Annotated in this window: 105 protein-coding genes, 3 CRISPR repeat arrays, 2 riboswitches and 1 other annotated feature (2 of these 111 running past the window's edge); of the genes, 76 read left to right on the plus strand and 29 right to left on the minus strand. The window is 30.3% G+C overall.

Annotation, left to right across the window (positions count from 1 at the left end):
- The 36 genes from G9F70_RS07120 to G9F70_RS07305 form a co-directional block, all read left to right on the plus strand.
- Nucleotides 1-326: the end of a metallophosphoesterase gene (locus tag G9F70_RS07120; protein WP_164947854.1), read on the plus strand. The gene continues 538 nt to the left of window position 1, outside the view; 326 of the gene's 864 nt are visible here — the last part of the coding sequence; its start codon lies off the left edge, out of view; its stop codon occupies nt 324-326.
- A 159-nt stretch (nt 327-485) separates the two neighbouring features.
- Complete coding sequence (locus G9F70_RS07125) at nt 486-1,055, plus strand: DJ-1/PfpI family protein (protein WP_164947853.1); 570 nt, start codon at nt 486-488, stop codon at nt 1,053-1,055.
- A gap of 380 nt (nt 1,056-1,435) precedes the next feature.
- Complete coding sequence (locus G9F70_RS07130) at nt 1,436-1,948, plus strand: hypothetical protein (RefSeq protein ID WP_164947852.1); 513 nt, start codon at nt 1,436-1,438, stop codon at nt 1,946-1,948.
- Between the two features lie 110 nt (nt 1,949-2,058).
- The gene (locus G9F70_RS07135; RefSeq protein WP_164947851.1) at nt 2,059-2,289 is read left to right on the plus strand and encodes a hypothetical protein; all 231 of its coding nucleotides are present in this window, start codon (nt 2,059-2,061) and stop codon (nt 2,287-2,289) included.
- Between the two features lie 44 nt (nt 2,290-2,333).
- Nucleotides 2,334-3,086: a WecB/TagA/CpsF family glycosyltransferase gene (locus G9F70_RS07140; protein ID WP_164947850.1), complete on the plus strand. Its 753-nt coding sequence runs from the start codon at nt 2,334-2,336 to the stop codon at nt 3,084-3,086.
- Nucleotides 3,087-3,204: 118 nt separating this feature from the next.
- Nucleotides 3,205-3,762 carry a 2'-5' RNA ligase family protein gene (locus G9F70_RS07145; RefSeq protein ID WP_164947849.1) on the plus strand — a complete coding sequence of 186 codons (558 nt, stop codon included), beginning with the start codon at nt 3,205-3,207 and terminating at the stop codon, nt 3,760-3,762.
- Nucleotides 3,763-3,868: 106 nt separating this feature from the next.
- Nucleotides 3,869-4,306, plus strand: coding sequence for a GNAT family N-acetyltransferase (locus G9F70_RS07150; RefSeq protein ID WP_164947848.1), 438 nt, complete (start codon nt 3,869-3,871; stop codon nt 4,304-4,306).
- A 219-nt stretch (nt 4,307-4,525) separates the two neighbouring features.
- On the plus strand, nt 4,526-4,978 hold the full coding sequence (locus G9F70_RS07155; protein WP_164947847.1) for an NUDIX hydrolase: 453 nt from the start codon (nt 4,526-4,528) through the stop codon (nt 4,976-4,978).
- A 102-nt stretch (nt 4,979-5,080) separates the two neighbouring features.
- Nucleotides 5,081-5,806, plus strand: coding sequence for a hypothetical protein (locus G9F70_RS07160; protein ID WP_224617456.1), 726 nt, complete (start codon nt 5,081-5,083; stop codon nt 5,804-5,806).
- A gap of 280 nt (nt 5,807-6,086) precedes the next feature.
- Nucleotides 6,087-6,242 (plus strand): hypothetical protein, encoded by a 156-nt coding sequence (locus tag G9F70_RS07170; protein ID WP_224617457.1) that lies wholly within the window; start codon nt 6,087-6,089, stop codon nt 6,240-6,242.
- Nucleotides 6,232-6,846, plus strand: coding sequence for a class I SAM-dependent DNA methyltransferase (locus tag G9F70_RS07175; protein WP_164947845.1), 615 nt, complete (start codon nt 6,232-6,234; stop codon nt 6,844-6,846). The genes G9F70_RS07170 and G9F70_RS07175 overlap by 11 nt, the downstream gene beginning before the upstream one ends.
- Before the next feature lie 26 nt (nt 6,847-6,872).
- On the plus strand, nt 6,873-7,412 hold the full coding sequence (locus G9F70_RS07180; RefSeq protein ID WP_164947510.1) for a GNAT family N-acetyltransferase: 540 nt from the start codon (nt 6,873-6,875) through the stop codon (nt 7,410-7,412).
- Nucleotides 7,413-7,491: 79 nt separating this feature from the next.
- Nucleotides 7,492-8,016, plus strand: coding sequence for a GNAT family N-acetyltransferase (locus G9F70_RS07185; RefSeq protein WP_224617812.1), 525 nt, complete (start codon nt 7,492-7,494; stop codon nt 8,014-8,016).
- Nucleotides 8,017-8,522: 506 nt separating this feature from the next.
- Nucleotides 8,523-8,726, plus strand: a complete 204-nt coding sequence (locus tag G9F70_RS07190; RefSeq protein WP_164947509.1) for a hypothetical protein — start codon at nt 8,523-8,525, stop codon at nt 8,724-8,726.
- Nucleotides 8,727-8,752: 26 nt separating this feature from the next.
- The gene (locus tag G9F70_RS07195; RefSeq protein ID WP_164947510.1) at nt 8,753-9,292 is read left to right on the plus strand and encodes a GNAT family N-acetyltransferase; all 540 of its coding nucleotides are present in this window, start codon (nt 8,753-8,755) and stop codon (nt 9,290-9,292) included.
- 79 nt (nt 9,293-9,371) lie between these two features.
- Nucleotides 9,372-9,896, plus strand: coding sequence for a GNAT family N-acetyltransferase (locus G9F70_RS07200; RefSeq protein WP_224617812.1), 525 nt, complete (start codon nt 9,372-9,374; stop codon nt 9,894-9,896).
- Nucleotides 9,897-10,233: 337 nt separating this feature from the next.
- The gene (locus G9F70_RS07205; RefSeq protein ID WP_164947511.1) at nt 10,234-11,133 is read left to right on the plus strand and encodes an ornithine carbamoyltransferase; all 900 of its coding nucleotides are present in this window, start codon (nt 10,234-10,236) and stop codon (nt 11,131-11,133) included.
- A 202-nt stretch (nt 11,134-11,335) separates the two neighbouring features.
- The gene (locus G9F70_RS07210; RefSeq protein WP_224617458.1) at nt 11,336-11,527 is read left to right on the plus strand and encodes a hypothetical protein; all 192 of its coding nucleotides are present in this window, start codon (nt 11,336-11,338) and stop codon (nt 11,525-11,527) included.
- A 38-nt stretch (nt 11,528-11,565) separates the two neighbouring features.
- Complete coding sequence (locus tag G9F70_RS07215; RefSeq protein ID WP_224617459.1) at nt 11,566-11,715, plus strand: hypothetical protein; 150 nt, start codon at nt 11,566-11,568, stop codon at nt 11,713-11,715.
- A 195-nt stretch (nt 11,716-11,910) separates the two neighbouring features.
- A complete protein-coding gene (locus tag G9F70_RS07220; protein ID WP_164947512.1) occupies nt 11,911-13,182 on the plus strand; it encodes a hypothetical protein in 1,272 nt (423 codons plus the stop codon).
- A 174-nt stretch (nt 13,183-13,356) separates the two neighbouring features.
- Nucleotides 13,357-13,698, plus strand: a complete 342-nt coding sequence (locus G9F70_RS07225; RefSeq protein WP_164947513.1) for a PadR family transcriptional regulator — start codon at nt 13,357-13,359, stop codon at nt 13,696-13,698.
- Nucleotides 13,689-14,981, plus strand: coding sequence for an FtsW/RodA/SpoVE family cell cycle protein (locus tag G9F70_RS07230; RefSeq protein WP_164947514.1), 1,293 nt, complete (start codon nt 13,689-13,691; stop codon nt 14,979-14,981). Before G9F70_RS07225 ends, G9F70_RS07230 begins: the two co-directional genes overlap by 10 nt.
- A gap of 205 nt (nt 14,982-15,186) precedes the next feature.
- Nucleotides 15,187-16,509, plus strand: a complete 1,323-nt coding sequence (locus G9F70_RS07235; protein ID WP_164947515.1) for a PLAT/LH2 domain-containing protein — start codon at nt 15,187-15,189, stop codon at nt 16,507-16,509.
- Nucleotides 16,510-16,601: 92 nt separating this feature from the next.
- Complete coding sequence (lepB, locus tag G9F70_RS07240; protein WP_164947516.1) at nt 16,602-17,084, plus strand: signal peptidase I; 483 nt, start codon at nt 16,602-16,604, stop codon at nt 17,082-17,084.
- Nucleotides 17,085-17,236: 152 nt separating this feature from the next.
- On the plus strand, nt 17,237-17,776 hold the full coding sequence (locus G9F70_RS07245; RefSeq protein WP_164947517.1) for a sigma-70 family RNA polymerase sigma factor: 540 nt from the start codon (nt 17,237-17,239) through the stop codon (nt 17,774-17,776).
- Nucleotides 17,776-17,919: a YvrJ family protein gene (locus tag G9F70_RS07250; RefSeq protein WP_164947518.1), complete on the plus strand. Its 144-nt coding sequence runs from the start codon at nt 17,776-17,778 to the stop codon at nt 17,917-17,919. Before G9F70_RS07245 ends, G9F70_RS07250 begins: the two co-directional genes overlap by 1 nt.
- 11 nt (nt 17,920-17,930) lie before the next feature.
- Nucleotides 17,931-18,161 (plus strand): helix-turn-helix domain-containing protein, encoded by a 231-nt coding sequence (locus G9F70_RS07255; protein WP_164947519.1) that lies wholly within the window; start codon nt 17,931-17,933, stop codon nt 18,159-18,161.
- A 317-nt stretch (nt 18,162-18,478) separates the two neighbouring features.
- A CRISPR array of direct repeats spans nt 18,479-19,096; the repeat unit is 30 nt; unit sequence GTTGAACCTTAACATGGGATGTATTTAAAC.
- A 350-nt stretch (nt 19,097-19,446) separates the two neighbouring features.
- Nucleotides 19,447-19,944 (plus strand): SAVED domain-containing protein, encoded by a 498-nt coding sequence (locus G9F70_RS07260; RefSeq protein ID WP_164947520.1) that lies wholly within the window; start codon nt 19,447-19,449, stop codon nt 19,942-19,944.
- A gap of 99 nt (nt 19,945-20,043) precedes the next feature.
- Complete coding sequence (locus G9F70_RS07265) at nt 20,044-21,756, plus strand: Cas10/Cmr2 second palm domain-containing protein (protein ID WP_164947521.1); 1,713 nt, start codon at nt 20,044-20,046, stop codon at nt 21,754-21,756.
- On the plus strand, nt 21,749-24,022 hold the full coding sequence (locus G9F70_RS07270) for an RAMP superfamily CRISPR-associated protein (RefSeq protein ID WP_164947522.1): 2,274 nt from the start codon (nt 21,749-21,751) through the stop codon (nt 24,020-24,022). Before G9F70_RS07265 ends, G9F70_RS07270 begins: the two co-directional genes overlap by 8 nt.
- Nucleotides 24,012-25,400, plus strand: coding sequence for an RAMP superfamily CRISPR-associated protein (locus G9F70_RS07275; protein WP_224617460.1), 1,389 nt, complete (start codon nt 24,012-24,014; stop codon nt 25,398-25,400). The genes G9F70_RS07270 and G9F70_RS07275 overlap by 11 nt, the downstream gene beginning before the upstream one ends.
- Nucleotides 25,397-25,804 (plus strand): hypothetical protein, encoded by a 408-nt coding sequence (locus tag G9F70_RS07280; RefSeq protein WP_164947523.1) that lies wholly within the window; start codon nt 25,397-25,399, stop codon nt 25,802-25,804. The genes G9F70_RS07275 and G9F70_RS07280 overlap by 4 nt, the downstream gene beginning before the upstream one ends.
- Complete coding sequence (locus G9F70_RS07285; RefSeq protein ID WP_164947524.1) at nt 25,805-27,952, plus strand: TIGR03986 family CRISPR-associated RAMP protein; 2,148 nt, start codon at nt 25,805-25,807, stop codon at nt 27,950-27,952.
- 62 nt (nt 27,953-28,014) lie between these two features.
- Nucleotides 28,015-28,836 (plus strand): NARF domain-containing protein, encoded by an 822-nt coding sequence (locus G9F70_RS07290; protein ID WP_164947525.1) that lies wholly within the window; start codon nt 28,015-28,017, stop codon nt 28,834-28,836.
- 39 nt (nt 28,837-28,875) lie between these two features.
- Nucleotides 28,876-29,568, plus strand: coding sequence for a hypothetical protein (locus G9F70_RS07295; protein WP_164947526.1), 693 nt, complete (start codon nt 28,876-28,878; stop codon nt 29,566-29,568).
- Between the two features lie 203 nt (nt 29,569-29,771).
- A CRISPR array of direct repeats spans nt 29,772-30,064; the repeat unit is 30 nt; unit sequence GTTGAACCTTAACATGGGATGTATTTAAAC.
- A gap of 104 nt (nt 30,065-30,168) precedes the next feature.
- A CRISPR array of direct repeats spans nt 30,169-30,591; the repeat unit is 30 nt; unit sequence GTTGAACCTTAACATGGGATGTATTTAAAC.
- A 456-nt stretch (nt 30,592-31,047) separates the two neighbouring features.
- Nucleotides 31,048-31,260 carry a hypothetical protein gene (locus tag G9F70_RS07305; RefSeq protein WP_164947527.1) on the plus strand — a complete coding sequence of 71 codons (213 nt, stop codon included), beginning with the start codon at nt 31,048-31,050 and terminating at the stop codon, nt 31,258-31,260.
- A 553-nt stretch (nt 31,261-31,813) separates the two neighbouring features.
- Here the strand turns inward: G9F70_RS07305 and G9F70_RS07310 are convergent.
- Nucleotides 31,814-33,184: an ISNCY family transposase gene (locus G9F70_RS07310; protein WP_224617461.1), complete on the minus strand. Its 1,371-nt coding sequence runs from the start codon at nt 33,182-33,184 to the stop codon at nt 31,814-31,816.
- 235 nt (nt 33,185-33,419) lie between these two features.
- Here G9F70_RS07310 and G9F70_RS07315 point away from each other — a divergent pair, with 235 nt between their 5' ends.
- The 4 genes from G9F70_RS07315 to G9F70_RS07330 all read left to right on the plus strand — a co-directional run bounded on the left by G9F70_RS07315 (nt 33,420) and on the right by G9F70_RS07330 (nt 39,887).
- Entirely contained in the window at nt 33,420-34,022 is a 603-nt protein-coding gene (locus tag G9F70_RS07315) for a TetR/AcrR family transcriptional regulator (RefSeq protein WP_164945399.1), read from the plus strand.
- Nucleotides 34,023-34,028: 6 nt separating this feature from the next.
- Complete coding sequence (locus tag G9F70_RS07320; RefSeq protein ID WP_164945400.1) at nt 34,029-36,272, plus strand: HelD family protein; 2,244 nt, start codon at nt 34,029-34,031, stop codon at nt 36,270-36,272.
- A 135-nt stretch (nt 36,273-36,407) separates the two neighbouring features.
- Nucleotides 36,408-38,117 (plus strand): ATP-binding protein, encoded by a 1,710-nt coding sequence (locus G9F70_RS07325; protein WP_164945401.1) that lies wholly within the window; start codon nt 36,408-36,410, stop codon nt 38,115-38,117.
- A gap of 69 nt (nt 38,118-38,186) precedes the next feature.
- Entirely contained in the window at nt 38,187-39,887 is a 1,701-nt protein-coding gene (locus G9F70_RS07330; protein WP_164945402.1) for an ABC-ATPase domain-containing protein, read from the plus strand.
- A gap of 80 nt (nt 39,888-39,967) precedes the next feature.
- Here G9F70_RS07330 and purF read toward each other — a convergent pair whose 3' ends face one another.
- The 10 genes from purF to G9F70_RS07380 all read right to left on the minus strand — a co-directional run bounded on the left by purF (nt 39,968) and on the right by G9F70_RS07380 (nt 49,191).
- Nucleotides 39,968-41,320 (minus strand): amidophosphoribosyltransferase, encoded by a 1,353-nt coding sequence (purF, locus tag G9F70_RS07335; RefSeq protein WP_164945403.1) that lies wholly within the window; start codon nt 41,318-41,320, stop codon nt 39,968-39,970.
- Nucleotides 41,321-41,361: 41 nt separating this feature from the next.
- Nucleotides 41,362-41,961, minus strand: a complete 600-nt coding sequence (thiE, locus tag G9F70_RS07340; RefSeq protein WP_164945404.1) for a thiamine phosphate synthase — start codon at nt 41,959-41,961, stop codon at nt 41,362-41,364.
- A gap of 1 nt (nt 41,962) precedes the next feature.
- Entirely contained in the window at nt 41,963-43,276 is a 1,314-nt protein-coding gene (thiC, locus tag G9F70_RS07345; protein WP_164945405.1) for a phosphomethylpyrimidine synthase ThiC, read from the minus strand.
- Nucleotides 43,277-43,346: 70 nt separating this feature from the next.
- A complete protein-coding gene (gene thiH / locus G9F70_RS07350) occupies nt 43,347-44,453 on the minus strand; it encodes a 2-iminoacetate synthase ThiH (protein WP_164945406.1) in 1,107 nt (368 codons plus the stop codon).
- Entirely contained in the window at nt 44,453-45,229 is a 777-nt protein-coding gene (locus G9F70_RS07355; protein ID WP_164945407.1) for a thiazole synthase, read from the minus strand. The genes thiH and G9F70_RS07355 overlap by 1 nt, the downstream gene beginning before the upstream one ends.
- Nucleotides 45,230-45,258: 29 nt before the next feature.
- Nucleotides 45,259-45,870, minus strand: a complete 612-nt coding sequence (gene thiF, locus G9F70_RS07360; protein WP_164945408.1) for a sulfur carrier protein ThiS adenylyltransferase ThiF — start codon at nt 45,868-45,870, stop codon at nt 45,259-45,261.
- Between the two features lies 1 nt (nt 45,871).
- Nucleotides 45,872-46,066: a sulfur carrier protein ThiS gene (gene thiS / locus G9F70_RS07365; protein WP_125003440.1), complete on the minus strand. Its 195-nt coding sequence runs from the start codon at nt 46,064-46,066 to the stop codon at nt 45,872-45,874.
- Between the two features lie 60 nt (nt 46,067-46,126).
- A riboswitch (TPP riboswitch) is annotated at nt 46,127-46,257 on the minus strand.
- A gap of 139 nt (nt 46,258-46,396) precedes the next feature.
- A riboswitch (TPP riboswitch) is annotated at nt 46,397-46,500 on the minus strand.
- Nucleotides 46,501-46,643: 143 nt separating this feature from the next.
- Nucleotides 46,644-46,793, minus strand: a complete 150-nt coding sequence (locus tag G9F70_RS07370; RefSeq protein ID WP_164945409.1) for a hypothetical protein — start codon at nt 46,791-46,793, stop codon at nt 46,644-46,646.
- Nucleotides 46,783-47,967 (minus strand): HDOD domain-containing protein, encoded by a 1,185-nt coding sequence (locus G9F70_RS07375; protein WP_164945410.1) that lies wholly within the window; start codon nt 47,965-47,967, stop codon nt 46,783-46,785. The genes G9F70_RS07370 and G9F70_RS07375 overlap by 11 nt, the downstream gene beginning before the upstream one ends.
- A gap of 315 nt (nt 47,968-48,282) precedes the next feature.
- Nucleotides 48,283-49,191, minus strand: a complete 909-nt coding sequence (locus G9F70_RS07380; RefSeq protein WP_164945411.1) for a chemotaxis protein — start codon at nt 49,189-49,191, stop codon at nt 48,283-48,285.
- A 275-nt stretch (nt 49,192-49,466) separates the two neighbouring features.
- Here G9F70_RS07380 and G9F70_RS07385 point away from each other — a divergent pair, with 275 nt between their 5' ends.
- From G9F70_RS07385 to G9F70_RS07400, 4 genes are all read left to right on the plus strand, one after another.
- Complete coding sequence (locus tag G9F70_RS07385; protein WP_164945412.1) at nt 49,467-52,496, plus strand: DEAD/DEAH box helicase; 3,030 nt, start codon at nt 49,467-49,469, stop codon at nt 52,494-52,496.
- A gap of 68 nt (nt 52,497-52,564) precedes the next feature.
- Entirely contained in the window at nt 52,565-53,377 is an 813-nt protein-coding gene (locus tag G9F70_RS07390) for a hypothetical protein (RefSeq protein WP_164945413.1), read from the plus strand.
- Nucleotides 53,378-53,911: 534 nt separating this feature from the next.
- Entirely contained in the window at nt 53,912-55,771 is a 1,860-nt protein-coding gene (locus G9F70_RS27255; RefSeq protein WP_224617462.1) for an ABC transporter ATP-binding protein, read from the plus strand.
- A gap of 15 nt (nt 55,772-55,786) precedes the next feature.
- The gene (locus G9F70_RS07400; RefSeq protein ID WP_164945414.1) at nt 55,787-57,634 is read left to right on the plus strand and encodes an ABC transporter ATP-binding protein; all 1,848 of its coding nucleotides are present in this window, start codon (nt 55,787-55,789) and stop codon (nt 57,632-57,634) included.
- A gap of 219 nt (nt 57,635-57,853) precedes the next feature.
- On the opposite strand, the gene G9F70_RS07405 is transcribed toward G9F70_RS07400, so the two are convergent.
- Entirely contained in the window at nt 57,854-58,654 is an 801-nt protein-coding gene (locus G9F70_RS07405) for a leucine-rich repeat domain-containing protein (RefSeq protein WP_164945415.1), read from the minus strand.
- A gap of 552 nt (nt 58,655-59,206) precedes the next feature.
- On the opposite strand from G9F70_RS07405, the gene G9F70_RS07410 reads away from it, so the two are divergent.
- Nucleotides 59,207-61,114, plus strand: coding sequence for an endonuclease MutS2 (locus G9F70_RS07410; RefSeq protein WP_164945416.1), 1,908 nt, complete (start codon nt 59,207-59,209; stop codon nt 61,112-61,114).
- 67 nt (nt 61,115-61,181) lie between these two features.
- On the opposite strand, the gene G9F70_RS07415 is transcribed toward G9F70_RS07410, so the two are convergent.
- From G9F70_RS07415 to gltX, 5 genes are all read right to left on the minus strand, one after another.
- Nucleotides 61,182-63,680 (minus strand): MBL fold metallo-hydrolase, encoded by a 2,499-nt coding sequence (locus tag G9F70_RS07415; protein ID WP_164945417.1) that lies wholly within the window; start codon nt 63,678-63,680, stop codon nt 61,182-61,184.
- Between the two features lie 32 nt (nt 63,681-63,712).
- On the minus strand, nt 63,713-64,411 hold the full coding sequence (locus tag G9F70_RS07420) for a DUF1048 domain-containing protein (RefSeq protein WP_164945418.1): 699 nt from the start codon (nt 64,409-64,411) through the stop codon (nt 63,713-63,715).
- Entirely contained in the window at nt 64,408-64,734 is a 327-nt protein-coding gene (locus G9F70_RS07425; RefSeq protein WP_164945419.1) for a PadR family transcriptional regulator, read from the minus strand. Before G9F70_RS07425 ends, G9F70_RS07420 begins: the two co-directional genes overlap by 4 nt.
- Nucleotides 64,735-65,018: 284 nt before the next feature.
- Nucleotides 65,019-67,628 (minus strand): cation-translocating P-type ATPase, encoded by a 2,610-nt coding sequence (locus G9F70_RS07430; RefSeq protein ID WP_164945420.1) that lies wholly within the window; start codon nt 67,626-67,628, stop codon nt 65,019-65,021.
- 308 nt (nt 67,629-67,936) lie between these two features.
- Complete coding sequence (gltX, locus tag G9F70_RS07435) at nt 67,937-69,592, minus strand: glutamate--tRNA ligase (RefSeq protein WP_164945421.1); 1,656 nt, start codon at nt 69,590-69,592, stop codon at nt 67,937-67,939.
- A 60-nt stretch (nt 69,593-69,652) separates the two neighbouring features.
- Nucleotides 69,653-69,903 (minus strand) — a binding site (T-box leader).
- Nucleotides 69,904-70,143: 240 nt separating this feature from the next.
- Between gltX and G9F70_RS07440 the strand changes: the two genes are divergently transcribed.
- The 5 genes from G9F70_RS07440 (at nt 70,144) to G9F70_RS07460 (ending at nt 73,541) form a co-directional block, all read left to right on the plus strand.
- Nucleotides 70,144-71,292, plus strand: a complete 1,149-nt coding sequence (locus G9F70_RS07440; protein WP_164945422.1) for a DUF4275 family protein — start codon at nt 70,144-70,146, stop codon at nt 71,290-71,292.
- 277 nt (nt 71,293-71,569) lie between these two features.
- On the plus strand, nt 71,570-71,731 hold the full coding sequence (locus G9F70_RS07445; protein WP_164945423.1) for a hypothetical protein: 162 nt from the start codon (nt 71,570-71,572) through the stop codon (nt 71,729-71,731).
- Nucleotides 71,709-72,140, plus strand: a complete 432-nt coding sequence (locus G9F70_RS07450) for a hypothetical protein (protein ID WP_164945424.1) — start codon at nt 71,709-71,711, stop codon at nt 72,138-72,140. Before G9F70_RS07445 ends, G9F70_RS07450 begins: the two co-directional genes overlap by 23 nt.
- A 92-nt stretch (nt 72,141-72,232) precedes the next feature.
- Nucleotides 72,233-72,763: a GNAT family N-acetyltransferase gene (locus G9F70_RS07455; RefSeq protein ID WP_125003400.1), complete on the plus strand. Its 531-nt coding sequence runs from the start codon at nt 72,233-72,235 to the stop codon at nt 72,761-72,763.
- Nucleotides 72,764-72,866: 103 nt separating this feature from the next.
- Nucleotides 72,867-73,541, plus strand: coding sequence for a Type 1 glutamine amidotransferase-like domain-containing protein (locus tag G9F70_RS07460; protein WP_164945425.1), 675 nt, complete (start codon nt 72,867-72,869; stop codon nt 73,539-73,541).
- A gap of 75 nt (nt 73,542-73,616) precedes the next feature.
- Here G9F70_RS07460 and G9F70_RS07465 read toward each other — a convergent pair whose 3' ends face one another.
- The 3 genes from G9F70_RS07465 to G9F70_RS07475 form a co-directional block, all read right to left on the minus strand.
- The gene (locus tag G9F70_RS07465; protein WP_224617463.1) at nt 73,617-75,044 is read right to left on the minus strand and encodes an MATE family efflux transporter; all 1,428 of its coding nucleotides are present in this window, start codon (nt 75,042-75,044) and stop codon (nt 73,617-73,619) included.
- Between the two features lie 147 nt (nt 75,045-75,191).
- The gene (locus G9F70_RS07470) at nt 75,192-77,282 is read right to left on the minus strand and encodes a helix-turn-helix domain-containing protein (protein WP_164945426.1); all 2,091 of its coding nucleotides are present in this window, start codon (nt 77,280-77,282) and stop codon (nt 75,192-75,194) included.
- A 288-nt stretch (nt 77,283-77,570) separates the two neighbouring features.
- Nucleotides 77,571-78,305 (minus strand): HAD family hydrolase, encoded by a 735-nt coding sequence (locus G9F70_RS07475; protein WP_164945427.1) that lies wholly within the window; start codon nt 78,303-78,305, stop codon nt 77,571-77,573.
- Nucleotides 78,306-78,545: 240 nt separating this feature from the next.
- Between G9F70_RS07475 and G9F70_RS07480 the strand changes: the two genes are divergently transcribed.
- The 3 genes from G9F70_RS07480 (at nt 78,546) to G9F70_RS07495 (ending at nt 82,294) form a co-directional block, all read left to right on the plus strand.
- Nucleotides 78,546-79,709 (plus strand): iron-containing alcohol dehydrogenase, encoded by a 1,164-nt coding sequence (locus G9F70_RS07480; protein ID WP_164945428.1) that lies wholly within the window; start codon nt 78,546-78,548, stop codon nt 79,707-79,709.
- 459 nt (nt 79,710-80,168) lie between these two features.
- Nucleotides 80,169-81,530: a tetratricopeptide repeat protein gene (locus G9F70_RS27260; RefSeq protein WP_164945429.1), complete on the plus strand. Its 1,362-nt coding sequence runs from the start codon at nt 80,169-80,171 to the stop codon at nt 81,528-81,530.
- 185 nt (nt 81,531-81,715) lie between these two features.
- Entirely contained in the window at nt 81,716-82,294 is a 579-nt protein-coding gene (locus G9F70_RS07495) for a Uma2 family endonuclease (RefSeq protein WP_164945430.1), read from the plus strand.
- A 791-nt stretch (nt 82,295-83,085) separates the two neighbouring features.
- Here G9F70_RS07495 and G9F70_RS07500 read toward each other — a convergent pair.
- A complete protein-coding gene (locus G9F70_RS07500; RefSeq protein WP_164945431.1) occupies nt 83,086-83,532 on the minus strand; it encodes a GNAT family N-acetyltransferase in 447 nt (148 codons plus the stop codon).
- 253 nt (nt 83,533-83,785) lie between these two features.
- Here G9F70_RS07500 and G9F70_RS07505 point away from each other — a divergent pair, with 253 nt between their 5' ends.
- From G9F70_RS07505 to G9F70_RS07525, 5 genes are all read left to right on the plus strand, one after another.
- Nucleotides 83,786-85,609: an ABC transporter ATP-binding protein gene (locus G9F70_RS07505; RefSeq protein WP_224617464.1), complete on the plus strand. Its 1,824-nt coding sequence runs from the start codon at nt 83,786-83,788 to the stop codon at nt 85,607-85,609.
- Entirely contained in the window at nt 85,610-87,406 is a 1,797-nt protein-coding gene (locus G9F70_RS07510; RefSeq protein ID WP_164945432.1) for an ABC transporter ATP-binding protein, read from the plus strand.
- Nucleotides 87,407-87,877: 471 nt separating this feature from the next.
- Nucleotides 87,878-88,546: a hypothetical protein gene (locus G9F70_RS07515; protein ID WP_164945433.1), complete on the plus strand. Its 669-nt coding sequence runs from the start codon at nt 87,878-87,880 to the stop codon at nt 88,544-88,546.
- Nucleotides 88,547-88,648: 102 nt separating this feature from the next.
- On the plus strand, nt 88,649-89,848 hold the full coding sequence (locus G9F70_RS07520; protein ID WP_164945434.1) for a glucosaminidase domain-containing protein: 1,200 nt from the start codon (nt 88,649-88,651) through the stop codon (nt 89,846-89,848).
- 55 nt (nt 89,849-89,903) lie between these two features.
- Nucleotides 89,904-90,800: a GNAT family N-acetyltransferase gene (locus G9F70_RS07525; protein ID WP_164945435.1), complete on the plus strand. Its 897-nt coding sequence runs from the start codon at nt 89,904-89,906 to the stop codon at nt 90,798-90,800.
- 200 nt (nt 90,801-91,000) lie between these two features.
- On the opposite strand, the gene G9F70_RS07530 is transcribed toward G9F70_RS07525, so the two are convergent.
- Nucleotides 91,001-91,192 carry a hypothetical protein gene (locus G9F70_RS07530; RefSeq protein WP_164945436.1) on the minus strand — a complete coding sequence of 64 codons (192 nt, stop codon included), beginning with the start codon at nt 91,190-91,192 and terminating at the stop codon, nt 91,001-91,003.
- Nucleotides 91,193-91,367: 175 nt separating this feature from the next.
- On the opposite strand from G9F70_RS07530, the gene G9F70_RS07535 reads away from it, so the two are divergent.
- The 5 genes from G9F70_RS07535 to G9F70_RS07555 all read left to right on the plus strand — a co-directional run bounded on the left by G9F70_RS07535 (nt 91,368) and on the right by G9F70_RS07555 (nt 93,747).
- On the plus strand, nt 91,368-91,946 hold the full coding sequence (locus G9F70_RS07535; RefSeq protein ID WP_164945437.1) for a 5' nucleotidase, NT5C type: 579 nt from the start codon (nt 91,368-91,370) through the stop codon (nt 91,944-91,946).
- Nucleotides 91,947-92,129: 183 nt separating this feature from the next.
- Nucleotides 92,130-92,534 (plus strand): VOC family protein, encoded by a 405-nt coding sequence (locus G9F70_RS07540; RefSeq protein ID WP_164945438.1) that lies wholly within the window; start codon nt 92,130-92,132, stop codon nt 92,532-92,534.
- A 94-nt stretch (nt 92,535-92,628) separates the two neighbouring features.
- Complete coding sequence (locus G9F70_RS27455) at nt 92,629-92,742, plus strand: histidine phosphatase family protein (protein WP_411956013.1); 114 nt, start codon at nt 92,629-92,631, stop codon at nt 92,740-92,742.
- A 1-nt stretch (nt 92,743) separates the two neighbouring features.
- Nucleotides 92,744-93,352 carry an HAD family hydrolase gene (locus G9F70_RS07550; protein WP_164945440.1) on the plus strand — a complete coding sequence of 203 codons (609 nt, stop codon included), beginning with the start codon at nt 92,744-92,746 and terminating at the stop codon, nt 93,350-93,352.
- A 71-nt stretch (nt 93,353-93,423) separates the two neighbouring features.
- Nucleotides 93,424-93,747 (plus strand): thioredoxin family protein, encoded by a 324-nt coding sequence (locus G9F70_RS07555; RefSeq protein ID WP_164945441.1) that lies wholly within the window; start codon nt 93,424-93,426, stop codon nt 93,745-93,747.
- Between the two features lie 56 nt (nt 93,748-93,803).
- Here G9F70_RS07555 and queC read toward each other — a convergent pair whose 3' ends face one another.
- From queC to queD, 4 genes are read right to left on the minus strand one after another with little or no spacing between them, the layout of a single operon-like run.
- Complete coding sequence (queC, locus tag G9F70_RS07560) at nt 93,804-94,460, minus strand: 7-cyano-7-deazaguanine synthase QueC (RefSeq protein ID WP_164945442.1); 657 nt, start codon at nt 94,458-94,460, stop codon at nt 93,804-93,806.
- Nucleotides 94,461-94,477: 17 nt separating this feature from the next.
- Nucleotides 94,478-95,068 (minus strand): GTP cyclohydrolase I, encoded by a 591-nt coding sequence (gene folE / locus G9F70_RS07565; RefSeq protein WP_164945443.1) that lies wholly within the window; start codon nt 95,066-95,068, stop codon nt 94,478-94,480.
- Nucleotides 95,069-95,072: 4 nt separating this feature from the next.
- Nucleotides 95,073-95,738 carry a putative 7-carboxy-7-deazaguanine synthase QueE gene (gene queE, locus G9F70_RS07570; protein WP_164945444.1) on the minus strand — a complete coding sequence of 222 codons (666 nt, stop codon included), beginning with the start codon at nt 95,736-95,738 and terminating at the stop codon, nt 95,073-95,075.
- 1 nt (nt 95,739) lies between these two features.
- Nucleotides 95,740-96,171 carry a 6-carboxytetrahydropterin synthase QueD gene (queD, locus tag G9F70_RS07575; RefSeq protein ID WP_125006596.1) on the minus strand — a complete coding sequence of 144 codons (432 nt, stop codon included), beginning with the start codon at nt 96,169-96,171 and terminating at the stop codon, nt 95,740-95,742.
- Nucleotides 96,172-96,563: 392 nt separating this feature from the next.
- On the opposite strand from queD, the gene G9F70_RS07580 reads away from it, so the two are divergent.
- From G9F70_RS07580 to G9F70_RS07600, 5 genes are all read left to right on the plus strand, one after another.
- On the plus strand, nt 96,564-98,069 hold the full coding sequence (locus G9F70_RS07580; protein WP_164945445.1) for a DUF1846 domain-containing protein: 1,506 nt from the start codon (nt 96,564-96,566) through the stop codon (nt 98,067-98,069).
- A gap of 466 nt (nt 98,070-98,535) precedes the next feature.
- On the plus strand, nt 98,536-99,318 hold the full coding sequence (locus G9F70_RS07585; RefSeq protein WP_164945446.1) for a MerR family transcriptional regulator: 783 nt from the start codon (nt 98,536-98,538) through the stop codon (nt 99,316-99,318).
- A gap of 210 nt (nt 99,319-99,528) precedes the next feature.
- Nucleotides 99,529-100,818: an ATP-binding protein gene (locus G9F70_RS07590; protein ID WP_164945447.1), complete on the plus strand. Its 1,290-nt coding sequence runs from the start codon at nt 99,529-99,531 to the stop codon at nt 100,816-100,818.
- Nucleotides 100,819-100,937: 119 nt separating this feature from the next.
- Complete coding sequence (locus tag G9F70_RS27265) at nt 100,938-101,654, plus strand: response regulator (protein ID WP_224617814.1); 717 nt, start codon at nt 100,938-100,940, stop codon at nt 101,652-101,654.
- Between the two features lie 131 nt (nt 101,655-101,785).
- The gene (locus tag G9F70_RS07600) at nt 101,786-102,817 is read left to right on the plus strand and encodes a PTS sugar transporter subunit IIC (protein ID WP_164945448.1); all 1,032 of its coding nucleotides are present in this window, start codon (nt 101,786-101,788) and stop codon (nt 102,815-102,817) included.
- 96 nt (nt 102,818-102,913) lie between these two features.
- Here G9F70_RS07600 and G9F70_RS07605 read toward each other — a convergent pair whose 3' ends face one another.
- Both G9F70_RS07605 and G9F70_RS07610 read right to left on the minus strand, forming a co-directional pair.
- A complete protein-coding gene (locus G9F70_RS07605; RefSeq protein WP_164945449.1) occupies nt 102,914-103,672 on the minus strand; it encodes an acyl-CoA dehydratase activase in 759 nt (252 codons plus the stop codon).
- Entirely contained in the window at nt 103,660-104,670 is a 1,011-nt protein-coding gene (locus G9F70_RS07610; RefSeq protein ID WP_164945450.1) for a 2-hydroxyacyl-CoA dehydratase family protein, read from the minus strand. The genes G9F70_RS07605 and G9F70_RS07610 overlap by 13 nt, the downstream gene beginning before the upstream one ends.
- 600 nt (nt 104,671-105,270) lie before the next feature.
- Here G9F70_RS07610 and G9F70_RS07615 point away from each other — a divergent pair.
- The gene (locus G9F70_RS07615) at nt 105,271-106,758 is read left to right on the plus strand and encodes an MBOAT family O-acyltransferase (protein ID WP_164945451.1); all 1,488 of its coding nucleotides are present in this window, start codon (nt 105,271-105,273) and stop codon (nt 106,756-106,758) included.
- A 42-nt stretch (nt 106,759-106,800) separates the two neighbouring features.
- On the plus strand, nt 106,801-107,832 hold the full coding sequence (locus G9F70_RS07620; protein ID WP_164945452.1) for a hypothetical protein: 1,032 nt from the start codon (nt 106,801-106,803) through the stop codon (nt 107,830-107,832).
- A gap of 83 nt (nt 107,833-107,915) precedes the next feature.
- On the opposite strand, the gene G9F70_RS07625 is transcribed toward G9F70_RS07620, so the two are convergent.
- Nucleotides 107,916-108,761, minus strand: a complete 846-nt coding sequence (locus G9F70_RS07625) for a 3D domain-containing protein (RefSeq protein WP_224617465.1) — start codon at nt 108,759-108,761, stop codon at nt 107,916-107,918.
- 556 nt (nt 108,762-109,317) lie between these two features.
- Here G9F70_RS07625 and G9F70_RS07630 point away from each other — a divergent pair.
- The 6 genes from G9F70_RS07630 to G9F70_RS07655 form a co-directional block, all read left to right on the plus strand.
- Nucleotides 109,318-110,016: a FadR/GntR family transcriptional regulator gene (locus G9F70_RS07630; protein ID WP_164945454.1), complete on the plus strand. Its 699-nt coding sequence runs from the start codon at nt 109,318-109,320 to the stop codon at nt 110,014-110,016.
- 219 nt (nt 110,017-110,235) lie between these two features.
- On the plus strand, nt 110,236-111,024 hold the full coding sequence (locus tag G9F70_RS07635) for an electron transfer flavoprotein subunit beta/FixA family protein (protein ID WP_164945455.1): 789 nt from the start codon (nt 110,236-110,238) through the stop codon (nt 111,022-111,024).
- 17 nt (nt 111,025-111,041) lie between these two features.
- Nucleotides 111,042-112,250, plus strand: a complete 1,209-nt coding sequence (locus tag G9F70_RS07640; RefSeq protein WP_164945456.1) for an electron transfer flavoprotein subunit alpha — start codon at nt 111,042-111,044, stop codon at nt 112,248-112,250.
- 94 nt (nt 112,251-112,344) lie between these two features.
- Nucleotides 112,345-113,742, plus strand: coding sequence for an FAD-binding oxidoreductase (locus G9F70_RS07645; RefSeq protein ID WP_164945457.1), 1,398 nt, complete (start codon nt 112,345-112,347; stop codon nt 113,740-113,742).
- 82 nt (nt 113,743-113,824) lie between these two features.
- A complete protein-coding gene (larA, locus tag G9F70_RS07650; protein ID WP_164945458.1) occupies nt 113,825-115,099 on the plus strand; it encodes a nickel-dependent lactate racemase in 1,275 nt (424 codons plus the stop codon).
- A gap of 224 nt (nt 115,100-115,323) precedes the next feature.
- Nucleotides 115,324-115,343, plus strand: partial view of a DEAD/DEAH box helicase gene (locus G9F70_RS07655; protein WP_164945459.1) — the 5' end (the start) only. Its footprint extends 2,971 nt past the window's final position; the window shows 20 of its 2,991 coding nt (coding positions 1-20); the start codon lies at nt 115,324-115,326; its stop codon lies off the right edge, out of view.

The raw sequence follows: 115,343 nt of genomic DNA on the forward strand, positions 1-115,343 counted from the left end.
TGAAAAAGGAATTGTTTGCTGTTAATAATGAAAAAAGATTTAAAATACTTCTTTCGCACAGACCTGAACTTTTTGAGCTTTATGTTCATAATAATATAGATTTGGCATTTACAGGACATGCTCATGGTGGACAAGTTATTTTACCTTTTTTAGGTGGAATTATTGCACCAAATCAAGGCTTTTGGCCAAAATATTATAAAGGAATGTATAAAAAAAACAATACTGTTATGGTGGTAAGCCGAGGTCTTGGCAATAGCATTGTTCCTCAGAGGATATTTAATAGACCCGAAATTGTATCAGTGACACTAGAAGCAGTTGAGAATTAAAAGGTGAGATTTGGGAGTTTAAAATTATCTGAAGCTGATAAAGAACGAATAGAATAATTCTTTGCCTTGTATTTATTTGTAATATTGATAAAATTAAATTTAAGTAAGATTAAATAATATTTAATGTTATATAATAGATTAGAAAGGGGATATTAAAAAATGGGGAAAATATTATGTTTTATTTATGAAAACATGGCGGACTTTGAGACTGTATTAGCTTGTCACATGTTAGGCGGGATTGCAGAGAAAGAAATAGTTAGCGTGGGTTATGAAAAAGCACCAACTAAAGCTATTTCCCAGCTCTTGTACATGCCTGAAATAACAGTAAAAGAAGCTATTAATCTTGATGATGTAGAAGGATTAATTATACCAGGAGGATTTGGAAGAGAGTGTAGAGAGGAATTAATAGAACTAATACAAAAGCTACATGGAGATAAAAAATTAATTTGTGCAATATGTGCTGCTCCAGAGTTTTTAGCCAAAGCAGGTATATTAGATGGTCATTCATACACTACAACTTTAGGTGAAGATTATTTCAAGGAAAATGGAATAAAAGATTGCTTCCCACGACAAAACTATTTAGAAGAAAAAGTAGTAAGGCATGAAAACGTTATTACAGCTAAGGGGAAATCATTTATAGATTTTGGCATAGAGATTCTGGATTATTTTAACATATTTGAGGATGCTGAGGACAAAGAAATGTGTGGAAGATCCTATAAAGGGGAATAATAGCGAAGATATGCCATATAGAACAAGATATAAAATATAGTTAGGTTTTATAGCTGTGAAGAATTATACTCTATAATAAATAAACTGTTATTACAAAGTGATGTAATAACAGTTTATTTTATTTCTTAGGAGATTATAAGAATTAAAACTGGATACTGCTACATATTCAAGTGTACTTTAAAACTTTTCTTACTTCTTGAAGTGGAGTTTTTAGATGTAATATAAAATTTGTTTATAGAAATACTAGTGCATAGTAATTAAATACTATATACATATTATAGCATTATATACAAATTAATGTTATAATTTGCATACAAATAAACTATGAATTAGTAAATACTTGAATATTATTGCAAATTAATAATGGGGGGGTAATTGTGATGCAGAGGTTATGGATACTTGGTTCATCTGGGTCAGGAAAAACTACTTTGGCTAATGTTATTGGAAATAAACTGGATGTACCAGTTTATTATAACGATAGAATTTTTTGGATGGAGAGTTGGAAGGAACGCCCAATAAATGAACAGATTGAAATAACTAAATGCATAACAGAAAAGGATAAGTGGATATATGAGGGGAACAGGATTAATGATTGCAAAAAAGATGGTAGGTATAGTCAATGCGACACTATTATTTTCTTGAAAATAAATAGAGTAATATGCATGTATAGATTTTTGAGAAGATATTTTAAACATAGGGGTACTGTACGTCCTTATATTTCTGAGGGGTGTATAGAAAAAATTGATATTAACATTGTAAAATATATTATGTTTGATTATCCGAGTAAGAACAATGAAAGGCAAAAACTGTTTAATGAAGCTATTAAAGATGATAAAAACGTAATTATTCTAAGTGGTGGAAAAAGCGTAAAGAAATGGTTAGAGACCTTATAAAAGTAACTTTTTAAGCCGTAATATTGCAATTCAATAAAGTGAAATTTATTACATAATTTACAAGAAAATATAGAAATAATTTGTGCAGATTACTGGTAAGGAGATATTTTATGAAATTTAATTATTGCCCTATATGTGCGAAAGAACTTGGGGAAAAAATTATTGGTGATGAAGGGTTAGTAAAATATTGTCTTGCATGTTTCATTTCTTTTGTTAAGGCAAAGCAATTTGTGGATGATATTATGTGGTGCGAAATTGAGGAAGTTAATAGATATATTGCTAGGGTAGATAATATGTCTGGTATTCATTTTTATAATTCGATGCGATTATTAAACTTATAATTAAAGTATTATATAAAATAAGCAATTCAGAGGAGGTTGAAAAGATGTTAGATAATGTAACTATCTTAGGGGTACCATTTTCCAAAATGAATATGAAAGAAACAGTCAATATTATAGCTAATAATATTGACTGTAATAATCAATCAATTTTTAATATTATTACGGGAAATCCCGAAATAGTATTGCAAGCGCAAAAAGATTCCGAACTTCAAATTATTTTTAATGAGGCAGATTTAATCACTCCAGACGGTGAAGGAATAGTTTTAGCTTCGAGGTGGAAGGGCCAGCCATTATTTGAAAGAGTTACTGGAGTTGATTTGTTACTAGAAGTTTTGAAAATGGGAAATAAGCGAGGTTGGTCCTTTTATTTTTTAGGTGCAGATGAAGAGGTCAATAAGAAAGCAACGGAAAATATATTAGAGGAATATCCAAATATAATTCTATCTGGCAGACATCATGGCTACTTTGATAATGTGCAAGAGGAAGAAATTCTTGTAGATATTGAGAGTAAAAGACCCAATATATTAATAGTTGCCCTAGGTGCACCAAGGGCTGAAAAATGGATTTATAATTATAAACACAGACTACCAGTCAAGGTTGCCTTTGGAGTAGGTGGAAGCTTAGATATAATTTCAGGAAAAACAGCCCGTGCTCCCCAGAAATGGCAACAACTAAAACTGGAATGGTTATATAGATTAATAATTCAGCCGTCTCGCTTACGTAGGCAAATGGTGTTGCCAATATTTGCTTATAAATCCTTCATGGAGGCACTGAAGGAAAAACGTAAGAGGGTATAGGGAACTTCCTCTAACAAAATGAAAAATTGGAAGATGCGATGACTTTATTCTATGATTTTAAGGGGCATAACAATTGGAATTGTTATGTGATCTCAAGGAATACGAGGGGGAATAATTTATGTATGGCTATGCACTTGTAGGTTATTTAGACAATGAAACTGAATCATGTTTTAAAAAGTTATGGAAAGATTTAAGTGAAAATAATATTACACAATATGGTGTAGACACAAAAGGTAGGAGGCCACATATCACTATTGCAGATTATGATAATTTAGATAGTGATAGATTTGTGGAATTAGTTAGTAAATTCTATGAGGACAAGTCAAAAGTAGCTATATCTCTAAATATATTAGGTACCTTTATTAATACTGGAACCTTGTTTCTTGCTCTGACCTTATCAACTGAATTACTTCATTTTCATAATCGTCATCATGACTATTTTAAAGAATTCAATGTAAATGAAAATTCATTTTATCTTCCAGGCAATTGGAGTCCACATTGCACAATTGCCAGTAGATTAGATGAGGATAATATGATAAAAGCATTTAAGTATTGTAAAATTAATTTAAATAAAATTCATGGTAAATTGAATGAGATTGCCCTCATAGAAGTTGAATTTAATGAGGAGGGAATAGCAATAAAAGATACAGTTGTTTTTTCAAAAGAGCTCAAATAATTTGTCAAAATTAATTAGATTATTATTATATATGAAGTTAGGTCAGATATGTAAATAATTGCGAACTTAAGATTATTTATACTTTGTATGTTGGGAGGTGGTTGTTATGGGAATCGTGTGTAAACATTATTCTTTGACAGGTGAAATATTATATAATATGCGTAATACAATTGGATGGGGTAATACAACGATACTACAGGCGGAAAAAGCAGTAAAAAATTTCATATTTCATATGGCTGCTTTTGATGGCGATAGAATCATAGGGATTGGTCGTTTGGTTGGCGATGGCGCTCTCATATGGTATATAGAAGACTTAATAGTTATTCCTGAGTATGAAAAAAGAGGAATAGGTACATTAATCATGGAGCAATTACTTGGATATATAGAAAAAAATAGTGTTCCAGGTTCATGTACAATAATTGGATTGATGTCCTCAAAAGGTAAAGAACCTTTTTATCAGAAATTTGGTTTTAGGTTATTTCTTAATGAACATGAAGGTGCGGGTATGGAGTTAAATAAAGTAATTACTAACCTCATGGAATGAGCATAATTCGAAGTAAGTTAAATTCGGAATATTCTTGAAGTTCGTCAAAAACAACTGTAAGAATTACTAATGAAATCAATTAAACTGGACAGGTTATGTCTATAATGGGAGTGCTGAAAAAAATTAAAATCTAATTGACTAAAAGGTAAACATAATATGTATAAATTGTAAAATATAGTTAATTAAAGAATATTTATATAGAAGAAAGGTGTGAGTGTAATGGATTGTGGATTTGAAAATGGAGATAGCTGGTTCCGATATCGGGCTGCAGCAATAATTATTGAAGATGGATGTGTTCTTTTCGCAAAAAATGAATTGAATTCTTACTATTATTCTATAGGTGGTGGAGTACATTTAGGAGAAAGAGCAGAAGATGCAGTTAAGCGAGAAGTATTTGAAGAAACGGGAATTGCATATGAAGTTGACAGATTAGCGTTTATTCATGAGAATTTTTTTGATGGTTTGAAGAGCCATGAAATTGCATTTTATTTTATAATGAAATCAAGAGGTACAAAAGAGTTGGATAGCAACAGCTATTCACAAGGTGTACGTGAATATATGCATTGGTTACCAATTGATAAGTTAAAAGATTATGTTGCATATCCAAGCTTTTTTGCAGATAAGCTACTTAATTTGAGGGATAGTGTTGAGCATATTGTCACCTGCGAATAATGGGAAGTCAAAAAAAGTGTAAAAATTGATAGGTGTAGGGCATATCGGCGATATCTGAAGACATTTCTCAGTTAAAGAGTTATGTCAAACTTGTAATAAAGTATGAAGCAAAGAAAGACTATAAATGATGAATTGAGGGAAAGTATGAAAAAAATTTTTATAAATGAAGACTTAAATGGGAAGGAACTCAATGAGTTATTATTATTTGTTGGTAGGAAATGCAATAAACTGTCTTTATCAAGGGACCATTTGGGTAAACTTACACAAGAAGAATTTAATCAAATGCAGTTAGAAGATAAATCATTAATTCTTGCAGAGCATAAACAAAGCCGGCTCGACTATAATGAAAACATTAATGGGTATAGAGACCTAATAGATGATTACTGTGACACAGAAATGGATGCGGAAGAATATTTAAATCATCATTTTGAAGAAGAACTAGCATATTTTACTTCATTAGGATATGAAGCGTTCCAATTAGAAGGTGAGGAGTTCCAAGATGAAAAATATGAGGATTTTAATGCAAAGACAGCAGATTTTTTATACACTAAGTTTACACGAGTGACGCCTGTATCTAGAGGACCCGCGTTTGAAATGTGTTATTTTATAATAGGTGATACATTTAGGAAAATAATGTCAAATATGAGTAAGTTATTTGTATATCCTCATCAAATTGAAGCTACTGAATTTGAAGACTTAACCTTTTACAAGGAAGAAAGAATAATATTAGCAATTTGTGCTCATGAACATTTTGCATATATGAATTTAGAAGATGAGGAATACGAAGAATTAGCAAAATTAAACATTTTACATGAAGTGAAAGAATAACAAACTTCTACGATGTGTGAAAGAAAAATTGTATTCTTAGTTCGAAATCTTCTTATATTATGTTCTTATTAATATGGAGGAGGGGTTACAATCTTACCATTGGAAAGGATACTATCCAAAGGAATATGGATATTCCTATGAGTGCCGCTCAAAAAGGGCAAATGAATTATGGCAAATTTTTAAATAAGAGTGTGACAAAGCAAATATACTATATAAGATGAAGGATATTATAGAGGGTTATAAAAGACCATATGAGGTAGAGCAATTAAGTTTGTTTTAATTGCGATACTTTAAAAGGGGACAGGCATATGAAAAATATGGTTTTGGATTTGCTTACGAAAATAGTGAAGAATGCGATGGAACTGTATATGACTTTATAAGGATGAGCTATAAAAATCCAAAAGTAAATCTAGGAGGGGAACACAATGAGTTTTGATAATTACGCTAAAACTTGGGACACTGATGAAAGAATTGATAGAGCAAAGATAATTGCCAATGAAATAAGCAAAGCCATTGCTATTGATAAAAATTATTCTGCTATGGAGTTTGGGTGTGGAACTGGTCTTGTAAGCTTTAACCTTTATGATAAATTTAAAAACATTACGCTTGTTGATTCATCAAAAGGAATGATAGATATACTGGAATCCAAAATTGATGAATATAAAGTAAATAACATGCTACCTTATCATTTAGATATATTAAGCGAAAATTCAATAGATATGAAATTTGATGTTATCTATAATTCTATGGTATTGCACCATATTCAGGATACTGAGGCTATAATAAAGATTTTTTATGAATTACTCAATAAAGATGGTTATTTATGTATAGTAGATTTGGATAAAGAAGATGGTAGCTTTCATAAGAATTATCCGGATTATGATGGTCATAATGGTTTTAAGCAAGAGGATTTGAAAAACATTTTAATTAGTGCTGGTTTTAAAGATATACAAGCAAATACATTTTTTTATGGTGAAAAAATTATAGAAGGCCAAAAGATTAATTATTCTTTGTTCCTTATGAAAGCAAGAAAATATTAACTATAATAAAGTTAAGGAGGACTAAAATGAAAATTACTACTGTCTTAGCTAATAATGAAACTTCAAATATTATTAAAAATATATATCCATTATATTTGCACGATTTATCAGAACATTGTGGGGACCTGCCTAATGAATATGGAATATACGAAGAGGAGCCTATGAAAACATTAGCAGATCAATATGAAGTTCAAAATATATGGTTTGAGAAGGCCAATGTACTGTTTCCATATATTATTAGGGTGGATGATAAACCAGCAGGATTTATTCTTATAGCTACCAAGCCATATGCACCGAAAACAAGTGATTATTATGTTAATGAATTCTTTTTATTAAGACCTTATAGAGGTAAAAATATAGGAGAAATTGCTGCAAAACAAGTATTTGATAAATTTCAAGGGAGATGGGAACTATATACAAACCATTTACCAAAGAATTTAAAAGGGCAGAAATTCTGGAGAAAAACTGTAAGCAGTTATACAAATAATAATTATGATGAATCTACAGGACAAACTGTCCATGAGGAAAAATTAATATTTAGATTTAATAATAAGGAATTAAGATAGAGTAAAGGTATCTTAATAAAGCATTTATAGTTATTTATAGAAGTATCAGGGTGATGATTATAGCTTTAATGAAGATGGTATACGCGGCTTTGCATATATTAGCGTATGTAACAAAGAAACTAAAAGATACGACGTTAATTTATATGTAGAAGCTCCATCAAGAAGAAAAGGAAATGGTACAGCTTTATATAATGAAATGTCAAAGTATTTACAAGAAATAAAGCCAAATCTTCTATTGACAGAGTTTAGTGTGGACAAAGACAAGGAAACTTCATTCTACAAAAGGCTAGGTTATAAAAAATGGTTTGGCTACAATGAACTATATTATAGAGGAATAATTCAGCCTAATGTAGATATAGAGTTTGAACCTTATGAAGATAAATACTATGATCAATACGTAACGCTTGTGAAAGATTGCTTTTATGAGCTAAGAAAAGAAAATGATATACAACCATATGTTATTCCTACTAGTAAGCAAGATAGAGAAAATAGATTAAAAAGCAAGGATTCTATATATGTTTTATTTGAGAATGAACAGCTAGTTGCATCTATCTTTGTAGAAGATGGAAACTTAGACTTCATAATGGTTACCCCATCTTATTAAGGAAAAGGATATGGAAAGAAAGCTACTCAGTTTGGTATCAATAAGGCATTAAGCTAAGGTGCAAAGCTTATTCAGCTTGGTGCTTTAGAATGGAATACTAAAGCACTTTCTTTATATGAATCACTAGGTTTTGAAATAGTACAAACTGTTCATTTTTATAGACAGTTTGGTGAAAAATAATATTATTTAAAATTATAATGCCAGATACATCTCTAATATGGTGAATCTAAATATTAGAGGAAAGTTATATCAACAGATTTAAATGTCGTACCCGTAAAATATAGTGTCTCATTAGTAAAACCATTGCATTTAATATTTATGAGAAGGGGAATTATATATGGTAAAAGATTTGGTAAGTATCAAGAATTCAACGAAAAACCATTAAGCGGAAATTCAATAGATATGAAATTTGATGTTATCTATAATTCTATGGTATTGCACCTGAGGCTATAATAAAGACTTTTTATGAATTACTTAATAAAGATGGTTATTTATGTATAGTAGATTTGGATAAAGAAGATGGTAGCTTTCATAAGAATTATCCGGATTATGATGGTCATAATGGTTTTAATCAAGATGCTTTGAAAAATATTTTAATTAGTGCTGGTTTTAAAGATATACAAGCAAATACATTTTTTTATGGTGAAAAAATTATAGAAGGCCAAAAGAATAATTATTCTTTGTTCCTTATGAAAGCAAGAAAATATTAACTATAATAAAGTTAAGGAGGACTAAAATGAAAATTACTACTGTCTTAGCTAATAATGAAACTTCAAATATTATTAAAAATATATATCCATTATATTTGCACGATTTATCAGAACATTGTGGGGACCTGCCTAATGAATATGGAATATACGAAGAGGAGCCTATGAAAACATTAGCAGATCAATATGAAGTTCAAAATATATGGTTTGAGAAGGCCAATGTACTGTTTCCATATATTATTAGGGTGGATGATAAACCAGCAGGATTTATTCTTATAGCTACCAAGCCATATGCACCGAAAACAAGTGATTATTATGTTAATGAATTCTTTTTATTAAGACCTTATAGAGGTAAAAATATAGGAGAAATTGCTGCAAAACAAGTATTTGATAAATTTCAAGGGAGATGGGAACTATATACAAACCATTTACCAAAGAATTTAAAAGGGCAGAAATTCTGGAGAAAAACTGTAAGCAGTTATACAAATAATAATTATGATGAATCTACAGGACAAACTGTCCATGAGGAAAAATTAATATTTAGATTTAATAATAAGGAATTAAGATAGAGTAAAGGTATCTTAATAAAGCATTTATAGTTATTTATAGAAGTATCAGGGTGATGATTATAGCTTTAATGAAGATGGTATACGCGGCTTTGCATATATTAGCGTATGTAACAAAGAAACTAAAAGATACGACGTTAATTTATATGTAGAAGCTCCATCAAGAAGAAAAGGAAATGGTACAGCTTTATATAATGAAATGTCAAAGTATTTACAAGAAATAAAGCCAAATCTTCTATTGACAGAGTTTAGTGTGGACAAAGACAAGGAAACTTCATTCTACAAAAGGCTAGGTTATAAAAAATGGTTTGGCTACAATGAACTATATTATAGAGGAATAATTCAGCCTAATGTAGATATAGAGTTTGAACCTTATGAAGATAAATACTATGATCAATACGTAACGCTTGTGAAAGATTGCTTTTATGAGCTAAGAAAAGAAAATGATATACAACCATATGTTATTCCTACTAGTAAGCAAGATAGAGAAAATAGATTAAAAAGCAAGGATTCTATATATGTTTTATTTGAGAATGAACAGCTAGTTGCATCTATCTTTGTAGAAGATGGAAACTTAGACTTCATAATGGTTACCCCATCTTATTAAGGAAAAGGATATGGAAAGAAAGCTACTCAGTTTGGTATCAATAAGGCATTAAGCTAAGGTGCAAAGCTTATTCAGCTTGGTGCTTTAGAATGGAATACTAAAGCACTTTCTTTATATGAATCACTAGGTTTTGAAATAGTACAAACTGTTCATTTTTATAGACAGTTTGGTGAAAAATAATATTATTTAAAATTATAATGCCAGATACATCTCTAATATGGTGAATCTAAATATTAGAGGAAAGTTATATCAACAGATTTAAATGTCGTACCCGTAAAATATAGTGTCTCATTAGTAAAACCATTGCATTTAATATTTATGAGAAGGGGAATTATATATGGTAAAAGATTTGGTAAGTATCAAGAATTTAACGAAAAACCAGATAATAGCACTATTAGATTTTGCAGATGAAATAAAGGAGAAGCATAAAAGAGGGGAAGATTATAAGCTATTGCAAAATAAGACTGTAATAACATCATTTCCATCAACAAGTTTAAGAACAAGAATTTCATTTGAAACAGGGATATTTCAATTAGGAGCAAATTCAATAAATATGGAAATTGATTTTAATGGGAAGGAACTTTTACAAGACAAAGTTGGTTATTTAAATTGTTGGATAGACTATTTGGTTATTAGAAATCCAAATCAAAATGTTATAGAAGAAATTGCAAAGCAAGCAGATTTTTCAGTCATTAATGCTATGTCGAAACAAAGTCACCCTTGTGAGATTTTAAGTGATTTGCAGGGAATTAGAGAGCTAAGAAAAAATTTAAATAATTTAAAGTTTGTTTTTGTTGGAGAAGGAGCGAATATTTGCAATACTTGGTTTGAAGTTGCAGGTAAATTAGACTTAAATTTAACGCAGATATGTCCGAAAGGTTATGAAGTCAATCAGAAGTTATATCAATATGCTAAAACCAACTCTAAAGGGGAAATACTAGTAACAAATGATATTAGTGAAGGGTTGAACTCTTCTGATATTATATTGACGGATGGTTGGCCAATAAATAAGGAGAATGAGGTGGAATTTAAAAAATTTCTACCGTACCAGATTAATTTAGAGAAAATAAAAATCGCAAATAAAGATTGTATTGTAAGTCCATGTCCACCATTTACCAGGGGAAACGAGATACTCGAAGAGGTAATAAAATCTAATTACTTTATCGGTTATAAAGCAAAAGAAAATTTACTACATATGCAAAAATCAATACTTGTAAGCTTAAAAAGAAAAAAATAATTTTTGCATAATGTTATTAATATAATTAAATAAATATTTCATGTCGTATCCTTCATAAATTACGTACTAATTATAATCATAAAATAGTTTAAATATAGACTACATAGATTCTATGTAGTCTATATAGTCTATGTATAAAATAAGTAAAATCAATCGGTGTAGCACATGATACAGGAGATATTATAGGGAGCGAAGCTAAAATATGCATAATCTTATATCTGCTTTTCCGTTATATAACTTTTTAAAATACTGTAATACCAATTCATTGGAAAAAAATATTCTTGATTGTGGTGCTGGTGGTTCTAATCCACCGCTTTCTTTATTTTATGAGTTTGGATACAAAACTTATGGAAATGAAATATATAAGGAACAATTAGAAAAGGCATACAAGTAGGTGAAGGTGAGTTCATACAAATTGAAGACAATGAAGAAGTGTTTTACTGCCATTACAAGGAAAATGAAATTGAGCAATGCTTTAAAAAATTTGAAGTTATCTATAAGGAAAATCGATTAATTAAAAGAAAAATAGATGATAAGGAATATACTTCTGCATATTTTGATTATATATTAATGAAAAAATAATAAACAATCATAATGAATAATTTTTGCATTAAGTGATGGAAATAGTATTTTATAATGAGAAAAAATTCGTATAAGGGTGGTAAAAAATTCATTAAACATTATAAAACAATAGAATACTAAAAAAGTATTCATAGTTGAAGTTATACTTATATGGTAAAATATAGTATACAGTTATGTTTTATATTAGGAGGAATTATGAAAAAAAAATTAGCAATTTTATTGTTTATTATGACCCTAACTCTTTTTGGATGTGGATTTAAAAATGATAATCAAGATCTAAAAGGATTAGAAAAACAAGTTAAAGTAAGTGAAAAATCTAATAAAAATCAAAATGAAGTTGACATAAAAACAAGTGTGGATGAAATGGATTTAAGAAAATTATTTAAGATAGATGATAAGCAATTTGGCAGCATATGGACATACATTGGCCCAATTGAATATGGACATATTTTAAAATATAAGGCAACTAAATATGATAAAGCAAATAATTGCGTAAATATTATAATGGATGGGTACAATAACGGTGGGGTAGGACTAATATCAGAGGGGGAAAATGGAGAAGTAGGAGCTTTTACATTAACATATACAGTGAAGAGTGATAGTGTGGTTGAGGTTATTTCTAATAAGACAAAAGAAGAAACTACTTTAGGAAGCATAATACCAAATAAAATAATTTTAAAAGCTCCATTGAAGGTAGGGAATACATGGGAAGAAAAATTTCAATATAAGGGAAAAGAATATACTGCAATTTCTAAGATTACAGCTGATGAATATGAGCAAAAGTACAGTAAGGATAAAAAGAAATATAAAGGGTATGTAGTGGAAACAAGTGTTAAGGGGATGGATAATTTTGAAAACAAGGAATTTAATGAAACTAGGATAATAGATTTAAACAAAGGTGTAATTGAACATTCCTATAAAATTATTGTGGGAGAAGGTAAAGATAGTTTTGAGTATCCTTTTGCATATAGACTATTTTGTATTAATAATGAGGTGCCTTATGATATAAAGCTATATGAAAGCTTAAAGGATAACATGGGCAATAAAAATATTGAAAGTATAAAGAAAATATACCCACAAGAAAAATCCATAGAAACAAAGGGAATGACTCTTGTTAAGAAAGTAAGCGCTGATATAGATGAAGATAAGGTAAATGAAACTATAGAATTATTTGGAGAAGTGACAATGTCCAAAGAGGGACAAATAATAAATTCAAATAATAGAAATAAGTGGTGCTTAGTAGTTAATAAAGGTAAAAAGCAATTTGTATTATTCAATGATTACATTCAACTTGGAGAATTAGACTTTTGGGCATATGATTTAATGGACTATAAACAATTTAGAATTACAACGGTAAAATCTACAACTGCAAGTTTAGTTTTCACAGATTACATTTTTAATAAGCAGTCAGAGCATTTTTGGGCAGTAGAAAATAGAACATTAAAAGGGTCAGTAAACATGCACTAAATAAAGAGCTACTTGACTCTTCCGGGAAAATTTTTAAATAAGCATTAGAAAATAAAAATTCTAATGCTTATTGACATTATGTGGAACAGTGTTATGATAGTACATAGGAAGTAGATGCATAGAAACAATAGGTATAAATGGTAACAGTTAATGATATATGAGGGAGGCGAATACATGTCAATAAATAATGAACTTTTAAAAGGGAGTACGGTAACTCTTATTCTGAAATTAATTGATAAAAAACCAATGTATGGCTATGAGATGGTAAAAGAAATGGAAGAGAAATCAAATGGGGTATTTACATTAAAAGAAGGGACACTTTATCCCATTCTACACACTTTAGAGGCAAAAGGATTAGTAGAGGCATATTGGGAGGAAGGCTGCGGAAAGCGCAAAAGAAAATACTACAAGATAACTGAGGAAGGGATATTATCTTTAAAGGAAAAAAAAGAAGAATGGACAACTTTCCGATTAGCAGTTGATAAAATGTTAGGGGAGGCTATAGTATGGGGGTAGGAGATAATTCTAAAATAAATGAATATATAGATTATGTTTGTTCCTATGTGAAATATAAAGAAGCTCATAAAGAGATAAAAGCGGAGTTATCATCGCACATTGAGGATATCGTAGATGAATATTCTGAAAGTGGAATGTCACAAGCAGAGGCAGGAAGTAAGGCTGTTTCTCGAATGGGAGATAGCGATATCGTAGGTAAGCAGCTAAACATAGCACATAAAGGAACACCAGATTGGATTACATTAATTTTAACTATAGTACTCGTAAATACGGGGGTTATATTGATGTATCTTATGCAATATAAAAGCTCATATAGAAGTAGTGATTATTTATTTAATCATAGCTTATTATATGCTGCTATTGGTACAGCAGGTATAGTAGTATTATATTTCTTTGATTATAGGAAACTTCAAAAGTATTCTAATTATATTTTTATAGGAATGTGTTTATTATTTATCTTATCATTTTTTATAGGGAATCCTATAAATGGAAGCATTTTTATTAGTGTGGGAAGTTTTACATTTAATATTAAAGCAATTAGTTTATATGTATTTGTAATTGCACTTGCAGGTATATTCAATAACTATGACTGGAACAAAAAAATAAATTTAATTAAAGCTACAGGGTATTTGGGTATTCCAATATTTTTTATGTTTTCTGCCCAGGGATTAAGTTACTGTGGAATTTATTTTATTGCATTTATAGTTTTAGCACTTAAATCTAATATGAAGAAAAGATATGCAATTTATATTGTTGCACTTAATACTTTTTGTGTTCTATTTTATTTTTGGTTAGAAACATATAGAATGCAAAGATTTTTGGTTTTTTTAGACCCATTCTCTGATCCAGAAGGAGCGGGATATTTAAATGTAAAGATATACAAAATAATTCATACCTCTGGAATTTTCGGAAATGGGTTTTCTACAAATGAAAAATTATTAAATTTACCTGGACTGCAATCAGAATTTGTGCTTAATTATATAGTACACACTTTGGGGTGGCTTGGAGTTGCGGTTATTATTACTATTATTGTCTCTTTTATATATAGAATGCTACATATTTCAAAATATGTTAGAGATAATTATGGCAGATTACTTATAAGTGGACTAATTAGTATATTCATGGTTCAATTTACAGCGAATATATTAATGAATGTGAATCTATTCCCTATTATTGGGGTTGCGCTTCCGTTTATAAGCTATGGCGGCTCTTTAGGTTTAATAAATATGCTATCTGTAGGTATTATTATGAGTGTGTATAGAAGGAGAAGTTTATCTAATTAATGAAGGTGAATTATTAGCAATAGAGTTAAAACTAACATAGTTTTAACTCTATTTTTTTATGGTTATTTTATCCATAAAAAAATATTTTTCAGTTAAGGTTGTCAAATTCAGACTTGAAACGCTTTTATATAGTGTAGAGCAAATAAGCCGGCAAGTTTACTACAAAGATTCAAAATGATTTATAAAAAAGAAGGAGGATATTTTTATGATAAATTTATTAATAGTAGCATCAATGTTAATTATGGTTACAGGAATTAAGAAAGAGGAGGCTCACGCATTTCAACCGGTGAGCCACTATATACTAATGAAAAAAACAACAGAGAGACTGAAAAAGGACAGTATTATAAGAAAGGCTCTAGAAACATATCCTAAGATAGCAGCATGGGGTGCAAATGGACCAGATCTAGGATTAATACAACCAGGAGAAATCTTTGGTTATTCTCCATGGTCATCTGCATATCATTATTTTAAAGTAGGATCTTTAACAGCAAGGCAGCTTCAGAATGCATTAAAAAGTGGAGATTTAAAAAAGATTGCTTTTGCAGCAGGTTGGGCAACACATGTTGGTGGTGATTTAGGCTGTCATGGAATTTTTGTTAATCCTGAATGTGGCGTTTATCTTGATAAGCCTGAAGGAAGACCTTTGCATATAGCATTAGAAAGAGCAGCAGAACCTTATCTTTGGGTTAATATGGGAGGATATTTAGCAGAGGATTATAAAAATGGAGTAGCAGATCTTTTTGCAGATGCAAGTGAAATTCCTTTTGATGTGATGATTCAATCATCTAGAGAAATTCATGGCGATGCACCAAGTGAAACAGAAGCCAGAAACTGGGCAACAGTGTTAAACTTAGGATTAAAAACAGGGGTAGGCTATAAATATTCAGAGTATGACGAAGCCGTAAAATTCTTATCAAGTAATAATAGAATATCAAGATTAGAAAATGCATTTTATTCTGCCCTCGAACGTTGTATAGAAATGCTTACATCTGCTGAAGAAGGAATATTTGATGTATTTAAGGATAGATGGAATTTAGATGTGGGAAGAAGTGATTCTCCAATAAGTAATCTAACTGTTAATATTACAACAGGCAAGAATCGTTTAACTGATTTTGGTACGGGAACTGATGATTATGTATACTTTGGCATGGAACTTAAAGATGGTACAAAAAAAGAATGGAGTTTAGATAACGGAAAAAATTATGGAATAACAGTAAATGACTTTGAATCAGGTAATATAGATAAATTCTATTTATATATGGATAAATTGAGAAAGGATGTAGCACCTAATTCAGTTAAAAAGATCTATCTTAGAAAAGAGAAATTTGAATCTAGCTTAGGACATGACTGGTACCCAGAACACATGATAGTGTTTGTAAATGGACAAACAGCCTTTGACATGGACATTAAAGAATGGATTAATGATGAACACACTACTTACGAGAGAGAAGTTGATTTTAGTAGTATTGTGGGAATTCCAGATGATGAAAACCCAGCGCCAGTTATTAATGTACTAAAGGCAGTTTAACGAAATTGTTTCTCTATATAAAAAGGACATGCATAATACAAGGGTGCATGTCCCTTGTATATATAATTACAGTCTAACAAGGGGGCTAGAAAATGAACCTATGCATAAGTATATTTGTTTTATTCTTAAGTTATTTACTACGCGGGTATTTTGAAAATGTTTTTCATGTTATTAAAATAGAGGGAAACTCTATGTTTCCTACCTTCAGCCATGGAAACATAGTAATAGTAAAAAAACGCAGTAACTACAAGGATGGAGATATAATAGTTTTTAAAATGAAGAACTTATTTTTAATTAAACGAATTATTATTACTGAAGGAGAAATAATTGAACTGAAAAAAGGTTTCGTATATAGAAATCATAATATTATATTTGAGCCCTACGCTTATAATCAGAAAACATATGGAGATAAAGGCATTCAAATAGTTAAAAAAAATCATGTGTTTGTTATGGGTGATAATAGAAATAATAGTTTAGACAGTCGTAGTAATAAAGTAGGACAAGTTAAGGTAGAGCAAATTATCGGTAGGGTTTGTTTTGTTAGGTCACATTATTTTAGAAAAAAATTCACGTAAATGAAAATGACAAAAAGTTTTTTGAAAAATAAGAGGCATAAAAAGAGTAAGTGAAAAGAGATATAAATATCTTTTTTATAAATACTCGCTTTTTTTTATCTGCAACACGAACATAAGTTCGCACATGTGTTATAATTAGTAAGGGGGATAAAATGAATTTTATAATAGAAAATTTTATAAATAAAGATAAGGAAAATGAAGCTCTTTTTATTAAATTTAAATTATATAATGATGAAAAAGCTTTAGAGGAACTAGATATGAAATTTAAGGTGTATATGTTTCAATTAAGATTTCTTAGTTATGTAAATAAAAGCATGATTTTTTATTCAATAAAATATAAAGAAAAGAAAGTCAAGAATGATAACCGAGAAATATTAAATTTAAATGTTAAAAGTGAGGGGTCTGAAGAGGAGAGAATAAGTAGGATTTCAGCTGAGGAATTAGACTTTACAGAGGAAATTTCAAGACCTGGTGAAGAAGTAGATTTCAAAAAAACAATAGAGAGTCCAGGTCTTTTAAATGCACTTGAAAAACTTCCAGATAGGCAGAAAGAAATAATATATAAGTTGATGGTGCTTAATAAATCACAAAATGAGCTTATAAATGAGCTTGGAATAAGCCGCCAGTCAATAAATAAAAGTAAGAATTTAGCTTTAAATAAGCTTAAAAATGAACTTATGGAGGTGCGTTAATGGGCGATTTTTACACTATGGTTACCAATATAGGATTTCCAATTGCAGTTACAGGATTTTTGCTTATTAGAGTAGAAAAAAAACTTGATGAATTAAACAATACTCTTATAAAAATGATGGAGCTGATCGCTAAAAATGATTAGGAGGAATATAGATGAGTGATAGAGAATTTCAGGAATTATTTATTTTGGCACATAATGGAGACGCTTGTGCAGTGGATAAAATATTAAATAAATTCAAACCCTGTATTATAAAAAATAGTATTATAAATGGTAAATTTGATGAGGATTGTTTTCAGGAGTTAAATTTGAATTTAATAAAATGTATTTATAAATTCACATCTAACTCCATTGATGTAAATTTGAAAAGTTATTTAATTTCTTAAGCCTCAAATATTTGGCGCTGCCCATGAAGTGATTATTTTTGAAGTTTTCATTGAAGGAATATAGAGTTGGAAAAACAGATGTTTTTTTGTGAATATAGAAAATATAAAGTCTTACAATATTATAATTTTGAGAAACTAAGAATTCCCCAACCGTTTAAAAACAAATGCTAACCTTAAATCCAATAGGAACAATACTTTAAGTTAGTAATTATATAGAATTTCTGATTTTTTTAAACGGCTGGTAAAATCTCCTTGAAATATTGATATTTCAACCGCTTAGTGGTATTATAATTTTAGAGAATGGCTTAATTGCATTGGTTGAACCTTAACATGGGATGTATTTAAACCCGATTCCAAAACTTACATTTGAAATTCTTTGGCGTTGAACCTTAACATGGGATGTATTTAAACTATTTTGCTTGAAATGTTGCATCAATTGGTATTCTTGTTGAACCTTAACATGGGATGTATTTAAACAGTGCTGATGAAATACTCCAAGCTTTCAGAGGGACGTTGAACCTTAACATGGGATGTATTTAAACGTTTCTACCTTTTCTTTTGTTTCTGAATCTGAAAAGTTGAACCTTAACATGGGATGTATTTAAACTTTCTTGTTTAAGTTCTTTAGATAATTTTTCTACTGTTGAACCTTAACATGGGATGTATTTAAACGTATCTTCAACTTTAAAATCTTTAACTTTACCTTCGTTGAACTTTAACATGGGATGTATTTAAACCAAAGCCTTTTAGGTCATGCCCAAAGTTCTACAACGTTGAACCTTAACATAGGATGTATTTAAACGTCATTTTTATATATTCATTCATCATTTCCACAACTTGTTGAACCTTAACATGGGATGTATTTAAACAAGCACTCTAAAATAAGATTGTAACTATAACCTTCCGTTGAACCTTAACATGTGATCTAAATAGAACTATTAAAACAGCAAGAGTTAGTAGAGTAAACAAATTACTTTATTAGCTCTTATTCTATTCAAATGAAAATATTGGAATATATAAAGACATAAATGGATTATATGGTACAATATACATAATAGGTTTTGTAAAGATGTACATGTATGAATTTTGTAGAAGTAATATTCACCTGACAGTAGTAACAAAATAAATTTATTAGTGTTTTGAAAATATAAAGGAATAAAGTTACTAAGGTATAAGGGTATGTTAGTTCAGAATAATGAGGACTCGCAAGAACTAGTTTTTCAGCTATAGCTGATGTTATAGGGTTGGTAGTGTAAGATAAGATGTTTTATGAAAGGTGATATAGATGATTAATTGGGATGGCATAAACAAATTCTCATGTGTTGTGACGATAGGAACACCAATAGTTACATTTTTTTTAGGAATGAAATTTAGTAAATTCAAAAGGTGGATTGATTTTAAAAAAATAAGAAAAAATGTATCTCAAAATTCAGGAGTTTTAATAATAAGCATAGGAAAAAACGATATAGAAAATCAAGTAAAATTTTGGTTATGTCAAAGAAAGGGTTATAAAGATATACCTAATGACAAAATTATTGCAGTTGAAAAATTGGGAGAAATAAATTCGAAACATATTAGTTCATTAATTGAAGAAATTGAAAATAAAAAAACAAAGCTACAGCGAAAAGGAGTAGATAAAATTCATTTATTTATAGCAGCTCCTGTTAGTATAGCAGCTATGATTGGTGCAAATTTATCAAATAACAATGTGTTTGTATATCAGCATAATTTTAATGGCAAAAGTAAATATGAACTTTGGGGTAGATTAAAAAGGTTAAGTTGAATTTGAAGATTCTACTTAAAAGTAAAATTTAAAATTGGAAGTAGAATAAACTGAATAAAACGGTATTTTTCTTTTAAATATTAAGAGGGAGGCATAAGATTGAGTGATTATTACATAGTTAAAATAGATATTGGTAGTAAACAAAAATATATATTCTCAAGTAATAGACTTAAAGAAATAATAGGTGCATCAGAGGTTATACGTTTTGTAACAGAAGAGTTAGGCAAGGAAATTTTAAATAAAATGGGAAAATCAACAGAGATATTTGATGGAGAAAATGACGGTAATATATTATTTCAAGCTGGCGGAAATGCTATGTTTAGGTTTGACGATAAAAATGATGCTATTGATTTTAATAAGACTTTTAGCAGTTTTGTAATGAGATATTTTGATGGACTTGAGCTTTTGATTGTTATAAAAGAATTTGATATTGAAAAAAAATATATAACTGATTTGTATGATGAAATAGAAGATTTATTAACACAAAAGAAAGGAACTAGAAAAAATCAATTCAAAAGACTTAGCTATGGATTAACAAAAATATGTCCTAATACTAGAAAACCAGCTGGATATATACGTGAAGGAAGAATTATTTCAAAAGAGTCTAGTGATAAACTAGACTTTTATAATGCAGTATATGAAGAAAATAGATCGAAAGATGAAACAAAAGAATATAACTTAAAAGTAGATAATAAAAAAGATACACAGATTGAAATAGAAAACAAGGATTACATGGATATACTTATAGAAAAAAAATTAATAGAAAAGGAAACAATTAATGGTTTTAAATTTACCGATGAACTTGATATTATTGCAGGTGAAAAGAATGAGGGTAGTTATATAGGAATTGCATGTATTGATGGAAATGGTATGGGGCAAAAAATTGAAAATCTTAACAAAAGTATAAATAAAGGTAAAGGAATATACAATTTCAATTTGGAATACATTGAGAAGTTTAATGATTTAACAGAAGAAATAAAAGATAACTATCTCAGCGCATTTGCTCACACTGTAAAGGTGATAATAACTAATTATAATAATTATTGTAAGAAAATTAATTTTATAAAAGAGGGTAAAATTATACCACTTAGACCTATTATTTTAGCAGGTGATGATATTACATTTATAAGTAATGGTAAGATTTCAGTAGAAGCTACTAGAATTTTTACGGAGTTTATAAATAAGCAAAAACTTAAATTTGGTCAAAAGGAGTACAACCTTACTACAAGTGCTGGAGTGGCAATAGTAAAAAGAAATTATCCTTTTTCTAGAGCTGTAAAACTCGCTAATTCTTTAGAAAAAAACTCGAAAAATAGATTAAGGAAAATTAAAAAATGCTTTGATGATGTAAAAGGCAAGGATAATGAAATTGAATATGATGCTTCATTAATTGATTGGCAAGTAAGCAGAGGTGATAGCTCTAGCGAGTTGTCGGAAATAAGTACCAAGGAATTAACAGCTAGACCTTATATAATATTGAATGATAATTCTAAAAAAGCAACTAAAGTTCTAAATAAATTAGTTGAAGAAGAAAAATTACCACAGTTAAAAAACATTGTTTCATATAATTTTGAACACTTTGATAAAATCCTAAATAGTATTAGTAATTCAGATATAAAAAGCAATCTAAAAAACTTCTTTAGAAGTATGAATTCAAATGAAGTAGATGCTAAGCTATTTGCTTTGAAATATGGATTGCAAGATAAGATTGAAGGCGGATATGATATAAATACTTTAAGGCCAGTTATGTATGATGCTATAGATATAGTTGATTTATATGTGTGCTTGAAAGGAGAAAATAATAATGAATAGGTACCCTATTAGTATAGAATTAATATCAGAAACAATATTTGGAAACGGTGAATCGAAAAATGGTATAGTGAATACTGAGATACTATTAGATGAAAATGGATTCCCATACTTAATGGGCAAAACTTTTAAGGGCTATTTAAAAAATGCAATTATTAATATATTAAAACCTTATTATGACAATAAAAACGATGGAAATTTTAAAACAAAAATGCAACAAATTTTTGGAACATATGATTATATTAAAAAACTGGAATCGGATAAAGATGCAGGTGAACAAGTAGAAGGAGAAGTAAGATTTACTAATTTCTATCTTGAAAAATCAATAGTAGCATTATTTTCAGGAGATATTGAAAACAAAAAGGATATTATAGTAGATTCTTTAACAGATATTAGATTTTCTATTAAAGTGGAAGAGGGAGTATCAAAAGATAAAAGTTTAAGAGCTGCAAGAGTTCTAAAAAAAGGATTGATTTTTACAGGATATATTGAAACAGAAAAAACATTAAGCGAAAAGGAGTATGAATTTTTAAAACAAGGAACAAAAGCTCTGAAAAATTTAGGCATTAACAAAAGTCGTGGAAAAGGGTTAGTAAAAGTAGAACTTGGTGGATTAGAATTAGATACAATTAATGAAAATATAATTAATGAAGCAAATTTTGAATATATATTTTATGAAATTAATTTAAAAGAACCAATTAAAATCGGGGATAGCCAATCTCAATATGATTATGAAGAAAGTAAATCCTATATTTCAGGGTCTACAATTAGGGGAGCATTATTAAGTAAGTACCTGAAGTATAACAACATAAAACCACAAAATGCTGATAAAAATATAGGGTTTAATACACTTTTGAAAAAAGTAAAGTTTTACGATGCATATCCAGTTTTTGTAAAAGAAGAAAAAAAGTATTATTCCTTTCCAACACCTAATATTTATAGAATTACAAAGGATATTGATAAGGATGATGGCAAAATTTACAATGAAAAGCAATATTCTATAGTATTTGAAAATAAGAAAATAGAAGATGAGCGAAGGGTGATAAAACTTAAAAAAGGTGAATTTTCTTATTACCAAGCTAATAAACTTTATCAGTTTAATATCAAGAAAGATTATAGATTTCATCATACACAAGAAAAAGACAAGGAAAACATATTTAGATATGAATCAATTTCAAAAGAACAGAAATTCTACGGGATAATAAATGTTTCTAGTATAGATAAGGATTTGAAAAACAATTTACATAATTTAACAAACGAAAATAGAATATTATATTTGGGTGGTTCAAGAACATCAGGTTATGGGAAATCAGAAATGTGTAATATTGAGTTAGTAGAAGATTTTGAAAGCTTGAAAGATAAATTAGTTTATTTAAAAGCAAATATTAATAAAAAAAATACTGATATTTATTTTTTATCAGATGCAATCTTAAGAGATGATGAACATCAAATAACATCAAATTTTTCAGAAAAATATATGAAAGAAAATTTAAATGTTAAATTAGCAAAAGTAAGACAAAAACACGAAATTAGTCCTGTAATTATAACTGGATTTAATAATAAGTGGAAATCAATGCTACCGCAAGTTACTGGAATTGAAAAAGGTAGTGTTATTAGACTTGAGAAGTGTAATAGGCTTTGTAAAGATAAAGTTAATGATTTTATGAAAAAGCACCATGGAGATAGAAGCTTAGATGGACTTGGGAGGGTTATTATTAATCCGGATTTTTTCAATGCAACACAAATCTATTATGTGGAGCAGGAAGCAGTAATTAATGATGATACATACAGTGCTAGTAAAATTGATGATTTGTTTTTGCAAACTATAAAGAAATATAGAAATGAAATGTTAACAAATAAAGCAATTAAAAAATATATAGCAGAGGGTATTGATGATAAATTAACCTCAAAAGACTTGGAAAAATTAAGTAATAGTAAAATTAATAATATAATTTCAATTATAGATAAATGTCTTTTAACAGAAGAGCCTATAAAGGAATTTGAGAAGGAACTTGATAAACTAAGTGTAATAAGTCAAAATGAAGAAAAAAATAAAAACAATATGAATTTGCGTAATGTTAGAATTAGTGAAAACTACACAATAGGCAATTTAGTTAGACTTGCAGAGGATAAAAAGCAAAATATTATGCAAGGTATATTACAAAACATTGAGAATCCTTACTCATATGAATATGTACTGTTAAAGGTAGTAAGAGATAAATTATATTACTCTTTAAAAGCGTCAAAGAGAGGTGAAGATGATGTGTAGTACAGTAAACAAAATTAAGCGATATTTAGTTGAGGTGGAAAATATTTCACCGTTTAGAATAGGTAATGGAGATGAAGAAGGTAGTGGAATATTATTATCAAATAATTATGCTGTTATTAATGGAACCACATTGGCAGGATTATTTAGAGAGTTTTTGATGAAAGATAAAGAATTGGATGAAGACAATGCCAGATATAAACTTGTATTTCCGCCTGAAACAGAAAAAAATATATCAAATATTTATTTTTTTGATGCAATGTCTACAGAAAAAATTATGAAGGATGATTTTGTATGTAGAACACATATAAAAATAGATAAAAATTTAGGGGTTGCAATGGAAGAACATTTATATCAAGAACATCATATATCTCAAGGTAAAAAATTCAATCTTACTTTTGAAGTTAGAGGATTAAACTTATTAGAAGATAATTATAAAAAACTTTGCAGTTATGTAGAAGAATTTATTTGGCGCATATCTAATAGCCTATTATCTATAGGAAGTAAGTCAACTTTTGGATTTGGAAAATTTAAATCTATACAGCAATCAAAGTATTACTGCATGGAATATGATTTATTAGAAGAAAAAAGTCTTAATGAATATCTTGAATATACTAGCATTTTAAAGAATAATTTGTGTGAAACACAAATGCAACAACATATATCAAGTTGTGAAATAATCTTTGAAGGATATTGTGAAGATGGTTTTATTATAAAAAGTGATGAAGAACAAATCAAAAATGAAAAAAACAAAGATAAAACTAAAACTAAAATAATAGGCAAATCTCATAATGAAAAAATTAATGGTGAAGACAAATTTATAATACCATCATCAACTATAAAAGGAATAGTAAGAAATTACAGCTATAAAATATATGAAACATTAGGTGAAAATACAATTGAACTTGATGAAAAATTTGGACGAGGGACTAAAGAAAAACATGAAATTGAAAAGGGTAAAGCGATTAAAGGAATTTTAGTATTTAACGATTGTCAAATTGAGCACAATGTTTTAGAAGTATATAATCGTATAAAGATTGATAGATTTACAGGAAGCGTAATGAATGGTCAAGTGTTTGCTGATAAATTAGTTATAATACCAGAGGAAACACCAGTGGAATTTAAAGTAGGGCTAAAACAATATGATGAAAAGATTATGGCTTTACTTATACTTGCATTTAGAGATATTGGTTTGGGATATGTTACTGTAGGAAGTGGTAACAATGTAGGGTGTGGGAGATTTAATGGTTTGTCAATAACAATAAACAAGGGAAATAATAAATGTTATAAAGTTAAATTTAAGGGAGATATATTAGAAGGTGACTTAGAAGAATTCAATAAAATAGTAAATACAATAAATGAACAGAAGGTGAAAGTATGAAGATTTTAAATAAAGAGGAACTGATAAATAAAATTAAAATCAGCCAAGCAAAATTTGCATGGATAAATACGTATAGTGATTTAGTATTAGTTCAGTATAAAAATGAAAATGATATAGAAAAAGAGCTTGATGATTTAATAGAAGCCAAATTTTTCAATGAAAATATGGAGATTTCTATTATGTCTACAGAGGAAGGCAGTTTTTCTGTTTTTGAATATGTAAGTGACAGCAATGATTATGTAGAGGAAGAACAAGTTTTAAATAAACATAAGTCACCTTTTAAAGATAATATTGGAATAGATAAATTAGTAATAAGACATTATTTAGGCTACGACAATGATGACGGACAAGCTTATGTGAAATATACAAAGCTTCACAATGTAAAAAAAGGGGGGAACGCTTAAATGTGTAATGATCAATATAATTATGCAGCGGCTCCATATAATTTTATACCATTCCAAGAAAAGGTTGTTTATAGACATGAATTTATTGAGGTAAATGGTGAAGTGAAAATATGCAGTGAGAGCAATGAAAAAGAAGTGGTATTTCATAATAAATTCAGAAAAGATCTTAAAACAGGATATGTAAAATATAGAATTAAGGTGGAAACACCACTTTTCATAGGTGATGGTAAGGAAGAATTTTTTAAAGTAAATGGAGAATATGTCATACCAGGAAGTACAATAAGGGGGAAGATTAGAAGTACAGCCGAGATATTATCTTGTTCTTACCCAGAGTTTATTGATGATGCTAAGCTTTGGTATAGGGGAACTTTTAGTGATAATGTATTGAAAAACATGTATAAAAATTTTTTGTTGCCTAATGAAAATTCTAAAATCAATGATAAAGTTAAGGCTGGTTATTTAATAAAACAAAAGAATAATTATAAAATAATACCAGCAAAAGAACTCAATGATAAATGTTTTGCGATAGTACATGAGAGTATACTAAGAAACCAACAATTTAAAATAAAGGATGGGCTTGCTAATACAATTTTTATGTATGATTTGAATGATAGTAAAACAAAGAAACCATTATGGGAATTATTTTATAAATTAAAAGAAGAAAAGAAAAATGTAAATACTAAAATCAATGATTTACCTGAAGAAGAAACAGAGATTAAAAAAGGATTAGTATATGAAAAGAGTAAAATCCAAGGTGAAATAATTGATTTATTAAAAAGAAATAGCTTAGATAGTTTTGATCCATATTACTGTAATATTTTATATGATAATGGTATTAAAGACATAAGAAGATATAGTAGCAAAGAGGAATATGGTTTTTTAATGAACTCAAATAAAATATGTAATGGTAATAAACAGAATCATTATATAATTTATCAACGAGATTCTGATGCTAAAACCAAAGTGATAAATAATAAAATAATTAATCAATTTAATACTAGTGTAGAATATAGACAAAGAAAGATAGCAAATAAATTTCATTTACCTAATGAATCGGAAACCAAGCCAGTATTTTATATATTAGATGAAAACAAGGAAGTAGCAGCCTTTGGATTTACACCTTATTTAAAAATACCTTATGAAAAATCAATATGTGAAGGTATAAAAACAATAGAGGAAACAGATAAACCTAAACTTGACTATGCTCAAAGTATTTTTGGATTTACTAATTTTAAATATAAAAAAGATGGTAAAGAGAAAAATTGTGCATATAAGGGAAGAGTGAGCTTTGCTAATGCTAAGATAGTTGTAAGCAAAGGATTTGAAGAAACAGTTCATAAAAGTCTTATGTCACCCAAATTAAGTTCTTTTCAGTTATATTTAAATCAGCCTCAAACTGACAAAATGAATTTGAAAACATATGCGGGTGATTTTGAGCTTAGGGGACAGAAGTTTTATTGGCTGAAAAACAAATATGATGGAAATGATGATTTTGTAAATCAATCGTGTAAAGGTAAGCCGTTGCCAGAAAAACAGTTTGCAAAATTAACACCTATAAGTGAAGGGTCATGTTTTGAAGGAAAAATATATTTTGAAAATCTTCATGAAGATGAATTAGGATTACTTTTAATGGCTATTAAGCCTTTTGAAAATGCAAAAGACAATCTTGGACAAGGTAAGCCCTATGGATTTGGAAAAGTGGAATTTAATATATTAGGTATTGAAGAAATTGATTCAGAAAGTAGATTCAAAATGTTAAATCTTGAAAAAAATGATATAAGTAATCTTCAAGATAAAATTAAAAATTATCATGAAAAATTTATAACTTATATGATGACACAAGATGTAGAAGTGAATTTTAATGAAGGCAGGTTAAAGAGTTTTAGTATTAGTAGATTAAAAGAAGAGGATTTGAAAAATCCCGAATTTAAATATATGAGATTTAAAGATAATAAATTTACTAATAGAAATATATTAAAACCTATGGAGCATTATGCAACAGAAAATCAATATAAAAATTATGAAAAATCTCAAAATGCATTTATCAATAAAAGTGCAAATATAAAAGATAACTCTAAAAATTCAAGCTCAAAAGTAGCTTCTGATAAGTATGTTGCTGAGGATGATAATAATGGAAAGCTTACTTAGAGTAATTATTTAAACTTAGTAATAAATTTAAAACAAGGAGTAGGAGAAAATAGGAGGAACTTATGAAAAAGGTAGGTGTGATTTTTGCTTTAGTAGCATTTATGATTATGTTTTCGTGCCCAGTTGTATATGGAACTAATGAAATTGAGAATAAAACTATTAGAGAAATTGAAGAAAAGATAAGGAAATATGATGATATAATTTCAAATTATGATATTAAATCGAAAGAATTAAACATTGAATTAGATAAAAATAAGAATGAAATAATGGAAAAATTTAATATTTTAAAATCAGACTGGACTAACGAAAAAATTGAATTAGAGAGGAAAAAAGAGAGTGTTGATAGAACTTTAATATGTATAGGAATTGTTCTAACAATGTTAGGCTTTGTAAGTTTCCGCGAAGCTAAAATCATGATTGATAAGAAAGTAAATGAGACAGTGGATAATTATTTGAATACAAATGTAGACAAGTTGAAAAAAATAATAGAAGTACAAGATTACGAAAAAAAATTAATTGATAATAAAAAAATTATTGTATTATCAAAAGGGAATAATGATAAAAATGAGATTGTAGAAATTTTGAAAAGTTTTAAGGCAACAAAATACGAAACTATGGATAGAAGGCGTAATTATGATAAATATGATTTGATATGCTTTAATGATGCAAAAGGAAATATAGAACATAGTGAAATAGAACAAATTATAAAAGATAATAAGAATAATAAAAAATTAGCATATTTTTATTTTAATAATAGTCGGAAACAGTTCATAACACAAGAAACAGAACATTTAAATTTTGCAAGTTCAAAATCAACGCTATATACTAACTTGATAAATATGTTAAAATATCAAGACAATGTTTTATTAGCCGAGAAAAAATAAAATTTACAGTTAAATGAGAAGTAAGGAAGGGAACTTAATATGCAATACTGCCAAGTAAAATTAACACTAAACCTAAAAAAAGATTTGTATTTTGATGAAGTAACAGAAAAATTATCAATACTTTTTAATAAATCAATGCTTTATAACGAATACTTAAAAAGTATACATAAGGTAAATGTATATAAGTTGTATGTATTTGAAGGTCTATCTCCATTTGAGAAAGATAAAACTTATAAAAAAGGTAGTCTGTATATGACAAGATTAAGATGTATAGATGAATTTATGGCAGAAGCCTTTAGAGTGAGTCTTAAAAATACTACAACAAATGAATTTGATGTACTGGGAATTGAAGTTGAGAGTATCAAATTAAACACCATAAATAAAATATTTAATGTAACACCAGCCATAGCAATTATTGATGGTGAAGTGTGGACTAACAAAATGGATATTGAAGTTATTAAAAATAGCATTAATGGCAATCTTTTAAAAAAACTAAAAATGATCAATGGGATTGATTGTGTATTAGAGCATGATATGATTAAAACAATAGAAGTTAAAAACAATAAGCCTATTGCATTCAAATATAAAAACAACAAATTACTTGGAAATAAATTTGAAATTAAAATTAAGGAAGATGAATTATCTCAAACAATGGCATATGTTGCTATGGCTACAGGCTTACTTGAAAAAAATTCGTTAGGATATGGATATTGTCTTTGCAAAAACAGATAATAGTATAAACTTAAGAAACTAAAAATTTCCCAACCGTTTCAAAATAAAAAGCAGCCTTAAAGCCAATAGATTCAATGCTTTAAGGCTGTTTCTTTATATGAAGTTTCTAATTTTCGAAAATCACTGGTAAATTTTCTATAAAAGTTTGATATTCCAAGTGTTTAGTGGTATTATTGATTTTAGAGAATGGCTTAATTGCGTTGGTTGAACCTTAACATGGGATGTATTTAAACACTCGGCCTAATAACCTAGCTTGTATTATTTCTGCAGTTGAACCTTAACATGGGATGTATTTAAACAAAAAATACATATAGATTGTAAATACATTTCATGCAGTTGAACCTTAACATGGGATGTATTTAAACGACTTTCCATCTAATCTTCCCTGTCTAACAATTATCGTTGAACGTTAACATGGGATGTATTTAAACTTTTATCTTGCGAGTGGTCTTTATCTGATTTGAAGTTGAACCTTAACATGGGATGTATTTAAACTAGATAAAGATTTGTACTTATATAGGAAACAGCTTGCGGAAGTGGCTGTGGATAACGGTTATACTCGACCGTAGGGAGATTTTGTTCCTTGTGTTAATTTCTGTTGTTGAACCTTAACATGGGATGTATTTAAACTAATAATAATTCCTCCTTGTATTTTAAGTCCTGTGGGTTGAACCTTAACATGGGATGTATTTAAACTCACAGTTAGAATTTCAGAAGGTCAATAGATACATGTTGAACCTTAACATGGGATGTATTTAAACATTCGCCTTTAATATTAGTGTAAGAAGTTTCTTTTCGTTGAACCTTAACATGGGATGTATTTAAACACTTTTGAAGCTAATTGTGGCTTTTGTGTAAATCCGTTGAACCTTAACATGGGATGTATTTAAACAATCAATGGTCGTCTGCATTTCTTGTCTATCATTATGTTGAACCTTAACATGGGATGTATTTAAACAGAAGTTAAAAGCATGGGTGCAAAGGTCTTTAAAAGTTGAACCTTAACATGGTGTTGATTTATAATGAATATTGCCCCCCTCACTTAAATATAATATTCATTATGTGTAACTAAAATAATGTACACATGAAAGTGGCAGCAGATAGGGGTTGAAATAAACTACGTTTAGCACATTTTACAGTGAAAATTTTCTAAATGTAGTATGCAGTAGCTAGTATTTCTTAAACCTGAATTATTGAAATCTTTTTTAGGATATAAGATAAGACAGAATAATAAAGCATGTTATTAATAAATATATTTATAATGAGAATTGAAGATTTTAAAATTTAATAATATGACAGATGAATGGTTAGACTTTGTTGTTTCATGTAGGAGAGGAATTATATAGAAGACTATATAGATGGAATAATAACTAGGGAAGCCTTTTGGGTGTTAGTAAAATTTAAATATCCAACACATCAAATAGTTTTTTGTAATGGTAAATCATTAGAGGATTTAAAATATCAAGGAGCTTATTCATTATGATAAATCTATTTTTTGAAGATGAGGAAATCAAGGAAGATGACCTGTATTTTATGTGCTATATGATTGAAAAAGTTGCTAAAACTTTGCATGTAAGAAATAAGGAAGTAGTGAATGAAATTTGTAATATTATAGATAATTATAATTCTAGTGCTTATTACGAACCAACGCCTATAATTGTTAGAAGTTATTACAATTCATCTTTTAATTAATAGAGTAGCATTTGTTGGAAATCGAATTATCTCTCTCATCATAATTTTTTGATATATTTTTTTAAAATTGTTTGTAATTCTTATTATATTTAAGCTAGGAAGGTATAGGGAAAATTAAAAAATACTATTCCTAAAAATAACTGTCAAGCATTTTTGAAAATGTCCTCAAGTATTTAAAACATTAGCACCAGTTTTTCTGGTGCTTTTATTAATTTGGGTTACTTAATGAATGTTGCACAAAGTGGCTATAAGATTATTTAATTACTTTGAAATTTTCCTAAAATCTTTTCTAAATATCTTTTAGCCGTAGGCTTATAATTGGGGGTCCATTAAAGCTTAAAGGTCATTTTTGAAAATGTGTATGAATCCTTCTATTTATATTAGCGTAGCTAATGGATGAGAATCCATTTCTTTTTATTAATTTGATTTTATTATTTATGACTTCCATTGGTTAGTTTCTTAATCTATTATCAAAGTATGTTTTGGGTTCACTTAATAAACCTTTGAAGATTGTCTTTTTCAAAGATCTAAAATGAACAGAATTTTAGTGTTTCTATGCTACATTATTGTTACGGTGAGCCTGTTTCTTTAAATACCGCTCAAATGAATCTTGTTTCCAAGGATGACTCATTGGTGGTATGTAGCGTTTGCTAGGTTGGGTATTTGGAACTGCTAAATCAAAGTTTTTGGAGGAAAGTTCATGTCCAGGTAATAAATCTAGCGCATAAACTTTCTCATCTACACACAAGAAAATCTGGCCATTAAATGATTGAATTACCATTCCAACTGTTCCTTTGCGATAATGTACAGGATATCCATTGCAATCAACAGGCAAATAATAATTCTTTTTAAATTTGATACAACTTCCGTTATCTACCTTCCTACTGGTCAATACGGCAAGAGTTAAGTTGATTTTTTCAATATCTGGTTGCATTTCAAAGACAGATTTGATATTATCAACAGGTAATGCAAACTGAGCATTGAATTCTTTTATGTAGGAGTTTAAGAATTCGTTTGCTTGCTCAATTGTGTTTATACCACTTATCCGCATTTCCAAGGGGAGGCGTGATTGTAACGTCTGAAACATTCTTTCTACGCGTCCCTTGGCTTGTGGAACACTACTGGTTTTAATTTCAATACCTAATTGTTTACATGCATAGCTAAATTGTGTAAATGTGTCCTCTTCAACTGAAGGGGAATTTTTTTGTTTATATTCAAAGACAGTACGCCTATCAGTGAATAACATGTAGGGAATACCATACTTAGTAAGTACTTGGTGTAGTACATGATAGTACCCATTTAAAGTTTCTTGTGAATCGAAATGAGCCCCCACAATAGCGCCAGTAGCATCATCTACTGCGATATGCAACTGACTTTTCTCGTTACCGAACCAAATATGTACCGAAGCATCCATTTGAAGCATTTCGCCTGCATAAGCACATCTTGGACGTCTAGGATGTGCATCCTCGGCAGCAATTATGGAACTTTGAATTTTAGCAATTTCTTTTATAGAATTAGTTGCTTTTTGCAGTTCTTTTAATTCAGCCTTAATCCTTTTTCTTGTAGCACGCTTCGCCTTAGGGGACAGGATGAAATCTTGCATAAGGATAGAACGAATGGTGCTAGTAGAAACCGTTATATTCTCGTGCTTTTTTAGCAATTCGCAAAAATGGGTAATATTAGCTTCAGGGTATTTGGTGCAATATAAATCTAGGATTAACTGCTTGGTATTAGCATCAAGAGCATGTGCGGGCTTTCGCCCTCGATTACCATGAATAAAGAATTCCTTTCCACTTTCTTTATACCCCTTAATCATTCTGTTAATATGCCTAACCGAACAATTGAGAGCAATAGCTGCTCGCTTTTTATTGGCATCTGTTTCTATTAATTTTTTTATAGTAGAGTACTTATCCATTTCTTCCATAGTTAAATTCACCTTTCTTATTATCAGCACCTCATTTCTAGTCATGAGGTTTATTATACAATGTTTTCATATTTGGGACATAATCAAATGTGGTATAGTAAGACATTATCATAAACGGATCATATTAAAAAATACTATTCCTAAAAATAACTTGACTTACAAATCTATATGATTTAAAATCTAATTACCAGTGGTAACTACCACTGGTAATTAGATTTTTTTGGAGGTCTTATTCATGAAAAAGGGAATTACAAAGGAGCAAGCAATTGATGCTGCGCTTGAGTTAATGAGAAATAGAGATGATATCAGAAGTGTTAATTTACGGGAAATAGCTCGTAACCTAGGATGTGCCCATACAAATCTTTATAACTATTTCGGCTCTTTTGATGATTTGCTATGGGAAGCACATATAGAAGTTTTAAAAAAATTTTCCGAGAACCTTGAGAAGCATATCTCAGTAGTAGATAATTATGATCAAAAATTGCTATGTTTTTTCAATGAATTTGTAGATTTCTATATTAATAATAAAGGTTGGTTTCGTCTTGCATGGGTAGAAATTATTGGTGGAGAAAGACCTAAGGTTGATGAAATAGCAACAGTAAAAGTTGTAGATGGTCTTGTAGAGAATATTGAAACTATCTGGAAAAATTTATATAAGTATACTCCTAAAAGGGATAAGATTAGAAATGTACTGCATATTGTACACGCCTATATGCAGGGAGAAGTTTCTATTTATATTGCAAGGCGTTCCCTCATATCTGATGAGAGTGAATTTAAAATCTATATTGCGAATACAGCAAAATCTATGTTTGAACTATTATTGTCAAAGGAGGAGTAATTTTCTATGGATAATTACGAGGAAAATCTAAAACAAGAGAATATTTATTTGAAAGAAACATTGTCTGTCATTGCACAACAGTTAGAATATGAAGAAAATAAAATTTTAAGCAACAAGCAAAAGCTTATTGCAGCAAGACGTGATATGTATGAAAATACCTGTCATTCAGCAGATGATTTTGATAAGAATTCCGAAACAGTTCAATATCTTAATCCGTTGGCTATTCAGACTTTTGATTATCAGGCAAGGGAAGAACGGATAGAAAAGTTTAAAAAACTATTAATATCACCTTATTTTGCTAGAATAGATTTTTATGAGAAGCGGTATGGAAAGGAAAGTATATATATTGGTATTGCAAACCTGACAAATGATGAAACCTATGAAACATATATTTATGATTGGAGAGCACCAATATCAAGTATCTTTTATCAATATGAAATTGGTGAGGTGAGTTATCAAGCACCTTGTGGGAAAGTAACTGGAGAAGTTAGCTTGAAAAGGCAATATGAAATTAAAAATAGCAAACTAGAATATTTTTTTGACTCCAGTGTAAATATAATGGATGATATTTTGAAAAAAGCCTTATCTTGCAATACTTCTCCTAAAATGAAATCCATAGTAGAAACAATTCAAAGGGAACAAGATATGATTATCCGAGATATTGAAAATGACCTTGTCATAGTGCAAGGAGTTGCAGGAAGTGGAAAAACATCGGTTGCTTTGCATAGAGTAGCTTTTTTGATGTATCAAGGGCTTACCTCGAAACTTAGCATGAATAATATTGTGATTATATCACCTAATAGTCTGTTTGATAAGTATATATCTAATGTGCTCCCAGAGCTTGGGGAAAAAAATGTCTCAACCCTTACATTTGAGGATATTTTTGCAGATGTTTTTGAAGGTAGATTAGAAATAAAAAGTAGAAATTCACTGTTAGAAAAAATTATAACTGCGGGTAGCATGGCAGAAAAGGAACTACTTAAATCTGGTATGGAATTTAAACTCTCCAAGAATTTTATTTTGATATTGAATGCTTATTTAAACTACTTTGAGCATAGGATGATTGAAATTACTGATGTTTATTATAATGGTGAATATATTGCTGATAGGCATTTGCTAAAAGAAGAGTTAATCCATTACAATAAGGTGAATATGCCACTAGAAAAAAGGTTATCAATTATAGAAGCTCGTATTATGAAAAAATTGCAAGAATTAAGAAAAATTCGTCTACCTAAACTTGAAAAGTTTGCAAGTAATTATCAGGAGCATAGATTTGAAATTAGGCCATTTGCACGATTATTATCTGTAAAACAAAGTGCAACGCTTCAAAGAATAATCTATAAATTTACTCGATTAGATGTAGTAGAGTTATATAAGAAACTTTTTAAAAATAAGGAACTGTTTTATCGTATATCAAAAGGAATAGAACTGCCCTCTAACATTCAGCAAATTTTGGACTATACAAATTGCAATTTGCAAGATAGAAGTTTATGCTATGAAGACGGGATTGCTTTATTGTATTTAAAACTCAAAATGTCTGGAAGAAGCAGTTATAAAGATATAAAACAAGTAGTAGTGGATGAAACACAAGATTACTACCCCTTGCATTTTGAAGTATTAAAACATCTATATGTTAATGCTAAGTACACCATAATGGGTGATATTAATCAAACCATGGAAAAAAATGCTGACTTAACAATATATGATGACATAAAAACTATTCTCAGTAAGAAAAAGACTACAACAGTTTTTATGACTAAGAGCTTCAGATGTTCCTATGAAATTAATACATTTAGTTCACAATTTATTGATTCCAATGTAGAAATTGAAAGCTTTGATAGGCACGAGGATGTTCCTGAAATTCATAAGAACTCCTGTAATAGCGAAATGGAATTTGAAATCATTAAGGGAGTTGCACGATATCAAAAGGAGGGATATGAATCCATAGCTATTATATGTAAAAGCATGTGTGAAGCTAAATGTATTTTTGAAAGTATAGGAAAAAGCATTGGGGCTACATTGTTAAATGAGAGCGCAGATGATACCAGCATAGGGGTGGTTATAGTTCCTATTTATATGGCAAAAGGTCTCGAATTTGATGGAGTTATAATCTACCAGACAAATAATGAAAACTATAAAACAGAGGATGATAAAAAGCTATTGTATATCGCAAGCACAAGAGCTTTACACAAATTATCCCTTTATTATACAGGGCATATAAGCAAATTGATAAAATCTTCAAAGCTTTAGTCTAGGAGTTGTGTTTAGTACACAACTCTTTTTTTAATGTGAAAGCAAGCTATTGTGGTTTAAGAACGAGCATATATGGTATATAATAAGTATATAGATGAAAAAATAACTGTAAACTGAAAAAGAGGTGTAAGAATGAAAAGAATACCCTATGGCATAAGTGACTATAAAACTTTAATAGAAAAAAATTATGTTTTCGTAGATAAAACTAAATATATAGAAAAGCTTGAAAATTATCCTGCTCCTTATATATTTTTCCTAAGACCTAGGAGATTTGGGAAAAGTCTTTTTACTTCAATGCTATCCGCTTATTTTGATATAAGTCAGAGAGACAACTTTGAAAGACTATTCCGTGATACGTATATAGCTCAAAATCCTACTAAGGAGAGAAATGGATATTACATATTAAATTTTAATTTCTCCAGCCTAAACACTGATACTAAAGAATCTCTAAAGGAATCTTTTTTAAAAAATATTAGAGAATCTTTTGATCGGTTCATTAAAAACTATAATTTAAATGTTGAGTATAGAAAAGATTATGATGATGCAGCCAGTATGCTAAATAATTTTTTTACTACAGTAAAATATGGAATAGATAAACCTATTTATGTAATAATAGATGAATATGATCATTTTGCAAATGAACTTTTGAGTTTTCAACCTGAATTGTTTAAAGATAGCATAAGTAAAACAGGATTTGTGAGGAAATTTTATGAAGCATTAAAGATAGGTACAGAAAAAGTAGTTGGAAGAATATTTGCAACAGGAGTATCTCCTATTACTTTAGATAGTATGACTAGTGGGTTTAATATAGCGGATGATTTAACAAGACATGTGAATTTCAATGAAATGATGGGTTTTACAGAGCAGGAGGTAAGAGGTTTAATTAAAACAACTTTTAATGAAGCAATGTCTTTTGAAGAAACGGGAGAATTAATGGAAATTTTAAAAAAGAATTATAATGGTTACCTGTTTTCAGAGGATGCAACAACTAGACTTTTTAATAGTGATATGATTCTCTACTATCTTAAAGCCTTTATTGAAACCGGGAAAGGTCCAACTAATTTAATAGATAAAAATATAGCTAGTGATTATAGCAAAGTTGGCAATTTATTCAAGTTGCAAAATCAATCAAATAATATGGAGGTATTAAAAGATATAGTCAGTGGCAAGGAAGTATTTTCAAGAATAACTGAAGAGTTTAGTCTGGAAAAGAGATATAATAAAGATGATTTTAGGTCACTCTTATTTTATTTGGGAATGCTTACTATAAAAAAGCAAGTCATGGGTAGGGTAATACTTAAGGTACCTAATGAAGCTATAAAGGGATTATATTATGATTTTTTTGTTAGTAGCTTAAATGAGTTAACTGAATATAGTCTAGATACTGCTGATATAGAGAATTCTATATTCGACATTGCATTAAATGGAGATAATTCTTCATTTGTAAGTACAATTGAAAGAACCTTAAATAAATTATCAAACAGAGATTTCATTGCCTTCGATGAAAAATACATCAAAATAATAATGATAGCTTATTTAAATCTAGCTAAAGCGTATCTTATAAAATCAGAATATGAGGTAGAGGATGGTTATATAGATATAGCACTTTTGAATAATCATATAATAAAGCCAAAATATTATGGAATAATTGAACTTAAATATATAGCAAAAAAAGAATACGATAAACATGGTGAAGCTTTAGTAAATCGAAGAAAAGAAGAGGCAATAGTACAAATCAATAAATATAAAAATTCTGAGGAACTTTTAAATTATAAAAATCTTAAAAAGTGGGTTTTAGTATTTGTTTGTGATAAGTGTGTGGTTAATTTAGAAATGGAATAGTGTTGTTTGCTATTTTTTATAATATGGAAAAGTGAAATTTATTTTATAGGAATATAAGAGGAGCGTTAAATGAAAAATTCAGAAGCATTAAAAAAAGATTTAGACAGAATTGATGGAAAAAGCTATAGGCTTTATAAGGATTTAGAGGGCGAATACGATTTCGAAAATTATACACTTAGCATAGATCATGTTCAAGGTGACCCTTTTGCATCACCATCAAGAATTAGAGTAATAGTAAATCAGAATATTGCTAAATTTCCAAAGGAACTTTTTGATAATAAAAATAAAAATATTGCAGTAGCAGACTATTTAACAAGAGAATTTTATTCAAGTATAAATAAATGCTGCGTAAAAGTTTTTGGGTCCGGAAAGAGTGGACTAGTAGCTATAAGCAGATGTCCACAGGAGATATTAAATAGAACTTCAATAATTATAGATGAGGATAAAATAGAAGCAAGATTTTATGTTGGGTTTCCGGCAAGAGGGAGAAGTGTTTTATCAAGAGAGCTTGAGAAGATTTTGTATAATGTTATACCAAGCATTGTAGAAAAAACCTTAATATATAAAAATATTAATAGCGAAAAATTAGTAAATAGAGTAAAGCTAGTAGAAGATCAAGAATATATAAGAATGGAACTCCAAAATAGAGGACTAGTAGCATTTGTAGCTAATGGATCAATGCTTCCTAGAGAAAGTGGCATATCTACAAAAGCATTAAGAGGAGGCATTGTATTTGTTTCACCAAAGGAATTAGAAGTAGAATTTAATACAGAGAGCCAGGGCATAATTTGCGGAATGGGTATTAAAAAAGGTATAACGCTTATAGTAGGTGGAGGATATCACGGTAAATCCACATTATTAAAAGCATTGGAACTTGGAGTTTATAATCATATTGAAGGTGATGGTAGAGAGTTTGTTATAACAGATGGATCAGCTTTAAAAGTAAGGGCTGAAGATAGCAGGTGTGTAACTAAAACGGATATATCACTATTTATAAGTAACTTGCCTAATGGGAAAGATACAGTAGAATTCTGCACAGAAAACGCAAGTGGAAGTACATCACAAGCGGCGAGTATTATAGAGGGCATAGAAAGTAGCGCTAAGGTACTTTTAATAGATGAGGATACTTCAGCTACTAATTTTATGATGAGAGATGAATTAATGCAAAAATTAGTTTGCAAGGAAAAGGAACCAATTACACCATTTATTGAAATAGTAAGGCCTTTATATAAGCAAAAAGGTATTTCAACAATAATAGTAGTAGGGAGCTCGGGAGATTTCTTTGATGTAGCAGATTCTGTTGTGCAATTGGATAATTATGAGGCTGTAGATGTAACAGAAAAGGCTAAAAAGCTAAGTAAAGGTCATATTATAAAAAGAATTAATGATAGAAATTTAAAAATAGATATTGAATTTAATAGACAAGTTAAAGCTGGAACTATTAGGTCAGGAGAAAAGGGCATTAAAATCAAAACAATAGGACTAGATACATTAAGTATAAATAGAGAAGACATAGATTTAAGGGCCGTGGAACAAATAGTTGATACTGAGCAAATAAATGCTATAGGGTCAATTATGAAATGGGCAGAGGCAAGTATTATGAATAAGAACTTAAACTTTGAAAATATGGTGGACAATATAATTTGTGAAATAGAGAAAAATGGGTTAATATCCATAGAGCGGATAAAAGGTGGAAGTGGAAGTTTAGCTATGCCAAGAAAGCAAGAAATAATGGCTGCATACAATAGATACAGAAACTTAAAAGTATAAAATAGGTATAAAGTAATGAGGGTTAATAATGATTAACCCTCACTGTTAATTTCAGGCATTGTTTTAATCTTTCGTATACGTTACATAAAACATTTTAGACATGCATCTTTTTTATCTCCTAAAGTGGTTAAGAATCCTTCTGTGCTTATATATCCCAAGCTATCTACACAAACAAAGTCACGTATTGACTCTAAGGTCATATTAGAACCTATAAGTTCTTTTTTACTGGAAGTATCAATTCCTAAGTGACAGGGATATTTTATTATAGGTGAAGCTAGTCTATAATGAATTTCTTTTGCACCTGCTTCCTTAAGCAGGGAGACAATTTTTTTACAGGTTGTGCCCCTTACCATGGAATCATCTATAACTACCACTTTTCTACCTCTAATATTTTCTTTGATAATATTTAACTTCAAAGATACTGCTTCTTCTCTTTTAGCTTGAGAGGGTTTTATAAAGCTTCGTCCTATAAAATTATTTTTTGCAAAGCCTAGAGTATAAGGTATTGAGGAAGCTTTAGAATATCCTAAAGCAGCAGAGGTGCCAGAGTCAGGTACTCCTATTACAATATCAGCATCAGCGGGACATTCTTTAAATAAAAGCTCACCAGCTTTGAATCTAGAGTTATAAACACTAACTCCATCAATTTTACTATCTATTCTGGCAAAGTATATATATTCAAAAGCGCAGGTGCTACATATAGCATTTTTTATAAAACTTATTGTTTCTATTCCGCTATTATCAATCCTAATTATCTCTCCAGGAGCAACATCTCTTATAAATTCGTAACCAAGAATATCTAAAACACAACTTTCAGAGGATACTATATAACTATCCCTAAGCTTTCCTATGCATAAAGGTCTTATGCCATGGCAGTCTCGCATAGCAAATAACTTGTCCTTTGTAAGCAGAACAATAGCATATCCACCTTCAATATTTTTTGATATAGTTTCTAAGGTGTTTTCTATAGAAGAATTATAATGCTTTTCAATAAGTTTTAAAATAACCTCAGAATCCGTAGAAGTATTAAATTTCAATCCATAGTCTTCAAGATGCTTTTTTAGGTTAACTGCATTTGTAAGATTACCATTATGTGCTAGCGCTATTTGACCAAAGGAACATTCATCTAAAATAGGCTGAGCATTCACAGCAGTACTCTCACCAAAGGTAGAATATCGTACATGACCAATGGCTGAAAATCCATTTATATTATTGAGGTTATTCTTGGAAAATACTTCATTTACAAGCCCCATGTCCTTATGACAAATGAGGGTACGACTATCTGAATATGTTAAGCCACAGCTTTCCTGCCCACGATGTTGAAGTGAATTAAGTGCAGAATAAAGTATAGAAGACAAATTGATTTCTTCATTAGAAAATACACCTACTATTCCACATTCCTCTTTATATTTATCAGCATCATTAATTTGCATTTTATCACTTCCTTTTAATACCTAACTTGCATTTGTTGCATCTATACAAATTCCATTATCTTATCAGCATATTGTTTTGTTACAGTATAAGGGTCCTCAGCTTGCATTATGGTAGACATAATTGCGGCGCCACCTGCACCTGATTGCATAACCTTAAGAATATTTTCGGGTTTTATTCCACCTAAGGCAATTACAGGAATAGTGACATTCTGCTTAATAGTTTTAATAAGATCTATGCCTTTAGGCGGAAGACCTTTTTTACAATCTGTTTGGAATATATGACCTAATAATAAATAATCAGCACCGTGTTTTTTGGCTTCCACTGCTTCGTATAGGCTGTGAACGGAAACTCCAATAATACCCTTAAAGGATAACTTTGTTTCAATAAATTTTTCAAAGCTTAAGTGGAAGCCATAAGCTTCCACTTCCTTTGCTACTTTTAAATTACTATTTATTATTAGCTTTACATCTCTGATACCTATAACTTTTATCACTTTTTTAGCCATGCTTAAAAGCTCAGCGTAAGATGAATCTTTTTCACGAAGAATAATAGCAGATATACCGCCATTTATAGCTTCATTAATAATATTATAAAAATCCTTATTATAAGCTAGATTTCTATTGGTTATTAGGTATAGCACATTAATTGTCTTCTCTTAAAATATTTATATCTTTGCCCTGCATTATTTTATTCATATTTCTCACAGCACACATTTTTCCGCACATAGTACAGCTATTCTCATGTTCAGGAGTAGATTCTTTTCTATATCTTCTAGCTTTTTCTGGGTCAATTGAAAGCTGGAAGGTTTTTTCCCAATCAAGTTCTTGTCTTGCTTTAGCCATTTCATTATCCCAGTCGCGAGCACCTGGAATATTTTTAGCTATGTCACCAGCGTGAGCAGCTATTTTTGCAGCGATGATACCTTCTTTAACATCTTCAAGCATTGGTAATCTTAGATGCTCAGCTGGAGTTACGTAACATAAGAAATCAGCTCCACAACTTGCAGCTAATGCTCCGCCGATGGCACTTGTTATGTGGTCGTAGCCTGGTGCTATATCTGTAACTATAGGTCCGAGTACATAAAAGGGAGCACCGTGACAAAGTTTCCTTTCAAGGAGCATATTTGCTTTAATTTCATTTAATGCCATATGACCTGGTCCTTCTATAATAACTTGTACATTTCTAGCCCAAGCTCTTAGGGCAAGTTCTCCCAGTGTCATTAATTCTTTGATTTGACAAGCATCAGTAGAATCACTTAGACAGCCTGGTCTGCATGCATCTCCTAGACTTAAGGTTAAATCATATTTTTCACATATATCTAATAACTCATCGAAATATTCGTAAAAAGGATTTTCCTTATTGTTAAGTTCCATCCATGCATAAAGAAGGGAACCACCTCTTGAAACAATGTTCATAAGGCGTTTATTTCTTTTAAATACATTAGCAGTTTCACGGTTTATACCTGCGTGAATAGTTACAAAATCAACACCATCCTTTGCATGCTTTTCTACAACATCTAAAAATTCCTTTGCAGTAATGTCCTTTAATTCTTTATCATAAAAACCTACAGCATCATATATTGGAACAGTACCAATCATAGCAGAAGAGCATGTAACAAGTCTTTGTCTAAATTCTTTGGTTTTTCCAAAGGAGCTTAAGTCCATTATAGCCTCAGCTTTCATGTCTAAAGCTAGTTGTACTTTTTTCATTTCTTCATCAATATCATAGCAATCCTTTGATATACCTAAATTTACATTTATTTTTGTTTTTAAGCCTTCTCCAACGCCTTCTGGGTCTAGGGATTTGTGATTCTTATTGGCAGGTATAACAATTTTACCTTGTGACATAAGCTTTTTTAAAAGTTCTACATCCATATTTTCCTTTTTAGCCACTATTTCCATTTCCTTTGTAGTAAAGCCTTTTCTTGCAGCATCCATTTGAGTTGTATATATCATTTTAAAATCTCCTTTATTATTTAGTTTTTTTTAATACTCAGTATATTTCATGCACCTTTTAATGATGAATTTAAAGTGCCATCCAATCCTTAAAAATAGGTTGATAGTTTTTAGCAAGTATTGCTTGCTTAACTTCTTCAACAGTTCGATCATCACTTATTTCAAATTGACTCTCACCAGAGGAGGATGATGATGTATGGCCTCCAACTTCTGTAGATACACCAGCAGACATTTTAGTTATTCCCAGGGGAATTAAATTATCTCTAAAGCTCTGGGTTTCTCTTGTAGAAAGTGTTATACCTACACGAGGAAGAAAGATTCTAAAAGCAAGAATTATTTGAAGTAAATTTTTATCTTCTACAAAACATAGATCATTAAAACTTCCTACATGAGGTCTTATTCTAGGGGTGGAAATACTAACTTCCATCTCCGCATATTTATTTTGAAGATATTCTGCATGTAGTGCTGCAAAAAAAGATTCTTTTCTCCAATCAGCAAGACCTAGCAGTGCGCCGATATTAATGCTTCTAATTTTGGCTTTGCAGCCTCTTTCAGGTGCATCTAATCTAAACTTGTAATCTTTCTTTGGGCCTTTGATATGGACTTTGTCATAAATACACTCATCATAAGTTTCTTGAAAGACGGTTAGACCATCTACGCCAGCTTCAACAACTTTCATATATTCATCTGTAGTTAAGGGATATATTTCTATTGAAATTGAATCAAAGTATTTCTTTAAAATTTTCACGGCATCAACTATATAAGATACAGGAGCTTCAGTGCTACTTTCACCGGTTAGTACAAGAATGTGTTTAAGCCCCGAAGACGCAATAGCCTTTGCTTCTTGTTCAATTTCTTTCATAGTTAAGGTTTTTCTTTTTATTTTATTTTCCACATTATAGCTACAGTAGGCACATTTATTAACACAATAATTTGATATATATAAGGGGGTAAATAGCAAAATTGTTTTTCCAAAATGCTGCAGTGATAATTGATGAGCCTTTTGTGCTATCTTTTCCATATGTTTTTCGGCAGTTGGCGAAAGTAGTGCTAAAAAATCCTGTTTTGAAATCTTATCGTTGTTAAGAATATTTAAAATATCTTCATCTTTTATTTGTTTAAAAAAATCCTCAAAGTCAATATTCTTATGCTCAGTATAACAATCATAAAAACTCATTATTTATCACCTTCATGTAAAAAGCCAGTTAGAGGAGAAGATGCTACAGCTAAACTATTTTCAGAGCCAAGCTTTGAAATATACGCAAGTCTTCCAGCTTTTACTGCAAGTGAAAAGGCTTCAGCCATTTGCACTGGATTATTTGAGGTTGCTATAGCAGTATTAACAAGTACTGCAGCAGCTCCCATTTCCATTGCTTCAGCTGCCTCAGAGGGTCTTCCTATACCGGCATCAACGATTATCGGAAGAGATATTTCGTCTATTAGTATTTGTATTAATTCCTTAGTTCTTATTCCACGGTTAGTTCCTATTGGAGAACCAAGAGGCATCACCGCAGCGGCGCCGGCTTCAACTAATCTTTTTGCACTCATTAAATCAGGACTCATATAGGGAAGTACTACAAAGCCTTCTCTTGAAAGAATTTCAGTTGCGTTTATGGTTTCATAGTTATCAGGTAATAGATATTTGTTATCTGATATAACTTCAATTTTAATCCAGTTACCACAGCCCATGGCTTTTGCAAGGTGAGCTATTCTAACTGCTTCTTCTGCATTTCTAGCGCCAGAAGTATTAGGTAACAATATACAATTTTTAGGTATGTACTCTAAAATATTTTCTTCTTTCGATGATAAGTTAACTCTTCTAATTGCCATAGTAACTATTTCAGTACCACAAATTTCAATAACTTTGGGTACCATAGCATTATTACTGAACTTACCTGTACCTATTAATAGTCTGCTTTTAAGCTCTACACCAGCGATTATTAGATTGTCCATAATATACACTCCCTTTATATAAAATAAATTTAAACATCATTTTCCCCTAAAATAAGTCTAAGTACCATGTTAGCTTGGTGATTTGCTACTATATTTACTCTAGGTGCAAAAGGCGTGTAGCCTAGATCAATATCAGAGAATTCATCACCAGCTAGATAAAAATTATTTCGTATTTTTCTTGTTTTTATTGAGTTACTTGAAAAATATCCTGCCATACCAGAGCCAGCCACTATAGGTTTATCAGGCATTTTAAGCAAAGTAGTATTAACTAATGTAGCTTTACTTTGAGAATTATCAAAGGCTTCAACTATGATATCTACATCCTTAAATAATTGTTCTATATTAGTTTCATCCACAAATATATTTGTGCTTTCAAGCTCTATATCAGGATTAATATCATTCAATACTTCTTTTAAGGCTTCAGTTTTATACATTCCAATATGCCTTAAAAAGTATTGCTGCCTATTTAAATTGCTTTTATCCACTTTATCAAAATCAATAAGTACAAGTTTGCCTATACCTATTCTTGTTAAAGATACTGCCACATTTGAACCTAGACCACCAAGTCCAGCAATACCAACTACAGCATTTTTAAGTTTTTCAGAAATATTATCCACAGGTATCATGTTGATATTATCCATTTTAACCACCTCCCACAAAGCTTACTACTTCAATGATATCTGCCTTATAAAGTTTATGGTTTTCATAGTTTTCTTTTGGTATGATTTCATAATTTACTTCTATAACTACTTTTTCGGAAGATAGATTTAAATGAGTAAGTAGGGTAGTTATAGTTATGCCATTTTCAAAGATCATTTCAGTGCCATTTATAATCATGATTTACCTCCTAAAAAGAATATTATGGAAATAAAAAATACAAGCCCATAGAGAGCTTGCAATAAAAATACAAATCCGCTCCCTACGTTGGAATTACCCAAATCAGGTTATGAGGGTCAGAGATAACATCTCTTTCTCAGCTTATGAAGGCACATTTTTCATGTGACAAGTAAGCTCCCCTTGCTTTAGGCATTTCCATAAAATAACTAGTGGTAATCACTTGTTATTTTATGGAAATGACTAATTATTAAATTTTAAATATAAACTAAAAAAAGCTTTACCATATGGTAAAGCTTTTTACAAGGAAATACTATAAAGACTAATTATAATAATCATCGCAAATAACTTTCCTACGGTAGTTTTAGCTACATCAGGTTCAGAGAGTTAGGTTAATATAAACCTTCTCAGCCAAATTGGCACCCCTAGTTAATTATATTTATTTTTCATGTGAACAATAACCAAAATATTACTTTGTGTTCATTATAGTACTGAAATATTATTCTGTAAAGGTTTTTTTGTAGCTTATTATTTTACAGATGCCACGTGGGTGGCACCTTTGTTTTATTTCATATGTTAGTTAGTTTTCTTCGATTACATCATTTATTTTTGTTAAAGGAAGTTTAATTGTAAAAATAGTTCCTGTTCCAACTTCAGTTATAACGGCTCTTTTAATTGAGCTTAATACGTTTACTTCATCATCTACGAAAAGTACATTGTTATACTCCATTCATGTCCACCTCATTCTTAATATCTTCAATAAATTCTTCAAACTCTGATTTTTTAATATTCAAACAATTAAAAGCATTATCATCTAAAATTGAGTAATTTTCTAAATTTAACAATTTGAGTGAATAGTAATCAGCAATATGAATAGTGCAAGTTAGTTCAAGATTTATCTTACTGGCATTTAAAGGGTTATGATGGTATAAGGCTGATTCTACAATAGAATCAGGGATACCCCACCAGTTTAAAAGATATGCACCAATTTCTTCATGAGATACGCCTAAGCGTTCCTTCTCAGCTTGACTAAATGGTATCTTCCTTTTAGTAATATCATTAAGTACATTCTCGTATTCTATAGGGAAATTTTTAAAGAGAATAATTTTTCCTATATCGTGCATAAGACCTGCTGATGCATCTTTATCTAGTAATTTTTTTTTGAGTAAATTTTTGTATATTTTAACCATGATTTGATTTGTCAGACTAGAATGGGCCCAAAGTAATTCTTTTTCTTTTAATTTAGTAGGAACTAAATTAAAAATTTCTGACGTCAGAATTATATTTTTAATGTTTACCAAGCCTAAATTCATAATTGCTTTCTTAACTGCTCCTGTTTTTGCTCCAAAATAGGCACAATTAGCTACCTGCAGTATTTTACTTGAAATAGCAGGATCCTCTTGTATAGTTGATGAAATCTCTTCTATATCAGCATCTCTAGCTATAAGCTTATTCAAATTTATATATAATCCAGGCAAAGTAGGTAAGGTATCGAAGGAGTTTACAATATCTAATAAATTTTCATTTTTTAATAGTTCCTGGGTCTTAAAAATTTCATTGATAGCTATTTTAAACGTTTCATCCTCCCAAGGTTTTAAAAAATAGGCTCTTGCCAAGTTATTTTTTATAGCGCTAAATATCAAATTCTCTTCAGCATAACCACTTAATATTACCCTAATAGTTGAAGGATACAGTAACATGACTTTACTTAAAAGTGCATATCCATCCATCTCAGGCATTTTTAGATCTGAAACAATTAGAACTATAGTATTTTTACTTAATATATCTAAAGCTTCTGCGCCACTTTCAGCGTAAAACACGGTATACTGGCTACCTAGAAACATTCGCCTAATAGCTTTTAAAATAGGCTTCTCATCATCTACAAATAAGATAGATTTATTCATATAATCACCTCTTGTTAGAATATTTGATATTTAGTACCTGCATTAATTATCGGAATCTTTGTAAAATTCTTTAATTTTAAATTTTTAACGACATTTCAGAAGGAAAGTCTCCTGCTTCTATAAGTGAGAAAATTTAGTGCCACTTGTCACGGAGGTGGCATTTTTGTTATTATTACTTAATTGAGAGATTTTGTATGTTTCATGTGTATTACTATATGAGAGGTGTTTAAAGATGATAGATAAATTGGTTAATCGACTAAAAGCTGTGAATATTAAATTCACAGCTTTTATTACTAATAGTGTATATAGTGTTATTTACTTATGAGAATTGCTAATGAATCCATCAATACAAGTTACAAGCTCTCCTATTTCGGGCTTGCTTAGTTGTGCATCTGCACCAACAGAGTTACCCTTATGTTTTAAATCACTAGTAATTAATGAAGAGAATAATATAACTGGCAATTTTTTAAGGATAATATGTTCTTTAATTTTTCTTGTTAGTGTATGACCATCCATTTGAGGCATTTCAATATCAGTTATAAGTACGTTACAGTCTTCCACAAACTTTTCATTTTTTTCCTCAACTAAATTAAGTAAATAATCTAAAGCTTGCTTTCCATCATCAAATATCTTTAAGTTATTAAATCCAGCCTTAAGAAGAGTATCTTTTAATAATCTTCTAATTAATGGAGAATCATCAGCCAGGACTAGTTTAACATTAGATCTATCTTTATAAGCTATGTCAACAATTTTATCCTCACTAATTCCTGTAGAAGGACTGATATCAGTAACTATTTTTTCGAAATCTAGAAGTAGTATTATTTTATTTCCTAAAACAATATTTCCTATAACTAGTGAATTAACAGATATGTCATCGGGCTTGGTTATTTGTTCCCATTTAATACGATGAACACCTACAATATTGTCAATACTAAAGGCAACCTGAATTTTATTAAATTCGCATAGAATAATTTTTGCTTCAATTTCACTTTTATGCTGTTTTTCTAAAACATATTTTAAATCTATTAAGGTTATTATTTTATCTCTATATAGTGTAAGTCCTGCTATGGCAGGATGTGAATCAGGGAGTTTTGTTAAGTTATTTGCATGTATTACCTCTTTAACTTTTATAATATTAATTGCATAATGCTTATTACTTATGACAAATTCGAGTATTTCAACTTCACCAGTTCCAGATTCTAATAGTATATTGTTATTATTCATACTTTCCCTCACTTTCGAATGGTTATAAACATAGGATTTAATAAAAAATAAATTTTAATTGAATTATTTCGTAATTTTTTTTGAAATCATATATATTATATATGTCGAACAAAAACTTCACAACTTTACTTTTAAATATATGAATTATGATTTATTGGTAAAGTAGAATTTAAAAATAATAAAACAGAATATAAAAGTGAAATTTTTAAGTTAAATATGGTAAACTGTATAGTATGCAATAAAATATTAACGGCATTAGTAGAGGGTGAAGTTAAATGATATTAAATGGCGGATGGATAGAAACTACAGAAGGCATGCACACATTTATATTGTGGGGCGAAAACGGGCAGACTAAGTGTACAAGAAAAGGTAGAACACCTAAAGATGTACTTCCACTATATGAAGAAATGGCTTCAGTCGAAGAGTTGCGTAACAAACTAAATAATTCAGCACTAGAGATTAAATGTGGAAAATATAAATATGATGCAATAAAAAATAAGCTTCTTAAAAGGGAAATTAGAGGCATCACTTTTAGTGATTTAGATTCATTTCATATAATTTTAAATATAGATAGAAACTGCGCGGATGGAATAGAATTGTCACAGGAATTAAAGTTTTGGATTACAGTTGCAAAATTCACAGCTGAACTAATTATAAAGCATAAATATTTGCCTTCTTTAACCATAGATAGGGTTCTTAAAAAAGTGAATTCTAGGTGGAGATGGCATACAAGCGATTCAGAGTATATTGATAAAAAAAAGGCACTATGTAGCAATATGCCCACAGAGTGTAAAGCCTATTTTCCTTTAGAGAATGAGGAATTTAAATATACAAATGCAACTAAACTTGTAAGTGATTTTATAGATTGTATGATTGATAGTATGGTGAGATTTAGTTGTAGCGAAATAAACACAGAGCATGATTACTTAAGAGAAGGTTTTTTTAGCCTAGGAAGTACTTGGATACATTCTCTTTTTTCAAGATTCCCTGAAATACCCATTGATACAAGTGATCAGATTAAAATGCTAAATGAGTATAAAAAATGGATAGAACCATTAAAAATTAAAAAAAACAACTTTAAGTTTCGTACCTGTTTCAAAGTTATGCCACCAAGTCGGGGTGAAGAGTGGACAATTGAATATTTGCTTCAAGCAAAGGATGATCTTAGTCTTATGCTACCAGCAAAAATGATTTTTGAAGAATCTTTAGATACCATAACCTATTTAAACAAAAAATTCAATAATCCCCAAGAACGACTTCTAGAGGATTTAGCAGTTGCATCAAAAGTATTTATTCCAATTGAAAGGAGTCTTTATGATGCAGTACCTGTAGAATGCAAGATATCTACGGAGGAAGCCTATTCATTTTTAAGAGAATCAGCTTACTTTTTAAAGGAAAAAGGCTTTGGTATTATCGCACCATCTTGGTGGAAAAAGCCTTCAAAACTTTCAGTTAAATTAAAGGATAAAAATAATAGTACAAATACTAATTTAGCAACAAAGAGTACATTTAATATGGATACTATTCTTGAATATGATTGGAAGCTCGCCCTAGATGGAAATGCCATAAGCGAGAAAGAATTTGATAGGATCTCAGATTTGAAGGTTCCATTTATTCAGTTAAGAGGTGAGTGGGTACAAATTGATATAGATCAAATTAAAACACTTTCCAAGATGAAAATGAACAAAAGTTTAAATGGGAAAATTCCCGTTGGAGAATTATTAAGACTTAATTTAAGTGATGAGGAAATAATTCCTGGAATTAGTGTTGATAATATAGACAATCAAGAAGCTGTGGGGCATTTTTTCGAAAAATTATTTAATCTTAACAGTATAGAGGAAATTGATATTCCATCAGGATTTAGTGGTACTCTAAGGGAATATCAAAAAAGAGGTTTTTATTGGTTAACTTTTTTGAGGAATCATGGTATAGGTGCTTGCCTTGCAGATGATATGGGCCTTGGAAAAACGGTACAAAGCATATGTCTTTTGCTTTACGAGCGGGAAAATAAGTTAACGGATAAGCCTACTTTGATAATATGTCCTACTTCTGTTGTGGGAAATTGGGAAAGGGAAATTGAAAAGTTTGCACCTGGACTTAAAACTGCGATTCATCACGGGAATAGTAGGTGGACTTATGAAACTTTTAGCAAGGAAATACACAAAAATGAAGTTGTTATTACAACCTATGCGCTAATAGTAAGGGATAAGAATTTATTTCAAAAAGAAGAATGGGCAGGAATTATATTAGATGAAGCGCAAAATATTAAGAATAGCGCATCCAAACAAACTCAGCATATAAAGGCCCTTAAAGCAGAATATAAGGTGGCATTAACAGGAACACCAGTTGAAAATAGACTTTCGGATTTATGGTCTATTATGGACTTTTTAAATAGTGGATATTTGTACAATTGGTCAACCTTTAGACGCGAATTTGCAGTTCCTATTGAGAGGCAGGGAGATCCTGAAAAAAGTAGTAAACTAAGGAAGGTAATTTCCCCTTTTGTACTACGTAGACTTAAAACTGATGCAAATATTATTAAAGATTTACCGGAAAAAATTGAAACTAAGGAATATGCACCTCTAACAAAGGAGCAGGCTACACTATATCAAGCGGTAGTAAATGATTGTTTAAATAAAATTGATAGCTCTGAGGGTATACAGAGGCGAGGCTTAATTATTGCATCTCTAACAAAGTTTAAGCAAATTTGCAACCATCCTGTACAGTTTTTAAGGGACAATGGTGAAATTGAAGGTCGCTCTGGAAAACTTGAAAGGCTCCTGGAAATGCTAGAAGTTGTTATAGAAGAAGGGGATAGGTCACTGGTATTTACGCAGTTTGCAGAAATGGGACACATTTTGCAATTAGAGATCGAGAAAAAACTCCATGTAAAAGCATTATTTTTACATGGAGGGACTAGTAGAAAGAAAAGAGAAGAATTGATAAATATTTTTCAAGATGACACAGTGGAACCTATGGTGTTTGTATTATCCTTAAAGGCTGGAGGCCTTGGGCTAAATCTTACAAAAGCTAATCATGTTTTTCATTTCGATAGATGGTGGAATCCTGCTGTAGAAAATCAAGCAACAGATAGAGCCTTTAGAATAGGCCAAATTAAGAATGTTCATGTGCATAAATTCATATGTATGGGAACATTAGAGGAAAAAATAGATGAGATGCTGGAACGGAAACAGGCACTTGCTGAAAGTATAGTTTCCACAAATGAGAACTGGATATCAGAAATGAACAATGATGAACTTAGAGAACTATTTATATTAGAGCATGACAACATAGTTGATAGTTAACAATTGACAGATAGCAGATAAAGTGGATTAATAATGCATACCTAGATATGGTAAGGAGATGTAGCCCTATGACCGGAAGAATAAGAAACGAATTTGGGATTAATTGGTGGTCTAAAAAGTGGAATAATGCAATTTCAAGCTTTACTATAAGTTCTAGAATTGATAAAGGGCGTGAATACGCAAGGGCTGGCAATGTACTAAGTATGGAAGTTTTAAAGGGCGAAATAATTGCAGAAGTTCAGGGTGGTAGAGTAACGCCATATACAGTAAATATGGAGATTGATATTTTCTCAAAAGAGCAGTGGAAAAACATTATGAATATTATGGCACAAAAAGCTATATTTTGTGCCATGATTTTAAATGGAGAAATGCCTGAAAATATAGAGGAAGCTTTTAAAGAAGCTGGAGTTTCTCTTTTTCCTAAAAAACAAATACATTTAATAACTCATTGTTCATGCCTTGATGCTGCAAATCCATGTAAACATATAGCTGCTGTTCATTATCTGCTTGGACTTGAATTTGATAAGGACCCCTTTGTGATTTTAAAGCTGAGAGGCATGGATAAAGAAGAATTCTTAAAAGTCTTGAGAATTTTAAGAAGTGGCAATGAAAGTGATGTAATTAAAAGAAAAGCAAAAAAACAGCTTAAGTCAAAAAAAACTATTGTGGATTTAAAAAGAGAATTTGAGAATTCAAATGTGGTAGATGAAGAGGTATTAAACATGTCATTTTCTTATCTATCACCTGAAGTTGTGCATGGCGTTATAAAGATATTGGGTATTCCAGACTTTTGCACTAGTAAAGATGAATTTGGATATAAAATGAGGAAGGCCTATAGTAATGCTGAAGAGGAGACTAGAAAATATATAGATGGAAAGTGAAAAAGTTTAGATATAAATAAGTTTTCAAATATATCTGAATATTTTTAAAATTCAAGTTGTAATATAAGTAATTATGGTATATAATTACTTTGTTGGCAACAACTAATATTAAGAAGGAGGTCGTGACCATGTTTACAAATATAAGATTTACATTAGAAAGTGTGAACTTTGCAGTAAAATCTAATGAATTATATAAACACGATCTTGGTACAAATTTTTAATATTAATTAATTTTGTTATTTATATTAATTATCTAAGCCGAGGAATATGTATTTACGGCTTTTTTTATTAGTCTTTAAGAGAACTTTTATTTAAAAATACAAGTACCCTTAAGATCTAATTATATGTTTAAAAAGCCGTAGAATATATATATATTCTACGGCTTTTTAATTTTTATAGTAATAAATTTTGCTGTATTAAAAAGAAGGAGTGATTTGAAAATGATTAAAACACACAATTACAGAAAATTTAGGGGCTGGAATTTTAATTTTCACACTTGAGTTTTCGAAAAATCTACTAAAACCATATTAAAAGGTGGAAAATGCACAAGTAGTAATATCCACTGTAACGGGTCACAAGGAGGGGATTTATATTAAGAAACTTTTAAGGCTAACTAAGGGAAATAGATTATTATACTTTGCAGCAATACTTTCTATAGCAGCAGCTACATTTATAGCTATGCTAGAGCCTATGATTATAAAAGTAACAATAGATTCAGTAATAGGAAATAAACCACTGGATGTTCCGAAAGCTATAGAAGAGCTGGTAATGATGGTAGGTGGAACAAGGGTGCTTTTTAGAAATTTATGGATATGTTCTTTGAGCCTTGTAATATTGACCTGTGCACGCGGTGTTTTCCTATTTTTAAGAGGGAAACTTTCTGCGCAGGCGGCTGAAAACATTGCTAGGAATATGAGAGTTAAGCTTTATGATCATATTCAGAATTTGCCCTATGAATACCATGTAAAAGCAGAATCTGGAGACTTAATTCAAAGATGCACTTCAGATGTGGATACCGTTAGAAAATTCTTTGCGACGCAAATGGTGGAAATAGGAAGAGCATTTTTTATAGTAACCTTTGCAATTATAATGATGTTGTCACTTAATAAAAAGATGACGGTTATAGCAATGGTTATAGTACCAATTATATTTATATTTTCATATGTATTTTTTTATAAAATTAAAAATACCTTTGAAAAAGCTGATGCACAAGAGGGCGTTTTAACATCAGTGCTTCAAGAGAATCTAAGTGGAGTTAGAGTTGTAAAAGCTTTTGGAAGACAAAACTTTGAAATCGAAAAATATGAAAAAGAAAATATGAAATATAGGGATTTGAATTTTAAATTAGTAAAACTGCTTTCAACTTATTGGTCTACATCGGATGTTCTTTGTATGACTCAAATTGGTCTGGTTTTAATATCAGGCATATATTTTGCAGTTAATGGAGAAATAAGTTTGGGTACTTTGGTTGTATTTAACACTTATGAAGGAATGTTGTTATGGCCTGTAAGACAACTGGGTAGAATACTTTCCGATATGGGGAAGATGTCAGTTTCTCTTGAGAGGATAACAAATATTCTTGATGTGCCAGTGGAGCAGGAATATGGGAAAGCACTAAAGCCCGAGGTTAAAGGAGAAATAAGCTTTGAAAATGTAAACTTTGAATACGAGCAAGACAATGAAATTTTAAAAGATATAAGTTTTACAGTAAAGAGAGGCGAAACAGTGGCTATTGTTGGACCAACAGGTTCAGGTAAATCCTCCCTGGTGCATCTTTTATTAAGACTTTATGACTATGATAGTGGTTCGATAAAAATTGATGGAGTAGAGCTTAAAGATATTGAAAGAAAGCATATGAGAAATAATGTTGGAATAGTGCTTCAAGAACCATTCCTCTATGCAAGAACTATAAAGGAAAACATCAAAATGGCAAAGATAGACTCAAAAGATGCAGAAATCCACAATGCAGCAAACGTAGCTGCTGTGCATAATGTTATAACTTCCTTTGAAAAGGGGTATGACACCATCGTTGGAGAAAAGGGTGTTACTTTATCAGGAGGACAAAGACAAAGAGTTGCAATAGCAAGAACACTTATAAAAGATATGCCCATATTGATATTTGATGATTCATTAAGTGCGGTGGATGCTGAAACGGATAGAGTTATAAGGGGAGAACTTAAAAAGAAAAGTAAAGGCAGTACTACCTTCATAATCTCTCATAGAATTTCAACAGTTATGGCTGCAGATAAAATTATAGTTTTAAACCATGGAAAGATTGAAAGCATAGGAACCCATGCAATGCTTATTAAAAAAGATGGTATCTATAAAAGAATATGGGAAATACAGACATCATTAGATGCTTTAGATGATGAAAAGCAGGTATGCAATGAGTAAAAGGGAAGTGATATTATGTCTAAAATAGATGAAAATAAATTAGTAGAAAATAAATCAGCGCAAAAGATAGATATAGGTATATGGAGAAGACTCTTTAAATACCTTACAGAGTTTAAAAAGGGACTTGTATTTTTGGCTTTTTTAATGGTAGGCGTAGCAGGTATAGACGTGGTAATGCCACTCCTCACAAGGTATGCCATTGATAATTTTATAATGAAGAAAACTACAAATGGGCTTACCATATTTGCAATAGTTTACTTTTGTATAATTGTTTTTCAAGCATTAAATGTAAGACTATTTATAATAAATGCAGGTAAGATTGAGACACACTTGGCTTATCATATAAGAAAGCTGGGTTTTAAAAGGCTTCAACAGTTATCTTTTTCATATTATGATAACTCCTCAGTGGGATGGCTTATGGCAAGAATGACCTCGGATGTAGCAAGGCTTAGTGAAATAATATCCTGGGGACTCATTGATATGGTATGGGCACTAGTTATGATGACTGGATTTATAGGAGTAATGCTTTATAGTAATGTACGTCTAACCATTATATGTATGAGTGTTGTACCACCATTATTTTTAATAGGAATGTTTTTTCAAAAGAAAATATTGAAATCTTATAGAAAAGTGAGAAAATTAAATTCACAATTAACTGCAGATTTTAGTGAGGAGATATCTGGGGCTAAAACTACTAAAACTATTGTTCGTGAAGAGGAAAACTTAAGTGAATTTGTGCAAGATGCAGGTAATATGAGAAATTCTGCTGTAAAAGCAGCTATGTTTTCTGCTCTATTTCTTCCAATTGTTATATCCATGGGAAGCCTTGGAGCAGGGTTTGTTCTTTGGATAGGAGGGAAAAGTGTTATATCAGGACCACTATCCTATGGTACTTTTGTAATGTTTATTGCTTATACAATACAGTTTTTTGACCCTGTAAGTCAGCTGGCAGGAACTATTGCAGAACTTCAGAATGCTCAAGCATCTGCAGAAAGAATAATAACATTAATAGAAACCGAGCCAGATATATGGGACAGAAAGGATGTAATTGAAAAGTACGGAGATTTATTCAATCCCAAAATAGAAAATTTTGAAGCAATACATGGAGATATTGAATTTAAAGATGTATGTTTTTCCTATGAAAACGGAGAAAAAGTGTTTCAAAACTTTAACTTAAAAGTGAAAAAAGGTGACACTATAGCACTAGTTGGAGAAACAGGTTCTGGAAAAAGTACCCTAGTTAATTTACTTTGTAGATTTTATGAGCCAAGTAGTGGAGAAATATTAATTGATGGAATAGATTATAGAGAAAGATCACTATTGTGGCTTCAATCCAATATTGGCTATGTGCTCCAAAGCCCACATCTATTTAGTGGGAATATTAGAGATAATATTATGTATGGAAAGCTAGATGCCACATTCGATCAAATTGAAAATGCAGCAAAGCTTGTAAATGCTCATAGTTTTATAAGTAAACTAGAAAAAGGCTACGATTCAGAAGTTGGCGAAGGTGGCGGTAATCTATCCACAGGGGAGAAACAGCTTATCTCCTTTGCTAGAGCTATCGTAGCAGACCCAGCGTTATTTGTTCTTGATGAAGCTACCTCTTCTATAGATACTGAGACAGAAAGAATGATACAAAATGCCATAGAAAAAGTTCTCTCAGATAGAACTAGCTTTGTGGTTGCCCATAGACTTTCGACTATCGTGTCTGCAGATAAAATTCTTGTTATAAGACATGGAAAGATAACAGAATCAGGAACTCACAGGCAGCTGCTAAGAAAAAAAGGCTATTATTATACCCTATATACAAACCAATTGCTTGAGGATAAGGAAATGGAAAGCAAAGCGGTGGTTTCCTAGGGAATGGATGGTTCCATCCAAGTGGCAAGTTCGTAATTAAATTAGAGCTAAAACTTATTTTAAATTAATAAAATAAGTTTTAGCTCTTTTTATGTTTAATGACATTTCAGAAGGGAAGTCTCCTGAGGGATTGTTTTTATTTACTTTCGTTATGTGTTTTTAAGTAGTTGGATTTACAAATGGGTGCCTAAATTAATGCCAGCCTATTTCGGACAAAGCTTACATTAACTCTTTCTTAATCTCTACGGATTTTAAACTATCTAAAGGAGTAAAATCAGTTATAGGATTTTTTTCTAATTGTAATACTTTTAGGTGGGTCATATTACTTAAAGGTCTTACATCTTTGATTTTATTTGCTCCTAAGTGCAAATTTGTTAAACTGGATAACTTATTTAGACTGCTAATATCTTCAATTTCATTAATTGATAATCTTAATGTCTTTATATTGGGAAGAGTAGATAGGGGGTATACATCTTTTATCTTATTGTCAATAGCATCTAAATACTCTAATTTAGTTAGTTTGCTTAATGGACTTATATTTGTTAATTCTTTAATTGAAGATATATCTAAATATTCCAAATTTGACAACTTGCTTAATGGTGATATATTTGTTAAATTTCTATTTGATGATATATTTAAGCGTTTTAAATTTGATAAACTACTTAATGGTGATATATCGCTTATATCATGTCCTACAAGTGATACTATTTCTAAATTTTTAAAATATTGTATCCCATCCAAATCAGTGATTTTATAAGTTATATTACCATTTAATATGGCAAGTGGATTACCAAAATTAGCTTGTAATTTCTTTATATTTTCTAAGTCTTTCTTAAAAATATGTCCTTTAGGCTTATGGATAGTCATTCTCACTAGCTTTTCAAAATTTTTATTTTCAAATTTTAGTACATTATTGTTTAGGTATGTTTTGTACTGAAAAATCGAGAATAATCCTACAATAATAAGAAAAACTAAAACAATTTTAATATATGTTTTGCTTAGTAAATTGGATTTAATCACATGGATCTACCCCCTTAAATATTTACTGTTAATGAAATATATTACTTTTATTAACATGCCTAATTATAACACAAATAATTACATAAATAAGTCTAAAAAAATAGGAAAGTAGGTTGTAATCCACGTGGTAAGTTTAAAAGATAGTTGACAATACACATAAAATGTAATAAAATAACATTAGATAGATTTTGTTAAAATAAAAGAATGAGGTGCTTTATGAGCGTGTTAGTATCAAAATAGATTAAATTTTATAATTAAATAAATCTTTGAAAAAGGGTATAGTATACCTTTATTTGTCTTGGGTTTATTTGGTAAAATCTATTAAGATACAATTCCACAAAGTACCGTTATAGTAAGAAGAGATAGATCAATCTATCTTTTATGAAGTTACGTATTTTTAGCTGTGGTAGTATCCACGGCTTTTTTTATTTTGCAGATAAATAAAAGTGTTTGCAAAGTTAGTTAACCATTCTAAAGAGGGAGTGGTAATGAAATCTATCTAGGGAGTAGTATCTTCATAGAACAAAAAGGTTAATATGAGGAGAGATAAAAATGAATATAAATACTTTTAGTAAATTGCAATATAATGAGTTAAAGGAAATAGTAAAGTCTTATTGTGTGAGTGGACTTGGAAAAAATCTAATAGATAGGTTAGAGCCGAGCACTAGTTTAAAAGTTGTGGAGAGTAGGCTGAGCGAAACTAGTGAGGGAAGGGCATTATTAGATACGGCTTTGCACATTCCCTTAGAAGGAATATTCAATATAAAAAATATTATTGATAATATAGAAAAAGGTGCAATATTAGAGCCAGAAGAGTTAACAAAACTTTGTAACTTTTTAAGAGGTTGTAGAAAAATTAAAGATTTTATGAAGGGAAAAGAGTTTTATGCCCCCACTTTAAGCAGTTATGGGGATTCAATTACAGAATTTAAATCCATCGAGGAAGAAATTGAATTTTCTGTAAGAGGTAGCTTAGTAGATTCAAATGCTAGTAAGGAGCTTAAAAAAATCAGAAGATATATAGAAAATGCAGAAAGTAAAATACAAGAACAGTTAGACAAGTTTTTAAAAAACAGTACGAACAAAACTTATATACAAGAATTTTTTGTAAGCAAGAGAAATGGTAGATATACAATTCCTATAAAGGCAGCCTTTAAAAATCATGTGCAAGGGACAATTGTAGAAACTTCATCTAAAGGATCTACGGTATTTATAGAGCCTAGTGTTATATCAAAAAATACAGCAGAGTTGGTAGTATTAAAATCTGAGGAGGCCATGGAAGAATATAAAATATTATCGCATTTAACTGGATTAGTATTTGATAACTCAAAGGAAATTAAAATCAATATAGAAGTAATCGCAGTGTATGATATGATTTTTGCTAAGGCTAAATATAGTAGAGCCATAGAGGGAATAAAGCCTAAAATTAATGATTATGGATATATAAACATTGTTGGCGGCAAGCACCCACTATTAAAAGGAAATATAGTACCACTAGACTTTAACATTGGCACAAATTATAGGGCATTAATAATAACAGGACCTAATGCTGGTGGTAAAACTGTGGTGCTAAAAACTGTTGGTCTCTTAACAATAGCTGTACAATCAGGGCTTCATATTGCAGCTAAAGATGGTACTGAAATATCTGTATTTGAAAAGATATTTGTAGATATTGGAGATGATCAAAGCATAGAAAATTCCTTAAGCACATTTTCTTCACACGTAAAAAATTTAGCAGAGATAATTAATAGTAGCAATAGATCTTCTTTAATATTATGTGATGAGATAGGAAGTGGAACTGAGCCCAATGAAGGGGCTGGTCTTGCTATTGCAATACTCGAAGAGCTTTATCATAAAGGGTGCATAATAATGGCCACCACTCATTATGGGGAAATTAAAAACTTTTCTAAAAGGCATAGCGACTTTGAAAATGCAGCAATGCAGTTTGAAAACAATACATTGGAGCCACTGTACAAGCTAATTATAGGTAAATCAGGAGAGAGTAATGCGCTTTGGATTTCTAAGAAAATGGGCATAAGGGATTCTATTCTTGAAAAAGCAAAAAAGTATGCAGAGGATAAGAATTACAATTTAGATTTAGTAAGAGATAGTAAGGTGAAAAAGAAAAAAGATGAAGAAGACATTATTAACAGCAAAACTTATGATTATAAAATAGGTGATAGGGTGCTGCTTATGGAGTATATGGACTTTGCCATAGTTTATAAACCAATGGATAGCTTTAATAATATAACAGTGTTATATAAAGATGACTTCCTAGAGGTTAATGAAAAAAGATTAAAATTAGAGCTAAAGGCTGAGGATTTGTACCCAGAGGATTATGATTTTAATATATTATTTATGGATTATGAAAAGCGAAAATTAGAAAGAGACCTTGAGAGAGGATCTAAGAAGGCATTGAAAAAGATTCAAAAGGAAATAAGCAGTAGTAGGGTAAACTAAAAAAAGTGGGGTGTCATCCACAGGGCAAGTTGCAGATGGATGGCACCCTACTTTTTTATTCTGAATTTTATCCAAGTTCTAATGTGCATCCTGTGTTATATTCAAAAGTTTCTTTGATTTTTAGGAAGATATCCTCATCTATATTCTCACACTTTAAAATAACTTTTAAAGCAGCACCATTAAAGGCAGGATTCTTTTTTAAGTTCACCTTATTTTCATCGCATAGCTGCACTGCTAAATTTATAATAGCGTTTTGATTAACAGAAGTTGCTATGTTTATATTCCAGGCTATTTCTTTTGATAGAGCTTCAAATTTATGAAGATATTTTCTACCAATAATTGGTGAAATAAAAGTAAGTTCTATAAATTTACCAATATGGTTATGCTTTATACTTTTTTTATAAGGTTTAAATTCTTCATACATAAAAGCATCATCAATAAGCTGAAAAGCTACATTTTGCTCTAAAGGAGCTTTGTTGTGTTCATTGAATATAGCATCACTCTCAGTTGACATAGAATTTGATAAGGCATTACTTTCACTTTGAACTACTAAATTTACACCAGTGAGGTTCTTGAATTCCTCTAATTCGGTAGAGATTTCAAAAGATGATTTTAGTGCTACTACTATCTTATTTTCATTAAGATGACAGGAAATTTTTTTTATATCAGCATTTTTTAATAAGCTTTTTATAAGATTATCAGAAGACTGTAAATTCATTTGCTCATTTATTTCAAATTTCCATCCTGTTTTTTCTTCAAGTTCTTTAATAGTTTTATGGATAGAGTTATCTACTGATTTAGGAAAGTCAAAATATAAAATTGCTACTCTTTCTTCTTGATTTAAACCTAGTTTTTTATATTTAAAGGCACTTAAACACTCGAAAGCTAGGGCAGTTATTTCGTTGGCCTTTAATGTTTTAGGCTCTAAATCCAACCTTACGTCTTCGGAAGTTCTAGCTTTAAATAAGAAAAGCCGTCTTAAATCACTTTCAAAATAAGGGGAATCTAAAAGTTGAAATCTAAAGTTGTCAACTTCTGAGACTTTAAGAATTTTTGAACCACCCCATATGAAAGTTAATTCTTCGATAGTGAAAAATTTATCTCTATATTTTTCGTAAACAAAACTCCATAGTAATTTAATATTTTCTTTATTTAGCGGTTCCTTTGATTTCATCACAAAAGGAATTTGTTTGCTTAACTGTTTTCTTGGAGTTTTAATTTCTACATCAAAGCACTCTCCAGATTTAGGCGCGAAAAGTTTTCCTCTAATATCTTTTGCAGCTTCAGTTGCAAAGGTATTAATAACTTCACTATCACCATGGACTAAAAATACATTATCAGGAGTGAGCTTTGCTATAAGAGCTTGGATTTCACTTTTATCTCCATGAGCGGATAAGCCTACTCTTTCTACTCTGCATTTCACGGGAATGATTTTGCCGTTTATTTCGAGAGTTCTATCCTCTTTGCTAGTTTCTAGCAAATTAAGAAGTTTCCTTCCTGGAGATTCTTCATCTTGATAACCTGTTATAACTATATATCCATTGTCCATAGCAGCAATTTTTTCAGCATAGAATTGGCTAGGGCCTCCTGTAAGCATACCAGAACTAGATATTATAATGCAGCTTTCTTTAGAATCAAGCAGGGTTTCTCTTTGCTTTTTATTTTTTACTGGTATAATATTATCATCATAAAAAGGCTCCACGCCTCTTAAAACCTTTTTGCCTAAAGTGTTTTTAAGGTAAAGGGGATTGAACTTGTAAACTCTGTTAATGTCTTTTACCATACCATCTATGTAGATATTAACTTTTTTTAATTTCTTAGAATTCATAGCTTTTTTAAGTATAAGTATAACTTCCTGCGCACGACCTAAGGCAAAAGCTGGAATTATCATTTTTCCGCTGTTGCGAGCACAATCATTAACAATATCTATAAGGCGATTTTCCTCAATTTCTCTATTTGAATGTAGTTTATCCGCATAAGTGCATTCGAAAATACCAATATCAGGTCTTAGTCTAGGGATTTTTGCACCTTCTACTGACTTTTGAGAAAATAATGAAAAATCACCGCTATAAAATAATGAGCCTTCACTACCTTGCAAATATATACAGCTTGCGCCTGCTATATGGCCAGCATTATAGAAGGTGAGCTTTAAATTATCAAGAATTTCAAAGGGCACTTCATAATTTACAGTAAAGATTCTATTTAACATATTTTCTACATCTACCTCGGCATATAGTGGGATTTCAGCATCTCTGTTATTCATTATTTTAAGACTATCATATAGTAATACCCTCACTAAATCTTTAGTCATATTATTCATATATATCCTAGCACTAGGATATTCTTTGCTTATCATAGGCAAACTGCCGATATGGTCCAAATGGGCGTGACTAATTATAATAGCATCTACTCCACCCATTTCTTGTATTGTTCTGAAATCAGGTAAGGGATCTTTAGAAGCACTTTGACGTATGCCAGAATCCATTAATATATTTTTATTGTTAATGGTAAATAAAATGCAACTAGCACCGATTTCATAGGCTCCACCTAAAAAAGATAGTTTCATATTAAGTCACTTCCTCTTGTATAGATAATTATTTATTTTTGAAAATTTCTACTAATACTTTTTATAAGATAACATATATCGCGTCCAAAGGCTATTAAAAATATAATTAATAAAAAGATTTTATTCTCATATGGAATTATATGTGCAGTAGCTAATTGTGGAAATTTAGCCTTGATCATATCCGATACATTAAAAATTAAAAATATGCATATAGACAAAAATACCCAATAATAATCTGTTTTGTTCTTCTTTCCTTTGAAAGATTGCTTCTTTCCTATCATAACGCTTAGTGGCAATATAACTACGAACATAGATAGGAAGGTGACTATATCCATATAAAACATATCTTGGTCTTTAAAAGAATTATCCCATCCATTTGTAATTATATTAAATATAAACATCATTAAATAGTAAATGAATCCAGTTTGCAAAATAATTTCTATATAATTAAAACATTTGTGAAAAACATTTTTATTGTAGTTTGACTCTTCAATTATTGAATCACAAAAGCCTTTGATATCATCACCTATAACTTCACTTGCAAATTTTCCTTCACTTTTTGCTTGGAGCATCATATCTAGTACTTGTTGAAATATTACCTCTTGTTCTATTAGACGTAAAGATGACATTCCAATGTACTTAGTAATATCATTAAAATTCTTTAAGTCTCTATCATTCAGTTCTTTTGTGAGCTTGCATCTTTTAGACATTAATATAATAGATCTAATCATAATTCCCCCCCCAATACACTATCTACATTTGTTTTTATGCCATTCCATGAGATAACAAAGTTTTGAAGTTCCGCTACCCCTTCATCCGTTAAATAATAATATTTTCGCTTAGGCCCAAAAGGTGAGTTTTTCATAACAGAATATATTAATTTTTTCTTTTCAAGGCGTATTAATATAGGGTAAACACTGCCCTCTGTAATATCTTTGAAGCCGTAGTTTACTAATCTTTCACATATTTCATATCCGTAAGTTTCATTTTCTTTAACTATTTTTAAAATGCAACCCTCTAATAACCCCTTTAGTATTTGTGTATCGCTTGCCAATTCATCACCTACTTTGTATTACATAATAGCTATATGTTAATATTATCCTGAGCATTTTGCATTGTCAAGTAGTTAAATAATGTATTTGATTTTTAGTATCCTAAAACCACAATAAAGAATTTTCGGTAGAATGCCTGATGCCAATATATTTTAAAAGTTTAACGACATTTCAGAAGGAAAGTCTCCTACTCCTATAAGCGGGAGTCACCTGCGTAATAAAAATGCTGCAGAAAGATATTAACATCTTCCTGCAGCATTTAATGATTATTCTAGACTATAGTATATTACTTATTAGCTTTTACAAATAATAGTTTATATATTTGAATCAGAATTAGAGGCATAAATGAAAGTCCGTATACTATAGCACGCTGATTTAAAGTTAGTGCAGCTACCTCAAAAACTCCCATAAGTGGCTTGAAACTTAAAACAAATTCTAAAAGTAAATACCCGAGTATGGTGGCAATCCACAAATATTTATTTGAGAAAACTCCTATTTTAAATATGGATTCCTGTGACCTAGAGTTAAATCCATGGAGCAGTCTTGAAAAACACAGTGTTGCAAATGCCATTGTGTTGGAGGTTGTGGTATCGCCGGTTGATAATCCTATATGGAATGCTGTCATTGTACCTAGTGCAATAATTAATCCTTCAATTAATACTTCTATTGAAAAGGATTTATTTAATATAGGTGAGTTTATATCTCTAGGTTTTTCATTCATTATATTTTTATTATGAGGTTCAAGTCCTATTGCAATAGCTGGAAGACTATCTGTAACCAGGTTGATAAATAGAAGATGAACTGGTGCAAAAGGCATTGGGAGCGCTGCAAGTGAAGTATAAAGAACTGAAATCACAGCTGCGGTATTTCCAGATAATAAAAATTTAATTGAATTTTTTATGTTTGAATATATACTTCTTCCATTGGAAATTGCCTTTACAATGGTTGAAAAGTTATCATCCATAAGTACTATAGAAGCAGCATCTTTAGCAACCTCAGTACCTGTTATTCCCATAGCAATACCAATATCTGCTTGTTTTAGTGCAGGAGCATCATTTACACCATCACCGGTCATTGCGACGATATTTCCTCTTTCCTGCCATGCTCTTACTATCCTTATCTTATGCTCAGGGGATACCCTTGCATATACAGAAATATGTTCTACTTTAGTTTTAAGCTCTTCATCGCTTAAGGAGTCAAGCGCGTAGCCTTCTATAGCTTCAGATTCATTTGTTAATATACCAATTTGCTTCGCTATGGCAGAGGCGGTTATCTTATGATCTCCAGTTATCATTACTGGCTTAATGCCAGACCTTATACAGTCTGCAACTGCTGTAGCAGATTCTATTCTTGGTGGGTCCATCATGGAAATTAGACCTACAAATATCAAGTCATTTTCATCTGAAATACCTATTGGTTTTTTATTTTCTATTTCTTTATAAGCAAAGGCTAAAACTCTGAGTCCACTTTCGGAAAACTCCTTATTTACTCTTTCAATCTCTTTTTTATCATTCTCCGTCAGTGTTTTAACGCCACTTGATGTAACTATACTTATAGATCTTAATAAAAGTACATCAAGCGCACCCTTGGTTATCATAAAGGTTTTATCTTCAAGTTTATTTGCTGTACTCATTAGCTTTCTATCAGAATCAAAGGGTACTTCAGAAACTCTTGGATAGTCTTTTCTGATATCTAGCTCGTCTAAATCATATACTTCACCTAGGTTTACAAGTGCAACCTCAGTGGAATCTCCAATCTCTTTGTCTTTAATAGTTATAGCATCATTACATAATAGTGCCATTAGTACAAGATTCTTTTCCAAAAGCTTATCATGGTCAAGTTCATCATGAGACAGTACTTTTTCATCAACATATACCTTTTGTACAGTCATTTTGTTCTGTGTTAGCGTTCCAGTTTTGTCTGAGCATATTACTGAAATACTTCCTAGGCTTTCAACTGCATGAAGCTTTCTTACAACAGCATTTTCACGCGACATCTTTTGGGTTCCAATGGCAAGAACTATTGTTACTATTGAACTTAATGCTTCAGGTATTGCAGCAACAGCAAGAGATACAGCAAACATGAAGGAATCAATAATTGCGTAGCCTCTGAATACATTAAGAATAAAAATAAGGGCTGATATTGCAAGTATAACAAAGGCAAGCTTTTTACCGAAATTGTCCAAGTTAACTTGTAATGGAGTCTTCTTTTCCTTTGCAGTTTCTAAAAGGTTAGCTATTTTACCTAGCTCTGTTTCCATTCCAATAGATGTAACTAAAATTAAAGCTCTTCCATAGGTTACAAAGCTTCCGGAAAACACCATATTTTTTTTATCGCCGATTGCTACATTATCCTGATTTATTATATCAGTTGTTTTTAAAACACTTTCAGACTCACCTGTTAATGAACTTTCATTTATCTGAAGACTGTAGTTTTCAATTATTCGTCCATCAGCACTTACATAGTCGCCTGCATCTAAATATAAGATATCTCCGGTCAGCAATTCTCTTGAAGGGATTTCTAGTTTTTCTCCATTTCTTAAAACCTTGGCTGTGGGAGAGGACAGGGCCTTAAGGCTTTTTAAAGATTGTTCTGCCTTAACATGCTGAACAGTTCCAAGAATAGCATTTATAACAACAACTACAATTATAACAAGTGTACTCTCAAACTTACCAAGGAAAGCTGATATAAGAGCGGCACCTAAAAGTATTACTACTAAAAAGTCCTTAAACTGTTCTAGGAATACCTGTAGGTTACTTTTTCTAGCGCCTTCAGTTAATTCATTAAAGCCCTGCTTTTCTCTTAGTTTTTTTATTTCAAGATCATTTAGTCCTTTGTCACTAACTCCCAGAGTTCTCATCGCCTCTTCCGATGTTTGTTTATAAAACATGTTCATTAATATTCCCCCTCGTAATGGTTATTTTTATGGTGTCAATTCCTTTAGTATAGATAAAACTTATTGATTATAATAACAGGGTAAAATAAAAAGGCTCTACAGTTGGCATAAATACCAGCTGTAGAGTCTTACTAAACTTTAGAAGTTATCAAAGCCGGGATTTAATCCGTGGTGACGACTTTGATTCTGCTTAAAAAAGCAGGAAGTTACTCCCTCTACATATATTATTTTTTAAGACCTACATAATCTCTATACTTAACATATTAATGTGTTTTGATATATTTGTCAATGAATATAAATTTTACTTATTAAATAAAATTTTGACTTAATCTTTCAATAACACGTTTTTCACCCATAACTTGCATTACTTCATATAAATCCTGAGTTTGTGTTCTGTTAGTTAAAGCAACTCTAATAACGGTTGCAACATCAGAAACTAAACCTTTATATAATTCGGGATTCTTTTTATAAACTCTTCCGTTTTTTGCATATCCAAGTTTTTCAGAAAGTTCTTTAACACGTGAAAACCAAGTATCCGCATCATCACAATGATTATATATATCTATATAGTCCGCAAGGATTATTTTTACGTCTTCCATTGTTATTTGTTCAGGGAAATTAGTGCCAGCACTAATACTATTTTTATAAAAATCATCGAAAAAATATTCAATATGTTCTTTTACATCTAGCCATTTTACAAAATCTTTTCTTGGCTTTTCATTTTCTCTTTCAATATTAAATATTTGTTTTGCATAATCCTCATGTTTGATAAGTATATCGGAAGTTGCAGTATCATTCTCTTTAGCCCAAGCAAGGTATAAGTCATAAACTGTACCTGCGCTCATAGTAGCTATAATATTTTTACTCATATCGTTAAGTTTTAAAATATCAAATAGTGCACCGCTTTTGCTCATATTTTCAAGGGCAATAATAAAGTTTGTACAAGGCTCATCTACGTTTTCAGTTCTCCATTCTTGAAAATTAGAGTTAACTAAATTTATAAGATATTCAGTTACAGATATAAGAGGATATCCCTCTGCTTTATAAAAATCTACGCGAATTTCAGGGTCTTTTCTTTTACTAAGCTTACGTTTTGATGTTCCGTCCATTTTCATTATGACAGGTATATGAGCATAGTTTGGAGCAGCGCAGCCTAACACTTCAAATAATTGCAAATGTATAGGAAGAGAAGAAAGCCATTCTTCACCACGTATTACATGGGTTGTTCTCATTAAATAATCATCTACAGCATGAGCAAAATGGTAGGTTGGAAGTCCATTGGTTTTAAGTATTACAATATCTTGATCATTTTCTGGCATACTTATACTTCCTTTAATTAAATCATTACAAATTACTCTTTTATTTGGGTCCCCAGGGGATTTAAGTCTTATAACAAAAGGTTTGCCCTTTGATAAATTTTCATTAATTTCATGGAAACTAGCATTTCTGTGGATAGCCCATTTTCCATGATATCCTGTATTGATTTTTTGCTCTTGCTGAATTTCCCTTGTGGCATTTAATTCTTCTTCTGTGCAAAAGCAGGGATAAGCTAAGCCTTTTTTTATCAAATCTTTTACGAAGGTATGATATATTTCCATTCTGTCACTTTGTTTATAAGGTCCATAAGCACCTTTTTCACTATTAGAATCCACAACTCCTTCATCAAAATAAATTCCAAAATCGCGTAAGGTGTTAGTGCTATCTTCAATGGCACCAACTACCTCTCTTTTTTTATCAGTGTCTTCTACTCTAAAATAGAATATTCCTTCACTTTGATGAGCCACTCTCTCAGATATAAGCGCCGCGAATACCCCTCCAAGATGCTGAAAACCAGTTGGGCTAGGTGCATATCTTGTAACCATAGCACCTTGTTTAAGGTTTCTTTCTGGGTAGAGATTAGAATAGTATTCTGGAGTTTTGTCAATGCTAGGAAGCAGTAAATCTGCTAATTTTAAACAATCCATTTTAATCATCCTTTCTTGTTAATATTATTTAATCGCAAAAAAAACCTCTCATCCTATACTATATAGGACGAAAGGTAAACTTCCGCGGTACCACCTAAATTGATGTAAAGGCATCTTGCAATACCTAAATCCACTTATTAACAGTATAAATCATACTGTACTTTTATAACGGAAAGCTACCGTTGGACTTACTCAAATGTTTCAGTCCAATGCTCCAGAGCTTCTTTCTGTAGTTTCAAATACCAAATTTCCACCATCATTGGTTCTCTTTAAATTGAAATATACTTACTTTTCTCTTTCATTGCATTTATGTTTAAATTTTATTATTCAATTACAATTATACATTCATTATTTATAATGTCAACATACAAGATTTTATGATGGAGCTTTTTTCATAGAATCCTTTAAAGTGGGCTTTAAGAATTTATATGTAGTTTTGTTAAATACTTGATGTTTGTATTAATATTCTGTATATTTAAATAAGCAAATAATGGTTTTATATTATTTAATTAGTCTGAAAGTAGAATCATAATATGCGAAATGGAGGGTTTATGGAAATTTCAATTAATATAATAAGGGCAGTAAATAATAATAAGTATGTAAATATGAAAGATTATTATGAATTAGCATTTAACGTTAAACGTATATGGTTATCCGAACCATGTAATATAATTTTTGAAAAAAATAGAATATATAGCATAAAGCTTAAATCAGATGAGGTTATTGAGGGGTCAATTATTCAAATAGGACAAGATGAATTTGGATTTTACATAGTATTTAAAAGGGCAATAGTACCATCACAAAAAGGAGAATTACTAAATAACAGCGTTTTTTTTGAACGCCAAAGGATTCCTAAAGGATATGCAGTACTTAAAGAAGTTTTTGCACCTGACACTATAGCTGGTGGAAAAGAACTAATACAATACTGTGAAGGGCAGTGGCCTAACCTTAATGGCTCAGCACTATCTATAAAGAAAGAAGGTAGCAATTATATTTTTCATTTAATGAAAGGGAATTTAGGAGAAACCGCTGTAGAATTACGTCTTTGTAATGTTTATGCTGAAAAATGTATTGGAGACGACTGTAATAATTTAGAGTACTTTGATAAGGAGGGGATTGGATATTTAGATATTAAAAAGCTAGATGATTTTAATTATACAATTCATATACAAAATAATTTTATGGAATTTATTTGCATTGATGAATTAACTTATAATTCAGTGGAACACAGAAATGAAGTAACAATTAACTGTAGAGAATTAAATATAACTTACTATAATAGCTTCTTAAGGGGATTAGAAGAAAAAGGTATTGCGTTGACAAAGTTATATTCTGATAAAGATGTTCATTATTCAAAAGCAGATGAACTTCGAAGTAAATGGCTTGAAACTTTTACTCGAAATATAGATGTCAGTGATGCTAACCTAGACCAATGTCTTTGGCATATATTTAGCTATGGAAAGTTGTCGTGCGTGCAAAGAGAAGATGCAGATGCAGCGCTAATTAAAATTAAAAAAGAAACATTATATTTATTCTTTAATGAGGGAACAACTTGTTATCGTTTAAATAATGCTGAGAAATTTACTGCGGAGAATATTGATTATTTTAATGATATTTATGTAACCAATGAAGATTTTACTTGGACTTATGCGTTAACACATGAAAGAGTAACTTGTGGTCCATATTTTCATTCAAACTAAGGAATAAGTGCCCCACGTGGCAAGATGGCGACATACTAGTGAGAATATTTTGCGCTTTTTATGAATTTCATATTGACAATATATTGATAATGTAATAATATATAACATATACAGTGAGTGTACCTAACAAAATGTTAGCGGTACAGGGACTTTCCTACACGTAGATAACTCTACGGAGTCACTTCCAAAGTGATTTCGTGGAGTTTTTTTGTTTTATAATTAAGTAGTAACAATTAACAATTGCTATCTACTTCAGAGAGAATATAGGGGGGATACAATGAAAAGTATATTAGAATATTATGAAAACTATGATGAGGAAGCGAGACTTATTAAGGATAATGCACATAAAATAGAGTTTATTACAACTATGCATTACTTAGATAAGATTGTTAAACCAGGTGCAAGGATTCTAGAAGTTGGTGCAGGAACAGGAAGATAAAATACAATGTTTAGATGAATGCTTAAGGGTATTAAAAAGTGGTGGAATTTTAGCAGTTGCTTATATCAATAGATTTTCAACTTTTGTTAATATGATAAATAGAAAAAAAGAAAATATTAATGATGAGGGCTTGAACAATATTGTAAAAACAGGATTAGAATATGGTGATGAAAGAGACTGCTTTTACTATTCCAAATATGATGATATAGAAAATTTAATGGATAGTTTTAATATAACAAAGATTAGTCATATTGGAACTGATGGATTGGTGGGTCTGTTTAGTGATAAATTAAACGAATTTAACGGAACGGAATTTGAAAAGTGGATGGAATATCACTTAATGACATGTAGTGATAGCAGTTTAATTGGATATAGTCAACATGGATTATATATATGTGAAAAAATATAAGTTTAGAGGTGTACCTGTTAATAATAGGCTACACGAGATATAACAATTGATAATTGTTATGTACTATTAAGGAATACAGGAGGGAAATAACTATGTATACAGGTAAAAAAATCAGATTAAGAGAGTATAAAAAAGAAGATGTGAAACAAGCTCAAAATTTTATAAATGATCCTGAGGTAAAGAGACTCTTACACCCAGGAATTCCTTATTTATTTACCTTTGAAGATGAACAAAAATGGTTTGAAGGAATGTCAGGTACGAAGGAAAAATACAGTTTTGCCATAGAGACATTAGAGGATAACAAATATATAGGTGGTTGCGGGATAAACGATATAGATTGGAAAAACAGCGTGATAGTTGTAGGTATATTCATCGGGGATAAAGATTATTGGAGTAAGGGCTATGGCACTGATGCAATGAAGGTTTTAATTAGGTTTATTTTTGAGCAAATGAATATACACAAAATTAAATTGAACGTATATTCCTTTAATGAACGTGCAATTAGATGCTATGAAAAATGTGGATTTAAACAAGAAGGCAGACTAAGAAAAGAAATATTCAGAGATGGAAAGTATTACGATGAAATTGTTATGGGACTTTTAAGCGAAGAATATTTTTCATAAAAGGGTATTTCTGTTTTGAGGACATTTCATCACAGTAGGTGATGAATTAATAGGCATCAGCAGCAAGACCTAAGGATTAATGAGGAAGTGAGATGATAATAATATGGGAGCCTTAATTCTGCTCAGTGATTTTACTGAAAATGATAACGTGAATTTGAAACGAAAAATGCAAGAAATATTTTTAGATAAGAAATATACAATAAGCTATATACCTTCAATGTCGGATATAAAACTAAAATACTTTGAACAAGCAAAAATGGAATTAAGTAAATATGGGAATTTTCAATTTGATTATTTTGATATCGATGACTTTTGTAATATTGAAAAAATAGAAAAGATATTTGAATCAGAAATAATATATCTATCAGGTGGAAATACCTATTACTTTTTAAATAACTTAAAAAAGAGGTATCTAATAACTAGACTTAGAAAGTATGTTGAGAATGGAGGACATATTATAGGATTAAGTGCAGGGGCAATAATTATGTCAAAAGACATATCCTCCGCAAAATTTGGTGATAAGGATATAGTTGGACTATCGGATTTGTCATCTTTAGCTTTAGTTGATTTTGATTTTATGCCACATTGGAATCAAGATAGTAATTATTTAGAAGATTTAAAAGAACATTCTAAAAATACTGGCAATACAGTTTATGCATGTAATGACGGCGATGGAATCATTGTAATGGATAATAAAGTACACTTTTATGGGGATATAAAAATGATAAAACAGGGTGAAATAATGAAAGCTTACGAAAAAGACCATATAATAATTTAAATAAAGCATTTGAAAAAGAACAGACTAGCCAGTTGACTAGTCTGTTCTTTTTCAAATGACTTAAACATAGATTTTTTAAATACCTGCAGGAGCAAGTCTAGATTTAATAAGTTTAGCCTTGTTTTTCTTATAAATTTGATGCATTTCTAGTATCTCTAAAGAAGTATAAGTATATTTAATGAATATAGCAGCCGTAATAAAAGATATTACATCAGATATGGGATAGGCAAGCCATGCTCCAAAGACTCCCATGTCCAAACCTACTACAAGTGCATACACTAGTGGAATAAATACTATTATTTGTCTGTAAATAGATAATTTAAAAGAAGCTTTAACTCTATTTATAGCTTGGCAATATGAGATTGACAGATAATATATTCCAAGGCAAGGGAATACAGCTATAACCATTCTAAAAGCCTTTGCTGTTCCTACTATAATAGCACTATCGCTTATAAATATACCTATAAGTGATTCTGCAAAAATCATAAATATTGCCCACAATATAGTTGAACTTACAGATACTGCAATTATAGCTGTTTTAACAACTTCTTTTAATCTGGTATAATTTCCAGCACCATAATTATAAGCAGCTATAGGTTGCATAGCTGAGCTTATACCCATTACTGTCATAAATAAAAACATTGAAACCCTTGTAGTTAAACCAACTGTTACAATGGCTAAATCTCCGCCATAGGAGGATAGCAAATTGTTTAATATAGCAGCTACCACTGCATCTGAGATTTCTATTATAAATGTTGAAAACCCAACATATACTATTCCAAGTGATACTGCTTTATTAAGAGTTAGTCTAATAGAAAAATTTAACTCCTTCTTTATTTTCATAAATACAGTTAGAACATATATAAAACCTATTATCTGAGATATTACTGTAGCTATAGCAGCTCCTTTTACTCCATAGGAAAATACATTTATTAAAACATAATCTATAATTACATTACAAATTGCTCCAATGCAGGTACTAAATAAAACTATTTTAGTGTTACCAAAGGCAGTTATAATATAAGATGCAATTAGCGTAAAGGATTGAAATAGCACACCAATTAATATTATACTTACATAATCTTTTGCAAGAGGGAACATCTTTTCCGAAGCACCTAGACTAATTAAAATTTTATCTTGAAAAATAAAAATACCAGTACCAATTATAGATATCATTATAAGCATTAGAACTATAGCATTAGGTATGATAGTCCTTAGATTTTCAAAATCTTCGTCTCCACAGCTTCTTGCCACAGCGGTAGAAGCACCAACAGCTATAAGCATAGATATAGCTAAAAATAATCTTTGAATTGGAAAGGCTATAGTTAAAGCACCAATAGCATCAGCTCCTATTGCTTTTCCTAAAAACATAGAATCCACCATGTTGTACATTTCTGCTACCATTAAAGAAATTATTGCTGGCACAGAAAATTTTAACAATAGTTTTCCGATTTTTTCCTCGCCAAATGCTTTATTACTTTCTGCCACATTACCCATTGTCATTAAATTCACGTCTCCCTAAAAATTTTTGTTTCCATAGTATTATTCTACGCTATTATCAATATATTAGCATTCACAGGCTTGCTAGATAAGAAGTACAAAATTGCTAACATGTAACTTTCCATAATACTGAAATAACAAAAAAACACCTTAAAATAGGTGTTTTTGTACTTTTTGAAGAACTATTAGTGTAGAACCATAGCCTTCTATCTTTATTATATTATTATAAACTGCTGTTTTTTTAGCATAGGATAGAGAAACGTTAGGAGTGGAAATTTTAGTTAAAGTTTCCCATTCATCATAACTAAGCCGTTTGGGTTTACCCATACGTAACCAGATATCATAAGCTGAGCCGAAATTTTCACCAATTTCATATTTAATAACTTTATAGTCATTAACCAAATTTTTAATGGATAGGGATATCTTTCTCTCAGTAATATTTTTACTACCCTTACCTTTGGACAAATCTTCCAACTTAATTAGACTATTAAGTTCATCACTGTAACTGTAAAGTAGGACCTGTATATCCTCATCTTGCCTTGTGATAATGTATCCATCACCTTGGTCTATAACTTCGTTTCCTAACTTTGATAATAAATAGTAAGCATAGTAGGAAACTTTCCTTATTCCATTTAAAGTAAGGAGACCTGGTGAACCAAAAAATAATTCATTATTTAAAATTGAATTTTCATCTACAGTATCAAAAGCTTTTAGAGTAAGTAAGCTATTATTATTGTTGGTAATAAAATTATGAATAATATATGGAAGCATGTAGGAGGAATCATAAATAGTATTTATAGTTTCAGGAACATTAAAAGGATCTTCTATTAGATTCTGCAATTCATATTTTTCGAAAATTTCCCTTGTAATATCTATATATTCTACAGATAAGTCTTTTGATGCTTGGAATTTCCAAAGTTTAACTACCTCAATGCCATATATATCAACAAAATACATGATAAAGCTTTCTAAAAGTTTTATAAAAGAGCTTTTATCTTCAAAAGTCTGGTTCAAAATTATTAAGGGAACCAGGGATATATCCATTAAAAATTCTAATAATTTTTCAACTTCGTTCCAATTTAAAAACTTTACATTTTCATTAAAATATACCTTCATTTCTTTTCCAAATAAGTTCTGAACTATACCATTTTCAAAGCCTATAGCCTCTTGAATAGATCTTAGATATCCTTGTTCACCTGATTTAACAAGTTCTTCTGCTTGCCCCAAATTTATTTTTTCCTTCCATCTATGTTCTAGGTTTGTACTTGGCAGCAGAGAGTCTGTTTGGATTTTTATAATTTTGTTAGTATAGTTGAATCTATCATAATCTTCTAAATAATAAGATATATACTCCAGTGTTTCAGATAAATCATGTGTATCCATTTTTTTGAAGCTATCAAATTCTTCCCCTGGTACATGATATTTTTTCCTGAATTGTAGTGGAGTACAATTATAATGATCTTTAAAGCTCTTATTGTAATATCTAGCATGAGAAAAACCAACATCCAGAGAAATATCTGAGATAGTTTTATCTGTATCTAATAGTAATTTAATAGATTCATCTACTCGTACAATATTTACGAGTTCACCAAAATTTGTTCCAGCCATTTCTTTTATTTGATGAGATAAATAATAAGAACTTAAATATTCTTGGCTTGCTATATCCTGTAAACTAATTTTATTCATATAGTTATTATAGATGTACTTTCTAATCCTATGATACCTTTGAAATTGTATTACATTTTCTTTTAAGTCTTTTTCATCATAATTAAGATAGTGAAATTTGTTTATTAAATGGAATAATAACTTTACTAAAACAGCCTCTATTTGATCATCAAAGTTTTCACTTTTTTGTATTATTTCGCAAGCTAGAATAGATAAGTATTTCCTAAGAACATCATATTTTGCTTCCTGTTGTGCGCCTTCTTCACTAGAGTTTGTATAAAAATAAATGTTTTTCATATCATCATAATACTTTTCGAAAAATAAAGGGTCCAGGTGAAAAATTAAAACCTTATTATTTACATCTGAATAAATTCTATGGGCTTCATCACAATTTACAATCTCAATTTCACGCTCGTATACTTCATAATTTCCTGACTCTATAAGTACATTAACGCTGCCTTCAAGTACAAAAATTATTTCTATAGAATTATGCCAATGTATTGGATAGTCCGTTACACTTTCTAGAGAGATGTTTAAAGGTAAATCATTTATATAACTTATATATTCTTTTCTCATTTAATCTCCTTTAGTGCCTTTGGTGCCACCCACGTGGCAAGTGGCAAGTTTGATATATATATATTATACATCATGGATAAAAAAGTGCCACCCATATTGCAAGTGGAAAGTTTGAAGTAAAAATTTTAAATAGCGAGGGTTAACAATATGTTTTAAAATTGTTAACCCTCGCTGACTTTTTTATTTAACGACATTTCAGAAGGAAGTCTCCTACTTCTATAAGTGGGAGTCCTGTACTTATAACAAAAAGAAAACTTCAGTGGGGGTCTAAATCTCCTTCTGAAGTCGTTAATATTGCAGCTTCGCAGAAGATGATTTAAGAGCTGGTAAGTCTTTTACGTATTCATAAAAATCTTCGTATTCACCTGAATAGTCAGTTATTATTTCTTCACCAGTCCTATGTAGTAAATTATTTGTTATTAAATATGTCTTTAGTCCAAGTTTTTTAGCTATTAAGTCTTCTTGAACATCATTTCCTACCATTAAACAGTCATAAGGCTTTTTTTCTATATCTTTTAAGATCTCTTCATAATACTTTAATTGTGGCTTGCAATAATGATTTTTCTCAAAGGTTGAGACATATGAAAAATCTTCTGGCTGAAAACCTGCCCAATGTATTCTATGATGAATAGCTTTTTCAGGAAATAGGGGATTTGTTGCAAGTGCAACAGTATAACCCTTTGATTTTAATATTTTAACACTTTCTTTTATACAAAGAATATCTTGTGCATATTCTTTGATTTTTAAAAAACTTGTATCATAAAAATCATCAAATCGTTTTTGCAGCGCTGGAAGCTCCATATTCATTCTAGTAGTAAAGTCAGCCATGAATATTTCTTCATTAGTTTTATATTCTGTGTTTTCCACCATGATTTTGGTAGAACTCCATATATTCTTAGCTAGTTCACTAGGTGATATTATATCAGCAAAATTTTTTGAAAGCTCTTCAAAATATAGTTTTTCAAATAGAATCATGTCTATAGGAAGTAAGGTACCATCAAGATCAAATAATATTGTATTCATTTATCCACACCCCTTAAATTTAAATAATTATTTGTTTTTTATATTATAGGCAATAAAGAAATATTATGTTTAATTTCGAATTTTGTCAATGAAAAACATTGGTATCATTATAGTAACTATATGTTAAAAAAGTGGGTACTTGCATTGAACGATTATAGTAGTACAATAATACTTGTACAATAAAAATTCTAATAAAGGGAGAGAATGCTCTTTGTTTAAAAATAAAAGGAGAGATTATTAATGAAAAATTTTAATTATTCAATTCCAACTAAGGTGTTTTTCGGTAAAGATCAAATAAATGTACTTGCTAGGGAAATAAAAAACTTCGGTTCTAAGGTATTGCTTGTTTACGGAGGCGGTAGCATAAAGAAAAGTGGATTACATGACAAAATTACTGGAATATTAAAAGCTAATAATATTAGTTTTTGGGAGCTTGCAGGAGTAGAACCAAACCCAAGAGTAACCAGCGTAAGAAAAGGCGCTCAGCTTTGCCGTGATAATAAAATAGACCTTATACTTGCAGTAGGCGGCGGAAGCTCTATTGACTGTGCAAAGGTTATAGCAGCAGCTTACTACTATGAAGGAGATGCATGGGATATAGTGCTAGATCGAAATAAAATTAAAAAAGTACTTCCACTTGCGACTATATTAACACTAGCGGCCACTGGTTCTGAAATGAATGCAGGAGCTGTAATTACAAACTTTGAGACAAAGGAAAAATTAGCTACAGGACACGAAGATATGGCACCTAAGTTCTCTATATTAGATCCTACTTATACCTTCACATTGCCTGTAAAACAAACAGCAGCAGGTACTGCAGATATAACTAGTCATATTTTTGAGGTATACTTTAGCAGTACAAAAGAAGCATTTTTGCAAAATAGAATGGCTGAGGGAATGCTTAAAACTTGTATAAAATATGGTCCAATAGCTCTAAAAGATCCAGAAAATTATGAAGCAAGATCTAATTTAATGTGGACTTCAAGTCTAGCAATAAATGGACTTATAAGCTATGGTAAAGAAACAGAGTGGAGTGTTCATGCAATGGAACATGAATTAAGTGCATACTATGATATTACTCATGGAGTGGGTCTTGCAATTTTAACACCACACTGGATGAAATACATTTTAAATGATGCAACTTTAGATAAATTTGTTGAATATGGAGTAAATGTTTGGGATATTGATGAAAATGGAGATAAATATGCAATAGCTAACGCGGCAATTGAAAAAACAAGAGAATATTATAATTCCTTAGGAATTCCTTCTTCATTAAAGGAAGTTGGCATAAATGAAGAGAAATTAGAAGAAATGGCAAATCAATCTGTAAGAAGAGGTAAACTAGGAAACTTCAGAGTTTTAGAAGCCGAAGATGTGCTTAGTATATTTAGAGCAGCATTATAATATAAGGAATATAAATAGACTAGTAGGCTGATAGTGTTTTTGAAGATACCTAAAACATAAAGAACTCCAAAATCTTAGAAATATTAAGATTTTGGAGCTTTTATATTTTTAACGATTTTCCTTCTGAAAGTATTAATATTCTAGCTTCGAAGAGGAGGAACAGCTGTGCAGGTGATTATTTAATTAAACAAATTTCTTTTTTTCTATCATTGTTGAGATAAACACCATAACAATTCTTGGATTATGTTATTATAGTTAGGGGCGTTTAAAAAGTCCTTAAATTATAGGAACAAAAGAATGGAAGTTAATGGTCAAGATGATATATTTAATAAATTTGGAAAAGCTTTTAGTAAATTGTTCGTCTAAAGCTTCTTTCAAAATAATTAGTTAGAATGATAGGTATTTGATACAGGAGACTAATTATAATAATTTTACGAAAATCAAAAGGAGAAAATTAAAATGAAAGATTATGACAAAATATTAGATAGTTCATCTGATACACCCGCAAATGAGATTAAAAAAGCATATTTTCAAATGGCAAGAAGGTATCTACCAGATAGATATCCAAATGAATTTATGGAAATAGGAAGGACATATGAAACCTTAAGTAATGAAAAAACTAAAAAAGAATATGACATGCTTGCATCAATGTCAAACATGAGTCGCATAGACCTTGAGCGGGCTAAGAAATTTTTAGAAGAAAATGAGATATCAAAAGCTATAAGTATTTTAGAAGATATTTTGATTAGGCAGCCAGAGCTTTTAATACCTAAAAGTTTACTGGGTGAAGTATATATAACCAATGGTAACAGCGGGAAGGCAGTCAAAATATATGAGGATCTTGTAAAAAAGGAACCTGATAATGCTGGATTTAGAGGGCATTTGGCTTATGCTTATATTCAAAGAAAGTATAATAAAAAAGCTATTAAAGCTTTTGAAAGTGCAATAAAACAAGATGAGGAGAATATTTCATTATGGTTTGGACTTAGTGAAGCATATATCCAAAGTGATTTACCTAGGGAGGCTAAGAAGACTTTAAACAAGACTATAGAAATAGGTTCTTCAAAAGAAATTGATATTACTAGTCTATATTTTAAAATTATATTTATAGATGTGGAAACAGATTCACAGGAAGAGATGATGGAGGATTTAGACAAGCTTATAAATGTTGCTATGCAAAAGGATGAACTTAGAGAAAATGTGGCATGGGATCTTGTTGAAGTGTCTAAATTGATTATAGGTAGTGGACTGACTACAGAAGCTATAGTTGTGGCTGAGGCAGCCTTAAGATTAAGACCAGGAGACAAAAGTATTCTAACATTAAAAGATGAATTTAGTGAATTTGAAAAAATTCAAGTGCCCTTTGAGGCGTTTTCAGAAGATGATAGATTTCATGAGGATATTGTAACCCTTATAGCAATGGAAGTTGTTCCTATAGATGCAATGGATATGAAAAAGGAAGAACATAAGGAATATAAGACTATGATTGAGACGTCATTGTTAATTGAGTGCGAAAAATATGTAAGTGATATAAAAAGAATAAAAAAATATTATCCAGAGCTTTATAAAGTGAAAGAGGGATTTTTTGAAGCTATTTTGAATAGTGAAAATTCACAGAAATTGCTAGAAAAATATGAAAAAGAATTTAATAAAATGGGTTTTTCAAATGAAATGATAGATCAGTATGATATAGATGGGGATAGTTTTGATGAAGATATAGAAGAACCCTTTGTTAGAGAAGAAGAGAAAACAGGAAGAAATGACCCATGTCCTTGTGGAAGTGGGAAAAAATATAAAAAATGTTGTGGTAAGAGTATATAATTTTTGGAATATTCCGAAGGTGTATTGGGATATTCACTTTGTAGATATTTTTTCTAGTACCAATGCCACCAAATTCTACAGTGTATTCTGTTGCAAATATAATACTGGTATTAGCCTTACAATAGCTACTTTTTTATGCCAGTAGATGTTATAATTATAAAAATTGTGGAAATGGAGTGGATACTATGAGTTTACCTATATCTAATAATTTATTAACATACGAACAGTTTATAGCAGTATCACAAAGCATTAAAGATAATACTGGCTATAATACAGAGTATTCCAATGGAGAAGTATTCTACTTTTCTCATAGTGCAAAACATAGTCGGAGCATATTTAATATAGTTAAAATGTTAGATGATAAACTACCTAATACATGCCTAGCAATTAGTGAATTGTATATTAAATTTAAAGAAAATGAGTACAGAATACCAGACATATCAGTATTTTGTGGTAAAGATATAAAGGAGAAATTTGAAAATGACCTACTACATTTAGAAACTCCAAAGTTGATTTTTGAGGTATTAAGTGAATCTACAGAAAAAAATGATAGAGAATATAAAATGGAGTTATATGCTACAAAAGGCATAAAAGAATATTTGTTAGTAGATTACAGAACAAAGACCATAGAACAATATTATTTACAAGATAATTCTTATAAACTAAATAAAAAATATGAAAATGATGATGTATGTAAATTACTATTATATCCTCATATTAAATTTATTACAGGAGAAATATTTGAACTTTTTATGCAAGGATAACACCTTAATTTTTCTTTCGATTTCTAGTGTTAAAAAAATTATATATACAAAAAAATGTATAGATTTAAAGCTACTACCTTTATAACTGGTGGTAGCTTTTGTGGTATAAAAAACAATAGTTTCTGGAAAGAGGAATTATAGTGAAATTTTTTTACCTTTAATTTTAGTAGGTTTTAGTATAATTTACTCTTGGGTATCAGAGCAGCTTATCAAGTTTATTGAGGTAAAGATAGAGCTTAAGCTTCGGGAAAAATTAGTTATAATAATTCTTTCCCTTGATTCAACTATATAATGTATGTCAAAATATACATGTAACAAAACAGAAAAACTTGGGGGAAAATAAATGATAGAAGTAACTACTCAAAGACTAAAATTTTACCATTAGACATTGAAAATTATAGATTATATATAGAAAATTCTAATAAAATGGATATTTACAAATCCCAAAGCCTTATCAATTGTAGCGGATACTGAAAAAACTAATATTGCATCTCATAGAGTATTAGAGAAAAATGGATTTATTAAATATAAGGAAAGTGTTAAAACATCAGATGATGGGGAAGTAGAGGAACTAGTATGGTGGAGACTTGCTAGATAAAATTTTTGTAAAAGATTAGTTAAGATGAACTAATAAAAATGAGGGTGTAGAATTTATTTCAAAATAGTTAGTATAAAGCTACCTGTTGTTTTTCATATAATTTAGAAATTCAAAAAAACATGTAGGTACATCTACCTTATGTTTTTTTGTTTTGAAAAATAAACTATAAAATATTGAATATTGCCTCTTAAATTTAATATTTAAGCACATAGAATACTTCGTCATCTGCCTCTAGTCCAGTAATCCGTGGCTTAAATCCAAAACTAGAATATAACCTTTCCGCTACTATACTTTCTGGATGGAAACTCAACCATATTTCATTAAAATCATTTTCACTTTTAATCTTCTTTAATATTCCATCCAAAGCACATTTTCCATAACCTTTTCCTTGATAGTTTCCATCAATCATAAAACGAAATAAACACATAGTATTGTCTTCTATATCCACACCATACATTGCAAAACCTATCATTTCATTGCCAGTATATATGCCTAAAGAAGTCCAAGTAGGATTAAACTTCCACTGAGCAATTGAAACTACATTTGGGTGCGGCAAATATGCCGCTTGCTCCTCTTTGATTTTTAAGTTAACACATTCGCTCCAATTGTTTGCATCTATTTCTCTTAAAAATATGTTCATTGCGATCTACCTCTCTTTGTTTTTTTGTTACCTCTTTTAACTTAAAGGTTTATTACCATATGTATTCATTCAAAGAATGTAACATATATATAATTTTACCAAAACATTCTACGTTTTCCAAGTTCGAAATTAATTAAAATAATACTTTCCCAAAAGATTTCTATCAATTAGTGTAAAATTGGTTTGTTTACATTATATAAAAAAACTGTTACTATTTATATTAATTAGAAGTAAAATACAGGGGGGGGTTCGTTTGAAAAAAAACAAAGACCAAGAAAATAGAGGTGTTATGACAAATATCAAGTTTTTAGTTGCAAATGCATGGAAATGGGACAAGGGTTTATTCGGATATTTTGGATTTTACACAATTTTAACAGTTATGCTTCCATTTATAGGTATATTTGCTCCTAAGTTTTTGATTGATGAATTAACTGGGGCAAAAAGAACTGATATTTTAATGATGATTCTTGTTATTTTCTTTGTTCTTTCAGTAACTGCTAATTATTTGGTAGCTTATTTAGGGGGAGCATATTACCCTAAAATGATTAAGATAAGATTTAAGTTTATTACTATGATGCAGAAAAAGAGCATGACAATGGATTTTAAATATACAGAAGATTCTAAAACCCTAAATGATATTGAAAATGCATGGAGCGCAGCTGACAATAATGATAATGGAATAGAAGGTGTATTTCATAGGTTATTTGCTTTGTTTGGAAGTGCAATTGCTTTTATGGGATATATTGCTATTGTTTCAACTTTAAATCCATTTATACTTTTGTATCTTCTTGCTAATGTGTTAGTAATATATTTTTTAACACTTAAAGTTAAAAGATATGAGCACAGTAGAAAAGATGATATATCTGAATTAAATAGAAAATCAGGGTATGTATATAATATCATGCATGATTTTTCTTATGGCAAGGATATAAGAATATATGGCCTTGGAAATTGGTTTTCAAAGAAATTTAAAAATTTTAGGGGTGAAAAAGTTAAAATAAATGAAAAAATAAAATATAAGTATTTTGTAGTATCAGCACTTGATGTGATGCTTCTCTTATTTCGCGAAGGTATTATTTATGCTTATTTAATTTATAGAGTAATATATAAAGGTATGGGAATTGGTGATTTTTCTATGTACTTTGTTACAATAGGTGGATTTGCAACTTGGATGCAAAATATCATGACGGATATAGCACATATAAGGGCTCAAAACTTATATATAAATGATTACCGTGATTTTTTAGAATTTGATGATGGAATATTAAACCCAAATCCAAAGCCTATTCCTGATAAAACTCCATATGAAATTGAATTTAAAAATGTTGCTTTTAAATATCCTAACAGTGAAAAATATATTTATAAAAATTTATCCTTGAAAATAAAGGCTGGTGAGCGCCTTGCTATAGTTGGAATTAATGGTGCAGGAAAAACTACCTTTGTAAAGCTGATAACAAGACTTTATGAGCCAATAGAAGGAGAAATATTACTTAATGGGGTAAATATTGCGAGTTTTGATAAGGATGAGTATTATAAAAAGTTTTCTGTTGTGTTTCAAGAAATAAAGATGCTTGCCTTTTCAGTAGCAGAAAATGTTGCATTGGTAAGCGAAGGTAATATTGACCGTGAAAAAATTAATAAATGTATTGATAAAGCAGGAGTAGCTGCTAAAATTAATTCATTAGAAAAGGGCATTGATACAAGTGTTTTAAAGATACTTGATGAAAAAGGGGTAGAGTTCTCAGGAGGAGAAAATCAAAAGCTTGCGTTAGCACGAGCGCTTTATAAAGAAGGAGATATTATAGTTCTAGATGAGCCTACAGCTGCCCTTGATCCAATTGCAGAATATAATATTTATAGAGGCTTTGACGAAATGATAGGGAATAAAACTGCAATATATATTTCACATAGACTTTCAAGTACACGTTTTTGTGATGTTATAGCATTTTTTGAAGATGGTGAAATTAAGGAATACGGTACTCATGATGAGCTTTTAAGTAAAGATGGAAGGTACGCTGAAATGTTTAATATACAAGCGCATTACTACAAGGAAAAAACTTTAGAGGAGGTTATATAGATGAAAAATGATAGATTAGCAGGACTCAAAAAAGACTTTGAAATTATGAGATATTTTCTAAAGTTATCTTCTAAAATGTCTAAAAGCTATATACCAGTCTTATGTTCATCTGCAATATTTAAAGCTATAACCCCCTTTATTAATATTATTATGCCTAAATTTATCATAGATGAACTTTTAGGACAGAAGAGAGTAAATGTTTTTATAATGTTAGTTTCCATCATTGTAGTAGCAAATGGAATTTTAAATCTTATTAGTAGATGGATTGATACCTTAGTGGACATAAAAAACATGGAGATAATAAATGGTTTTGATTTATTGATTGGACAAAAAATAATGGATATGGATTTTGAGAAAATTGAAGATCCAGATATATTAAACTTAAAAGAAAGAGCTATATTTCCTTTGCGTAATCAAGGCGTTTTAGAACGTATGATAAAATGCATAGTAGATTCAATCTCACAATTTGTTACTGCCATAGGTCTTTTAGTAGTAATATCAACATTGAATTTCCTTATAGTTTTTCTAATACTGGGAATCGTTTTACTTAATTCATTTTTATTTAAGAAATCACAGGCGGCGCAGTATAAATTTCATGGGGAGTTAATCCCTCTTAATAGAAAATTCGGATATTACGCAAGAATAACTTCGGATTTTTCTATGGGTAAAGATGTGAGATTATATAACATAAGGCCGCTTATCATGGAAAAAATAGAAGGTTATAATGAAAAGAGTGTTGAATGCTTTGGAAAGCTATTTAGGCTCATGGGAAAATATAATGGGTTAAATGAAGTCAATATGCAGCTTCAAATGATAGTTGTTTATGCTTATATGACCTATAAGGTATTTAAAAATAGTATTGGAATAGGTGATTTTACAATGTATATAAGCGCTGCTAATAAATTTAGCACATCTATATCTGATTTCTTTAAAAGTTTTATAGAGTTTAGACAAATGTGTAGATATCTTGATTTATATCTGGAATTTGAGCAGATAGAATCTTCTAAAAATAAAGAGGGTAAAAAGATTGAAAATATAAATGAATGCAATATTGAGTTTAAAAATGTATCATTTAAATATCCTAGAAGTGAAAATTATACCTTAAAGAATGTATCTATTAATATTAATAATGGTGAAAAATTATCTGTAGTAGGGTTAAATGGTGCAGGAAAAACCACCTTTATAAAACTTCTTACAAGATTGTATGAGCCCGCAGAAGGTGAGATTTTACTTAATGGCGTTAATATAGGTGAATATAATTATGATGATTATATGAAGCTTTTATCGGTAGTTTTTCAGGATTATAAACTATTAGCGTTTTCGGTTAAAGAAAATATTGCTTTTGAAGAATATAAAAGTATGGGCGATGATGAAATAATGGAGGTGCTTAATAAATCTGGATTAGAAAAGGCTATTAAAAAGCTAGATAAAGGAATATACACATCTATTTATAAAACCTTTGATAAGGATGGTATAGAATTTTCAGGAGGACAATCTCAAAAGTTAGCAATGGCTAGGGCCGTATATAAAAATGCTCCAATTGTGGTTTTGGATGAACCAACAGCAGCCCTTGATCCAATTGCTGAATTTGAAATTTATACTAGATTTAATGAACTTATAGGAGATAAAACTACAATATACATTTCTCATAGGCTATCAAGCTGTAAATTTTGTGATAAAATTGCTGTGTTTCATAAAGGTGAGATTGTTCAATATGGAACCCATGATGAATTAATCAAAGAATCAGGAAGTCAGTATGAAACTATGTATATGGCGCAGGCACAATACTATGTGTAAACTTGTTAAGGAAGGATTAATAAGTGTATAAAAAGGGAGGGTTATTTATATAGTGGTACCAATAGGAAGGACATTTTGAAAAAAAGTGTTTGGATATAGGTAATTTTTTTGTATATTTTTGAATTTGTACAAGTTTTTTTAGATTTTTTTAAAGAAAAGTATGATCTGACAAGCATAAGATTATTAGTAGCTAAATTTAATGACATTTCAGAAGGAAAGTTCTTTACTTTTATAAGTAGAGGACTTTTCTTTTAAATATTGATAATTCAAAATAATAATAAAGATTTAGATGTGGAATAAATTATGACTATAATGGATATATTAGCTAAAGGTGTAAAAAATCAAGTTCAATTATATACGGAGCAAAAATAGTAAACTAGAATTATAAAGGATTCTTACTAGCTAGGGTAAAAGTATTATAGTCATTCTGTTAGCACATATTATAACTAGGTAGTTGCAAGGAGAAGCAAAATGGAAAAGTATGTTTATGTTATTATTTCAAGAACACCAACTTACACAGGAAAGATAATTAGAAAGTTTTTAAGAGCAAAATATAATCATGCTTCAATTAGCTTAGATGAAAATCTAAGCCAAATGTATTCGTTTTGTAGACTATCAGTTAGCAATCCTCTTGTAGGCGGTATTATCAGGGAAAGTGTATTTACACTTAACATGGGAGTTAAGGATGATGTTCCTATTAATGTATATCGCATACCTGTAACTTTAGATCAATATGAACTAATAAGTAAATTTATATATGATATATATAATGATGCTGAGGTATATTACTACAATTTACTTCAAGCCATTGGGATTATTTCTAATAAAAAGCATGCTCTTTATAAGACCTATATATGCTCTGAATTTGTAATGAAAGCCTTAAGCAAGGGAGGAATACAGCTTACTTCCTTAGAATTCTATAAGATAACGCCAACAGATATTTGTGGAATTATGAGGAGATTTATTTATTATTCAGGAAATATCAAGGATTATCCATTCAAACAAAATATAAAAACAAAAGATGATGAGCTTTTCTTTTGTAAGACAGGACTTATTTATGAAGGGATGCATACAGTTAGTCACTTTTGGAAGGTTATGTCTAGGGATAGGAATAGCAAAAAGGGTAGAAGAGAATTTTAAATTGGAATTTATATCAATACAAGGTATAATATTGATACAAAACTAATTAAGAAATGCTTAAAAGCCCTTTAAAATATATTTGTTTGGAGTAGTGTTAAAGTTATGAAGAATGTGATTGATGAATTAAAAGGTTCCTTTGTTTTGACAAGGCAAGAGATAGAAAAAATAAAATTATATGTTGTGAAAAAATATCCTAATAATTCTTCGAAAGAAAATGCCTCCATATTATCACGGACTATGTATGAAATTATTGATAAGAATTTAGAAGGAATAAATAGAGAAGACAAGCAGAATATTAAAAAAAATATAATGCAAAGCACAATTTTAAAAGACAAGGATAATATATTAAAATCGGATATTTTTAATGCCTTCATTATTGAATCAGAAGAAAATCCACAGCTAAAAACTTCACTTATTAAATGGATAAATAAAAACCAAAAAAATACTGTATCCAAAGAAGATTTTGAAAAATATGTGGGGTCATTGAATGTGTCAAATGATATTGAAAAGTTACCTTATAAAAGAGCTGAATTAGCAACTATGGATAATGTGGTTAAATTTAAGGGGGCATCAATTTGTAAACATAATTCTAAAAACTTAATATGTAAATATAAAAGGGGACTAGCGGTAAGGCTTAATAGTGCTTCTGAAACAATAAATATGATGTTGGAGGTTGTTGCAAAGAAGATTTCATCTACAAAAATAGCCCTTTCTGTATTAATCTTATTGATATTATCTTTATATTCCTTAAATAATCCTATTAATATCAGTAAAATCATAGGAGATGAAAATAAAAATAAAAATGAAATAAAGCAGAATGATGTATTAAGTAGTGATAAATATGATTTATTTGTTGCAGATGCAATGAGCTATCATCCTCACCTGCCTGAATATTTTAATTATAAAACCATTGATAAAGGCAAATTATTAGAATTTTTAAATTCAAGAAATTCAATACTTGCTGAGGAACCATATTTCTCTGCTATAATTAGAACTTCTAAAGAGTTTAATTTAAATCCACATATCTTATTTGCTATTACAGGACAGGAACAGTCTTTCGTTCCAAAGAGCCATGAAAATGCACAAAAGATTGCAAACAATCCCTTTAATGTATTCCATAGTTGGAAGGAATATAATACTGATATATATGATTCTAGCAGAATAGCTGCTAGGACCGTTATTAATTTATCTAAGGACAAGCCTACTAATATGGATATTTTTGATTGGATAAATAGTAAATATGCAGAGGATAAGAATTGGGGAAAAGGAGTTAAAGAGATTTTTAAATCACTTGGTGAATAATAAAATATAGGTTATATTTTAAGTAGGAATTTTAAAATTAGGGAGGAAAAAAATAATGGACAATCACCAGCATACTATTACTATGAAGTTGGAATTAAATCAAGAAGATTATGCAGCTATTAAAGCTCTAGAAGCTGTTTGCTGTGAAAAACAAAAAACTGAGTTAAAATTAGAACTTGAATTTAAAATGCAGCAAAGAAATAATTCTTTGAAAAATAAAATTATGGCGGAGTTTTTATATTACGACAATGAAATTTTAGTAGGTTATTTAGGTTTATGTAATTTTCATGGAACTTCAGTAGAACTCAGTGGTATGGTACACCCTGAGTTTCGTCGTAAAGGAATTTTTAAAAAGCTATACTTGCTTGCTAAGGAAGAATGGCAAAAAATAAACCCGGCAGAGGTGTTAGTGCTATGCGATCATACATCCCTTTCAGGTTTAGCTTTTATAAACCACGTTGGAGCTGAATATGGATCTGCAGAGTATAAAATGTGTTTGAATAAAAGAACTCTTGAGCCTAATCTGAACCAGGGAATTGAACTTAGAATGGCAACTAATGATGATGCATCTGAAATTGAAAGACAAGGTTCTATTTATTTTGGATTTCCAGAAGAAGAGGTTGATGGTAAAGAGGACTTAGAAAAACCAGCCATTCAGGTAGATGATAATTTTATTAGCTATATTGCGGAGCTTAAGGGAACAATTATAGGTAAGATTCATATTAGTGTCACTGATAATGAAGGTTTTATTCATGGATTTGGAGTAATTCCAGAATATAGAGGAAGGGGATATGGGCGAGAAATTTTGTGCTTAGCACTGGATATATTGAAGAAAAAACAGGTAGATAATATTTTTCTTGAGGTTGCTACAGAAAATAAAAAAGCACTTGGACTTTATGAATCTTGTGGGTTTGAAGAAATTTCTGTAATGGATTATTATATAGTATTTTAAAATATTTAACGACATTTCAGAAGGAAGTCTCCTACTTCTATAAGTGGGAGTCCTGTACTATAACAAAAAAAACTTCAGTGGGAATCTAAATCTCCTTCTGAAGTCGTTAATATTGCAGCTTCGCAGAAGATGATTTAACGACATTTAAATATGAGGTGCCACTTGCCACGTAGGTAGCAAATGGCATCGCATATTTTTTATTACCAGGTATGTCCTTCAGAGCATTTATGATTACCAGAATGTCCTTCACACAATTCACATTTTCGCACGTTGCACTTAGGACAGGAATGACTGCAATGAGCTGTAGTTTCATCATTATTAGAAGAATTAATTAGTTGGCCTTTAACTAATAGTTCCTTTTGCATAAAACCGTCATATGGTAAATTTGACATTTTACAACAACTCCCTTGTAGTTTATTCTTATAGTTATTATTTGATATTTAATGATTTATATTCGCAGTTTAAATATTACTAAAATTCTCAAAATTTAAACAAATCATAATACAAGTTTAACTTGTTCTTAACTTTTAACGCATATAATAAAAGCATAAGGGAGATGAAGATAATATGAAAAATTTAAATATATGCATTGATATTGATGGGACAATAACGGATGCTTATTATTGGCTTAATATTACTAATAAATATTTTAACAAAAATATAACTGAAAAGCAGATAACTAAATATTATATCCATGAGGTAATGGGCATTAAGCAGAGTGAATATGAGGAATTTTATGATAAAAATAAAATTCAAATTCATTCAGAGCAAAAACTTCGCGAAGATGTGCAAATTGTTATAAAAAGACTAAGTCTTATGCATAATATATTTTTCGTTACAGCAAGAGAAAAATCACTCACTATGTTAACTCATTCATATCTAAGGAAAAATGAAATACCATATGATGATTTGTTTGTTTTAGGTAGTCATTATAAAGTGGATAAAGCAAGAGAATTAGAGTGCAATGTGTTTATTGAAGATAATTACGATAACGCAGTTCAGCTATCAGATGCAGGATTTAAGGTTCTTTTATTGGATGCTAATTATAATCGAAAGCCATTAAATGAAAATATAATTAGGGTTTATAGTTGGAAAGAAATATACTCAATAATAAATAAACTGATATTACAATGCAACGCAATGTAATATCAGTTTATTTATTATGAGGCATGACCTTAAGAGCATTTATAATTGTTCATTAGTTATAAAGACCTTGCCATATAACAATATCTAGAAATTAATGTTATAATTAGGGTGTAAACAAACTATAGTTTAGTGAATTATTGTATTATAATATTCTACAAATAGATATATAAAGGAGAATATACTATGAGCGTAAAAATGTTACATCATGTCTGTATTCAAACAGAAAAATATGAAGAATCACTTCAATTTTATACTGAAATTTTAGGGTTTAAATTAGTTAAAACAGCAATAAATTTCCATAAACGAGATTTTAATACATGGTTAAGACTAGGAACATTTATGATCGAATTACAAACTGCTAAAAAGGGAGATAGATTAAAGGATTGGAGTTCGTTAAATGAAGGCATAGTACATATGTGTTTTTTAGTTGATAGTGTTCAGGTCGAGTTTGAGAGGATAGAAAAATTAGGTTATACCAATTTTAAGATTAAAAATGGAGAAAAAATTTATAAAGTTGAAGATGGATATTTATTTAAAATTAAAGCACCAGAAGGCACTGAAATTGAAATAAGAGATATGCTAATATAAAAATCTATACAATTGTTGCAAGATGATTCATTAGAAAGCCGTATAACTTGAAGGGAGAAAACATGTATATATACTGAATTAGGCACGGAGATAAATATATTCGAGCAAAATGGTAAGAGCAGTGCAAACTTCTGAAACCATTAATAAGTATATGAATGTAGACATCATAATAAGACCTGATTTAAGGGAAATAGATATGGGGGAATAAAATGATAGATACCCAAAATATAAAAGCAGTATTATTTGACTCAGGTCGTGTTCTTAACAGACCGCGAACAGGTCATTGGTTTATGCCACCAAATTTTTTCAAATATGTTGATAAGAATAAATTTGAAGATTTAAATATAGATCTCGTAGAAAAAGCATTTAATGAAGGCGATGAGTACTTTCATAAGCATCCACTAATTTTAACTGAAATAGAAGAATTAGAACATTTTATAGAATTTTATAAAGATGTGTTTCGAGTTATACCAAGATTAAGTCAGCATTATAAGCTAGGGGTAGTATCCGATACTTGGCCTTCACTAGAGCGTGTATTTAAAAATGCTGGGCTAAGAGAATACTTTTCTACCTTTGTTATGTCGTCAACGCTTGGGGTATTGAAACCACATGAGCTAATGTTTAATACAGCTCTTGATGGGTTAAACATTAGGCCAGAAGAAGCGATATTTATTGATGATAATATTGTGAATGTTGAAGTAGCTATAAAGCTCGGCATGCAGGGAATTGTTATATTAAGGGGAGATGGATTAAAAGAGTGTACAAATGTTATATGTGTTGATGATTTAAGTGAGCTTAAAGAGCTATTAGAAAAGTAGATTTTCATCTTAAAATGCCACTTGTCACGTGGGTGGCACCAGGAAGAGCGGGAAGCTGAGGAGGAATAATAATGATAGAGCTAAATACTTTAGAGGAAATGGATGAGTTCATAAAAAATAATACAATAGCAATGTTTTACTTTAGTTCAGAGAGCTGCAGTATATGTGGCTCATTGCTCCCGAAAATTGAGGAAATGTTAATTAAATTTCCCGAAATTAAGATAAGTAAAATTAAAGTTGATACATTTACCAAGGCAGCAGGACAGTACTCAATATTTACTTTGCCTGGAATTATTGTTTATATTGAAGGCAAAGAAGTTATTCGCGAGGCAAGATTTATTAGCATTGAAATATTACAAACAACTATAGATAGATATTATAGTCTTTTGTTTTAAAAAAATAAAAAACAAGGCTTAGTAAACATTAAAATTTACTAAGCCTTGTTTCATTTTTAAAGGTATTTTTCTTTGAATTCCAAATATCCTTTTTTTCTTAGCTTACAAGAAGGGCAGTCCCCACAACCATTACCTTTTATTCCATTATAACAAGTTAAAGTATCCTCTTTAACTACAGGGAGTACACCTAAATCATAAGCCATTTTCCAAGTTTCTGCTTTGTTAATCCACATTAAAGGGGTTTCAATTACAAAATCATAGCCCATAGCTAAGTTTAAGGTAACATTCAAGGATTTTATAAACACATCTCTACAATCTGGGTAACCACTAAAATCACTTTGAGATACACCAGTTATAATATTATTTATCCCTCTTTGCTTTGCAAATACCGCTACAAAGGTTAAGAATAATAAGTTTCTTCCATCTACAAAGGAATTAGGGACACCATCACTGGGAGCGTCAGTGTCTACTTCCATATCTTTTCTTGTTAAGGAATTTGGTGCTAACTGATTTAAAAGATTTAGGTCTAAAGAATGATATTCTACACCATGTTTTTTACATATATCCTTTGCACAATCTAGTTCTAATATATGTTTTTGACTATAATCAAAAGATACAGCGACAACCTCTTTATATTTCTTTAACGCCCAAAACAGGCAAGTTGTGCTATCTTGTCCACCACTGAATACTACTACTGCTTTTTCACTATTCATGACTAATACACCATCCTTTATTTATTATAAAGCATCATCAATTTATTATTCAAAATTACATCCGTGTTAAATCTTCCTCTAAAAGTAGTTGACATTGTTTTAGTGCCTGGTTTTTTTATTCCGCGAGTTGTCATGCAGCCATGTTCACCTTCTATAATAACAGCCACATCTGGTGAGCTAGTTACCTTCTGCATAATCTGGGCTATGTCTGTTCCTATTCTTTCTTGAAGTTGCAATCTGCGACCTACCATATCAGCTATTCTTGCTATTTTACTTAGTCCAATAATCTTTTTAGTAGGGACATATGCAACTGAAACTTTCATATTATACATAAGGGCTAAATGGTGTTCACAATGGCTGAATATTTGGATATCTTTCATTATAACTATATCCAGGGAGTCATCATTAACTATTAAATCATCAACAAACGTTGTATTAAACATTTCAGCAATTTCATCATTGCTATAGCACATGCCAGCGAATACTTCTTCATACATTTTAGCTACACGTGCAGGGGTATCTTTAAGTCCCTGGCGACATGGGTCATCACCTAAAGCTATTAAAATTCCTCTTATATGTTCTTCTATTGCTTTTGTATCAATTGCCATAATTTTATACACCTCTCTTATTTGGATCCCAGATGATTTTATGAAGTTGAATTTGAAGATTAACACCATTCATTTTATTATCCTTCATAAAGTCTACAATCATCTCTAGGTCAATTTGTCCAAATACTGGACTAATATATACATTGGTTTTATTAGAAAGCTCATATTTATCTATTATGAATTTGGTCTTTTGTAAATCTTCATTGCTACCACACACAAATTTAACAGTATCTTTATAACTTAAAGACGCAAAGTTATCTAAATTCATTTTATCTTCCATATTACTCCAGGGTAATTTATAATCCATATTAAAGCTGGGTGGATTTTCTATAATGTTAAATTCATTTAAAGCGACACTGCCATTAGTTTCAATTTCAATATGAAGCAAGCTATCTTTAGAAAGCATTTCTAACAATTCTATAATTCCTTCTTGAAGTAAGGGCTCGCCACCGGTTAAGGTTACATTTCTAATTTCGGTAGATTTAATATATTTATATATGTCTGTTGCTGTCATGAGGTCATAACACACATCGGGAGTATTAGCCCAAGTGGTATCGCAGTAGCTACAATTTAAATTACAGCCTGCAAATCTTATAAATACTACAAGCTGACCTGAAAGAGGACCTTCTCCGTTGACGCTTGTGAACTTTTCAACTACTTTAAATTTCATTTTAACGTGCCTCGCTTTCTTCATATGTTGCACTGTTAGTTGGTGTTTCATAAACCGTAGTTCTTTTTACATTATAGCCTATATCCTTCATTAGTTTAAAGAAAAACCCTGCAAAGTTTTCTGCTGTTGGTCTAAAATCAACCACAATCACATTAAAGCCATCTTGTTTTATACAATTTAAGGTTTCGAAACGCATAGTGCCTTCTTGAACTATTAAGGCGTGGTCATAACAATCTACCATGGCTTTAACATCTTTTTTTAAATCCCCAAAATCTATTACCATACCATCAAGTTGACCGCCTTTTAGCAAGGTTTCTGATTGTACGTAAACTTCAACCTTCCATCTATGTCCGTGAATATTTGAACATTTTCCCACGTAACCAGAAAGAAAATGTGCACTGTCAAAGCTATGTTCTGCCTTTAAAATATACATATAGGACACTCCTCCTAGAATTTATGTTAATTTAATTATTATTTTTCCCGAAATCTACATAATTTTTATATTTTACAGTTTTTTTATAAATAAAAAAGGGCATAATACACCCTATACAAAAAAAAGCTACCTAAAACGGTAGTTACGTCCTAGTTTTGTTTATAGACAGGATGGTTTAGAACTGTCTTATTAAGTTTTAACATTTTTAATGGTACTATAAATTAGTTGCTATGTCAAATTTCAATTACAATTTAAGTTTACTTTAAACTAAAATTGTGTAATAATATAAAGTTGTAAAAGCATATTTATTTATATTATTTATGGAAAAATATTGTTTGTAAAATATTAGTTGTAAAATATCTAAAAAATAATGGTGTAAGCGAGGAATAAAAATGAAAATAGGATTTGATCAGAAAAAATATTTAGAAGAGCAATCAAAATATATTTTAGAAAGAGTTAATGATTATGATAAGTTATATCTAGAATTTGGTGGTAAACTTTTCAATGATCTTCACGCAAAAAGAGTTTTACCAGGCTTTGATGAAAATGCAAAAATTAAACTACTACATAAATTAAAAGAAAAAGTTGAGGTAATTATTTGTGTATTCGCAGGAGATATTGAAAGAAACAAAATAAGAGGAGACTTTGGGATCACTTATGATGTGGATGTTTTAAGATTAATTGATGATCTTCGTGCATACGCGCTTGATGTAAATAGTGTTGTAATCACTAGATACGACGGGCAACCAGCAACTACAATTTTTATAAATAAGCTTGAACGCCGAGGCATAAAGGTATATAAACATAGAGCAACTAAAGGATATCCTACAGATGTAGATGCAATTGTAAGTGATGAGGGATACGGTAAAAATCCATTCATTGAAACAACAAAATCTATTGTAGTTGTAACAGCGCCAGGACCAGGAAGTGGAAAGCTCGCTACTTGTCTTAGCCAGCTTTATCATGAACATAAGCAAGGTAGAGCAGCCGGCTATTCAAAATTTGAAACTTTCCCAGTGTGGAATGTTCCACTAAAGCACCCACTAAACATTGCATATGAAGCTGCAACAGCAGATCTTAATGATGTAAACATGTTAGATTCCTTCCATTTTGATGCTTATAATAAGATATCAGTAAACTATAATCGTGATATTGAAACCTTCCCTGTACTTAGGAGAATTATAGAAAGAATAACAGGAGAAGAGGCTGTTTATAAATCCCCAACAGATATGGGAGTTAATAGAGTAGGCTTTGGAATTATTGATGATGATGTTATTAAAGAAGCATCTAGGCAAGAGATAATAAGAAGGTATTTCAAAACAGGCTGTGAATATAAAAAAGGTTACATAGATAAAGAAACTTTTGATAGAGTTAAGCTTCTTATGGAAGAACTTAATTTAAAACAGCAAGATAGAAAAGTTGTTATGCCTGCAAGGGAAAGGTCAGCTAATTTAAAGCAATGTTCTAATAAAAATGAAGCTTGTCCAGCACTTGCAATAGAGCTTAATGATGGAACAATATTAACTAGTAAAAGTTCAGATATAATGGATGCAACAGCTGCTATAATTTTAAATGCTGTTAAATATTTTGCTAATATAGATGACGAAATTCATCTTATTTCTCCAGTTATACTTGAGCCAATTATAAATCTAAAATCAAAAATCTTAGGCAGTAAAAAACCAGCTTTAGATTGTGAAAATATATTAATTGCACTTAGTATATGTGCTGCTACAAATCCAATAGCAAAAGTAGCTATGGATAAGTTAACAATGCTAAAAGGATGTCAAGCTCACTCAACTACAATTATAAGTACAAATGATGAGCAAACTTTCAGAAAACTTGGTATAGATATAACATCTGATGCTGAATACGCAACGGAAAGTCTTTACTACATATAGTGCAACCCATGTGGCAAGTGGCATGGTGTAAGTTAAAAAATGTCATCCACGTGATAAATGGTAAATTACACAAATAAATAATAGGGATAGTTAATAACTTTAATAAATTATTAACTGTCCCTATTATTTTAACCACATTTCAGAAGGAAAGTCTCCCACTTCTATTTTAAGTAGCAAGCTTGGAGAATCATATATTACTGTTGCAATAATCTGTTCTGTAGCATTTTTTATAATTCAGATTATTGGTTATATTATGGTGAATTCAAAATATAAAAAGGCTGTATTGAAAGAAGTTATTTAATATTAAAAATTCATATTGACTCTAACCTAACGTTATAGTTTATTATAAATTTGTAGGAGGATAATAGTAAATGCATTAATAGTTTGACACTTTAGTGCATGTATCATAAAAGACCATGAGAAGCTTGGAAGGTGATTACTAATTAAGAATAGTGGAGTTGATTTTATGCCTTATAAAATAAAAGAAGTAGCTGATATTGTTGGGGTAAGCGTACGTACACTTCATCATTATGATCAAATTGGTATCTTAAAGCCAGATTCTGTAACATCAGCCGGATACAGACTTTACAATGATGTTGACCTTGAAAGATTACAGCAAGTTTTGTTTTTTAAAGAACTGGATTTCAATTTGGAAGAGATAAAAGAAATTTTAGATAATCCAGACTTTGATAGAAAACATGCATTAAGAGCTCACAGAGAACTACTGATAGAAAAAAAGAAGAGACTAAGTAAGATAATAAAATCTGTAGATAAAACTATAGATTCCATTGAAGGAGGAATAGATATGAATAACAAGGAAATGTTTGAAGGCTTTGATATTAGTGAAATAGAAGCAGCTAAAGAAAAATATGCAGAGGAGACAAAGCAAAAATATGGTGACTCTGAGGCCTACACGGAAAGCGCTAAAAAAACCTCAAAATACACAAAAGCGGATTGGGATAAAATAAATATAACAAATGAAAAAATCTACAGTAAAATTGTAGCTAATATGCATAAGGGAATAGCGAACCAAGAAGTTCAAAATGCAGTAGCTGAGCTAAGACAGGAAATTACAAATAGTTTCTATAATTGTACTATAGAAATATTTAGAGGTCTTGGAGAGTTATATGTTAATGATGAACGCTTTACAGCTAATATTGATAAGCATAAAGAAGGGTTAGCTAAGTTCTTAAATGAGGCAATGAAGTATTATTGTGATGGTGCCACCAACGTGGCAAGTGGCAAGTAAGAGAAGGGACAGTTAGTAATTTTTATAAATTACTAACTGTCCCATTTAAGATTCTATTATTATATATTTTACAAATACTATAAAAAGCAACAAAATAACAAATAAAATTGTAACATTTATATTAAAATGGTACTATTAAGCTGTAAATCTTTAAATTCTATAACGGATTTCATTATTACATTTTAAATTTTGTTGCGGGGATAAATAAATATGGCGATTATAAAGAATAACAAATTAAAAAGAATGATTGTAATATCTATAATTATTGCAATCACTTCACAAATAAATATGAATTTGCTTATATCTGATTTTAGAGTTTCAGTGGCAATAATATTATTTCCTGTATTTCTATACTTTTTTAATGAACTAGATACTATAAAAACAGGAGTTATGTGTGCTATTTCTGTTTATCTTTTAAGAGTAGGTATTTATTTTATTGAAAACGGGAGTTTTATTGAAATTTTATTAGCTTATTTCCCAGAGATATTCTTTTATGCTTTTTATAGTATATTTTTTAAAATCTTTAATAAAACAATAACCACAATTGATTTAAAAAGATTATTAATAACATTGATATTAAGTGATTACCTAGGAAATTTTGTAGAAATAATAATAAGAAACTTTGAGAAGTTTACTATGCTAAAATTAAATGCAGTTACCACATTATTTTATGTTGCAGTTATACGTTCTATTATAAGTTTAATAATATTAAATAGTCTAAAGTTTTATAAGTTACTTCTTCTAAAAGAGGAACATGAAAAAAGATATAAAAAACTTCTACTACTAACTTCTGATTTAAAAACAGAAATGTATTGGATGAAAAAAAACATGAGTGGCATAGAAAAAGTTATGAGTAACGCTTATGAATTATTTGAAAAAATATCCATAGAAGAAGAGCCAGACACCTGGGCTAAGCGGTCTTTAAATATTGCTAAAGATGTTCACGAAATAAAGAAAGAATACGGACTTGTTGTAAGGGGTATTGAAGAAATAACAGAAGATAAGACTACGGATAAAGGTATGTATTTTAAGGATATTATTAATATATTAGAAGATAGTATGAAAAATGAAGTGAAATTTAGAGAACTTAATGTAGCTTTAGTTTTTAAGATAAATAAAAATTTTTATACAACTAAGCATTATTATCTTATGTCTATTTTTAGAAATTTAATTATGAATTCACTAGATGCACTAAGTGCTAGAACTCATAATGTTTGTATTTCATTTGTAGAAAAGTCAATAGAGGAAAAATTTATTTTTGTGATAAGTGATACAGGCTCTGGAATAAAAGAATGCGATTTAATGTACATATTCTCTCCAGGATTCTCAACTAAAATCAATTATAGTACAGGTGAAATAAACCGTGGGCTTGGGTTAAGTATTGTTAAAAACATTGTTGAAGAAGGTTTAAAGGGTACTATTAAAGTGAAATCTATAGAAAATTCTGGAACTACTTTTTACATAACTATTAATAAATCAGAACTGGAGGACTCAGAATGAATATATTTATAATCGAAGATGATATTATTATTGTTAAGATTTTAGAAAAAATAATATGTGATAGAGATTTGGGTACCGTTCTAGGATATTCTCTTAAAGGTTGAGAAGGCCTAGAGGAGATTCAGTGTCTGAATCCAGATATAGTTTTAGTGGATCTTTTCATCCCTGGCGTTGATGGATTATCCATAGTTAAGAATGTAAAACCTACGCGTCCTGAAATGCAATTTATAATGATTTCTCAGGTATCAGCTAAAAATATGATTGAAAAAGCCTATAAAAATGGAATAGAATTTTATATACAAAAACCAATAAACGCAGTTGAGATTGAAACTATTATAAAAAAAGTATCTGAAAATTTAGAAACCAACCGAACTTTAAATCAAATTCAGAAACTTTTTAATAAAGATACAAGCATTCTAGATAGTAATTGTTTAAAATCAGAAGATGAAGTACAAACAATAAAAAATATAATGCTTAGAATAGGAATAATAGGTGAAGTGGGCAGTAAAGATTTAATTGATATTACTGTATTTTTAATGAAAAATAATGAATACATGGACAACTATACCTTAAAAGAATTATGTAATAAATTTACTGATAATCCTAAATCCATGGAGCAAAGGATTAGAAGAACCATTTCCACGGCTATGAGCAATATTGCCAGTTTAGGAATAGAAGATTATATGAACGATGTTTTTGTAGAATATTCAACTGGACTTTTTAATTTTGAACAAGTAAAAAAAGAAATGGACTATATTAGAAAAAAGAGCTCTGATAGAGGGAAAGTAACCATAAAAAAATTTGTTGATGGACTTATTTCCTACTGCGAAAAATAATTATTAAAATTTTTTTATTGCATTTTGAAGTCTTGCGAAGTTTTTTGAAACTTTGCAATTATAATAATTGTATGACAAATCGCAATATTGAAAATTCATTGTAGTTATTTTAAAGTATAAAGGAGGAAAATATGTTTATATTAATTAAAGGTATTGGATTATTACTTTTCACATTATTCCTGTTTTCACTTTTTAGTTTAAAAATGCCTAAAGGTCAAAAGGCTATGTCTGGACTTGCAAATGCTGCTGTAGCAACATTTTTAGTTGAAGCAATACATAAATACATAAGCGGCAATTTATTACACATTAAATTTTTAGGTGAAGTAGGTGCTGCGTCTGGAAACATGGGCGGTGTTGCTGCTGTAATACTAGTTGGTTTAAATATGGGATTAAATCCTGTATATGCAGTAACGGCTGGTGCTGCGGTATTGGGATATGGTATTCTGCCAGGATTTGTAGCTGGATATATAATTTCATTTATCGGACCTATTTTAGAGAAAAAACTTCCAAAAGGATTAGATATAATAGTTGGTGCTCTTTTGATTGCACCGCTTGCAAGAGGAATTGCTTTTGGGGTGGATCCAATAGTAAATTCAACGTTACTTAGTATTGGAGGTATGATTGCAGTTGCCGCAGTGCAATCTCCTTATATAATGGGTTTCTTATTAGGTGGAATTATGAAAATGATATGTACATCTCCTTTAAGTTCTATGGCACTAACAGCAATGCTTGGATTACAAGGTCTTGCAATGGGTATAGCATCCATCGCCTGTGTTGGTGGATCTTTTACAAATGGTATAATGTTCAAAAGGCTTAAACTTGGTGATAGAAGCAATGTAGTAGCTGTGATGCTTGAACCACTAACGCAAGCTGATATAGTGACTGCAAACGCACTTCCTATATATTGCTCAAACTTTATAGGTGGAGGACTCGCTGGGTTAAGTGCTGCTTATTTTAAAATAATAAATAATGCACCTGGTACAGCATCACCTATTCCGGGATTACTTGCACCATTTGGTTTCAATGAACCTAAATCAGTTATTTTTGCTGTATTATTTGCTATATGTGGTGGAATTATTGGTGGACTTGTTGGTTCTACTATAACTCTTCATCTTAGAAAGAAAACAAGTAAAATGGTTGAAGAAGAAACAATTGCAGCATAATATGCAATCTACATGGAAAGTTGAATAAGTAAAGAATAAAATCCCACTGATATCAAAGGATACAGTGGGATTTTTATAATAAAAAAGTAGCTAGTTCTATAAAAATTTACTTCCATAATAACAGCAACCAATGGCTCCATTAAATTGTGGCTCCTCAATAGATACTATCTCTTCATAATCATCTTTTAAATATTTCTTTATTGCAGAATTACTAGCAACACCGCCAGTTAAAATTAATTTTTTACCTTTAAATTTACTTAAAAGTGGTTTAAGCCTTTTGTATAGAGAGTAATTAACACTAGAACACAAGCACTCTATACTCACACCTTCAGCTATTTTTCCAATTAATTCTGACTCAGAAAACACAGCACAGGTTGAATTAAGTTCCATAGGATTTTCATGATGCACACTCATGTCCTGGAGGGATATTTCAAGTACATTTGCCATATTCTCTAGATACCTACCACAGGATGCAGCACATTTTTCGTTAAGCTCGAGGTCCGTAATGAGGCCTTTTTCCACTTTTACAACCTTAACATCTTGGCCACCTACATCTAGAAGTATAAAATCCTTTAATCCAGTTTGATAGAAACTTCCATATACATGTGCTTTTAGCTCATTTATTGGGGTGAACAGCAATAAATCTGTGTTGTTTTTTCCATAGCCTGTAGACACCGCCTTATCAATTTGCCCAATATGAAGCTTTTCTAAATTAACAATAATCTTACCATCAAAGTCGCAGTAATTTTTGTAAAAGTTCATGGTACTTACTTTCACCTTCTGTATTATGTTATTGTCTTCCATTAAAACAATTTTAACCTCGCGGCTTCCAAGGTCTATACCTAACACTCGCATTTTACAGCCTCCTTTAAGTCTAGTAGCATATCAAGAAAAGCTTCTAACCTAAGTTTTGTTCTTGCATCTAAGACATTTAACTTATCACCTTCGATATTTAATATGGGAATATCCAATTTTTCTTTTAATACAATATGTTCTACGGCTCTATAGCAAAAGGCTTGAGTGTAATGAATTATACCATCTAATTTTCTTTCATGGATTTGCTTTTGTAATTCTTGAGTCCTAAAGTTTGTATCATAGGGATAAGTGTAGTCGTAATATTGCTGAAATATATCTAATGCACTATCTGCTCTTGGAAAAGCAAATTCTCTTTGAACCTCATTGTACACAAAATTAGCATCAAACTTCTCTACAAATTCATATATATCTGCAGTCATAGGGGGAACCCCTATATATCCAAGTCGCAGTTTTTTAAATACTTGTTTTCTATTTTTCATATCACAAATAACTTTTTTAAGGTCAGCTTCAAATACATCTATATCTCCATTAAAATCGCTTGTGCAGACTTGGTATAGATGGTTTTCAAAGCCAGTAGCTTTATTATGAATATAGGTCAATTCATCAATTTCTTTAGCTAAACATCTAATTTCATTTAGTCTTTTTCTAACCACTTCAACTTCTTTTATTGTTACATTAAAAGTGCTCATAAATGCATTCATTTCACGCTCTACATCCTCTGTTTTATGACTATGTGGAAAGGAAAAGGGATAAACTTTAATTCCTTTTAACTCAAGTACGTCAATAAGAGCTTTTGTATTAGAACAATCACCCTCCACAACTCCAACTATTTCTGTGATGTGGTTTTCTAAGCACGCCCCATAAATCCCCTTTGTCCAAGTGCAGAGGCTCTTAGGAAATCCATCTCTTTCTGCAATATCGATATATTTCAAGTAATCATTAGAGGTTATAAAAACATTATTTAGATCTACTGGGGTATAACCTGCTGCAATAAGAACCTCTACTGGTACGGTAGTTGTTAAGCCTATTTTTTTCATTACAAATCCTCCTAGTGGTATAACTTATAGTTGATAATTGATGGTGGACAGCGAGTGTCATCTATTTTTTTTTATGCAAAATTAAGCAAATAAAAAAGGGCGTAAACTGCCCTTAAACAAAAAACTACCTAAAACAGTAGTTACGTCCTAGTTTTGTTTATAGACAGGATGGTTTAGAACTGTCTTATTTAAGTTTTATAATTATAAAGTTTACTATATGCTGAGCAGTATGTCAAATAGAAGGTGGCTCCCACGTGGTAAGTCTGCTTTATACATTAAGATATTCAAATTGACATGTTATTGCCACATTAATGATGTATGATAAGATAAAGTATATTATTTATTACTAAATATAATAGGCAAGCTGCAATTTGCATACTATACATATTAAAATCTTGTTAATAGAATGTAAAATTTTATTTAATATTGCAAAAACTTCACGTTTCACTACTTTAACCTGTGATATAGTATAAATTAATTGCTAGTAAAATTATTTTAATTAAATATTTTAACTAAATATTTAAAATCATTTAAAAATATTCAAAAATATGCAAGTGCAAACGCGCAAAATGTATAAAAGTGTATAAAAGAGGTGATTATTTGTTATTTAATTCCATTAGGTTTTTAATATTTTTTCCACTAGTTACAATTCTATATTTTTTAATACCCCACAAGTTTAGATGGGTATGGCTACTAATAACTAGTTACTATTTCTATATGTGTTGGAATCCCAAATATGCAATATTACTGGGTATATCAACTATAATTACATATATAAGTGGATTATTAATAGGAAAAGTAAATATAATTAAAAATGTACATAGGGCTACTAGACTAAAAAAAATCATTGTTTTTGCAAGTTTTGCTAGTAATTTAGGAATTTTGTTCACATTTAAATATTTAAATTTCTTTCTTTCAAGTTTAAATACGGTACTATTAAAATTTCATATTTTGCTAACAATACCAACCTTTGATTTTTTGTTGCCAGCAGGTATTTCCTTTTATACATTCCAAGCTTTAAGCTATACTATGGATGTTTATAGGGGGGATATTAAACCAGTAAAAAATTTAGGGAAATATGCTTTATTTGTATCTTTTTTTCCACAATTAGTAGCGGGACCTATAGAAAAATCCAAGGATTTATTATATCAATTTAATGAAAAACATTATTTTGATTATGATAGAGTTAAAAATGGTTTATTACTAATGCTGTGGGGATTTGTTCAAAAAGTTTTAATTGCAGATAGGTTAGCACTATTAGTTAATACAGTATATGATAATCCAAAGAATTATAAAGGCTTTGAAATTATAATTGCTACTGTTTTTTTTGCTTTTCAAATATATTGTGATTTTTCATCCTATTCTGATATAGCAAGGGGCTCAGCAGAAGTTATGGGTTTTAAACTTTCCAAAAATTTTGAAAATCCTTACTTTTCGAAATCTATAAAAGAGTTTTGGAGACGTTGGCATATTACTTTAAGTGGATGGTTTAAGGACTATTTGTATTTTCCTTTAGGAGGAAACAGATGTAGTAAACTAAGAAATTATTTTAATATCATGGTTGTATTTATAGCCAGTGGATTGTGGCATGGTGCAGCAGTAAATTTTGTTATTTGGGGAGGATTACATGGAATATACCAAGTATTAGGAGATTTATTTAAACCAGTAAAAGAAAAATTAATAAGTATATTTAAAATTAAAACTGATGTTTTGGTATATAAAGTTTTTCAGGCGTTAACTACATTTATACTTGTTGATTTTGCATGGATATTTTTTAGATCAGGCTCATTTACCTATGCTAAAATAACAATTAAAAATATGATGACCTTTAACCCTTGGGTATTTACTGATGGTTCTATATTTGAGTTAGGCTTAGATGAAAAAGATTTTTTAATATCAGTAATCGGCATATTTATTGTTTTAGCTATAAATGCTATTCAGTCATGTAAAGGCTTACGATTAGAATTAGCAAAGCAAAATCTAATATTCAAATGGAGTTTGTATCTAGTTACTATAATATCAATATTGGTATTTGGAATGTATGGTCCAACATTTGATGTTCAAAAATTTATATATTTTCAATTTTAATGAGATTTTAGGATTATGGTTGTAACTATAGGAGGCGCTCCAGTGAGTAAAAAAAGAATTTTAAAAATAAGTGTTTTTACTATTATACTAATGTTTATTCTCTTAGGTTTAAATTGGTTATTCATATTAAAGACAGGCTATCGTAATAATTTGTATCAAGGGTTATATGCGAATACAGGGGATAAATATGATGTAGTATTATTAGGATCTAGTCATATGCACTCAGCTATTAGTCCGAATTTACTATGGAAAGATTATGGAATAACTAGTTTTAATTATGCAACAGCTGGGGAACCTATCGATGTTACATATTATCTATTAAAAGAAATATTAAAAAAACAGGAGGAACCTATTGTTGTAGTAGATTTATATTATTTAGGCTTAACTGAGGAATATGGAGAAGAAGGGTACATTAGTTATGTGCTTGATAACATAAAATTGTCTAAAAATAAAACTGAAGCAATTTTAGCCACTACGCCTAAAGATGAAAGACCAAATTATTTTATTCCATTTATAAGGTATCACAGCAGATGGAAAGAAGTATCTAAATTGGATATTCAATTTAAAAATTTAGATAATTATTATGAAAAAGGCTTTAGTGCTGGAGATGAAAAGTATGGTAAAGAAAATAAAGCTAATGTTTCGACCAAGGGGGTAGGACAACTTCCACCCAAATCAGAAGAGTATTTATACAAAATGATTAATTTATCTAAAGAGCAGGGATTTAAGCTTATATTTACTAATATGCCATACGATGAAACAAGTACAACGGGCATGAAAAATTGGACTCAAAATCCAGGGGAAATGTTTAATAAGGTAGAACAGATATGTAAAGAAAATAATATTGAGTTCATTAATTATAACAATAAGTATAAAGAAATTGGATTTGATTTTAAGTCTGATATGTTTAATAATGGTCATTTAAATATTTGGGGATCTAATAAAGTTACAAATTATTTAGGTGAATTATTGAAGACAAAGTATGATTTAACGGGACACAGAAATGATAAAAGCTATGAACAATGGAATGAGGATTATCTACTGTATTTGAAAAATCATCCAATTACCAAGTAGCTAACTGATAAACTTTTATGGTTTAAATGCAAAGAACTGCCACAGAGATATTCTATGTGGCGGTTCTTATTGTGCTCTATAAACTAATTTAGTAATTGTACTTTTATGTATTTAACACCCCAATTAGAAACTTCTGTATTTGTATTGAAAAATACATCTATAAAATTTCCTTTTATCCCAGAACCTGTATCAGCTGCTACAGCATAGCCGTAACCTTCAACATATAGCTTTGTTCCCATGGGAATGATTCTAGGGTCTACAGCTATGGTGCTATAACCGTTTGGATTTCGAACAGCTTTTTTTCCAGAAGAGGTATAAGCACTGTTTATTCCATCAGCTGCGGAATAAGCAGTGGCCTTTACATTAATAATTTTTCCGGCGTTTGTTGAAGAGCTTCCTCTTGAGAAGGTTATGGCTTTTAAAGTGCCTTGAACTATAATTTTACTCTGTGGTGCTTTAATTACCGTTTCTTTAATAAGTTCTCTAGCAATTTCTTTCCCGTTCTCATAAGTTACATTTGAAGTAACACTTTTTTCGCCTGGTTTTCCTACTTGTGAAACCTTGCTTTGAGATGTTAGTGTATTATTATCAGCTTTAATAACTGTTTTAAAATCAATAGGCTTTTTTTTGGTTTCTGTTACCGTTTTAAACCTTGTTATTATAATTTTCATATCGCTTGATATCTGGGTTTCTAATGATGGCGAAATCTTATCCGTAGCACTAAAAGCTATCCTTTGTGCTTTTAGCATTTGGGCAATATTTTTTTCAGTAGATTTTATATTAAGTTCCCTATTATCTACAAAGACTTTAAGATCTACAGGCGTAATAGCATTGCCAGCTAAAGTGCTGCTAAAAGTTTTTTGGTAAGTTACTGGTTCAAGTTGTTTACCATCTACAACTACCGTACTATCTTCTTTTATGAAGCACATAAAAATAGTTAAGGCTGAAATTATTGTCACCAGTATAAAATTAATTACAATATTTCCTCGTTTATATTTTATAAATTTAACTATAACAATCATCTCCTATTATAAATTTGGGTATAATTATCTATGTGGTAAGTCTAAAAGTGCAGCTTTTTTTTATATTTGATGCTTAAGAGTAATCTGAAAAGATGCATGAGATAGGGGATTTATGTATGTCTATACCATTATATGTATGATTATTTATCGTAATAGTAGTATAGCACAGTTGTAAGTGCATGGGAATTATTATTTTTTTTTCAGCTAAATTAAATATATTTATAAAAACTCAGTAATTAAGGCATTTTAAGTAGAAATTTTATGATGTACTAAAAAAGTATGGTACAATTTACGAAGCAGTATATAAATTTATTAATCAATTATTATTTTATTTATTTAAATATGCCATTTGCTACGGGTGGCACCAGATATTTGTCTTTTATTTAACAAGCTATTAAACTGTAAATATTATGTTATAGTGTATATAATGTATGGGTTTTGAATATTATAAGGGAGGCACAACATGTTTAGTCCTATAAAGAATACAAAAGTTTACGAACAGGTAATAGCTCAAATAAAAGATATGATCGATAAAGGTATCCTTAAAAAGGGAGACAAACTTCCTTCAGAGAGAAATTTAGTGCAGCAATTAATGGTAAGTAGGGCTTCCATTCGTGAGGCACTTAGAGCATTAGAAGTCATTGGACTTATCGAGTGTAGACAAGGAGAAGGTAATTACATAAAAACAAGTTTTCAAGATAATTTATTTGAACCACTATCAATTATGTTTATGTTAGAGGGAAGCGATCCAGAAGCAATCTGGGAACTTAGGAAAATCATGGAGGTGGAGGCTGCAGGTCTGGCTTCCAAAAGGATAACCTGTGAACAACTAAGTCAGCTAAAGGAGATTACTGAAAAATTCATGAACTGTGGGGATGAAAATATTAATGCTGAAATTGACAAACAATTTCATTATAAGATTGCAGAATGCTCAGGAAATGTTTTAATATTTAATATTCTTAAAACAGTTTCAACCCTTGTAGATCACTTTATTGTGGATGCAAGAAAATTAATATTAGCTCATAAGGAAAATAAGGATATACTTTTTAATCAACATAATGAGATATATTTATCTATGGAAAAACATAGTTCAGCAGGTGCTCGAAAAGCAATGCGAGAACATTTAGACTTTGCAAATAAGTATATGAAAAAAGAAAACTAATTTTGAAATATATGGTTTTATGCAAAACCAAAAATAAGAGTAATATCAAATATTACTCTTATTTTTTTATCTTTTTTGCATAAAATAAATCTTACTGTTAACTATTTAACGATTATAGAAATATTTTAAATAGTGTGTTATTATAATTTAAAGGTGGTCAGACCATACTACCAAAAATGAGATTTTGAATTTTCTATAAGAATGATTGGAGGAAAATATATGGAAATTTTAGTTTGTATCAAACAAGTTCCAGGAACTTCAAAAGTTGAAGTAGATCCAGTTACAGGTGTTTTAAAAAGGGATGGGGTAGATTCAAAAATGAATCCCTTTGATTTATATGCATTAGAAACAGCACTTAAAATTAAGGAACAAAAGGGTGGAATAATTAAAGTTATAACTATGGGACCACCACAAGCAAAGGATGTAATTCGAGAGGCATACATGATGGGCGCAGATGAGGGCACATTAATATCTGATAGAAAGTTTGCAGGAGCAGATGTTCTTGCTACAGCTTATACAATTTCGCAAGGCGTAAGACAAATGGGAAAATTTGATATTATATTATGTGGAAAGCAGACTACAGACGGAGATACTGCTCAAGTAGGACCAGAAATGGCTGAATACTTAGGTATTTCACATATTGCAAACGTTTTAAAGATAATAGAATTAAAAGAAAAATCAGTTGTTGTAGAAATGGATATGGCAAATACTATTGAAGTAGCTGAAATTAAGTTTCCTTGCCTTTTAACTGTAGATAAAGATATATTTCAACCAAGACTTCCATCTTACAAGAAAAAAATAGCTACAAAAGATAGAGAAATAAAAATGATAACACTAAATGACTTTGAAGATAAAGATGAAAAGAAATATGGACTTAATGGGTCACCAACTCAGGTTGAAAGAATATTTCCACCATCTGTAAATAATGATAGAGAAACATGGACAGGCAGTGCTGAAGAGCTTAGCCTTAAAATAGCTGCAAAACTTAAAGAGTTAAAATTTGTATAAAGAAGGGTGGAATTTTCATGAGTAAGTTAATTTGTAACGGAGAGAAACTAAATGAATCAAATGTTCAAGAATTAATAAAGGTTTGCCCTTTTGGTGCGATTGAATACGTTGACGGAAAAATTGAAATTAATGCAGGGTGTAAAATGTGTAAGGTTTGCGTTAAAAAGGGTCCTACTGGAGTAATGGAATTTATTGAAACAGAGGTCGCTCAAGTTGACAAGAGTTTATGGAGGGGTATAGGAGTATATGTGGACCATGTAGAAGGTGATATACATCCTGTAACAATGGAACTTATTGGAAAAGCTAGAGAGCTTGCTTGCGTTGTAAATTTTCCAGTATATTGTGTATTTATTGGTCATAACATAAAAGAAAGGGCTAAAGAATTACTTTATTATGGTGTTGATGAGGTTTTTGTATACGACTACGAAGAACTTAAGGATTTTAGGATAGAACCTTATACTGCTGCCTTTGAAGATTTTGTAAATAAGGTAAAGCCATCATCATTGCTAGTTGGAGCTACAACTATTGGTAGATCTCTTGCCCCTAGAGTAGCTGCAAGGTTTAGAACAGGACTTACAGCTGACTGTACAATGCTTAAAATGAAAGAAAATACAGACCTTGTGCAGATAAGGCCTGCTTTTGGCGGTAATATTATGGCTCAAATTTTATGCCCGAATACTAGGCCTCAGATGTCAACAGTAAGGTATAAGGTTATGGATGCCCCTAAAAAACAATGTGATGCAAAAGGTAAAATTACAATATGTGAAATAGATAAAGCAAAACTTGCTTCTAATATTGAAGTGCTAAAAGTTACAAAAAAGGAAGCCGAAGAAAATATTTCAGATGCAGAGGTAATTGTTGCAGTTGGTAGAGCTTTAAAGTCTGAAAAGGATATGGTTATGATTAAAGAATTGGCAGATCTTCTACATGCTCAAATAGCTGGGACAAGACCTACAATTGAAGCTGGCTTTATTGATGCTAAAAAGCAAATTGGTCTTTCTGGTAGAACAGTTAAACCAAAGTTAATAATAGCTCTTGGAATTTCTGGAGCGGTTCAGTTTACAGCTGGGATGAATAGCTCAGAACGTATATTTGCAATAAATAAGGATGCAAATGCTTCTATATTCAATGTAGCTCATTATGGCATAGTTGGAGACATATATGAAATAGTTCCTCAATTGATCCAAAATATTAAAAACTCAGGAGCCGAGTATTGCGTGCGTTAATATTATAGCTGCATAGGTAATAATTTATACTGGATTTAAAGATAATAAGTAAGTTAGTGTTAACACTATCATATGAACCGAGGAGGTAACTTTTATGGATTATAAAAAACTTGATGCTAAGGATATAGAGTTTTTAGTTTCAATATTAGATAAAGATAGAGTGTTTATAGGTGACGCAATAAATGATGATTTCAGCCACGATGAAATGGGTGGAATAAGCAAAATGCCAGAGGTATTAGTTGAAGTTCTGACTACAGATGAAGTATCAAAGATTATGAAATATGCATATAAAAACATGATTCCTGTTGTAGCAAGAGGCTCAGGAACAGGACTTGTTGGAGCATCAGTTCCAATTTTCGGTGGGGTTATGATAAATATGTCCCGAATGAATAAAATACTTGAAATTGATGAGGAAAACTTAACATTAACGCTTGAACCTGGCGTACTTTTAATGGAGATAAGTAAATATGTTGAAGAGTTTGATTTATTTTATCCACCAGATCCAGGTGAAAAATCTGCTACTATTGCTGGTAACATAAGTACAAACGCAGGTGGAATGAGAGCTGTTAAGTATGGGGTTACTAGAGACTATATAAGAGGACTTGAAGTAGTTCTCCCAAGCGGAGAAATACTTAATGTGGGAGGGAAAGTAGTTAAAAATTCTACTGGCTATAGTATAAAAGACTTAATTTGTGGGTCTGAAGGAACACTAGGAATAGTTACAAAAGCTATACTAAAGCTTATACCACTACCTAAAAAAGCGGTATCACTTTTAGTACCTTTCCCAAATTTGGATATGGCAATAGGTACAGTTCCAAAAATAGTTAAATCAAAATCTGCGCCAACTGCTATAGAATTTATGCAAAGAGAAGTTATTATAGCTGCTGAAGAGTTCCTCGGGAAAAAATTCCCCGATAATTCCTCAGATGCATACCTTTTATTAACTTTCGATGGTAATAGTATAGAAGAGATAGAAAAAGCTTATGAAAAGGTAGCTAATATTTGTCTTGAGGAAGGTGCTCTTGATGTATTTATAACGGATACAGATGAAAGAAAAGAAGCTGTTTGGTCTGCAAGGGGAGCATTTCTTGAAGCTGTTAAAGCAACAACAACTGATATGGATGAATGTGATGTTGTTGTTCCAAGAAATAAGGTTGCTGAGTTTATTAAGTATACTAATGAACTTCAAAAGCAATTTAATGTAAGAATAAGAAGCTTTGGACATGCAGGTGATGGTAACTTACATGTGTATGTATTAAAGGATGAGCTCTCAGATAGTGAATGGGAAAATAAGATTACTAAAGTATTTGAAGCGATGTATAAAAAATCAAGAGAATTAGAGGGCCTAGTATCTGGAGAACATGGAATTGGCTTTGCTAAGAAAGAATATATGCTAGAACAACTTGGACCTGTATATGTAAATCTTATGAAAAATATAAAATTGGCATTTGATCCTAAAAACATATTAAATCCAGGAAAAGTTTGTCAATAAAAAAGACTGGTAGTGATACCTCTACTTAGGATTAATTACGTACTTTAGAGCAAATTTTTTTTACAATGTAAGGGGAATACAAATGACTAAAATTAAAATACCATATTCAAAACAGTTTTTAGAAATTGAAATACCAGACAATAATTTGGTAGCAATATTAGAATCAAAAGCTCATGCATACAAAGTTGAACAAACTCAGCAGGAAATTGTGAATAAGGCACTTGATAATCCTATTGGAAGTTCAAAATTAGAAGACTTGGTTAAATCTGTGAAAAATTTAGTATTAATAACTAGTGATCACACAAGACCTGTACCAAGTAAAGTAACATTGCCAATACTCCTTTCTAGAATCAGAAGCGCAAACCCTAAAATTAAAATAACAATATTAATTGCTACTGGCTTTCATAGACCTACCACAAGGGAGGAAATGATCGATAAGTTTGGAGCTGAAATTGTAGATAATGAGGTTATAATAAATCATGTATCAGAGGATTATAACAGCGTTGTACATGTAGGAACTCTTCCTTCTGGTGGCGAACTATGGCTTAATAAAATAGCAATGGAGGCGGAACTTTTAATTTCAGAAGGCTTTATAGAGCCACACTTCTTTGCAGGATTTTCTGGAGGACGTAAGAGTGTTCTTCCCGGAGTTGCATCAGCAAAGACAGTTATGGCAAATCATTGCTCTGAATTTATAGCAAGTGAATATGCACGGTCCGGAGTTATTGTAAATAATCCAATTCATAGGGATATGATTTATGCTGCAAAGCAAGCAAAACTGGCCTTCATATTAAATGTTGTTATTGATAGTAATAAGAAGGTTATAAATGCATTTGCGGGAGATAGTGAGCTTGCCCACATTGATGGATGTAAATTTGTAATGGAACTTGCATCTGTGAAAGCGGTTAAAGCAGATATTGTTGTATCGACTAATGGAGGATATCCTCTTGATCAGAATATATATCAATCTGTAAAAGGTATGACAGCAGGTGAAGCAACTTGCAGAGAGGGTGGAGTTATAATCATGGTGTCTGCTTGTAATGATGGACATGGTGGACAGTCCTTCTATGACAATATATCAAATGCAAGTAGCCCAGGGGTAGTCCTTGATAGGGTGCTTAAAGTAGGAAGAAATGATACGGTGCCAGATCAATGGGAATTTCAAATCCTTGCACGTATACTTGACACGCATACTGTGATTCTTGTTACAGATATGTGCGACCCTGAAATGATAGTGAAAATGCATATGAAGCATGCAGCTACATTTGAAAAAGCACTCCAAATGGCTTTTGAGATAAAAGGAAAAAATGCAAAAATAACAGTAATACCAGATGGAGTTTCGGTTGTTGTAAAATAAAAAAGTGCCATTCTACATAACAAAGATAAAACTTCATTGGGAGATTTACACTCCTACTGAAGTTTTATCTTTGTTATATCACTTTCTGTATCTCAACTTTTCTTAAAAGTGTTATAATTATTATGATTTGTAAAAGTTCAGTACATAAATTTTCAATATTTTTATCAAAGAAGTATTGCAGTAGTTTTTTTATGGATACCAAACATTAACGTGGAGGTGATTTTTTGAAGTTAATAGAATTAGA

This window comes from Clostridium sp. FP1, from assembly GCF_011065975.2.
In the GTDB taxonomy this organism is placed as follows: Bacteria; Bacillota; Clostridia; order Clostridiales; family Clostridiaceae; genus Clostridium_AD; species Clostridium_AD tagluense.

Excerpts from the sequence above, each read along its gene's own strand:
- G9F70_RS07385 (WP_164945412.1), top strand. The coding sequence starts at position 49,467 with ATGATATTAAATGGCGGATGGATAGAAACTACAGAAGGCATGCACACA.
- G9F70_RS07580 (WP_164945445.1), top strand. The coding sequence starts at position 96,564 with ATGAAAATAGGATTTGATCAGAAAAAATATTTAGAAGAGCAATCAAAA.
- G9F70_RS07220 (WP_164947512.1), top strand. The coding sequence starts at position 11,911 with ATGAAAAAAAAATTAGCAATTTTATTGTTTATTATGACCCTAACTCTT.
- G9F70_RS07590 (WP_164945447.1), top strand. The coding sequence starts at position 99,529 with ATGGCGATTATAAAGAATAACAAATTAAAAAGAATGATTGTAATATCT.
- queC (WP_164945442.1), bottom strand. The coding sequence starts at position 94,460 with ATGAATAGTGAAAAAGCAGTAGTAGTATTCAGTGGTGGACAAGATAGC.
- G9F70_RS07500 (WP_164945431.1), bottom strand. The coding sequence starts at position 83,532 with ATGAACATATTTTTAAGAGAAATAGATGCAAACAATTGGAGCGAATGT.
- G9F70_RS07380 (WP_164945411.1), bottom strand. The coding sequence starts at position 49,191 with ATGAATAATAACAATATACTATTAGAATCTGGAACTGGTGAAGTTGAA.
- G9F70_RS07495 (WP_164945430.1), top strand. The coding sequence starts at position 81,716 with ATGAGTTTACCTATATCTAATAATTTATTAACATACGAACAGTTTATA.
- G9F70_RS07410 (WP_164945416.1), top strand. The coding sequence starts at position 59,207 with ATGAATATAAATACTTTTAGTAAATTGCAATATAATGAGTTAAAGGAA.
- G9F70_RS07430 (WP_164945420.1), bottom strand. The coding sequence starts at position 67,628 with ATGAACATGTTTTATAAACAAACATCGGAAGAGGCGATGAGAACTCTG.
- G9F70_RS07460 (WP_164945425.1), top strand. The coding sequence starts at position 72,867 with ATGGGAGCCTTAATTCTGCTCAGTGATTTTACTGAAAATGATAACGTG.
- G9F70_RS07135 (WP_164947851.1), top strand. The coding sequence starts at position 2,059 with ATGAAATTTAATTATTGCCCTATATGTGCGAAAGAACTTGGGGAAAAA.
- G9F70_RS07320 (WP_164945400.1), top strand. The coding sequence starts at position 34,029 with ATGGATAATTACGAGGAAAATCTAAAACAAGAGAATATTTATTTGAAA.
- G9F70_RS07455 (WP_125003400.1), top strand. The coding sequence starts at position 72,233 with ATGTATACAGGTAAAAAAATCAGATTAAGAGAGTATAAAAAAGAAGAT.
- folE (WP_164945443.1), bottom strand. The coding sequence starts at position 95,068 with ATGGCAATTGATACAAAAGCAATAGAAGAACATATAAGAGGAATTTTA.
- G9F70_RS07630 (WP_164945454.1), top strand. The coding sequence starts at position 109,318 with ATGTTTAGTCCTATAAAGAATACAAAAGTTTACGAACAGGTAATAGCT.
- G9F70_RS07230 (WP_164947514.1), top strand. The coding sequence starts at position 13,689 with ATGGGGGTAGGAGATAATTCTAAAATAAATGAATATATAGATTATGTT.
- G9F70_RS07290 (WP_164947525.1), top strand. The coding sequence starts at position 28,015 with ATGAAAAAGGTAGGTGTGATTTTTGCTTTAGTAGCATTTATGATTATG.
- queD (WP_125006596.1), bottom strand. The coding sequence starts at position 96,171 with ATGTATATTTTAAAGGCAGAACATAGCTTTGACAGTGCACATTTTCTT.
- G9F70_RS07180 (WP_164947510.1), top strand. The coding sequence starts at position 6,873 with ATGAAAATTACTACTGTCTTAGCTAATAATGAAACTTCAAATATTATT.
- thiS (WP_125003440.1), bottom strand. The coding sequence starts at position 46,066 with ATGATTATAAATGGCACTGAAATGATCTTTGAAAATGGCATAACTATA.
- G9F70_RS07160 (WP_224617456.1), top strand. The coding sequence starts at position 5,081 with ATGAAGCAAAGAAAGACTATAAATGATGAATTGAGGGAAAGTATGAAA.
- G9F70_RS07140 (WP_164947850.1), top strand. The coding sequence starts at position 2,334 with ATGTTAGATAATGTAACTATCTTAGGGGTACCATTTTCCAAAATGAAT.
- G9F70_RS07600 (WP_164945448.1), top strand. The coding sequence starts at position 101,786 with ATGTTTATATTAATTAAAGGTATTGGATTATTACTTTTCACATTATTC.
- G9F70_RS07640 (WP_164945456.1), top strand. The coding sequence starts at position 111,042 with ATGAGTAAGTTAATTTGTAACGGAGAGAAACTAAATGAATCAAATGTT.
- G9F70_RS07540 (WP_164945438.1), top strand. The coding sequence starts at position 92,130 with ATGAGCGTAAAAATGTTACATCATGTCTGTATTCAAACAGAAAAATAT.
- G9F70_RS07315 (WP_164945399.1), top strand. The coding sequence starts at position 33,420 with ATGAAAAAGGGAATTACAAAGGAGCAAGCAATTGATGCTGCGCTTGAG.
- G9F70_RS07400 (WP_164945414.1), top strand. The coding sequence starts at position 55,787 with ATGTCTAAAATAGATGAAAATAAATTAGTAGAAAATAAATCAGCGCAA.
- purF (WP_164945403.1), bottom strand. The coding sequence starts at position 41,320 with ATGCAAATTAATGATGCTGATAAATATAAAGAGGAATGTGGAATAGTA.
- G9F70_RS07235 (WP_164947515.1), top strand. The coding sequence starts at position 15,187 with ATGATAAATTTATTAATAGTAGCATCAATGTTAATTATGGTTACAGGA.
- G9F70_RS07610 (WP_164945450.1), bottom strand. The coding sequence starts at position 104,670 with ATGAAAAAAATAGGCTTAACAACTACCGTACCAGTAGAGGTTCTTATT.
- G9F70_RS07270 (WP_164947522.1), top strand. The coding sequence starts at position 21,749 with ATGAATAGGTACCCTATTAGTATAGAATTAATATCAGAAACAATATTT.
- G9F70_RS07255 (WP_164947519.1), top strand. The coding sequence starts at position 17,931 with ATGAGTGATAGAGAATTTCAGGAATTATTTATTTTGGCACATAATGGA.
- G9F70_RS07520 (WP_164945434.1), top strand. The coding sequence starts at position 88,649 with ATGAAGAATGTGATTGATGAATTAAAAGGTTCCTTTGTTTTGACAAGG.
- G9F70_RS07305 (WP_164947527.1), top strand. The coding sequence starts at position 31,048 with ATGATAAATCTATTTTTTGAAGATGAGGAAATCAAGGAAGATGACCTG.
- G9F70_RS07515 (WP_164945433.1), top strand. The coding sequence starts at position 87,878 with ATGGAAAAGTATGTTTATGTTATTATTTCAAGAACACCAACTTACACA.
- G9F70_RS07475 (WP_164945427.1), bottom strand. The coding sequence starts at position 78,305 with ATGAATACAATATTATTTGATCTTGATGGTACCTTACTTCCTATAGAC.
- queE (WP_164945444.1), bottom strand. The coding sequence starts at position 95,738 with ATGAAATTTAAAGTAGTTGAAAAGTTCACAAGCGTCAACGGAGAAGGT.
- G9F70_RS07480 (WP_164945428.1), top strand. The coding sequence starts at position 78,546 with ATGAAAAATTTTAATTATTCAATTCCAACTAAGGTGTTTTTCGGTAAA.
- G9F70_RS07205 (WP_164947511.1), top strand. The coding sequence starts at position 10,234 with ATGGTAAAAGATTTGGTAAGTATCAAGAATTTAACGAAAAACCAGATA.
- G9F70_RS07250 (WP_164947518.1), top strand. The coding sequence starts at position 17,776 with ATGGGCGATTTTTACACTATGGTTACCAATATAGGATTTCCAATTGCA.
- G9F70_RS07440 (WP_164945422.1), top strand. The coding sequence starts at position 70,144 with ATGGAAATTTCAATTAATATAATAAGGGCAGTAAATAATAATAAGTAT.
- G9F70_RS07275 (WP_224617460.1), top strand. The coding sequence starts at position 24,012 with ATGATGTGTAGTACAGTAAACAAAATTAAGCGATATTTAGTTGAGGTG.
- G9F70_RS07550 (WP_164945440.1), top strand. The coding sequence starts at position 92,744 with ATGATAGATACCCAAAATATAAAAGCAGTATTATTTGACTCAGGTCGT.
- G9F70_RS07635 (WP_164945455.1), top strand. The coding sequence starts at position 110,236 with ATGGAAATTTTAGTTTGTATCAAACAAGTTCCAGGAACTTCAAAAGTT.
- G9F70_RS07465 (WP_224617463.1), bottom strand. The coding sequence starts at position 75,044 with ATGACAATGGGTAATGTGGCAGAAAGTAATAAAGCATTTGGCGAGGAA.
- G9F70_RS07390 (WP_164945413.1), top strand. The coding sequence starts at position 52,565 with ATGACCGGAAGAATAAGAAACGAATTTGGGATTAATTGGTGGTCTAAA.
- G9F70_RS07210 (WP_224617458.1), top strand. The coding sequence starts at position 11,336 with ATGCATAATCTTATATCTGCTTTTCCGTTATATAACTTTTTAAAATAC.
- G9F70_RS07330 (WP_164945402.1), top strand. The coding sequence starts at position 38,187 with ATGAAAAATTCAGAAGCATTAAAAAAAGATTTAGACAGAATTGATGGA.
- G9F70_RS07535 (WP_164945437.1), top strand. The coding sequence starts at position 91,368 with ATGAAAAATTTAAATATATGCATTGATATTGATGGGACAATAACGGAT.
- G9F70_RS07225 (WP_164947513.1), top strand. The coding sequence starts at position 13,357 with ATGTCAATAAATAATGAACTTTTAAAAGGGAGTACGGTAACTCTTATT.
- G9F70_RS07295 (WP_164947526.1), top strand. The coding sequence starts at position 28,876 with ATGCAATACTGCCAAGTAAAATTAACACTAAACCTAAAAAAAGATTTG.
- G9F70_RS07175 (WP_164947845.1), top strand. The coding sequence starts at position 6,232 with ATGAGTTTTGATAATTACGCTAAAACTTGGGACACTGATGAAAGAATT.
- G9F70_RS07355 (WP_164945407.1), bottom strand. The coding sequence starts at position 45,229 with ATGGACAATCTAATAATCGCTGGTGTAGAGCTTAAAAGCAGACTATTA.
- G9F70_RS27260 (WP_164945429.1), top strand. The coding sequence starts at position 80,169 with ATGAAAGATTATGACAAAATATTAGATAGTTCATCTGATACACCCGCA.
- G9F70_RS07260 (WP_164947520.1), top strand. The coding sequence starts at position 19,447 with ATGATTAATTGGGATGGCATAAACAAATTCTCATGTGTTGTGACGATA.
- larA (WP_164945458.1), top strand. The coding sequence starts at position 113,825 with ATGACTAAAATTAAAATACCATATTCAAAACAGTTTTTAGAAATTGAA.
- G9F70_RS07470 (WP_164945426.1), bottom strand. The coding sequence starts at position 77,282 with ATGAGAAAAGAATATATAAGTTATATAAATGATTTACCTTTAAACATC.
- G9F70_RS07375 (WP_164945410.1), bottom strand. The coding sequence starts at position 47,967 with ATGAATAAATCTATCTTATTTGTAGATGATGAGAAGCCTATTTTAAAA.
- G9F70_RS07325 (WP_164945401.1), top strand. The coding sequence starts at position 36,408 with ATGAAAAGAATACCCTATGGCATAAGTGACTATAAAACTTTAATAGAA.
- G9F70_RS07150 (WP_164947848.1), top strand. The coding sequence starts at position 3,869 with ATGGGAATCGTGTGTAAACATTATTCTTTGACAGGTGAAATATTATAT.
- G9F70_RS07525 (WP_164945435.1), top strand. The coding sequence starts at position 89,904 with ATGGACAATCACCAGCATACTATTACTATGAAGTTGGAATTAAATCAA.
- G9F70_RS07245 (WP_164947517.1), top strand. The coding sequence starts at position 17,237 with ATGAATTTTATAATAGAAAATTTTATAAATAAAGATAAGGAAAATGAA.
- G9F70_RS07555 (WP_164945441.1), top strand. The coding sequence starts at position 93,424 with ATGATAGAGCTAAATACTTTAGAGGAAATGGATGAGTTCATAAAAAAT.
- G9F70_RS07130 (WP_164947852.1), top strand. The coding sequence starts at position 1,436 with ATGCAGAGGTTATGGATACTTGGTTCATCTGGGTCAGGAAAAACTACT.
- G9F70_RS07310 (WP_224617461.1), bottom strand. The coding sequence starts at position 33,184 with ATGGAAGAAATGGATAAGTACTCTACTATAAAAAAATTAATAGAAACA.
- lepB (WP_164947516.1), top strand. The coding sequence starts at position 16,602 with ATGAACCTATGCATAAGTATATTTGTTTTATTCTTAAGTTATTTACTA.
- G9F70_RS07415 (WP_164945417.1), bottom strand. The coding sequence starts at position 63,680 with ATGAAACTATCTTTTTTAGGTGGAGCCTATGAAATCGGTGCTAGTTGC.
- G9F70_RS07195 (WP_164947510.1), top strand. The coding sequence starts at position 8,753 with ATGAAAATTACTACTGTCTTAGCTAATAATGAAACTTCAAATATTATT.
- G9F70_RS07445 (WP_164945423.1), top strand. The coding sequence starts at position 71,570 with ATGAAAAGTATATTAGAATATTATGAAAACTATGATGAGGAAGCGAGA.
- thiF (WP_164945408.1), bottom strand. The coding sequence starts at position 45,870 with ATGGATAATATCAACATGATACCTGTGGATAATATTTCTGAAAAACTT.
- thiH (WP_164945406.1), bottom strand. The coding sequence starts at position 44,453 with ATGAGTTTTTATGATTGTTATACTGAGCATAAGAATATTGACTTTGAG.
- G9F70_RS07285 (WP_164947524.1), top strand. The coding sequence starts at position 25,805 with ATGTGTAATGATCAATATAATTATGCAGCGGCTCCATATAATTTTATA.
- G9F70_RS07125 (WP_164947853.1), top strand. The coding sequence starts at position 486 with ATGGGGAAAATATTATGTTTTATTTATGAAAACATGGCGGACTTTGAG.
- gltX (WP_164945421.1), bottom strand. The coding sequence starts at position 69,592 with ATGGATTGTTTAAAATTAGCAGATTTACTGCTTCCTAGCATTGACAAA.
- G9F70_RS07530 (WP_164945436.1), bottom strand. The coding sequence starts at position 91,192 with ATGTCAAATTTACCATATGACGGTTTTATGCAAAAGGAACTATTAGTT.
- G9F70_RS07625 (WP_224617465.1), bottom strand. The coding sequence starts at position 108,761 with ATGTGCTTCATAAAAGAAGATAGTACGGTAGTTGTAGATGGTAAACAA.
- G9F70_RS07370 (WP_164945409.1), bottom strand. The coding sequence starts at position 46,793 with ATGGAGTATAACAATGTACTTTTCGTAGATGATGAAGTAAACGTATTA.
- G9F70_RS07280 (WP_164947523.1), top strand. The coding sequence starts at position 25,397 with ATGAAGATTTTAAATAAAGAGGAACTGATAAATAAAATTAAAATCAGC.
- G9F70_RS07605 (WP_164945449.1), bottom strand. The coding sequence starts at position 103,672 with ATGCGAGTGTTAGGTATAGACCTTGGAAGCCGCGAGGTTAAAATTGTT.
- G9F70_RS07510 (WP_164945432.1), top strand. The coding sequence starts at position 85,610 with ATGAAAAATGATAGATTAGCAGGACTCAAAAAAGACTTTGAAATTATG.
- G9F70_RS07420 (WP_164945418.1), bottom strand. The coding sequence starts at position 64,411 with ATGATTAGATCTATTATATTAATGTCTAAAAGATGCAAGCTCACAAAA.
- G9F70_RS07645 (WP_164945457.1), top strand. The coding sequence starts at position 112,345 with ATGGATTATAAAAAACTTGATGCTAAGGATATAGAGTTTTTAGTTTCA.
- G9F70_RS07155 (WP_164947847.1), top strand. The coding sequence starts at position 4,526 with ATGGATTGTGGATTTGAAAATGGAGATAGCTGGTTCCGATATCGGGCT.
- thiC (WP_164945405.1), bottom strand. The coding sequence starts at position 43,276 with ATGATATATACAACTCAAATGGATGCTGCAAGAAAAGGCTTTACTACA.
- G9F70_RS07585 (WP_164945446.1), top strand. The coding sequence starts at position 98,536 with ATGCCTTATAAAATAAAAGAAGTAGCTGATATTGTTGGGGTAAGCGTA.
- G9F70_RS07145 (WP_164947849.1), top strand. The coding sequence starts at position 3,205 with ATGTATGGCTATGCACTTGTAGGTTATTTAGACAATGAAACTGAATCA.